The following is a 113980-nucleotide window of genomic DNA, read 5'->3' as shown; positions in this document are numbered from 1 at the left end:
TGCATTGCATCGGTCGGCCAGTGCCGACGACATTCTGCAGGCGCTGGCTTCGGTCGGGCTGACAGGTTTCGAGGACGCTCCCTGTCACACGTTGTCGGCCGGGCAGCAGCGTCGGGTGGCGCTGGCACGGCTGTATCTGCCCGGTCCTGCGTTGTGGGTACTTGATGAACCGTTCACCGCGCTCGACCGTGAGGGCATCCTCCAGCTTGAGACGCTTCTGGCAAAACACTGTGAACAGGGCGGCATGGTTGTAATCACCACCCACCACGTGCTGAGCCACGTGCCTGCTGGCTATCGCAGTCTGGATCTGGCGAAGTGGTCCGCATGAACAGCGTCTTTGTTCTGTTGATGGTCCGAGAGGCCCGACTGCTGGCGCGTCGCCCGGCCGAACTGGCCAACCCTTTGGTATTCTTCGCGCTGGTGATCGCCCTGTTTCCGCTGGCCATTGGCCCGCAGATGCAATTGTTGCAAACCTTGTCGCCCGGACTGGTCTGGGTCGCGGCACTGCTGGCCGTGCTGCTCTCGCTGGACGGGCTGTTTCGCAGTGATTTCGAGGACGGCTCGCTGGAGCAGTGGGTCCTTTCGCCGCACCCTCTGGCGCTTCTGGTGCTGAGCAAAGTGCTGGCACACTGGGTTTTTTCCGGGCTGGCGCTGGTACTGTTGTCGCCCGTGCTGGCTTTGATGCTTGGTTTGCCGGGCGATTGCCTGCCGGTGCTGATGCTTTCGCTGCTACTGGGTACGCTGGTCCTCAGTCTGCTGGGCGCTGTCGGTGCCGCATTGACAGTAGGGTTGAAGCGCGGCGGGCTGTTGCTCGCCTTGTTGATCCTGCCGCTGTACATCCCGGTGTTGATTCTGGGCAGCGGCGCCCTGCAAGCTGCCATGCAAGGCATGCCCGCAACTGGCTATCTGCTATGGCTGGGCAGCCTCACCGTGCTGGCGATTACCCTGACACCCTTTGCAATAGCTGCCGGCCTGAAGATCAGCGTCGGTGAATAATCAAGGTTTCGGTATCGTTACTGCCGATGCCCTGCAAAACCCTGGAAACACCTGATGAAAAGCGACGTCACTAAAAGCAGCATCGGCTGGGCCTGGTTTCATACGCTCGGCTCGCCGAAAGGGTTCTACCGGATCAGCACACGCCTGCTGCCGTGGCTGAGCGTATCCGCCTGCCTGTTGCTTGGCATCGGCATCATCTGGGGTCTGGCGTTCGCACCACCGGACTACCAGCAGGGCAATAGCTTCAGGATCATCTACATCCATGTGCCTGCCGCAATGCTGGCCCAGTCCTGCTATGTGTTGCTTGCAGTGTGTGGTGTGGTAGGGCTGGTGTGGAAGATGAAACTGGCTGATGTTGCGCTGCAATCCGCCGCGCCCGTCGGTGCATGGATGACCGCGCTGGCATTGGCCACCGGAGCGATCTGGGGCAAGCCGACGTGGGGCGCCTGGTGGGTCTGGGATGCGCGGCTGACGTCGATGCTGATTCTGCTGTTTCTCTATTTCGGCCTGATTGCGTTGGGCAATGCCATCGGTAATCGCGACAGCGCCGGCAAGGCCTGCGCAGTGCTGGCCATTGTCGGCGTGGTGAATATCCCGATCATCAAGTACTCGGTGGAGTGGTGGAATACCCTGCATCAGGGCGCCACGTTCAGCCTCACTGAAAAACCGGCCATGCCTGCGCAGATGTGGCTGCCGCTGCTATTCACCACATTAGGTTTCTACTGTTTCTTCGGCGTAGTGCTGCTGTTGCGCATGCGGCTTGAAGTGCTGCGTCGCGAGTCACGGACCCAATGGGCCAGGGCTGAGGTAATGCGTAGTCTGGGGCAGCCCACCGCGCAGCCGGAGCACACGCCTTGAATTTCGAGTCATTCAGCGACTTTCTCGCCATGGGTCGGCACGGGCTGTTCGTCTGGTCGGCCTACGGCTTGTGTGCGTTGGTGCTGCTGATCAACGTGCTGCTGCCGGTTCTGGCGCGGCAGCGTTATCTGAAGCAACAGGCGCATCGTTTGAAACGGGAGCGCCGACCGTGAACCCGCTGCGCAGAAAGCGTCTGCTGATTATCTTCGCCGTGCTCATCGGTGTTGGCCTGGGCCTGAGCCTGGCCCTCAGCGCGCTGAAGGAAAACATCAATTTGTTTTATACGCCGAGTCAGATCGCCAATGGCGAGGCGCCACTGAATACACGTATCCGTGCCGGTGGCATGGTGGAAAAGGGCTCGTTGCAGCGCTCGGCGGATTCGCTGGACGTGCGTTTTGTAGTCACCGATTTCAGCAAGTCGGTGACCATTACCTATCGCGGCATCCTCCCCGACCTGTTTCGCGAAGGGCAGGGCATCGTGGCGCTGGGCAAGCTCGATGCACAAGGCGTGGTAGTTGCCGACGAAGTACTGGCCAAGCATGACGAGAAGTACATGCCTCCCGAGGTGACCAAAGCTTTGCGCGAGAACGGTCAGGCGCCAGCAGCATATGCGCCCGCAAGGCAGGCAGACCGATGATTCCCGAGCTCGGCCATCTGGCGATGATTCTGGCGCTTTGCTTTGCGCTGGTGCAGGCGATCATTCCGCTGATCGGTGCATGGCGTGGCGACAGGTTATGGATGAGCCTGGCGCGTCCGGCAGCGTGGGGCCAGTTCGGCTTTCTGATTTTTGCCTTCGGTTGTCTGACCTACGCGTTCATGGCCGACGATTTTTCCGTCGCCTATGTTGCGCAGAATTCCAACACTGCGCTGCCGTGGTACTACAAGTTCAGCGCCGTATGGGGCGCGCATGAGGGCTCACTGCTGCTCTGGGCGCTGATTCTCGGCGGCTGGACCTTCGCCGTGTCGGTGTTTTCCCGACAGTTGCCGCAAGTAATGCTGGCGCGGGTGCTGGCGGTGATGGGCATGATCAGTCTGGGCTTTTTGTCGTTTCTGATCTTCACGTCCAACCCGTTCGCGCGTCTGTTGCCGCAAATGCCCGCCAACGGCCGCGATCTCAACCCGTTACTACAGGATATCGGCCTGATCGTGCATCCGCCGATGCTGTACATGGGCTATGTGGGGTTTTCGGTCGCCTTTGCATTTGCCATCGCTGCGCTGCTCGGCGGTCGCCTCGATGCCGCCTGGGCACGCTGGTCGCGACCGTGGACGCTGGTCGCCTGGGCCTTTCTCGGCGTCGGTATCAGCCTGGGCTCATGGTGGGCTTATTACGAATTGGGCTGGGGCGGCTGGTGGTTCTGGGACCCGGTAGAGAATGCCTCGTTCATGCCCTGGCTGGTCGGCACGGCGCTGATCCACTCGCTAGCGGTCACGGAAAAACGCGGGGTGTTCAAGAGCTGGACGGTGCTGCTGGCGATTGCGGCGTTTTCCCTGAGCCTGCTGGGTACTTTTCTGGTTCGCTCCGGTGTGCTGACTTCGGTGCATGCGTTTGCCTCTGACCCGGCGCGTGGTGTGTTCATCCTCATGTTTTTGCTGATCGTGGTAGGCGGTTCGTTGACCCTGTTCGCGGTGCGTGCGCCAGTGGTAAAAAGCCATGTCGGCTTCGGCCTGTGGTCGCGGGAGACATTGCTGCTTGGCAATAACCTGTTACTGGTGGTTGCGGCGTCGATGATTTTGCTCGGCACTCTTTATCCGCTGGTGATCGATGCCATGAGTGGCGCAAAGATGTCGGTCGGTCCGCCGTATTTCAACGCCCTGTTCGTGCCCTTGATGGGCTTGTTGCTGGCGGTCATGGCCGTCGGCGTGCTGGTGCGCTGGAAGGACACGCCGCTGAAATGGCTGCTGGGCATGCTTGCCCCGGTGCTGATCGGCAGTGCGCTGCTGGCTGTGATCGCCGGGCTGCTCATGGGCGATTTCCGGTGGGCGGTGCTGGCGACCTTCATGCTTGCCGCGTGGGTGCTGCTGGCCGGGCTTCGCGATCTGTTCGACAAGACGCGCCACAAGGGGCTGCTCAAGGGCGCGCGCAGCCTGACCCGCAGTTATTGGGGCATGCAACTGGCGCACCTGGGCATCGTGGTGTGCATGCTGGGCGTGGTGTTATCCAGCCAGAACAGCGCCGAGCGCGACCTGCGCATGGCCCCTGGGGAGTCTACGCAACTGGGCGGTTACGTCTTTGTGTTCGAGGGCGCGACGCATTATGAAGGGCCGAATTTCACCTCGGATCGCGGCACGGTTCGCGTGTTGCGCAACGGTGTGCCGCTGACCGAGCTGCACCCGGAAAAGCGCCTGTACAGCGTCCAGCAGTCGGTGATGACCGAAGCGGGCATCGACGCCGGTTTCAGCCGTGATCTTTACGTGGCATTGGGTGAACCGCTGGGCAACGGTGCCTGGGCTGTGCGGGTTCACGTCAAGCCGTTCGTGCGCTGGATCTGGCTCGGCGGACTGTTGACCGGGTTGGGCGGGGTGCTGGCAGCGCTGGACAGGCGTTATCGCACCCGGGTCAAAAGCAAGGTGCGCGAGGCACTGGGCCTGTCGGGAGCGGCACTATGAAACGCTGGATCATGTTATTGCCACTGGCATTGTTTCTTGGCGTGGCAGCGCTTCTGTATCGCGGTCTGTATCTCGATCCCGCCGAGCTGCCTTCGGCGCTGATCGGCAAGCCTTTCCCGTCGTTCTCGTTGCCGCAAGTGCAGAGCGAAAAAATGCTGACGCGTGCGGACCTGCTGGGCAAACCCGCGCTGGTCAACGTTTGGGGCACCTGGTGCGTGGCCTGTCGTGTCGAGCATCCGCTGCTCAAGCGTCTTGCGCAGCAGGGCGTGCTGATTTATGGCATCAACTACAAGGACGTAAATGCCGATGCGATCAAATGGCTCAAGGACTTTCACGACCCTTATCAGCTTGATATTCGTGACCAGGACGGCACGTTGGGCGTGAATCTTGGGGTGTACGGGGCGCCGGAAACCTTTCTGATCGACCGTCAGGGCATCATTCGTTACAAGCATGTCGGCGTTATCGATGACGTGGTCTGGCGTGAAAAACTGGCTGCCCGTTATCAGGCGCTGGTTGATGAGGCAAAGCCATGAAACGCTGCCTGCCTGTGGTTCTGCTCAGCCTGTTGTTTTGCGGTGTTGTCCAGGCAGCGATTGACGCCTACACCTTCCGTGACGACGCCGAGCGCACGCGCTACAGCGAGTTGACCCAAGAGCTGCGTTGCCCCAAATGCCAGAATCAGGACATTGCCGACTCCAATGCGCCGATTGCCGCTGATTTGCGCAAGCAGATCTACCGCATGCTCTGCGAAGGGCAGAGCAACCAGCAGATCATCGATTTCATGGTCGAACGCTACGGCGATTTCGTGCGCTATAAACCGGGCCTCAGTGCACGCACGTGGCTGCTCTGGTTCGGCCCTGCCGGTCTTCTGCTCGGCGGCGTTGGGGTGATCGGCTTTATCGTCGTGCGTCGTCGCAAGCAGCGCCCTGCGCAAGGGACGGCGTTGTCCGAAGACGAGCAGCAGCGGCTTGCCAGACTGCTCGACGAGCACCGCTCATGATCGATTTCTGGGTAGCAATCGCGTTGCTCTTGCTGGTGGCGCTGGGCGTTCTGCTGATTCCTGTGCTGCACGGCCAGCGCGCGCAGCGTGAAGAAGATCGCACCGCGCTGAACGTCGCGCTTTATCAGGAGCGTCTGGCCGAGTTGCAGGCTCAGCACGAGCAGGGCGTTTTGTCGCTCGAGCAATGCCAGGATGCACGTGCCGAGGCCGCTCGCGAGCTGCTGGCCGACACCGAAGGTGCAGAACCCGTGCGCACGCAGCGCTTGGGCAGGCCGCCGTTGTTGCTGGCTTCCGCGCTGGTGCCGGTGCTCGGCCTGGCGGTTTACCTGAGCCTGGGGGCCAGTGACCGGGTCGAGTTGAGCCGTGAATTCGCCAGGCCACCGACCTCGCTGGCCGACATGACCCGGCGCCTGGAGCGTAGCGTTCAGGCGCAGCCGGACTCTGCCGAGAACCTGTATTTTCTGGCGCGCAGCTACCTTGCGCAAAATCGTCCCGGTGACGCTGCGCGGGTATTCGAGCGGACAGTTGCGCTGGCCGGAAGATCACCAGAGCTGCTCGGTCAGTGGGCGCAGGCACTTTATTTCGCCAGCGACAAACACTTCACTCCGCAGGTGCAGGCACTGACCGACGAGGCGCTGCAGGCCGATCCCAACGAAGTCATCAGCCTCGGCCTGCTGGGGATCGCCGCGTTTGAAACGCAGCGCTATCAAGTGGCAGCGGATTATTGGACCCGGCTGCTGGCAGCGTTACCCGCAGACGATGCATCGCGCTCGGCGCTGGAAGGAGGTATTGCTCGCGCCAGACAAAACCTTGCCGAACAAGGCACGCCGGTCAAAGCACACTCGCTCAGGGTACGCGTCAGGCTGGCCGCATCGCTTGAGGGCAAGGTGCAGCCAGGTGACAGCGTGTTCATTTTTGCCCGGGCAATCAATGGTCCGCCCGCGCCATTGGCGGTCAAGCGCATCACGGTGGCCGACCTGCCTGCCGAGGTCGAGCTGAGTGATTCCGACGCAATGTTGTCGTCACTGAAACTGTCTAACTTTCCGCAAGTCCAACTGGTTGCGCGGGTGTCTCGCGCAGGCCAGCCAACTACCGGTGAGTGGGTCGGCCGCAGTCAGCCTCTGGCCAGCAGTACCGAGGCACAGCAGGTGTTGACCATCGACAGTCCGGATAACTAGAGAAATCGCTTATGTACCGTACCGCACGCATTACCTTGTTGGGTCTGGTCGTTGGCCTGAGTGCCTGCGCAGTCCAGCATCCGGCACCGCCCCATAGCCAGGAACCGATTCCGACTATGCCGGGCGCTCAGCAGCCTGGCGCACCGCGTCCAGCCCCTGCACCGCAGGAGCCTGTCCAGGCGCCGCCTGCCGCCCCTAAAACCTCGGCCAGCTTCGCGCCGCCTCCGGGCGGTGGGAGCCATTGGGATGCGCGCCTGGGCGTGTACGTGATGGATGGTCAGCCCAATACGTTCTATCGTCAGCGCACTTATTATCAGTGGAACAATGGCTGGAGCTGGGCAACCAGCCCCAACGGCCCCTGGCAGGCGACCGACGCCAGCGGCGTTCCGGCCGGGCTGGGCAAACAGTTCAGCAACTGATTCAAGCCTGCAAATGAAAACGGCGACCTGATGGGTCGCCGTTTTTGCATCGCGTGGGCGGTTTATTTGCCCGGATAAATCTGGTCGAACACACCACCGTCGATGAAGTGTGTCTTCTGTACGGTGCGCCAGTCCCCGAAGGTTTTCTCGACTGAGAGGAAGTCTACTTTAGGGAAACGATCCTGAAACCTGGCGAGAACTTGCGGATCGCGCGGGCGCAAGTAGTTGTTGGCAGCAATTTCCTGGCCTTCCGGCGACCACAGGTACTTCAAGTATTCCTCGGCCAGTGGGCGGGATTTTTTCCTGTCCACTACCTTGTCGACCACGCTCACCGGCGGCTCGGCTTCTGCCGACACGGACGGATAGACCACTTCGAACTGATCGCGCCCGAATTCGCGAGCGATCATCTCTGCCTCGTTCTCGAAGGTAACCAGTACATCGCCGATCTGGTTGGTCATGAACGTGGTGGTCGCGCCACGACCGCCGGTGTCGAGCACCGGCACATGGCGAAACAGGTCCCCGACGAACTTCTTCGCTGCGGCTTCGTCACCACCGTTTTTCAGGGTGTAACCCCAGGCCGACAGGTACGTATAGCGGCCATTACCTGAAGTCTTCGGGTTAGGCACGATGACTTCGACCCCGTCCTTGATCAGATCGGGCCAGTCTTTCAGGGCTTTGGGGTTGCCTTTTCGAACAATGAACACAGTCGCTGAAGTGAAAGGCGCACTGTTGTTCGGCAGGCGCGTGACCCAGTCATCGGGCACCAGTTTGCCGTTGTCGGCCAACGCATTGATATCGGTGGCCATGTTCATGGTGATCACGTCGGCCGGCAGACCGTCGATGACCGAGCGCGCCTGCTTGCTGGAACCGCCAAACGACATCTGCACTGTCACGTCTTCGTTCTTCTCGGCTTTCCAGTGTTTCTGGAAGGCGCTGTTGTAGTCCTTGTAGAAATCACGCATCACGTCGTAAGAGACGTTGAGCAGCGTCGGGGCTGCCTGGGCAGCATTGGCAAAAGCCAGGCCGGCGGCCAGTAGCGAAGCGGCGAAGAGTCTGTTCACTGCAGGGTCCTTGAGATTGTCTTGATGAAGCTTGATGGCGTAATGCCGCGACACTATCAGTATCGCGCCTGCTGTTTAAAGACTGAAAACGTCTTTGCTTATGCCTTGTGCTCTACTTTTGGAAACAATTGATTACCGCAGCGCGAACAGAACGCAGCGCCATGCTCGTGAAAGTTCTTCGAGCAGACCGGGCAATCATGCTTCAACTGCTCGCCGCGCATGGCGTTGGCCAGCTCTGCGGTGAATATCCCGGTGGGCACGGCTATGATCGAGTAGCCGATGATCATCACCAGCGACGAGAGCATCTGACCCACCGGCGTCTTGGGCACGATGTCGCCAAAGCCGACAGTGGTGAGAGTCACGATAGCCCAGTAAATGCCTTTGGGGATGCTGGTGAAGCCGTGCTCCGGGCCTTCGATTACGTACATCAGCGTGCCGAACACCGTGACCAGCGTCGAGACGGTGACCAGAAACACGATGATTTTCTGTTTGCTGCCGCGCAGCGCCGCCAGCAGGTAATTGGCCTGGCGCAGGTAAGTGCCGAGCTTGAGCACCCGGAAAATCCGCAGCATACGGATGATTCGCACGATCAACAGGTACTGCGCATCGCTGTAATAAATCGACAGCACGCCCGGCACAATTGCCAGCAGGTCCACCAGGCCGTAGAAACTGAAGGCGTACTTCAATGGCCGGGGTGAGCAGTACAGGCGCAGAATGTATTCAATCGCGAACAGCAGGGTGAAGCCCCACTCGATCCAGGCGAACAGCGTCGCGTAGTCGCGATGGATGCTCTCGATGCTGTCGATGACCGTGACCAGCAGGCTGAGCAGAATCGCCACCAGGACAATCTTGTCGAACGTCCGCCCGGCAGGCGTATTGGCCTCGAAAATAACGATATGCAACCGTTCGCGACGGCTGAGAGAGGTGTCCATGAGGCTTCCCGATTCGAATATCGGCAGAGCCTAGGAGGATTGGGTAGGTGAGTGCAAGTGCGGTGGCAAGATCGGGACAGGACGCAGAGCGTCCAGAACTGCGTTCCTGCGCTGGAGCTCAATGAGCGATAACCTCGGTGACTGACGTGGGAGGGGATACATGCAGTATTCGGGCGAAGGGTTTTCTCTAAGGACATTGGCGTTTGATGATTGCGAATTGGTCAACCGCTATGAAAAGGCCAATCGCGAGCATCTGCAGCCGTGGGAGCCGTTGAGGGACGATGACTATTTCATCCTCGAAAACGCAAGATCACGGGTTCAGCAACAGTGGGAAAGCATGCAGGCCGGCCGCGCGATTTTCTTCCTTGTCACGGAAGCGGACGGCGGCGAGGTGTTGGGGCGGTGCAGTTACACAAACTTGGTCAGAGGTGCGTTCCAGGCCTGCAACCTTGGCTTCTCGCTGGCAGAGTCCGCTCAGGGGCGGGGGTTGATGAGAAGGTCGCTGCAGATGACCAATCGCTACTGTTTCGAGCGCATGGGCCTGCATCGCATCATGGCCAACCACATGCCGGGCAACCTGCGAAGTGAGCGACTTCTGCAATCGCTCGGCTTCGAAAGGGAAGGGTTTGCGCGCGCCTATCTGAAAATCGCCGGGGTTTGGGAGGATCACGTTCTGAGGGCGTTGGTTAATCCGGGGGATATCACTTAGCTGTAGGGGGCAGAAGGTTACGACGGCTGCGGAGCGGTCTTCAAACCGCTATTCTGGTTTTTCTGATGTACTGCATATAGCGGTTTTGCTGCCATTCCCGACAGTTCGTGGACAAGTCTACTCCTACATTGCGTATATCCGGGCGGGTTGGGGCAGTCCCCTTGCATTGTGGACTGCCCTCTGCCCGCGTTCTATTTTTCGGCCATTTCATCCTTTTCCCAACCGCCGCCCAGCGCCAGGAACAGATTGATCTGCCCCATCGCCACTTCGGTGTTGGCTTCAGCCATCTGAGCGCGCACGTCGGTATAGGTGCGGGTGGCTTGCAGGTCGGCCAGGAACGAGGCGCGTCCGGCCTGGTAGAAGCGGTGGGTCTGGTCAGCGGCTTCTTTGGCAGATTGCTCGGCTTCCTTGAGTGCATCGCGGCGGTCGAGCAGGGCGGTGTATTGCGCCAGCCCGGTCTGGGTTTCGCGAATGGCGTTGAGCACCACACCGTCAAACCGTGCCAAGGCTGCCTGGGCCGAAGCTTCGGCCTGGTGGATGCGCGCGCGGGACCCGTTGGACGGAACCGTCCAGTTCAGCAGCGGGCCGAAGCCCCAGCGATTGGCGGCCGGTTTGCCGAGGTTCTCGATGAGGCCGGTGGTGCCGATGCTTGCGCCGATACTGATATCCGGATAAAGCTCCCCGGTGGCAACCCCGATCTCGGCTGTGGACATTGCCAGATGCCGCTCGGCCTGACGCACGTCGGGGCGGCGTTTGAGCAGGGCAGCACCGTCGCCCACCGGCATGACCTGCGCAATATGCGGTAGCGCGTTGCAAGTGCTGACCCCGGTGGGCAATTGATCGACCGGCTTGGCCAGCAGCATCGACAGGCGGAACATCGCAGCCTGGCGGCGAGCCTCGTAACGGGGCATTTCAGCGCGCAACGATTTGAACTGGGTCTGCGAGCGCGTAACCTGAGTTTCATCGCCGCGCCCGGCATCGCGCAGGCGCCGGTTGAGGGTCAGGCTCTGTTGTTGCAGATCAAGCGACTCGCGGGCGATGTCGAGCTCTTCATTGGCCGCGCAAATCTGCGTGTAGGCACGCACGACATCGGCAACCACAGTGATACGCGCGGTATCGACCGCTGCCTGATTGGCATCGACATTGGCCTGCGCCGCCTCGATGCCGCGCTGCAAGGTGCCGAACAGATCGAACTGGTACGCAGTGGTCAGGCCGACATCACCCACGTTGGACACCGGTACTTTATCGGTCAGCAGATACGCTTCGCCGGATTCCTGAACGCGCTGTGCGCCGATCTTTGCGCCGCTAGTGAAACCACCCGCCGCTTCGGCTTCGGCGTTCTGATAGCGTGAGCGTTGCAGATTGGCCGCAGCAACACGCAAGTCGGTATTGGACGCCATCGCCTGGCGCACCAACTGGTCCAGGCGCGGGTCCTGGTACAAGCGCCACCAGTGCGCCGGCACGGGTGCTGAAACGGCATTGACCGAACGGCCCGCCAGTTCACCCTGCAAATCCGGGCGATTGATCGCGCCGTCCTGCGGCACCTGATAATCCGGCCCGACCATCTGGCACGCTGACAGCAGGGTGCCGAAACTTATCGCCGTCAGGCGTGCAGCGCGTTTCATTGCACTGCCTCCTGAGTGTCTTCGATGATCGAAACTGTCGCGGTACGCCCCGCGATCATGCGGAAATTGGCAGGCACATCGTCGAAGGCGATCCGCACTGGAATACGCTGCGCCAGCCTGACCCAACTGAATGCCGGATTGACGTTGGGCAGCAGGTTCGAGCCGCTGGAACGGTCGCGATCTTCGATGCCGGCAACGATGCTCACCACGTGGCCGGTCAGCCGTGCGTTGTCGCCAATCACGCGGATGTCCACGCCCTGGCCGACATGTATGCCGTCCAGCTTGGTCTCTTCGAAGTAACCGTCGATGTGGAACGAAGCCGAATCGACCACCGACAGCACGGGGCGCCCGGCGCTGACAAACTCATGTTCGCGAGGCGCACGATCATTAAGGTAGCCGTCCACCGGGCTGCGAATCACCGAGCGATCCAGGTTCAGTTGCGCCGCATCCACAGCCACCCGCGCTTCGCCCAGCGCCGAAAGCGCGCGGGCCTCGCGGGACTGGCTTTCCTCAAGTTGCTCACGCGCTACCAGATTGCCCAGGCCGCGGTTACGCTTGTTCTCGCGACGTGCCTGCTCCCAGGTTTCCTGACGCTCTGCGACGGTGGCCTGAGCCTGCCGCAGAGACAGCCGAAAGCGGTCCTGATCAATGGTGAACAGCACCTGCCCCTTGTGCACCGGCTGATTGTCTGTGACCTCGACCTTCTGAATCAGGCCCGACACGTCAGGCGCGATCTGCACGATGTCGGCGCGAATGTGGCCGTCCCTCGTCCACGGCGCGTACATGTAATACATCACCATCCGCCACACCACGACGGTAGCAAGGGCGACAACCAGCAGAGTCAGGACCACGCGGCCCAGTGTCAGTATCGGTTTTTTCATGTCATCAGGTATCGACTTAGAGTATCCACGGCGCCGAGCAGCAAAGCGTATAGACCTACGTTGAACAAAGCCCGGTGCCAGACCAGGCGGTAGAAGTGGGCGCGCGTCAGCACCGCATGCACCCCGAGAAACAGCAGATAGGCAATGCCCATAATTGCCAGGAACATGGGAATGAAGATCCCGCTGATGTCCAGATCACCGATCACAGGGGCGCTCCATCAATGTTGTGCGGCAGTTGCTCGGTCATTTCGCCGGCAACGGTGACGATTTCCACGCCTGGCAACAACGCCAGGCGCAGGCCGCTGAGCGCGTGCAGCAGGTGGACGCGGGCAGGGTTATCGCCCATCTCCTGATCAGTCAGTGCGCGGCGCGTGCGATCCATCGCCATCAACAGGCCGCGCGGCGCAGGCAGCCGCTCACCGGCCTTTTTGCACTGCCGGAAATAGCCACCGACTTCCTCGATTACCTGACGCAACAACACCTGGGCTGCAGGCGTGGCGCGTCGGGTGTAGGCGATCAGGTCCAGCATGTTCAGCGCGACTCGCAGTTCTCGCAGAGCAATGCCAGTGTCCTGCGCGGTCAGCGTCAGGCGCGGCAGTTGCTGCATCAGGCGGTCGAGCATCTGCACGCCCATGCGCCGGTGTTCGGCCAGTGACGACTCTTCGCTGAGGCTGGCGATGTCGCGCCAACTGAAGCGGGTCAGACGTTTGGCTGCCAGTTCGACACCGAACGGGCGAAATACCAGCGTCCAGATGAAGGCAAACAACAACCCCGCGGGGCCTGCCAGGTTGGAGTTGAGGAAGTTCATGAAATCCGCGTCGTAGGCGCTCTGGATGCTGATGAAGGACGATGTGTTGACGATGGTCAGCAGCGTGCCGAGAAAGAACCGCGGTTGCACGGTCAGGGTGCCGACGCAAATGAACGGCACGGCGAAAGCCAGCACCAGCATCGGGAAGTCATGCAGGTTGGGCAGCACCACGAACAGATAAAGGCTGGCAAACACCACCGACAGCAGGGTCCAGAAAAAGAACCGGTAGATCTGCGGGGCCGGGTCGTCCATCGCTGCGAAGAAGCTGCACGATACTGCTGCCAGCGCCACGGCGCTGGCGCCGTCTTTCCAGCCGAGCAGAATCCACAGCACCGACGCGGCAATGATTGCCAGCACTGTCGAGGCTACCGAATAAAGCATCAGGCCGCGGTCTAGAAACGGCGTCAAACGGCCCAGCCGCCAGTGGCGATACGCAGCGCGCCATTGCGATTGATCGTCGGTCTTGATGGCGTATTGCAGTGTCCGGCAGTCCTGCCACAGGTCAATCCACTCACTCAGGCGAAACAGCGTATTGGAGAGCAGCAGCTGATCGCGATCATCCAGTTGTGCGGAGTCCGGTTGCAAACGCTCCAGCTCGCGGTGCAGTTGCTGCCATTGTTCATGCTGCGGGCCGTCTGCGGTGCTTTTCAACCAATCGCAGGTGCGCTGCAACAGCGGCAAGAGGCTGGCCAGAAGTTCGGGCGTGCGCCGCTCCAGTGCCCACAAGGCGTCATCCAGTGCGTCGATGACCGGCAACAAATGAATCATCCTGCCGCGCAGCTCATTGGCGTTGCGCACGGTTTGTTTGCGTGCACCTTCATGGCTCAACTGGCCGATCATCATTTCCAGCGAGTTGAAACTGCCGACCATCGAGTTGCGCAGGGTGCCGATTTCCTCGGCCTGACAGGTGCGGCTGATGAAGCGCTCGCTGTAGGTTGCGGCGTCGCTGAACCACTTTTCCGTCGTGGCCTGAAACACTGGCGCCAGACGGCGTGGCCAGAACATTGCGCCTACGACCGCCGCGCAGATGATGCCGAGGAAGATTTCTTCGGTGCGTGACACCGCGATGTCGAACACCGCCTGCGGGTTGTCGACCACCGGCAGTGAAATCAGCGGCATGGTGTAGCCCGCCAGCATCAGCGCGTAACTGTTCGCTGTGCGCAGATGCAGGGAAAGAAACAGCAGCGTGCCGGTCCACAAGCCGACCACGATGGCCAGCAGCAGAGGCGTCTGCACGAACATCGGCACCAGCAACACTGAGGCCGCCGCACCGGCCAGTGTACCGGCGGCGCGGTACAGCGCCTTGGAGCTGGTCGGACCCACGAAAGGGCTGGATACAATGTACACGGTGGCCATCGCCCAGTATGGGCGGGGCATTTCCATCAGCAGCGCGATGTACAGCGCAAGCATGGAAGCGCCGAACGTGCGCACACCGTAGAACCAGTCGCGAGCCGGTGGCACGCTGGAGAAAAAACCTTTCAAGCCTGGACTCCCTGTTCACGCTGCGCCGCTTCGGCAAATGCCTGCAACACACGCAACGTGGCCTCAAGGTCGGCAGGTTGCAGGCCCTCAAGCACCTCGGCACGTAGCCGTGTCAGCTCTTCTTCAATCGCCCCCGCCAGTGCGCGGCCCTTGTCGGTCAGGCTCAAAGCCTTGGCGCGACGGTCGTGAGGGTCTTCGCTGCGGCAGACAATCCCTGCCTTGCACAGTTGATCAAGCAAGCGGACCAGCGTCGGGCTTTCCATTCCGGCGGCCTGCGCGACTTTGACTTGGTGCGCGCCGTCGCCCAGACGCGCTATGGCCAGCAACGGCCCTGCGCACGCTTCGGAAATGCCATAGGTGACCAGCGTGTTCTGGCAGATGCGTCGCCATTGGCGAGATGCGGCTACCAGGCCACTGCTGATTGCCCTGTGCAGGGGATCGACGGACATATATACACCGGGAATTTAGTTAGGAGCAATATTGTTAGCGAGGATATTAATAGGATGCTAACTAATATCCCGTAACAACTGCTTACAGTCAACCCGGAGGTGACCCAACGGAAATCTTTGTTGAATTGCTCTGGACGAGAGGACGTTTTGAACAAGCGCAGTGTTCAAAAAAGACGGCTTTGTCAGCTCCAGGCTCTGGAAGTTCATCTTGATCGAAAATAATCGCTACCGTTCGTCGGTAATTGGCGCCCGCTCACGCGTTTTTTGCGGCCATTCATTCAAAAAAATGACGCCACATTCAGTGACCTTTTTTCAGATTTATTAACGTCTGCAGCTGATAGGTGGCAAAGCGCTATAACTTTAATTTTGATATCGGAATAGTGGCATTGGCAGTTGTTAGGCATTTTATTGGCGCCAAGACGTTGTCGATCCTGTTTAAAAATTAAACGACAAGGCCGATAGTCTGTATGAACGCAACGGGCCAGCACGCCCGTTCCAGAGCCATCCTGCTGGTGCGCAACGCGTACCCTGCGAGCAATCCATGATCGACCTTGCCACCTGGAACCTTTCCGTCCCTACCGGAAGTCCTGCAACCATCATCGAAACCCCGAAATTGATGAAAGGCTATCGGGATGGTTACTTTCAGTCCGGAGATACTCTGTTTTTCTGGGCGCCGGTGACCGGTTCGACTACGGAAAACGCCAAGTTCCCGCGTTCTGAGCTGCGTGAGACTACGGCTGATGGCAGGGTCTTCAACTGGGCTTACTCAAGTGCAGACAACTTTCTGCGCGCCACGCTGGAAGTTGACCAGGTGCCTTCCAGTGGCAAGATCGTGATCGGTCAGATCCATTGCTATCAGAGCACCGAGCCGTTGCTGAAAGTGGAGTATCAGTACAAGGAGAAACTGAAGACGGGCAATATCGTCGCCAAGTTTCGACGTACGCCGGACGCGGAAATCGAGGTGGTCATCATTGCCCAGGGTGTGCCGCTCGATCAGCAGTTCAGCTACACCATCAACCTGACGCCAAGCGGTGACCTGACCGTCAATGCCTTCAACGCTGTCTGGTACGCCAAGCTCGATTCAGCCTGGGCCAGCAAGCTGTTCTACTTCAAAGCGGGGGTCTACACCCAGGACAACACGGGCTACACCACCGAGGGCGGCTCGGCCACTTTTTACAAGCTGGCGATTGCCCACGAGAAGAAGAACTGAGCTTTTCGGAGCGGATTCAGGCCGCCGGGAAGATCAGACTGAAGCAGATTCTGCCGGCGGCGGGTTGCGCGACTTCGACCCGACCGCCGTGCAGTTGCATGATCGCCGTGACGATTGCCAGCCCCAGACCATTGGAGTCCGAGCTCTCATGACGCGAGGCGTCGCCACGATAAAAGCGGTCGAACAGCCTGGCGAGCGTCGCGTCCGAGAGCACCGGCCCGTTGTTTTCTACCTCTATCCTCCAGCACCTGTCCACAGCGGCAACCCGCATCAGGATCTCGCTGTTTTCGTCGGCATAGCGAATCGCGTTGGCCACCAGATTGCTCATGGCCCGGCGCAACAGGATAGGGTCGGCCAGCAGTGTGCCGGTTCCGGACGTGATCAGTCGCAGGTTGCGCTCTTCTGCCAGTCCTTCGAAATAGCCCGCCACCCGTTGCAACTCATCGTGCAGGTCGAGTGACTGACGCTCCAGCGCGGCCTGAGCCTCATCGGCACGTGCGAGGAACAGAATGCTTTCCACTAGCCGGGAAATACGCTCGAGTTCTTCCAGGTTGGAAGCCAGCAGTGCCTGATATTCCTCCACGCTGCGGTTCTGGCGCAGGGCGACCTGACAGTGACCCATCAACGAGCCGACCGGTGTGCGTATTTCGTGGGCCAGGTCGGCAGAAAACTGCATCAGACGTCGATAACCGTCGTCCAGTCGGTCAAGCATGGCATTGAAGGCGTCACTCAATTGCTGCAACTCGACGGGCGTGTCCCGGCTGTCGAGGCGCTTGTGCAGGCTGGCCGGGGTTATTGCCGCCGCGTGAGTGGCCATCCGGCGCAACGGCCGCAGACCGCGTCGCAACAAGACATAACCAAGCGCGGCAGTGATCAGGAACGCCAGAGTGACGGCGATGTAAATGCTCTGGCGAAAGCTGGCAAGCATGGCCATTTCTTTGACCATCAAATGCGCGGCCTGCAGGCGCACTTCAACACCATTGGACATCACCTGCGCCGACGCTGCGCGCAAAGGCACGCCTTGCAGGCTCATCCCGCTGCGCAGATCATCGACCCGCAGCGGCTGGTCCTGCGCAACAGTCGGCAAATCCGGCAAGGGCGCATGTTGCGGGTTGACTGAAATCACCGGTGACTTGCCTGGTTCGCCGATGATGAAAATATCTTCTTCGCTGTCGAGCATGTTTTCGAACAGTTGCGGGCTGCCTTTGAGGTTGTCCATGCTCAGGTCGTAGCGCAGCAGTTTGCGGAAATGGTCGAGTCGCGCCAGCACGGCGTGGTCGCTACGTTGCAACACTGTCTGCTCAATGGACTGATAGAGATAGAACCCCGCGCCGCTGACCGTAAGCATTGCCACCAGTGCGAACGCCAGGGTCGAACGCAGTGTCAGGGAAGGCTGGCGTCGCATGGCCGTACCTCGCACACATAACCGATGCCACGCACTGTGTGGATGAGTTTGACCGGGTAGGGCAGGTCGATCTTGCTGCGCAGGCGTTTGATGGCAACGTCCACCACGTTGGTGTCGCTGTCGAAATTCATGTCCCAGACTTCCGAGGCAATCTGCGCGCGGGACATCACGTCACCTTCGCGGCGCAACAACAGGTGTAGCAGAGCGAATTCCTTGTTGGTCAGCACAATGACCTGCTGTTGACGCGTCACGCGGCGGCGCAGCAGATCAAGCTCAAGATCGGCCAGATGAAAATGATCGGCTTCGCGCACCACTCCGCGGCGCAGGATGGTGCGGATGCGCAGCAGCAGTTCGGTGAAAGAGAACGGTTTGACCAGATAGTCGTCGGCGCCCAGCTCAAGACCGCGAATGCGGTCCTGCAACTGATCGCGTGCGGTCAGGAACAGCACCGGCACGTCCTGCCTGGCGCGCAAGACCTCGATGATTTGCCAGCCGTCGATACCGGGCAGCATCACGTCAAGCACGATCAGGTCGTAACGGTTTTCCAGTGCCAGATGCAGGCCGTCGGCACCGTGCTGGGTCCAGTCGACCCGGTAGCCGGACTCGCCGAGGCCCTTCTTCAGGTACTCGCCTGTTTTGGTATCGTCTTCAATAAGCAGGATATGCATCGTTTTGTCCGCTACGCTTTTGCAGGCGCCCTCGGTGCGCCGATGCCGGAGTCTAACCAGTTGCCGACAAGGTGTCCGGCGAATGACAAAAATGTCATTGCACGGTCATTCTGCGGTGCCGGTAACGGTGCAAGGATGGCTCTCAGACCTCAACTGCCAAGGAAGTATTGATGAAGACTGCACTCTCCACCACGTTTGGCCTGCTGTTGCTCAGCGCCGCTGTCATGACTCAAGCCGCCGACATGCCGGTGGTCAAGCCGATGCGCGGGACCGTCGACAGCCTGCAGGCCGACACCTTGAATTTCACCACCCGTGCGGGCCAGCACCAGAGCATTCAGTTGACCGACAAGACCGGCATCCGCCTGGTGTCCAAGGCTGACCTGGAATCGATCAAGGCTGACAGTTTTGTCGGTTCGGCAGCCATTCCCCAGGCTGACGGCACATTGAAAGCGCTGGAAGTCACCGTTTTTGAACCAAGCCTGAAAGGCAGTGGTGAAGGCCATTACGGCTGGGAAAATGCCGACGGCACGACCGGCACCATGACCAACGGCACTGTTGGCACACTGTCCAAAGCCAATGGCCGCACCCTGACTGTTCAATACAAGGGTGGCGAGAAGCAGCTGGTTGTGCCGGAAGACGTGCCGATTGCCTATGTCGAGCCAGGTCAGCGCAGCGAGCTGAAAACCGGTGCCAAGGTTGTGCTGTTCCCGGCTGACGACGGCAAGTCGGCACGCGGTGTTGCAGTTGGAAAGGACGGCTTTACTCCGCCTATGTAATTGCTGCCGACAGCGTCACGGCAGGCGACTCTGGTCGCCTGCCCGCGCACAGTGCGGCTATGCCTGATTCAGAAGGATCTCGACATGAAAACCCGCCCCATTCATCCGTGGCCGGTACGTTTGACTCATTGGGTCAACGCAGTGGGCATGGTCTGCATGTTCATGAGCGGTTGGGCCATTTACAACGCATCGCCGCTGATGCCGTTCACATTTCCCAAGTTTTTGACTCTCGGTGGCTGGCTGGGCGGCTCCATTGCCTGGCACTTCGCGGTGATGTGGCTGTTGGTCATCAACGGCCTGGTTTATGTGCTGTATAGCGTGTTCAGTCGCCATTTCAAGCGTGATCTGCTGCCGGTCAGTCCTTCGCAGGTAAAGCGTGACATGAGTGATGCGCTGCACTTTCGCCTGGCTCACGTCAAAGGTCAGTACAACGCCGTGCAGCGCTTGATGTACTGGCTAGTGCTGATCATGGGTGTGCTGGTAGTGGTGTCCGGTCTGGCAATCTGGAAGCCGGTGCAATTTCAGGGGCTGGTTGCTCTACTGGGCGGTTTCGATTTTGCTCGCTGGGTGCATTTTGGCGCCATGACAGCCATTGGCGCGTTCGTAATCGTGCATCTGCTGCTGGTTATGCTGGTGCCCAGCACCTTGTTACCGATGATTACCGGCGGCCGTCAGCCGAACGAAGATGGAGCTGCCAAGCCATGAACGAACCTCGCAAACGCGTCACACAGCGCATCCGTCTGGAACCTGCGCAGCAAAGCCAGCTGATTGATATTCAACGACGTTCTTTTCTGCGTGCCGGGCTGACCGTGGGCGCCATGTCGATGCTAACCGGCTGCAACCTGCAGGACGGTGACCAGGTGGACAAGGTGCTGTGGGCTATGTCGCGCTGGAATGACCGGGTTCAGGCCTGGCTGTTCAACGGTCAAAAACTGGCCCCAACCTATAGCAAGGCGCAATTGACCAATCCGTTTCCGTTCAATGCGTTTTACCCCGAGTACAACGTGCCCGAGCTGGAGCTTGCCGACTATCGGCTGGCGGTGTCCGGACTGGTCCGTGACAAACAACCGTGGACGCTGGATGCGCTGCGCAAACTGCCGCAACGCACCGACATTACCCGATTGATCTGTATCGAAGGCTGGAGCGCGATAGGTCAGTGGGGCGGCGTACCGCTGAAGACGTTCCTGGAATACATCGGCGCTGATACCACGGCACGTTTCGTCGGTTTCAAGTGCGCCGATCGCTATTACTCGAGCCTGGATATGCCCACCGCACTGCACCCGCAGACCTTGCTGGCGCTGGATTTCGGCGAAGTTGCCCTGCCTCCGGACTACGGCTATCCGCTGCGTGTGCGGGTGCCGACCAAACTGGGCTTCAAGAACCCCAAGCACATCGTCGAGATCTTCGTCAGCAACGAAAACCCCGGCGGGTACTGGGAGGATCAGGGCTATAACTGGTTCAGCGGGATCTAGCGGCGGGACGTGGAACTCATTGTTCCTCGCCCTAGCGTGGGAATGCCTGCCGTAACGCTCTGCGTCACACTCAGTCGCAGTGACCACGCGCACCGCAAGAGCCGCACCTTGAACAGGCGCGGCGCTTCAGATCAATTCAAACCCAGCTTGCCGCGCAGGGTGGAGAGATCTTCTGCCAAGGTATTGACCGGGCCGATCAGGGCTTTGCGGTCGTTTTCCTTGACCTTGTCGTAAGTCTCGAACCCACCGTCCTTGGTCTTGTACTTGGCCAGGATCTTGTCAACGGTTGCGAAGTTCTTGTCGACTTTGGCGGAGAAAGCCTTGTCCTGCTGCTCTATCTGCGGACGGAACAGGTCGACGATTTTCTTCGCGCCGTCGATGTTGCCCTGGAAGTCGTACAGGTCAGTGTGGCTGTAACGATCTTCTTCGCCGGAGATCTTGGTCGCTGCGACTTCTTCCAGCAAGGCTGCCGCGCCGCCGACGACTTTTTCAGGCGGGAAAGTCAGGTCGGTAACGCGCTTTTCCAGGTCCTTGACGTCGCTCAACAGCTTGTCGGCAATAGGGCCTTGGTCCTTGGTGGTGTTTTGCGAAAACAGAGCATATTCCAGCCGATGGAAACCGGTGAAATCTTCTGCCGTTACGCCTTTTTCGTGATCATCGACGCGCGAGTCAATGGAGGCGTCCAGGTCGCTGAACAGTTCGGCAATCGGCTCGACCGACTCGTAGTAGACGCGTGTAGGGGCGTAAAGCTTTTTAGCGGTCGCAATGTCGCCTTTCTTCACGGCGTCGGTGAATTTCTGGGTATGGCTGACCAGCTCTTCGATGTTCTCGGTCACGTAAATCTTGTAGTCCGAAACCGGGCCTACCAGGTCCAGCGGGGCGGTGGCGGCGAAGGCGGCCAGTGGGGTCTGAAGCAGGCCAAGTGTCAGGAGCAAAGCCAGAGGCGTCTTTTTCATAAGTGTCTTCCGGGTCAGGAGTGAATAAGTCATGCGGTTTGGCTGGACGATGCAGCCGCCAGCAACGAGCGGCCGATGAAATCCTGTTCGCCGGTCACGCCCGGCAGGGTGAAGAAATAGCCGCCGCCGACGGGCTTGAGGTATTCCTCTAGCGGCTCGCCGTTCAGGCGGCTCTGTACCGTGATAAAGCCTTTTTCCAGATCGGCCTGGTAGCAAATGAACAGCAGGCCCATGTCCAGCTGCCCGTTCTTGTTCACCCCGTTGGAGTAATTGAACGGACGGCGCAGGATCAGGTTGCGCTGTGTCTCGGCAGTACGCGGGTTGGCCAGACGGATGTGCGAGTCCAGTCGGGTTTTCTTGCCCTCCGGGTCAGCCGCGTAATTCGGCACGTCGGTCTCGACCTTGCCGTCCATAGGCGCACCGGTAGTTTTACTGCGGCCGAAGATCGATTCCTGTTCCTGCAGCGGCGTGCGGTCCCAGCGTTCGACGAAGTTGCGAATGATGCGCACCGCCTGATAACTGCCATTGGCTGCCCAGGCCGGTTCGCCGCTGCCGGGTTGCACCCAGACCAGCTCGTCCATGGTCTTCTGGTTATTGGAGTCCGGGTTCGCCGAGCCGTCCCGGAAGCCCAGAAAGTTGCGCGCGCTTTCAGGAGGCTGGCCAGGTTTTTTCGGTGCCTGAGGCGGCACGGTGCCTTCCTGTTTCCAGCGAACCAGCAGCAGGTCGGGCAGGTTCTTGACGATGTCGCGCAGGGCGTGGATGTTGCTGTCGGCGGTGTTGGCGCAGAACTGAATGCTCAGATCTCCGTGGCAATTGGCCGGGTCCAGCGCATCGTTGGGGAAACCGGTCATGCGGCTCAGACGCGCGGGTTTGACTGACGCGAGGCCGAAGCGCTCATCGAACAGTGATTCCCCCACCGATACCGTGATGGTCAGGTTATCCGGCGTCACCACCGGGCCGAGTATTCCCGAGTCCAGTGGCGGCAGTTTCGGATCGACTTCCGCTACCGGTCCGCCAGTCATCAGGAACGCGATGCGCTCGTTGAGTGTGCGGAACAGGCGCTCAAGATCTTCCCGGTCGGCGGCCAGCACATCGAACGCCACCAGCATGCCGGATGCCGGGCGCGGGTTTACGATGCCGGTCTGATGAATGCCGTGGAACGTGTTGTGGTCCTGCGTCTTTTCGCTGTTCGGCGCTTCTGTGACTTGCGCTGGTGCAGCGGCCAGTACGTTGCCGCTCAGGCTGCTGCCAGCCAGCGCGGCACCGGCGGCACCAAGCCCCATCAGGACACGGCGACGCTGAATCGATGCAGGGGCGTTATTCGTGTCTGGATTGTTGTCTGGGTTTTTCATCGTGGTGTGCTGTGCTCCAGTGGATCAGAGGTCAGAAAGGCCGAGTGCCGAGTCGATGCCGTTGATTGCGTCGGCCACTGCCGCCGCCTTGGCCGCAATTTGCTGGCGTTGCGCCGTGTTCACCTGCTCGTAAGACCGGTAACCGTCGGCGGTGCGGAGCGCTTTCAGCGAGGTGTCCAGGTCGGCGGTGGCTACGTCGATTTTCTGCAACATGTCGCCAGCGCTACGAATCAGCAGCGGGCGCAGCAGATCGACGATCTTGCGCGTACCTTCCAGGTTGGCGGCGAAACCGTCCAGGTCGCTGTGGCTGTAACGTTCTTCCTCGCCGTTGCTACGCACGTCTGACAGGCTGCGCATCGTGCGGACGGCAATATCGGCGAGCTGCTCGGGTTGCAGCGACTGCGCCATCAGTTGTTGCTTGAGCTGGGTGACGTCGTTTTGCAGGCGTGATGCCACGGGTGACAGGCCGTCGACAGCGCGTTGTTCGAACAGCGCGTATTCGATGCGGTGGAAGCCTGTGAAGCCGGGGTCCTGCTCACGCTTCTCGTAATAATCGGCGCGAGCGTTGATCGCATTGTCCAGCTCCGAAAAGCGCTGCGCGGCAGGAGCAATGCGCTGATACGCGGTGCGAGCCGGCAGATAGGCCGCCTGCGCGGCGCTCAGGTCGCCAGCGTCGATGGCCTGTTGCAAGGCAATGACGGCTTTGATGAGCGCTGATCCCTGCAGGCTCAGGTACACCCGGTACTCGGAGAGCGGTCCGATGAATGCGGTCATCGAAGGGCGCGCTCTGGCTTTGGCATCGGACTCGGCGGTCGGTGTGACATGCAGGGTGCCGCGCGGGTTGCTGAGCAGGCCGCAGGTGATTGCGTAATCGCCCGGTGCCAGGTTGGCATTGATTACCTGACTCAGGCCCGGTGCAATATTTTCCCGCTCCTCGATCACCAGCACACCATCGAGAATTTCCCATTCGACGGCCCGTTCAGAGCGGTTGACGATGCGAAAAGCGTTGTTGCCCGCTGCCACGGTCAGGGCGTTTGGCTCGCAGTTGTGCGCATGAATGTTGACCACTGTTTCAGTGCCAGCATTGGCGGCCCGCTTTTTGGCGGCCACCTGCGAGGCGTAATAGAACAATCCGCCTGCGGCAAACATCAGAATCACCGAGCCGGCCACTGCCAATCGCAGGACACGGGGCGGCCGGGCTTTCTCGGAAAGCCCTGAGGGACGGTTAGACATAGGTGCCCTTATTTGTTTGTAACAGAAGATGGGTGCGGCTGTACTGCCCTGGCTGCTTTCGGGCTGTGTGGCATAAAAAACAGTACCAGCGCGCCGATCAGGTAAATCAGATAGACACTCAGCGTGCTGACCGTAGGCGCATCCTGATAACCGAACATGCCTGCGAGTACCGAGCCGGCAGGCCCGTCCATCGGCAGCAGCGCACTGATGTCGAAGACCACGCCTTGCAGGTGATTCCAGACGCCCGCTTCATGCAGCGCCTGCACCGAGTTGGCAAGAATGCCCGCGGCCACCACGAGTATGAACAGCCCGGTCCAGCGGAAAAACAGGCTCAGGTTGAGGCGCATGCTGCCGCTGTAGATCGCTACGCCGAAACCCACCGCCAGCAGCAGGCCGAGCAGGGCACCCAGTGGTGCGCTCGAGCCTTCGCTCTGCTGGAACACAGCGAGCAGAAAGAATACGGTTTCCAGCCCTTCACGGGCCACGGCGAAGAACACCATGGCGATCAGTGCGTAGGTCTGGTTTTTCGAGCCGGTGAGGGCGGCGTCCAGGGATTCATGCAACGCATGCTTGATCGAACGCGCCACTTTACGCATCCAGAAAACCATCGAGCTGAGGATGCCCACGGCGATCAGGCCGACAATGCCCTCGAACAATTCCTGCTGCTTCTGCGGAAACTCGGCGCTCATCAACTCCAGTCCGCCACCGACGAATAGCGAAAGCGCAGCCGCCAGGAACACGCCGATCCACACCGCAGGCATCCACTCGCCACGACCGGTCTGTTTCAGGTAACTGGCGATAATGCCAACAATGAGCGCAGCTTCGATGCCTTCGCGCAGCATGATCAAAAACGGAACGAGCATATCCCACCGGGTTCAGGATTGAAGGGTGCAGGTGTTTCGACGAGCAAACAGCCTGAAACACTGCGTAACATAATGATACTCATTCTTGAATGCGGATAGTTGTTTTTTGTCCGCTTCAGATTTTTGTCAGGCTGTTCAGGCGAGGTTCAGCTGCTCGTGGCTCGAGGTTTGAACTTTTTTCTGGTGCTTTGAACGCTCAGCGATCATGTTGAACACCACGCAAAATGAGGATGGGTTTTTGAATTGCCAGACCCGGCCACTTCAATATTGGAAGTCATGATGTCATCTCAAGTCGAGAACTCCGGTCGCGATCTTGTGCCGCAGAATTGCCAGACCGAGGTGCCACACGCCCAGGCTGTTGAGTCGCTCAGCGCTATCGACAGGCGGTGGCAAATGCTGATCGATCACGTCGGTCCCTGTCTGCATCCGGTGACGGCGGCCCAGGATCCGTTTCAGGCGCTGGTCAAGGCAGTGGCCTACCAGCAACTTCACGCCAGGGCGGGCGACGCGATGATCATGCGGCTGTGCGGGCTGTTTCCGGGTGTCGGCTTTCCGGACGCGCAGGAATTGGTCGATCTGGACGAGCAGGCATTGCGGTCCTGCGGCTTTTCGGCATCCAAATGCCGGGCGATCAAGGCGATTGCAGCTGCGCGATCAGACGACCGTGTGCCTGACGTCAGCGCTGCGCTGGCGATGACTAATGATGAACTCGTCGAGCGGCTCATTCAGTTGCCGGGGGTAGGGCGCTGGACGGTGGAGATGATGCTCATCTATGGGCTTGGTCAGATGGACGTCATGCCTGCCAGCGACTTCGGCGTGTGTGAAGGCTACAGGCGCCTGTACGCACTTGAACTCAAGCCGGGCCATGGGGAAATGCGTCGGCTTGGTGAAGGCTTTGCGCCTTACCGTACGATTGCTGCCTGGTATCTGTGGCGCGTACCGATCGGTTTTGGCACAAGCGGCTGATCTCGAATTTGAAAGCAAGCACCGGAGTGTCTGACAGCCCTGACCCGGATAGGCTTGGCGAAACTCTGGGCGAGGTCACAAGATGGACAGCATAAAGCGGACTGACACGGCGCATGTCCTGCGCACGGAAGACGATCCACGCTGGGACATTCTGCTCAAGCGGCGCTCTGGCGTCAGTGCGGATTTCGTTTACGGCGTATTGACCACGGGTATCTACTGCAAGCCTGGCAGCCCGACCAGGCTTCCGCGTCCAGAAAACGTGGTGTTTTTTGACACCGCGAGCGAGGCCGAAGTCGCCGGTTTTCGTCCGTCGAGGCGCAGCGGCAGCGATCAGCAAGCGGTCGAGCTCAAACGCGCTAATGCCGTTTCCGAAGCCTGCAGATTGCTGGACAGCGCCGTAGCAATGCCCAATCTGACCGAGCTTGCCGAACAGGTCGGCATGAGCGCTTTTCATTTTCACAGGGTGTTCAAAAGGCTGACCGGGTTGACACCAAAGGCCTATGGGCAGGCAGCGATGCGCTCGCGTCTGAAGGCCCGGCTGGCCGATGATACGACGATCACCCGTGCGCTCTACGAAGCGGGCTACAACTCCAACAGTCGTTTCTATGAGGCTTCGCAGAATATGCTCGGCATGAAACCTTCCGAATACCGTGCAGGCGGCGCCAATGTCGATATCAGGTTCGCCTTGGGTGAGAGCTCGCTGGGTTCGATTCTGGTGGCGACCAGCAGCAAAGGTATCTGCGCCATTTCGCTCGGAGATGATCCCGACGTGCTTATCGAAGGTTTTCAGGACCGGTTCCCAAACGCCAACCTTATCGGTGCAGACCCGGAGTTCGAAGCGCTGGTTGCCAAGGTCGTGGGCTTTGTACAATCGCCGGCCACCGGCCTTGCGCTGCCGCTGGACATTCGTGGCACGGTGTTTCAGGAGCGGGTATGGCAGGCACTGAGGGGCATACCTGCCGGATCTACCGTCACTTACACGAAGATCGCCACGCAGATAGGTATGCCCAGCGCCGTTCGTGCTGTGGCCAACGCTTGTGGTGCCAACACGCTTGCCGTGGCCATTCCCTGCCATCGCGTGGTGCGCAGTGACGGATCGTTGTCCGGCTATCGCTGGGGTGTGGAGCGCAAGCGCAAGCTGCTCGAAATCGAGTCTGGCGAAGGGGCAGGGTTGTTTTCAGGGCTTTGAACAGCAGCCCAGTTCATCCAGAATCCGATAAGCCAGCCTTACCCGTTGTTCGTTCGGATAGTTCTTGTTGGCCAGTATCACAATGCCGAGCTGTTTTTCCGGAATGAACGCCACATAACCGCCAAAACCGTTGGTTGATCCGGTCTTGTTGATCCAGGCGGCTGGCTGCGGTGCCTGTGGAGGTTCGATAGCTTCAGCCTTCAGCGTCGTAAGCATTGCGCTGGCGTTGCCCGTAAGCAGTTGTTCCAGATGGACCGGCATTGAATACTGTTCCCAGATCAGGTCCTGGGTCATGCTTGCGACGCGAAAATAACCGGTCTGTGTGTCGCTCAGGGCACGACGCAAACGGGCGTCGTATTGACCCGTTCCGATATTAGCTTCGACAAAACGGATCATGTCGCGGCTGCTCGATTTCACACCGTAGGCTTCTGCTGCCAGTGGGCCTGGGCTGACCCGGGCCGGTTCGTCGAGTTTGTTGTAGCCCTGCGCATAAAACCCCTGTTTTTCATCAGGCACGTTGACGTAGGTACTGTTCAGGCCCAGCGCCGGGAACAGGCGTTGTTGCAGGGCCTTTTCGTACGGCAGGTGCATGCTCCGCGCCGCGATCATGCCAAGCAGGCCCACGCTGGGGTTGGCATAGGTGCGATGGGTGCCCGGCAGGTATTCAGGCTGCCAGGCCTTGAACCAGGCCATCAACTGGTCGGTATCATGCACCTGCTCGGGCACCTGAAGCGGGAAACCTCCTGCGGTGTGTGTAGCCAGGTGGAAGACCGGTATTTTGCCCAGGCGTGTCTCGCCCAACTGCGGTATGTAAGTAGCAATGCTCTGCGTCAGCGTCAACTGCCCGTTGGCCTGCGCCCAGCTGGCCAGCGTTGCGGTGAGGGTCTTGCTGATCGAGCCGAGTTCGAACAGTGTATCGCTGGACACCGGCCGGCCAGTGGCTTTCGAGGCCACGCCATAATTGTAGAACTGCTGTTCGCCGTTACGAGTGATGGCGATGGACAGACCCGCAATGTTGTTTTCCTGCATGACCTTGCGCGCTTCTGTCTGCACCAGCGCGTCAAACGCAGCCGGGTCTTGCCCGGCAAAAGCCACCGAGTTGACCAGCAGAAGTCCTGTGCAGAACAGCGTCCCATTCCATTGCATTCGATAGTTCCTTGTTGTTTTGGGGGTATGCCGATCATCAGGCGGGGGGCTGAGGGCCTCTCTGCGGTGGTCGGTCGTCAAAGGTTTGCGTAATATGCCCCCTTTTTTGCGCTTCCTCCACGGAACGCGGCTCAGGTAAATCATGAAAACTATCCGTATGCGCGCCGAAGTTCTGGCCGGGCTCACCACATCGTTCGCTCTGGTGCCCGAGTGCATCGCCTTTGCGCTGGTTGCCCATCTCAATCCACTGATGGGGCTGTATGGCGCGTTCATCATTTGTACGCTGACCGCTTTATTTGGCGGCAGACCGGGAATGGTGTCAGGTGCCGCAGGCTCGATGGCCGTGGTAATCGTGGCGCTGGTGGTGCAGCAGGGTGTGCAGTATCTGTTGGCTACCGTGCTGCTGGGTGGCCTGATCATGATTCTGTTCGGGCTGTTGCGGCTGGGCAAACTGGTGAGGCTGGTGCCTTATCCGGTGATGCTGGGTTTCGTCAACGGTCTGGCCATCGTCATCGCGATGGCGCAACTGGAACACTTCAAGGTCGGTGAATCGTGGCTCAGCGGTACGCCGCTGTACGTAATGCTCGGGCTGGTGGTGCTGACCATGGCAATCGTCTACCTGCTGCCACGCGTGACCCGCGTCGCGCCGCCGGCGCTGGTGGCGATCCTCAGCGTCGGGCTGGCGGTGTACCTGCTCGGCCTGCCAACCCGCACCTTGGGCGACATGGCGCATATCGCCGGTGGCTTGCCTGCATTTGCCTTGCCGGACATCCCGTGGAATCTGGAGACCCTGCGCATCATTGCGCCTTACGCCATCCTGATGGCGCTGGTCGGCCTGCTGGAAACCCTGCTGACCCTGAACCTTACCGACGAAATTACCGAAACCCGGGGTTACCCGGACCGCGAGTGTGTGGCGCTGGGCGCTGCCAACATGGTGTCCGGAGCATTTGGCGGCATGGGTGGCTGCGCGATGATCGGTCAGACCGTCATCAACCTCAGTTCCGGTGGGCGCGGGCGGGTTTCCGGGGTGGTTGCGGGCTTGATGATCCTGATGTTCGTGTTGTTCCTGTCGCCGCTGATCGAGCGTATTCCGCTGGCGGCGCTTGTGGGCGTGATGTTTGTGGTCGCTCAGCAAACCTTCGCTTGGGCGTCGCTGCGCGTGCTGCGCAAGGTGCCGCTCAACGACGTGCTGGCAATTATCGCGGTGACGGTGGTCACGGTGCTGACCGATCTGGCCACCGCTGTGGTGTTCGGGATCATCATTGCCGCGATCAACTTCGCCTGGCAGCAGGCCCGCGAGCTTTATGCCGACAGCCATGTCGAGGCAGACGGCAGCAAGGTCTACCACCTGCACGGCACGTTGTTCTTTGCTTCCACCACACCCTTCCTTGACCAGTTCAACCCGGCTGAGGACCCGGCGCAAGTGACGCTGGACTGTCGTCACCTGAGCTTTGTCGATTACTCGGCAATCGCGGCGCTCAAGACCTTGCGTGAACGCTACGCCAAGGCCGGCAAGCACTTGCGTGTGGTGCATCTGTCCGAGCGTTGCAAACGATTGCTCAAGCGCGCAGGTGTACAGCACGCTTGATTGATGTCGCCAGGCCTTGTCTCGTATAGGCTGAATATCAACCTCTGAACCAAAGGTGTTTGCCTGATGGATGCTGTCTCTCCGCTGGATGCTTACCAACGTGCGGTCCAGCGTGGTTTTCAGTCTGATCAGGCGCAGTTGCGGGCTGTGCAGCAGTTGCAGGCGTGCTATCTGGCGCTGACCGAGTCTCGCGGTAAAGCGCAGGGTGTGTACCTGTGGGGGCCGGTCGGGCGCGGCAAGACCTGGTTGATGGACCGCTTTTTCGAAAGCCTGAGTGTACCGGCAAGGCGTCAGCATTTTCATCACTTCATGCGTTGGGTGCACAAGCGCATGTTTGAACTGATGGGTACGCCTCAGCCGCTGACAGTGGTCGCCAAAGAGCTGGCGCGGGACGTGCGGGTGATGTGCTTCGACGAGCTGTTTGTGACCGACATAGGTGACGCGGTAATCCTTGGCGGGCTGTTGCAGGTGATGTTCGAACAGGGCGTGGTACTGGTCTGTACCTCCAACCAGCCACCGGAGCAGCTTTACAGCCACGGCCATAACCGTGAGCGTTTCCTGCCCGCCGTCGCGGCTATCCAGAAGTACATGAATGTTGTGGCAGTGGACGGTGGCGAAGACCATCGCCTGCACCCTGGCCAGTTGCACCAGCGTTATTGGGTCTTCGAAGCCGGTCGACCGAGTGCTTTGCAGGGGATATTCGAAACCCTGAGCGCCGGCCAGCCGGTGCACGACTCGCAGGTCATGCTCGGTTATCGCAGCATCAACGTGGTTCAGCACTCCGATACGGCGGTGTGGTGCCGCTATCGCGACCTCTGCGAACAACCGCTGGCGGCGATGGATTTCATCGCGCTGTGCGATCGCTTTTCAGTGATTCTGCTCAGTGAGGTGCCGGTACTGGGCGCTGCACAACGCGAGGCGAAGATTGCGCGAGGCACCGAGGATGGCGTGGAGCAGGTGACGGCGGGGGATCGTGAGTTGCCACAATTGTCGCCTAACGACGATGGCGTACGACGCTTCATCGCGCTGGTGGACGAGTGCTACGACCGGCGCATTCCGCTGTATGTCGAAGCGCCGGTGCCGATGGACGAACTGTACACCCAGGGTTATCTGTCATTCGCGTTCCGACGCACCCTGAGCCGGTTGCAGGAAATGCAGCTGGAGCGCTTTACCGAGTCGTGACGGTCAGGATGCATCCCGACGGCGCTGGGCCAGCATGTGTTTGGCGCCTTCGATCATCAACACCACGACCGCCAGCCAGATCGGCAGGTAAGTCAGCCATTCATCGCGCCCGATGCTTTCGCCCAGCAGCAGGGCAACTCCGACCAGCAGGATCGGCTCGACATAGCTGAGCAGCCCGAACAGGCTGAACGGCAGCAGGCGACTGGCGAGAATATAGCTGACCAGTGCCGAGGCGCTGATTACCCCTAGCAGCGGGATCAGCAGATACAACAACGGTGTCTGCTGGATAGCTTGCGGTTGACCATTGCTGATGAACCACAGACCGATGGGCAGCATCAGCAGCATGTCGAACCACAGGCCGCCCAGATGATCGGTCTTGAGCTTGCGCCGCAGCACGAAGTACAGCGGATAGCCGCCTGCAACCAGCAGGGTTTCCCAGGAAAAACTGCCCAGCCGCCACAATTCATGGGTAACCCCGACCATTGCGAACACGGCAGCGACCTTCTGCAGGTACGAGAGGTGCTCGCCGTACACCACCCGGCCGGTGAGAATCATGCTCAACGGCAGCAGAAAATAACCCAGCGACACCTCCAGACTGCGCCCATGCAGCGGCGCCCACATGAAGATCAGCAGTTGTGCGCCGAGCAGCAGCGAAGACAGCAGCAGCCCGAAGAACAGCAACGGTTGCTGCCTGAGCCGGACAGCCACATCGCGGACTCGTCGCCAGTCACCGCTGACCAGCATGAACAGGGTCGCGCACGGCACCGTGAGCAGCATGCGCCAGCCGAAAATCTCTTCGCCGTCGAGAGGCTTCATTAACGACGTATAGAAATACATGACCCCGAACAGCACGGAAGCCAGAACCGACAGCACGACACCTTTGTACACAACGTCCTCCGCAACGGCTCATTCAACCTTTTGCACCTGTCTGGTGCGCGCGTCGACCAGTCTACTGGCCTGATGTGCAAAAAGCTGCACATCAAACTGCGGTGGTTGTACGCTTGCCGGTCTTTATCACGATAAGCGGATTTTTACGGACCAGGTCGACACAGCGATGGAACGTGCCCCATTCAAGCGCATCAGACGTTTTGGTTAATCGATCAGCTTTGCTAGGCTGTCGCGCTGGCTGGCGCGATTCTGTCCGGTAATCACAAGGAGCATGCATGACCTCATTCAGCACCGCAGCCCAGGACGCCAAGGCTCGGGCGGAACAGTCTTCTACGCGTATCGCGTTTTTCATTGCCGGGTTCAGTGTGGCGTCATGGGCGCCGCTGGTGCCTTACGTCAAACAACGCATGGGCCTTGATGAGGGCACGCTCGGGCTCTTGTTGTTGTGTCTTGGTGTGGGCTCGATCATTTCAATGCCGCTGGCGGGCGCACTGGCAGCGCGGTTCGGCTGTCGACGATTGCTGGTCTGCTCGACGCTACTGATCTGTCTGTGCCTGCCACTGCTGGCGACGATATCCAGCCTGCCGCTGCTGATAGCGACGCTGTTTCTGTTCGGCGCAAGCATGGGCGGGGTCGACTGTACCGCCAACGTTCAGGCGGTGATCGTCGAGCGCAACAGCGGCAAGACCATGATGTCGGGGTTTCATGGCCTGTTCAGCCTTGGCGGTATTGTCGGCGCTGCTGGTGTCGCCGGCTTGCTCAGTCTGGGGATCTCGCCGTTCGCTGCGATGTTGATAGTCGTGCTGCTGACGCTACTTGCGCTGGCGAAAGCAGCTCTGAATCTGTTGCCCTACGGCAGCTCGTCTGACGGACCCGCCTTTGCGATCCCGCGGGGTGTGGTGCTGTTCATCGGGCTGCTGTGTTTCACTGTGTTCCTGGCCGAAGGTGCGATGCTCGACTGGAGCGCGGTGTTCCTGACCTCGTTGCGTGGCGTCGAAGCCTCTTATGCCGGATTGGGTTATGCCGTGTTCGCTGCAACCATGACGCTGGGGCGGCTGTTTGGCGATGCGGTCGTGAAACGGGTGGGTTCAAATCGGGTGATCATTCTGGGCGGCCTTTGCGCAGCGGCGGGGCTGGCCGTCGCTACGTTGATTCCGGTCTGGCAGGCAGCGTTGCTGGGCTATGCGCTGGTTGGCGCCGGCTGCTCGAACATCGTACCAGTGTGCTACAGCGCCGCCGGTCGGCAGAAGACCATGCCGGAAAGCGTTGCGATCCCGGCGATTACAACAGTGGGCTACGCCGGGATTCTGATCGGTCCGGCCGCCATCGGTTTTATCGCCCACATCAGCAGCCTTGAACTGGCGTTCATGGTCGTTGCCGTAATGCTCCTGGGCGTGGCCTTCGGGGGCAGCAAGCTGCGCACCTGAACGCTGCTACAGCCTGCGCGCCATCCCTGAGACCCGGATCGAACTGCCGATCTGCTCGGGGATCTCGGCGCGCAGACGCGATGGGCTGCCCATGTCTTCACCTTGCAGGATGTCGATCAGCCCGCCGTGCGGCCAGCCTATATCGCGCAGATAACCACCCAGCGCAGCCGTGGCCGCTCCAGTGGCAGGGTCTTCATACACGCCGCCGAATGCAAATGGGTTGCGGGTATGAAACATCTGATCAGTCTCCGCCCAGGCCAGCAGAATCGTCGCCCAGCCTTCACGCGCCATCAGCTCGCGGCCGGCCTGTTGGTCGTAGTGCATGGCCTTGAGCGCTGCCCGACTGTTCAGTTCCAGGAGTAGATGCCCGGCACCGCCATTTATATGTGCGGGAGGGATGCGCTCATCCAGATCGCCATGCGTATAGCCGAACAGCATCAGCGCTTCTTCCAGCAGCTGCGCGCTGATCGGTTTGCTGGATGTCGCCGGTGATTGCAATGCTGCCGAGGTCAGTGAACCCTGAGCATGACCTTCGACTGTAATCTGCGCCTGATTGAGCGTCAGGTTAAACACACCGTCGCCTTGCTGCGCTGCCAGTGCTGCACCTAGCGCAATGGTGGCATGGCCGCAGAACGGCACTTCGGCCAATGGCGAGAAATAGCGCACCCGCCAGCCGTTTTCGAGCGGGACAGCAAAAACGGTTTCGGAAAAACCGACCTCAGCAGCGATCTGCTGCATGCGCGCCTCATCAGGCAGCGAGGCACCAAGCCATACACCCGCCGGATTACCACCCTGATCGCCATCGCTGAACGCGGCCAGTCTGAGTATTTCGTTTGTCATGGGTTCGGGTCCTTGCCGTGCTCAGGGGTAGACAGTGTGCTACGCAGGTGTGTGGGGAATCCAGTGAGAAAGGCGGGCAGGGTGCGCAAACTCTTCCTGTCAAAGCCCCTCACATCTGGCCATCCGTCGCTCTACCAGGCGCTCGCGCAGTGTGTCGTAGCCCCAGTTGAACAACAGGGTATAAGGCAGAAACATCAGCAGCAGGCCGATGTCCAGCCAGAATGCCTGCATCAGGCTGATCGACAGCCACCATGCGGCCAGCGGCACGACAGCCAGAATAAGCCCGGCTTCGAAGCCCGCTGCGTGCAGGATGCGAGTGGTCAGGGTCATGGTGAATCCGTGGGTGCGGCGCAAGCGGTCGAACAGGGCGTTGTAGGTCATGTTCCAGAGCATGGCGATGGTGGAGATCATCACCGTCATGATGCCCATCATTGCCAACGAGTGGTCCATGAGCCAGGCCAGCAGCGGCGCGACCAGAATCACACCACCGACCTCGAACAAAGTGGCATGCAGCGCACGCTCACGGATGGATTTACTGGGGCTGGAGGGCTGCTGACCTGTGTGATGTTTGCTGTGACTCATGATCGGGCTTCCCTTGTGTTCGTTCATGGCAGCATTATCATCGGCCTTTGCGTTAATCTGAAAATCATTGCCATCGGGAAAACCGATAAGAGACAGTCATGAGCTATTCACCTGAGGCGCTGGAAGCCTTTGTCCAGATCGCGGCGCTGGGGTCATTCAGCGCTGCCGCCAGGCGTCTGGGCAAGAGTCAATCGACCATCAGTGAAGCGATCGCCCGGCTGGAGATCGATTTGGGGCTGGAGTTGTTCGATCGCTCATCGCGGCAACCGGTGCTTACCGATGCCGGGAGAGTGATGCTTGGTCGTGTCGACGACCTGCTGTGCGCCTCGGACCGGCTGCGACGTGCGGCTGCGCGACTGGCTGCGGGCGTCGAGCCTCGGTTGACGCTGGTGCTGTCCGATGCCAACCAGTTCGCCGATTTCGAGCGACTGATGACCGAGCTGGACGAACGCTTTCCAGAGCTGGAAATGGAGTGTGTGTTTGCCGAACATGGTGATGCGATCAGTCTGGTGCAGTCGGGCAGGGCATCCCTTGGGCTGCTTTCGGCACAAGCCAGCTACCCACCTGAAATCGGTCATGCCACCATCGATGAAAGTGCTGACTTCGGCTTGTTCGTGTCGCATGGACATCCGCTTGCCGCGCTTGAGCGGGTCGACTATCAGCAACTGGCGCGCTATCGCGCATTGCGCCTCAACACGCTGGTCGAGCACAGTATTCCTACCGACGATCTGCCCACCAGCGGCCACCGTCACTGGTCAGCGCCCAATTACCTGCTGCTGATGGACATGGCCGCTTTCGGTTTCGGCTGGTCGGCTTTGCCGCGCTGGCTGGTGTCACGTTATTCGGGCGGGCTGCTGAAGGAACTGAAGGTCTCGGGTTGGCCGCGACGTTCGGCGGTCGACATTGTCTGGTCATTCGAGCGCAGCCTGGGGCCGGCCGGGGCGTGGTTGCTAGACTCATTGGTACCGTTTGCGGGGGAGTGAGGCGGGAACACGACTGGCTATATTGGTCTGGTTTTATCGATAAAATTCGGAATGGTCTGACAGACCCTTATAAGTGTCTCCTTTACTGTCGTCACCCTCCGGCTGAAGGCCGGAACTGCGTGATGAACCAAGGATGCCTACATGATTTCCTCTGCAAAACTTGGCGACTTGCATGCCTGCCCGATTCCGGGCCACGGCATCACGCCCATTGTGACGGCTTCAAGCGATGTTCTGATCAACTCACTGACTACAGCGCGGGTCGGCGATATGTGTGCCTGCGGGGCGGTGATCGTTGCGGGTTTTCCATCCATCATGGTCAATGGCCGGCCCATGGCCCACCTCGGCAGTCCGAGCAGCCATGGCGGCATGTTGATCAGCGGCAGCGACGATGTGGGCGGCGGTTCTACGTCCTGACGGTACGCTGGACCCACAGCGGCTCGACACAGTGATAAATGATCCGGATCTTGCAGGCAACGCCATGTAATGACATTTTATTACCCTGACGTCTGATCAGACATTTACTGCGGACAGGTGGATATGGCATTCGACTGGCACTCTGACCTTATTACGCGTGACACCCCGGTGGACAATCACTACCGCAATACGCAGAACGTGCGGCGTTTCATGATCGGGCAGTGCGGCGCTTCCTTCAGGTTTGATCGAGCCTTCATGGGCTGGATCAAGGACGATACGCCCAAAAGCATGGGGCAGGTGGCAGACGAGTGGTTGCGGACCCGGCCGTCGGCGCCACAGGCAACCTGAAGTCGCTTTTTTGCGCTGTGCCACTGTGCTTTCCAGGTATCCGGTTGTAGCTCAGCGAGCAGGAAGCGCCTGGAACTCACCTTTCGACAAACCCTGTACGTCGTTGCCCATGCTGTCACGGATGTTCAGGTCGGCGCCCTTGTCGGTGAGGGCTTTGAGTACCTCGGTGCGTTTGAACAGCGCTGCATACATGGCGGCGGTCTGCCCGGCATTGTTGGTCAGGTCGGGACCGCAGTCGGCCTGAACAAGACGCTTGGCGATACTCAGTTCACCTTTGAAAATTGCGCCCATCAGCGCGGTATTGCCGCGATTGTCCTTGGCGCAGGGGTCTGCACCTGCATCGATCAGCCTGGTCACCGAGTCTTCATGGCCGTGATAAGCCGCCAGGATGAGACCGGTATAGCCTTGCTCGTCCCGAACATTGAGGTCGTAATGGGCCTCGATGAATGTGTCGAGCATGGGGTTGTTGCCTTCGCGGGAGGCGTCGAAAAAAAGGCTGCGCAACTGGCTTGCAGTCTGTTCCGCCGTCAATTGCTCAGGGGGTGTCGGTTGTGTCGCGTTCGCAGCTGCCGTAAACAACAGCAAGGCGTAGATGAGATTTTTCACGGGCGTTCTCCTGGCCATGCCCGCTCCGGCGCACCAGGCACCGGAGCGGGATTTCAGCTCATCAGTCTTTCAGGTTGGCAGCCAGCGACTTGACCTTGGCCAGATCGCCTTTGGCCACTTCGGTAACCCGAGTGCCGTAGGTTGGATCTGCCTTGTAGAGGAACGACAGCATGATGTTTTTGCTTTCAGTGTCAGTGTCGGCCAGCGACTCACCGAAGCTCTGCACCAGATCAGTCTGCTCTTTAGCGTTGTAAGAGCGATAAAGGTCACCCGCCTGCTTGAAGTTCTGCTCACGCGTGATCTTCGCCTGCTGGGTGGTGCCGCTCAGCGGAAGTTCGCTGTAACGCGCCTTCTCATCCGCTGGACGCGGCTCCAGCCGGCTTGGCTCGTAGTTCACGCCGCTGGTGGTGTGGCCGCTGTTCATCTTGCCATCCTGGTTGCCGTTGTTAACCGCCACTTTAGGCTGGTTGACTGGCAGGCTCAGGCCGTTGGCGCCCAGACGATACATTTGCGTGTCGGCGTAGGAAAACACACGACCCTGCAGCAGGCGGTCTTCGGAAGGCTCGATGCCTGGAACCAGGTTGGCCGGAGCCATGGCGACCTGCTCGGTTTCCTGGAAGAAGTTGTCTACGTTCTTGTTCAGCACCATCTGACCGATCTTTTTCTCGGGTACATCAGGCCAGATCTTGGTCGCGTCCAGAGGGTCGAATTCGAACTTGGCCAGGTCTTCCGGCTTCAGAACCTGCACGTACAGATCCCATTTCGGGAAGTCGCCTTTCTTGATGGCGCCCACCAGATCGTTGGTCAGGTGGCTGTAGTCCTTGGACTGGACCTGAGCAACTTCTTTCGGGTCAAGGTTCTTGAGACCTTGCAGGCTCTTCCAGTGGAACTTGACGTAGTGCACTTCGCCTTTGGCATTGACCAGCTTGTAGGCATGAACGCCGTTGCCGTCCATGAAGCGATAGCCTGCTGGCGTACCTTCGTTGGAGTACAGCAGGGTCAGCGTGCGGGTCGCTTCCGGTACGTGGGAGAAGAAGTCGAAGCGACGCGAGTCGTTGTCCAGGTTGGTACGCGGGTCAGGTTTGAACGCGTGCACCATGTCCGGGAACTTGATGGCGTCACGGATGAAGAAGGTAGGGAAGTTGTTGCCCACCAGGTCCCAGTTGCCATCGGCTGTGTAGAACTTGGTCGCAAAGCCGTGAGGGTCGCGCAGTGTTTCTGGTGAGTGGTTACCGTGGACCACGGAGGAGAAGCGGACAAAAACCGGGGTTTTTTCACCGGATTTAAAAACCGTCGCCTTGCTCAGGTCGCTGATGTCGGCCGATGCCGTGAATTCACCTTTGACGCCTGTACCTCGGGCGTGCACGACGCGCTCCGGAATACGCTCGCGATCAAAGCGCTGCAGCTTTTGCAGCAGTTGCACGTCTTGCAGCAGGACCGGCCCTTGGGCGCCTGCGGTCTGGGAGTTCTGGTTGTCGCCGACTTCGGCACCATTGTCGCGAGTCAGCGTGTCGGCTGCATAAGCCGCCGGAATACTGATAAGACCGGCTGCAGTCAAATGAACCACGTGTCTGGACCAGTTTAATAACGGCATTTTGAATCCCTCATATTTTTAGTAGGCGAGATAAGCTTAGGCGCGCGAAGGTGAAAGGGTGATTATAAAAATGCATCGGGTTGATTAAAATAAATGCGAGCGAAAGTGTTGGATATTAGTCTTGTTTTTGTGCGTAGCTGAGATAGCAGTCGATAAATAATACTGGCAAAAAGCCTTTTTCTGGAGGGTACTAGTTTGCTAAATCATTGAAATTAAGGTATTTTTTATTATATTTCGATTGCAATAATAAAGTTCTCATACCGTGCGTCAGTGACAGGTTGATGAAGGAAGCAGTAGGGGTGCCGAGTGTTTTATTTGCAAATCAGGCACCTTGATTTAATAGGGAGCTAACGTTCGGTAATATAATAGTGGGTCACGGAATAATATTCGGTAGTGGCTATTTGATAGTTGATATCGCGAATGAGTATCAACTAACGTTTATATTTATCAGCTTCTGACGATTCGGTGTTGCGTGCCTGGAAGCGTTATCATGCTTCTATAGCCAGTGCAGACAAACCACACATTCCGGAATCCGCCGCTTTATGCCAACCGTCATGCTGCTCCAGACCCCGCCCCCCGAATTCATCCGCAGCCAGATTCAGCAAATGGTCGTCGATTACGTCACCGACATCAGCCTGGTTGCCATCGACCCGAGCAACCCGCTGTACAACCTTTATCAGTATGGCGTGGGCTACGAGGTACATCTTTACCTCAATGCCATGGACGGTTCACAACATTTGGCCGTCGAACTGATTGTTGCGCTGGACGATGACGACCCGGAAATCGTATTGGGTTTTTTGTTGTATCTGCCGGTCAACGGCGACCCACAAGCCTGCGCGGTGGCCTACATGGCGGTTCTCGAAAGCCATCGTCAGCAAGGCATTGGTCGTTCAATGCTGGAGAAAATGATCGATCGATACCCGCATGCCGAACTGTACTGCGCAGTTGACAAGGTGCCTTGCTTTGAATCACTGGGCTTTCAGGTATTGGGCGCGCGGGGCCCCCAGGTCATCATGAACACCCGCGACCACGGCACTGGTGGGTTGCTGGCGGTCATGGACATTGCCCCGATCTACAGCTCGGTAGAAGTGCGGCAGATTCATGCCTATCTACTCAAACAGCATGGTAGCCAGGCAATGGTCGATGCCGAGAAGCAGCGCGATCTCCACCTTGACGAGAAGACCCGCCAAGCCAGGGAGTTTGTCGAACAACGGCCTGGCAGTAATACGTTTGGGGCTTTCAAACTGCATTAACGTGCATTGTTCATGAAACGTAGTGCACTTCATTCTCATTGCATTTACGTATTTTTATATTTGTCAAACTTTTTTACGTAAATCTCTCGGGGGATATGAACCATTCATTTGGGGTGAAGTCATTATGATATCACTGCTGCGTGATCATTTATCTCAGCGCCCCATCAGCTTCATCTCCCTCGGATACGTCTCATGAATTTCCTGCGTCAGTTAAAGTTTTCGACCAAGCTTATTTCGGCATTCATCGTTTGCGCACTGATCACGCTGGCTGTCGGCGGTCTGGGCATGGCAGGTGTTACCCGTCTGGGCAATGCGCTTGAGCTTACTTTTTCCAACAACCTGGTCTCTGTCGGCAATACCAATGAAACGCTTACCAGCCTGACAGCGCATAACCGCGGCCTTTACCGGTTGCTGGATGCGCAGGATGGCGGTGTGCCCGAGGCTGACATGGAGCGTGTTCGTCAGGCGCTGGGCGATGACCTTGCTCGTGCGCAGAAAGTTTTCGCAACCTACCGGGCCACTCCTCTGGAAGATGACGAGCGCGTCGCTGGCGACCAGTTGGAGCAAATGCTGCCTGCTTATATAGCGGGCTCTCAGCAAGTGGTCGAATTGATGAAGGCTGGCAATCTCGATAGCGCCCGCACTCGTTTGAACACATTATCCGCAGACGGATTTGCCAAGGCGCGTGGTTACTTGCGGACAATGATCGAGTCCAACAATCGCCAGATCAAGGAAGGGGCGGTGGCGGCGTCCGAGCTCAAGTCCAGATCAGTGCTGATGCTTGAGGTGGGCGTGGTTATTGCCTTTCTGGTAGCGATCATGCTGGGTGTATTCATCACTCGCATGATCACCCGACCACTGGCGGTGGCAGTAACAAGCGCCCAGCGCATTGCCGGCGGTGACCTGACTCAGCCTATCGTTTCCACCAGCGGTGATGAGGCTGGTCAGTTGCTCGATGCGCTGTCGGGGATGCAGACCGGTCTGAAACACACGATTCAGCAGATCGCCAGCGCCGCCGACCAGCTCGCTTCGGCAGCCGAGGAGCTGAGCGCGGTCACTGACGAGAGTACTCGCGGGCTGACTCGCCAAAACGATGAAATTCAGCAGGCGGCGACTGCGGTCAACGAGATGACCGCTGCAGTAGAGGAAGTGGCGCGCAATGCGGTGTCGACATCCGAAGCGTCGAAGACCGCGACGGATGACGCAATCGATGGTCGGGGTCAGGTCGATCACACTGTCAAAGGCATCACCACCATGGTTCATGAGATCACCGCATCCACGGGTGCCGTTTCTGAACTGGCCGGGCATGTCCGGGAAATCAGTAAAGTGCTCGACGTGATTCGCAGCATTGCCGAGCAGACCAATCTGCTGGCGCTCAACGCCGCCATCGAAGCAGCGCGTGCAGGTGAACAGGGCCGCGGCTTTGCGGTAGTGGCCGATGAGGTCCGTGCTTTGGCGCACCGTACTCAGGCATCGACAGTGGAAATCGAAGGGATGATCAGCACAGTGCAGTCAGGTGCCGATGGTGCCGTTGCTGCAATGGGTAAAAGCCTGACGCTGGCGACCAATACTCAGGAACTGGCGCTGCGGGCCGGTTCGGCGCTGGAAAAAATCACTATGGGTGTAGCGACCATCAACGAACGTAACATGGTAATTGCCTCCGCTTCCGAGGAGCAGGCCCAAGTGGCTCGCGAGGTTGACCGTAACCTGATCAACATTCAGGACCTTTCGACGCAGAGTGCTGCTGGCGCGAATCAGACCAGCGCTTCGAGTCAGGAACTGTCGCGTCTTGCTACCTCGTTCAATTTGCTGGTTGCCAACTTCAAGCTTTAATAGCCTCTTCTAGCAGGCATTTGTCTGGCGCACGTCTTCAGCCTTCCGGCCATGAAATTCCGGTCAGGTATGAAAAAGGCGTTGCGCCCGACCGGGTGGTATCGCGCATCATAGGCGTACTCAGCCCGAGAGAGACATTTTCATGCCTGTCATTGTTTACGCCCTGCGCCTGTCGCTCCTGAGAGTTTCGCTGTCACTTCTTGGCGCGCTGTCCCTTGGAATGTTTGCCAGTCATGCGTTGGCCAGCGACGAGACACAACTGGTCGAATCCCTGAACGCCTATCGGGGTCAGACGCAACGTTGTGGCGAGCAGGTGTCAATGGAACTGCCGCCGCTTGCCAGTGATCCGCGTCTGGTATTGCCTGCCAACGGCAATCTCGACCTGCAGCAGGCGCTGACTCGTGCCGCCTACCCGATGGTCACCGTGCAAGCGATCAGCCTGTCCGGACCGCGTGATGCGGCTTCGGCGCTCAAGGCCGTGCAAGAGAGTTTCTGTCGTGTGGTGCTGGACCCGCAGTTCGTCGACATCGGCGTCAGTCGTGAGGGCCGGGACTGGCGCATCGTGCTGGCCCGTTCGCTGGTTGCATCGCGTCTGGGTGATTGGCAGGCAGAGGGGCAGAAAATCCTCGAGATGGTCAATGTCGCCCGCACCCAACCACGTCAGTGCGGTCCGCAGTCCTTTGCCGCGACCACGCCGTTGTCCTGGAACCTGATGCTGGGTACCGCCGCTCAGGCGCATTCACAGGCAATGGCCAATCAGAACTTTTTTGATCATAAGGATCACGACGGTCGCACGCCCGGAGATCGCGCCGAGCTGGCCGGGTATGTGGGCCAGCAGGTCGGCGAGAACATTGCCGCGGGTCAGGATACTGCTCGCAAGGTGGTGGACGGCTGGCTGGCCAGCCCCGGTCATTGCGCCAATCTGATGAGCCCCGCTTATCGCGAGTTGGGTGCTGCCTACGCGATGGACCCCAAGAGTAATGCAGGCATCTACTGGACGGCGATGTTCGGCACGCAGCAGTGAGGTTTTCCGGTTTGCAGTGGTCGCCAGCCTAAAAACGAAACGCCTGGCGACCGATCAGCAGCCACTGGCCGTTTTGTTTCTGCCAGATCTGGAAGTTTTCTATCTCGGTCGGCACGACCTTGCCGCTGTTTACCGCCTGCGCCGAGAAGTGATTGCGCACCAGAGCCACGTCGCCGGAGAGCGTTATTTTCTGATTGAGCATCTTCAGTTCGTTGAAGCCGCTTCTGCCGGTTTCGATGTCTGCGATGAACGCTTGCTTGTCCTGAATAGCTCCGCTGGAGTGCCCGTAGGTGAGGTTGTCGGCAGTCAGTGCGTTCAGTTGCGCAATGTCCTTGTGCCACATGGCTTGCGTCAGTTTGTCTACGGCATTGGCCACGTCAGCTTCGTCGGAGGTCGCGGCGGTGACATATCCGCTAAACAGGCACAGAAAACCTATAAGCAATGTCAGCTTCTTCATGGGTATACCTTTTTTGTCGTTGTCGGGTTGGGGGAACCGGGACAGGCGATCAATTCATCTGTCGCCGTGCAACTTAGATCAGCGCGAGCGGCTCGACAAGTGCGATTGCGAATTCTTCAGGCCTGCAGAAGCGCAGTCTCGATAACAACCCCCAAGCGCCCTGACATGTCTGTCAGGGCGCTTGGGGGTGTGCTGCGCAATGTCAGGTTCCGGTTACCTTGTCACTCAGACCCGGAACTGCTTGGTCAGTCGATTCAGGCCTGAGGCCAGGCTCGACAGTTCTGCCGTGGCAATTGCAGTCTGGTTGGAGCCTTCAGAAGTCTGACTGGACAGGTCGCGGATGCTGACCAGGCTTCGGTCAACCTCGCGCGCTACCTGGGCCTGTTCTTCGGCTGCGGTGGCGATCATCAGGTTGCGCTCGTTGATCTGGCTGATGGACTCGGTGATTTCGAGCAACGCCTTGCCGGCGCCGTTGGCCATTTCGAGTGTCTTTTGCGCCTGAACGCTGGTCTGTTCCATTGCCGTCACCGCATTGCCGGTACCGGTCTGAATCGAACTGACCATCTGTTCTATTTCACGGGTCGACTGCTGAGTACGGTGGGCCAGCGCCCGAACCTCGTCCGCGACCACCGCAAAGCCTCGTCCGGCCTCACCGGCGCGGGCGGCCTCGATGGCTGCGTTGAGGGCCAGCAGGTTGGTCTGTTCCGCGATGGCGCGGATTACGTCCAGCACTTTACTGATGTCGGTTGCCATGGCTGCCAGGCCTTGCACTTCGGTGGAGGTGAGTTGCACCTTGGACACCATAAGGTTGATGGCAGTGACGGTTTCATCGACTTGCGCGCGTCCGGCGATGGCGGCTGTACTGGACTGCGAGGTAACTTCCGATGCCGAGGCTGCGTTGCTGGCAACCTCTTCGACCGCAGCGCTCATCTGGTTGACGGCAGTGGCGGCCATTTCAATTTCATTGCTCTGACGCTGAATAGTGCGCGAAGCGTCTTCGGTTACCGCGTGCATCTCTTCGGAGGTGGCCGCGAGCTGGGTGGAAGAGTCGCCAATCAGGGTCAAGGCACTGCGCAGGTTGGTCTGCATGGCGGCCAGTGCCGCGATCAGTCTGGCAGCCTCGTCGGTGCCATCCAGGGGGATGTCCTTGGTCAGGTCGTTGTCGGCGATGCGTTGCGCAATGTTCAGCGACTCGCCAATGGGGCCGGTCAGGCTGCGGGTGTACATCCAGGCCAGGAGCAGCGTGGTCAGAACACCTGCGGCGATGAAAATGCCCACCATCCACAAGGTTTGCTGGTAAGCAGTGTCTGCCGTGGCGCCGGCCTTCTGGGCCTTGCTATCGTTGATGCCGGTGAGCTTCTTGAGGGTGGCTTCGACCTGATCGGCCGCGCTTTTCATTTCTCCATTGGAGGTCGCAACGGCTGCTTCGAGATTTCCCGCAGCGACTGACGCCAGGTAGCGATCCTGGGCCGCCTGATAATCGGCATTGGCCTTGGTGAGCTCATCAAATGCCTGGCGGCCTTGTGGGGTGACGATCAACTTGTTGAGGGCATCGGCATAACCAGCAATCAGCGAGCGTGATTGTTGAATATCACCCAGCGCCTTGGTCTTTCGTTCTTGCGGTTCGATCGGGTTACGGACGCGGGCATTGTTGCCTCTGATGCCTACAAACTCGCGATCCAGAGAACCAAGTAATTTGACGCTGGGCAGTACGTTGGTTTCGATGAATTTTTCGGCGGCGTTGAGTTCCGCGGCCTGACGCAGAGCCAGCAGGCCCAAGGCAACGATCATCAGGCAGAAGATGCCGAAACACAGTGCAGAACGGGGAGCGAGGTTGAGCTTTCGCAACATCATGAGTGTTTCTCCGGAGTGGGCAAAAAGGCTATCGCCCGCACGCGGTTTAACTTTGTAACAAAATAGTAAGCAAATATTTCAAAGCTTTTGAGCGCTGAAACGGCAGGTCAGGACCTGCCAGCTTCAGCCCCCAGGTCAGCGCTTTTCCATGCCCAGAAGAAACGTATCGACTGCCCGCTCGACCATGCCGCGAATCTGCTCGATGCTCAACGGCATAGGCGCCTGCTGGTAAAGGCGAATTTCTGTTTCTGCAGTCAGCAGTGCAGTGAGTTGCAGCGCCGCGATGTCCGGATCAGTCGATCGCAACTGCCCGCGCTGCATGGCTATGCGCATTGTCGATGCTATTGTCTGCAGGCACTCTCGAGGGCCCGATTCATAAAACATCATGCCGATGTCGGACTGTCCGGACTCGGCCACCACCATTCGGTACACCGCCAAGGCGCTGTCATCATTGATCAACATCATCAACATGCGCTCACCGAAGCGAGTCAGCATGGGGCGTAGTTCTATGTCGGTGCCCATCTCGTTGGTATTGCTCAGTTCCGAAACAGCCTCGGCCAGATGCGCCGTTGCCAGTCTGTTGACGACGGCGATGAACAGTTCTTCCTTGGAATGGAAATAACTGTAGATAGTGGCTTTGGAGCCACCCATGCGCTTGGTCACTTCGTTCATCGAAGCACGTTCGTAGCCCATTTCGAGGAAAACGCTTGCTGCGGCATCAATGATGGCTTCGCGGCGAGCTTCAGTACGCACCTTCATTTATATCCTTAATCCCTTGGTGAACCGCTCGGTACAGTTAGCGCAAAATTCTCTAGACTGGAACTGAACCGTTCGGTACGATTTAAGCCGAATCCGTGGAGCTTACTGGAAATGCAGACTCAGATAAATGCTGAAAGAGGGACGCTTTCTTTATCGGGTCATTCGACAGGCTGCCTTCAGTCATCCATTGCACCTATGTATCAATGATGGAGTGAACAGTTCCATGAACATCATCGATTTCAAGCAACCCGTGAAACGCTCCCATCGCGTCAGTACAGCAACGGTGCCCGTGCTCGAAAAGGTACTGACAGTCATCTTGAAAACCGATGTTCCCGTGCTCATGGGCATCTGCAGCGACGGCCTGCGCAGTAACAGCGCAATTCTGGGAGGCGAGTTCCAGGGCGAATCCTTCAGCGGTTCAGTGCTTTCCGGCGGCAGCAATCTGCTGGTCGAAATGTCATCCGAGCTGGCTGTTTTGGACACCCGTTTCACCTTGCGTACGCAGATGGGCGAGCTGATCAATGTTGAGAACAGGGGCATCATGCTCTTGGACGAGGCGGGCCAGCAGGAGCTTCAGAACGGCATATGGCCAATCAGCGAAGGCCATTACCAGTGTTCCTGCACACCACGTTTTCAGGTTTCTCTCGGTCCTAACGAGTGGCTGGAAAAGAGTGCCTTCATCGGCAAGATCGAATACCTGTACGCTCACGAAATGCTCATCAGCTTTTACCGCATGAAACCCTGACCGCTTAGCTCAGGAGCCTGCCGATTCATTCAGGCAGAAGGAGCAAGCCGGCGCGGGCGAGCTCCTGCGCAAGCATTCAGAATGTGACGCTGGCGCTCAGCCTTGCGGTGCGGGGTTCACCCACATTGACCTGCAACTGGCTGCCGGTGCTGGATGGGTAATACTGCTTGTCGAACAGGTTGTCCACGTTCAATTGCAGACGGGTTTTATAACCCGCCATTGGCACATCCCAGCGCAAGAATGCATCGGCAACGGTGTAGCTGCTCATGTAGAACGTGTTCGCGTCATCACCTGCACGTTCGCCGACGTAGCGCGCACCGCCGCCGGCATGCCAGTCACCCAGCCCGGACGGGATCTGCAGGTGGTGGGTGAGGTACAGGCTGGCCGTGTGTTTCGGCGCCTGACTCAGACGGTTGCCTTCGTTGTCAGGGTCGTCGAGTACTTCGGTGTGGGTATAGGCGTAAGTACCTATCATGTCCCAACGTTCGGCGATGCGTCCGGTCACGTCCAGCTCCACGCCCTGCGAACCTACTTTACCGGCTGCTTGGCTGATGCCAGTCACGCCAGTAGGCGTGACGACGTTTTTCTTCTCGATGTCGAACACGGCGAGGTTGACGTTGAGCTCCGGCGCCAGCGTATATTTGGCACCGACTTCGTAGCTACGGCCTTCTTCAGGATCGAACGTGGTGCCGTCGTCGTTCACTTCTTCGTTGGGCACAAATGAACGGCTGTAATTGCCATACAGCGAAAGGTCTTCATTCACCTTGAACACCAGGCCCGCCATCGGCAGGAACACATTGTCATTTTTGTCCAGGTTGGTGACGCGGTTGGCACCCAGGCCTTGGGCAATGTCCTGTTCATAATGCTGATAGCGACCGCCCAGTACCAGAATCCAGCGGTCATCCAAGTGCCAGTTGTCCTTGATGTACATGGACGTGGATGTCAACTGATTGCTGAGATTGCTGGTGGGCGCACTGACTACGCTCGGTTCGGCCAGGCTGCCGTAGGCCGGCGAAAATATATTGAAGCCGTTCTGGGCTGTATTGCGATAGGTCTTGCCGCGATACCTGTCGGAATCCTCATGTTCGGCGCCAACCAGCAGGTCGTGCTGCTGACCGAGAATGTCCTGCTTGCCGATGAAGTCCCAGCTGGCATAACGGGTTTCGTAATCGTAATGGCCGCCATTGGCCTGACGGCGCAGTACGCCGCTGCTGGACAGAGTACTGGGCTGGGCAATCGCAAGGCTGTAGCGATCATTGTTCCAGCCGTACGTCAGACGGGTTTTCCAGTCATCACTGAGCTGGTATTCGAAACGCGCGGTGGCGGTCTCGCTGATGCCCACCGTATTTGCCCACTTTTCGTCCAGCCGCTTGCCGTAGCTGATGTCGGCTGGATGACCGCCCGTGAACACGGTGCCGCGGTCAAACGGGCTGATGTAGTCGTTGTACTCGTAGGCCAGGGTCAGGCTGGCGCGTTCGCCGGTCCACGACAGCGAGGGTGCAATCAGAGTGTGTTGATCAACGCCGTAGTTGCGCCAGTAGTCCTCGCTCTGTCGTTCGGCCACCAGACGATAAGCCAGCCCTGAGTCGCCAAGCGGGCCGGTGGTGTCGACCCCAAAGCTGCCGCCGCCTTCGCTGTAGGCCGAGCCACTCAGCGTGGTGCTTTGCACATATTGCGGCTGTTTGCTGATCACGTTGATCACGCCGCCTGGCTCCATTGCTCCATACAACAATGAGGCCGGACCTTTGAGAACCTCGACGCGCTCGGTGGTTGCGCCAAAGTTCTTCGACACCACCGAGCGTACGCCGTCGCGCAGGATCGAACCGTCATCGTTAGTGCCAAAGCCGCGTTTGACCAGCGAGTCCTTGGTGTTACCTAACGTGTTGCCCTGACTGACACCACTGACGAACTTCATGGCGTCGTCCAGCGAGCGCACGTTGTAGTCGGCAATGGTCTGTGGCGTGACAACGTTGACCGATTGCGCTTCTTCCTTGATCGGCACATCACTCTTGCTGACCGTACTGGTGCTTTTCGCGCTGTAGCCTTCCTGGGGCTGCGTCGCGGCAGCGGACACCTGGGTGGCAGGCAGAACAGCGGTTTCTGCGGCCTGCACGGTACCGCTGGAGCATATCGCCAGAGACAGCGCAGACAACAGAAAAGGGCCAGGACGGCGAGTGCGTTGGGTGGAAGTGCTCAAGGGAGATGCTCTGTCAGGACGTTAATAGCAATAATTGTAATTTGATATTAATTCTCAAGTAAATAAATGAATCGCGGGCCATGGGATTTGATTGATCAATACTCCCGAGGCAAGTTGCTCATGATCGAGGCATGATGTTGGCATCAAGCCGCTTGCCCATGCTGATGATGGGTTCCGAGGTGTAGCCCAGTGTCTTGTAAAATGCCTGCACACGTTCGTTGAATGTGTGAATCTGCAGATTGATTTTTACACAGCCAAGATCGGTCAATGCCTGTTCGGCGTGCCTTACCAGTGCAGACCCCAGCCTGTTGCCGCGATGTTGTGGATCAACTGCGACTGCGTACAGCCAACCCCGATGACCGTCGTAGCCAGCAAGAATGGTTCCGATCACCTGATCGTTCAGAGTTGCGACGAAAAACAGCCGGTCGTCCACCGCAAGCTTCTTGTCGATTGAAAGATCAGGGCGGTTTTGCGGTGCTTCGTCATTGAAAACTGTTTTCCAGAGCTGGATGACAGCGAGGCGGTGATGCAGGTCGGAATACTCGACAATTGAGGTCATTGCGCAGTCCTTGAGTCGGGTACGCGAGCATACTGTTGCGCCTCGCAGGTTGTCTAACCGGCGTCTCTTGGCTGGCGGCCCTGTCGGGCGGCTTGAGGCAGCGATGCTGGGGTCTTGAGCAGCCTCTGTATCGCCTGGCTGTAAGCCGGTTGCCCCAGTTGCATGCTGTTGTTGTGCGTGCCGCCGGGCACCAGCAGCAGTTGTTTCGGTTGTTTCGCCGCGTCGAACAACTCTTCGCTGAAGCGGGAGGGCACGTACTGGTCGTTGGTGCCATGGACGATCAGTACCGGCATGTGAATGTCTGCGATCTTGTCCAGCGAGTCGAATTTTTGCGACAGCAGCCAGCGCACGGGCAATGACGTGTTGGCAAGCGCGGTGGCCACATCGGCCAGGTTGGTGAAGGTCGATTCGATGATCAACCCCCGAGCCGCAGCCGGACTGTTGTTCTTTTCTGCATCTGTGCCCAGTTCTGCCGCCAGGTCCACCCCGACCGCGCCCCCCAACGAGTGTCCGTAGATCAACCTTCGGGACGGGTCGGGCTGCAATTGCTTGAGGCGTTCCCAAGCGATGCGTGCGTCCTCGTAAACGGACCTCTCGGATGGTAACTGGCCGACACTCTGACCAAAGCCACGGTAATCGATAGCCAGAACCGAGAAGCCTTGTGCGCTGAGCTGGCGGATGCGAAACAATTGCCCGGTCAGGTTCCATCTTGAGCCATGCAGGTACAACACAGCCGGGGCGTTCTTGTCTGGCGCAGGCCACCACCACGCATGAATGTTTTGCGACGTGCCGAAGGCAGGCGTGCGCAATTCGATCTCTTGAACCTCGTCGGGCAGCCCGCTGTACCAGCTGGCCGTGCCGGGTTCGATGCGGAACACCAGCTCTCTTTCCTTGTGCTCGAGTACTGCGCAGCCAACCGGCAGCCCGAGAATAATGGCGAGCATCAGCAGCCATCTGACCGGACGAGCCTTGAAGCACGCCAGAGGTGAAATCGCCATGAGTGCAGTGTTCCCCGTCAACGAGTTGCGAAAAATGCAGGTTATGCGCTTTGGTTAAAAGGCGTACCAGCAAATGTCGGTTACAGCATATTGCACGGTAAGGCTGATGAACCCTGCAAACCTGGACCTTTATCAGGCACTTGCTCTTAAAGTCTGCTCGCACAAAACCCTACGCTTCAACAGGTTGCGGCCAGTGTGCGAAGGCGGTGCCGGTTGGCACGATTGGTTATTGAGGTAGCTCTTTATGACAGCCCGGGATTATGCTGTAGCCGCGCGGGCGCTATGTTTCTGCCGCTTGCCCGCCCTGATCGCCGATTTGCTCACCGCGTCAATCGCGCTTTCTTCAATTTCTTCGAGAGGTTATCGCCTAATGTTCCTTCACCGTCCCTTGGAAGAAAAAGATATCCCGATTATCTGCGAAATGCCGCAGAACGCCGACGAACTGTTCTACATGTTCCCCAGAGCAACCTATCCGCTGACACCTTCACAGCTCAGCGACGCCTTGGCAACACGTCATGATTCGACCGTCATCGAGATGGATGGCGAGGTGGTCGGTTTTGCCAATTTCTCTCAGTGTGAATTTCGCGGTCGCTGCTCGCTCGGTAACGTCATCATCGCGCCGAAGGCCCGTTCGAAAGGGGTAGGGCGCTTCATGATCACCAGCATGATGGGGATCGCCTTCGACAAGCATGAAGCCAAGGAACTGATCGCGTCCTGCTATAACCACAACGTACCGGGTCTGCTGTTCTATCCGCGGATGGGATTCCGTCCGTACTCCATTGAAGAGAAGCGGGACAAGCAGGGCGCCCGGGTCGCTCTTCTCCATCTTCGTCTTTCCGGTTCCGAGCAGTAATCGCCTGACCAGAACCCGGCACGGCCGACCCCTGCTCGGCCCGTGCGCTTCCGGTTTCGCAGTCAGTCTTTAAGGGGGTTCTCCCCCACCGCCGGTAACGCCATTATCCCGTTCTAAAACCAACAAACTTTTCGCTGGAAAATGGCTCATTCATATACCGTTCGTCAGTCTGTGCTTTCTTTAGATAAGCCGGTTTTGGATTTATTGATCCGGGTCATAAGTTTTTGCCCTGAAAACCCTGACGATGAATCGTTTTTTCTAACAACCCCGGTATTCAGCAGTGTTAAACGCGCGGTTTAATTTTTTGCGCAGGCGTTGATTGCAGGGGCGTTTGAAGCGTATAAATATCGAAAGCATCAGGTAAGTGACGACGGATAATTGGCGGGCCGGCACGTGCCGTTTTCAAATGTTCTACCAACCATAAAAATTGCCGAGATTTTGTCACTGTCGGGACATGCTTACACCCATAAGGAGATAAAGAGATGATCACCAGTGGATTATCTGAGTTAGAACTCAGAAACATCGTTGAAGTTGCGTTTCTGCCGTTGCGCTGCACCTGCACAATCGCCAGTAATCAAATGACCGTGAAAATAGAAGACTTGGCCTCCGGGCGCGTGTTTCACAAAACAGGCATATCCATGAACGCTATAAAGACCAGTCGCGATATATCCGGCCTGGTTGCGAAGCTACGCACCGAGCGCGCCGCAGCCACCGCCACAGCGCTGCCGCATGCCCAGTCCAGCTTTGCCTGACCTGTTCTTGCTGCGAGGCGCCTGAAAGGCCCTGGGTCATTGAGACCAGGGCCTTTTCATATGTTTGCAACACCCTATGGTGTCTCTGCTGATTTCTTTACGTCGGTGACTCATTGCCTGGCAAACTGCGGTCAATGCCCCGAAGACTCTTCCTCCCGTTGCCTCCCTCCTGTCGGCGAATAAACAACGCTACTCAAATCATCAGCTTGTGGCGTACAGGTGAACTGTTTTCCCGTTTTCGCTGCCTCTAACTCACCTTCTTTTCTGGATACAAATTGTCACGCTTTTAATTCGGGTCGTGATGTATTTTCCTGAGTTGCATTTAAAGCGTCACAGGGTGATCACACTGATCGGTTATCTTTTAAAATGACGGAACTTCAAAAGTTTGCTGCTGTTAGCGTTTATTGAGCTGTGTTATTTCAGGCCTGGTAACGCTACATCATTCAGGTAATGACTCGTGTTCGCTGGGCAATGCCTGAGCGCAGTAATAGTTTGGGCTGAATCGTTGAGGGAGGAGAAGCGCTCTGAAAGACAGGCATAAAAAACGGCGTCCTGAGACGCCGTATGGCTGGTCTGCCTGAAAAATCAGCAGGTCAGCATCGAATAGGGGGAGCGTGTGTGATTATTGTGGATCCTGATTTGGAGCCAGCTCTGCCTGTATGCGTTTGTAGATTTCTTCACGATGCACTGAAACGTTTTTAGGTGCATTGATGCCCAGCCGGACTTGAAGCCCTTGAACGCCAAGAATCGTCACGGTGATCTCGTCACCGATGTTTATGCTTTCGCCTACTTTGCGAGTGAGTATCAACATAATCTTTTCCTTGATGGCCTCTTGAAAACGCCTCTCTCAAGAGGCTGGCGTTTGCCTTTGCGTGGTAATTGTTGCCGAGTGCATCCAGATGCATCCGTCTGTATGACGTCGCAGTGGTGAATTTAATTCCCTCGGTTCATTTTCTTGTCATCGAGATTTGCATCCCCGATACGACGAGTGCGCCAATTCTGCCCGTTTTGACGTGAAAATGCCCGTATTTACTGGCGCCACATAAAAAGTAACGTTACAGCAGCGCGCATCGAGGTCGCCGTTGCCTCGCCCGGCAATGGCAGGCGAGACCATCTTCAGATGAGTGTAAGCGTAGGCGGGACCAGGAAAGATTGCCCGTGCTTTCTGAAATTTTAAAATGAAAGTGGTGGGCGGGGTGTAGGAAGAAGCTGACTGCGAGGGGCGGCAACTGGCTGTAGGTCGTGTTTATGCGCCGGGATGTGCGCTAATGCAGGAAGGAGGAGGGGCTGAGGATGCCAGCCTTCGCGGTTCTGGGTGTCCGCGAAGGCAGAGTATGCCTGTGGCGTTAAACGGCCATAGACAGCAGCATGATGAAAATCAGGCCGACCACCGAGAGGATGGTTTCCATCACCGTCCAGGTCTTGAAGGTTTCAGCCACGGTCATGTTGAAATATTGCTTGACCAGCCAGAAACCGGCGTCATTGACGTGCGACAGGATCAACGAGCCAGCGCCGGTGGCCAGCACCAGCAACTCGCGATTGACACCAGGAATCAGGCCAACCACCGGAGCGACAATCCCTGCACCGGTAATGGTCGCCACGGTGGCCGACCCGGTTGCGATACGAATCACCGCCGCTACCAGCCACGCCAGCATGATCGGGTTGATCTGTGCCTGTACCGCCATGTGGCCGATCACGTCACCCACGCCGCTGGCGACCAGCATCTGCTTGAAACCACCGCCCGCACCGACGATCAGGACGATTGCGGCCACCGGAGCCAGGCTCTGGTCCAGCAGCTTCATGATTTTGCTGCGATCAAAGCCGCGCGCTGCACCAAAGGTGTAGAAGGCCAGCAACAGTGCCGCCAGCAGTGCGGTGATCGGGTGACCGATCAGGTCCATCCAGATGCGGAACATGTTGTTTTCTGGCAACACCACGTCGGCAAAGGTCTTGAGCAGCATCAGGAAAACCGGCAGCAGGATGGTCACCAATGTAATGCCGAAGCCTGGCAGGTTCTCGGTGCTCGACTCCTTGGCGATCTGGTCCATCAGTTCCTTTGACGGGGTGCCAGGGATGCTTTTGGAAATCCAGTTGCCGAAGATCGGGCCAGCGATGATTGCCGTCGGCAGCGCAACGATCAGTCCGTAAAAAATGGTCTTGCCGATATCAGCGCCGAAAATGCCGATTGCCAGCAACGGACCCGGGTGCGGTGGCACCAGGCCGTGTACCGCTGAAAGGCCTGCGAGCAGCGGGATGCCGATCTTGACGATGGGCACGCCGGTGCGACGTGCAACGATGAACACCAGCGGAATCAGCAGAACAAAACCGATCTCGAAGAACAACGGGATGCCCACCAGAAACGCGGAAAACATCATTGCCCAATGCACTTTCTGCTTACCGAAGGTGCGGATCAAGGTCTGCGCAATCTGATCAGCGCCCCCCGAGTCGGCCATCAGTTTGCCGAGCATGGTGCCCAGACCAAGGATGATGCCAACGAATCCCAGCACGCCGCCGAAGCCGTCCTGGAACGATTTCATGACTTTTTCCACCGGCATTCCTGATGTCAGGCCAAGAAAGCCCGCTGCCAGGGTCAACGCGACGAAGGGGTGTACCTTCAATGTGGTGATCAACAGTACAAGACCGACGATGGTTACCAACGCATCGACGAGCAAGAACGTCTCATGGGTCATACCGAACATGGGTGTTTCTCCTGTTATTGTTTTAGGCCACTGCAAAGAGCGCCGTCGTTCTATCGTGTGTGCTCAAGACAGCGCTGTCTTTTGCATTCACGCCTTTATCAGGCGTGGGAGCCTTTCCACCATGCGGCAGCTTGGGTGCCAATCACATCGATGGGCAGGGAAGCATCCACGACCAGCGTCAGCGGCTCGCCTTCAGGGGACTCCAGGGTTGCGAACTGACTGTCTACCAGGCTGGCAGGCATGAAATGACCGGGACGGTGCGAGCAACGTTCGGTCGCCAGTTCCTTGCTCAGCTGAAGGAAGACAAACCCAAGGCCCGGCACCGCGTCACGCAGACGCTGACGATAGATGAGCTTGAGGGCAGAGCAAGTCAGGACCGGGTGTTCGCCGTTGGCGAGCGCCGCAGCCATTTCTTCACCCAGGCGGGTCAGCCAGCCGGCGCGGTCTTCATCATTTAGTGGGGTTCCGGCGCTCATCTTGTCGATGTTTGCCTGAGGATGGAACGCATCGCCTTCGATCAGGCGACCGCCGCTGTTGAGTGCGATCTCGGCACCGACGGCGCTTTTTCCGCAGCCCGACACACCCATCACCACAAGGGCGGAAATAGCAGTATTCGCAGTTGTCACAGTAGGCACCTCGTCTGGAGACAGCGCTGTCTTTGTCCGATGGACATCAGGCTCAGCCTGGGCTGTTCCAGTTCTTTTCGTTGTTTTGAGTTCATCATTGAGCATCGGAGGCTGTTCTCCGGGGCCACCTGAAAGGGGAGCCCGAATGTGAAACCAGCGATAAAGCATTGTCACGTTCCATGAGACAGCGCTACCTTATTGGGCATACGTCATATTTGGCAACCCTTATGTTAGTTGGCAACGCATGACCCGCATTGGTTCCCGCTCTACCGGTCGTCCGACCCTCGATGAGGTGGCGCGGCTGGCTGCCGTTTCTCCGATCACCGCGTCCCGCGCTCTGCGGGGCGTTTCCACGGTTGCCCCGCAGCTGGTCGAAAAAGTGCGTGCAGCGGCGCAAAGCCTGGGCTACGTCGCCAATTCTGCGGCGAGGGCACTGGCGTCATCCTGCAGCCAGACTGTCGTGGTGCTGGTGCCGTCGCTGTCCAACCAGTTGTTCATCGAAACCCTGGAAGCCATTCAAAATGTGTTGCGCGTGCGTGGCCTGGATGTGGTGATCGGCAACTATCACTACTCGCCTGCAGAAGAGGAAACGCTGCTGCGCAGCCATCTGGTCCATCGTCCCAGAGGGGTTCTGTTGACCGGCTTTGACCACACGCCGGCTTCGCGTCAGATGCTGGAAACCAGCGGCGTGCCCTGCGTCCACATGATGGAGCTGGATACCCGGCTTGGCGCCTATTGCGTAGGCTTCTCCCAGCAGCAGGCGGGTGCCGAAGCGGCTCGCCATCTGCTGGGGCGCGGTCGTAAACGTCTGGCTTATATGGCGGCCCAGCTCGACCCTCGCGTGTTGCAACGTGGGGCAGGGTTTCGTCAGGTGCTGGAGGAGGCTGGGTTATTCGATCCCGATCTGCAGGTCTCGACACGTCAGTCTTCGTCAATCGGCCTGGGCGGTGAGCTGTTCGCTCGTCTGCTCGATGAGCACCCCGATGTCGACGGGGTTTTCTTCTGCAACGACGACCTGGCTCAGGGCGCAGCACTGGAGGCATTGCGTCTGGGGGTGGCGATCCCTGAACGGGTAGCGCTGGTGGGGTTCAACGATTTGCCCGGTTCTGCTCATATGGTTCCGCGCCTGACCTCCATACGCACGCCAAGGCAGGAAGTGGGGCAGCGCGCCGCTCAGTTGCTGCTGGGCCTGCTCGATGGCGTTGCGCAGGCTCCACAGGTGGATCTGGGCTTCGAGCTGGTAGTGCGAGAAAGCTCCTGAGTTGTCTCGCCGGCACTGTACAAGCATTTCTTCCGGTTACCTTCAGCGGTCATCCCTCAAGCCTTGTCTGACCAGTGGTAGCTCCGCTGCAACGGCTTCCTGCTGTCGTCCTGGACTGCCCGACCGCTATGTCCCGCATGCTTTTTTCAGTCTCATCTGGAAGGTTGTGACATGTTTCGACTGTCACTTCTGACAGTACCCATCCCCTCGGGTTGAGTATTCAATGACTCCATGTTCTGGATCGGAGCGGCATCGGTGTCTTGGCCGCATCGTTGGATGACGGGGATATATCTTCTTATCTATTCCCCGTTCTGGCGGTCTAACAAGGCCCATTGACTGGTGATGGAAATGCAAAAAAAGGCATCTCAACATGTTAGAGCTTTGACTCATATGGTCGATCCGGTCAGTTCAGGAGAGCCTCTGGACATCGCCTGGTTGACCGGCATCATTCCTCTGGGGTTCGTACCCGCAGAACTCGCGCTCAGCCCCGATGAAACCACTCTTTACGTCGCGCATGAGAGTGGACGCGAAGTCAGCGTGGTCGATATCGCCACTGCAAGCGTGGTCGGCAGTATCAAACGAGCGGGCGCCGGCGCCATCAGCCTGAGCCCCGACGGCAAACGGCTCTACACCATCGGCCAGAAGAGGTGCTATGTGGTCGATACCCGCCTGCGCGAAGTGATCCGGATACTTCCCGCAGCCAACGCCAATCGAGTGCTTTGCAGCGCGGATGGCCGGTTCATCTGCCTGTCCTTTCAGAATGCGCTGGGCGGGCTGATCCGTCTGATCGAGACCGAAAACTATACGGTCGAAAACGAATTCGATCTTGGGGCCTTGACCAATGCATCGCTGGCGCTGGGAATCAGCCCTTTGAATGACCGCTTTTACGCAACGATGCTGGTGGACCGGACTGCGCCTACCGACGTTCTGGCAATAAGCAGGGTTGATTACCAGCAGCACGAAATTACCGGCTTTTCCGATCCGCGATCAATGGCGTTCAGTGCCGATGGCGCTTGGCTGTATGTGGGCGGAATCGATGAGGTCTATATCGTCGATGCAGCGACCAACAAAACCTTTTATCGAGAGAGGGTCGGCAGCCAGGGTTATCCGGTAAGAATAATCGGCGTAACGCCCGACGATCGATACGTCTACGCGATCTACACGTGCAACTATGACGTTTACCGGATCGACACGGTGAAAGGCATCGCCACCTGTATTGCGTACTTTCCTTCCGTGGGGGGCGCCGTGTTGAACCGTAATGGCAATTACATTTATTCCTCGCACCCGGACATGAGCTGGATTTCGATCTACAGGCTCTAGGCGCTGCACATCAAAGGCTGCTTTCGGCCCGAGCCTGGCGTGTCTGACGTCCTGCATGCCTGCAGAAAGAGGGCCATTCGCTCATGCCCGGTGCAGGCGCATGAGCGAAACGGCAGGTCAGTCCTGGTTCTTGAACGCTAGCCTGGCCTCATGCAGCAATGGTTCGGTGTAGCCGGAGGGCTGCTCCGGCCCTCTGAACACCAGCGCGCAGGCGGCCTTGAATGCGGCAGAGTTCTTGAAGTCCCTGGCCATGGGCCGGTAGTGGGAGTCTCCTGCATTCTGCTTGTCGACCACCTTGGCCATACGCTCCAGCACGTTGTTAACGTCTTGCTGATCTACGATGTCATGCAAAAGCCAGTTGGCCATGTGCTGACTGGAGATACGCAACGTTGCGCGGTCTTCCATCAGGCCCACATTGTGAATGTCGGGCACCTTGGAACAGCCGATGCCTTGCTCGACCCAGCGTACGACGTAGCCCAGCAAACCCTGGGCATTGTTCTCCAGTTCTTCGAGAATCTGCTCCCGCGTCCATTCCGGCTTGTCCACTACCGGTATGGTCAGCAAGTCGTCGAGCAACGAGACACTGATGTCCGCCAGCGCCTGCTGCTCGAGTTCTTTTTGAATCTGCCCGACGTCGACCTGATGGTAGTGCAATGCGTGCAAGGTGGCTGCGGTGGGCGAGGGTACCCACGCGGTCGTGGCGCCAGATCGGGGATGAGCGATTTTCTGCTCCAGCATGTCGGCCATGCGATCAGGCATTGCCCACATACCCTTGCCGATCTGTGCTCTCCCGCGCAGGCCGCACGCCAGACCGACCTGTACATTGTTGCGTTCGTAAGCCTTGATCCACGGAGAATTTTTCATCTCGCCCTTGCGCAGCACCGGTCCGGCCCTCATGGCGCTGTGGATCTCATCGCCGGTCCGGTCAAGAAACCCGGTATTGATGAACGCTACCCTTGCCGATGCCGCACCGATGCAGGCCTTCAGGTTGACGCTGGTGCGTCGCTCTTCGTCCATGATGCCCATCTTCAGGGTATTGCGCGGCAGTTGCAGTATGTCTTCGATACGGCTGAACAACTGATCGGCGAAAGCCACCTCGGCTGCGCCGTGCATTTTCGGCTTGACGATATAAATGCTGCCAGCCCTGGAGTTGCCTCGACGATTCAGATCATGCAAGCCATCAGACTGGTGATGACCCCATCGAGAATGCCTTCGGGGATCTCCTGCTCGTCCTCATCGACAATTGCCGGGTTGCTCATCAAATGGCCGACATTGCGAATGAACATCAGCGAGCGCCCGCGCAACGTGAGCTCGCCTCCGCTAGCAGCCATGTAGGTGCGATCCGGGTTGAGACTGCGGATGATTGCCTTGCCGCCCTTGTCCAGCGTCTCGGTAAGATCACCTTTCATCAGGCCAAGCCAGTTGCGATAGACCGTCACCTTGTCTTCGGCGTCCACGGCAGCAACCGAGTCTTCGCAGTCGATGATGGTCGACAGAGCAGATTCCAGCAGCAGGTCCTTGATACCGGCCGCATCGGTGCTGCCCACCGGGTGCTGCGGGTCGAACTGGATTTCGATATGCAAACCGTGGTTCTTGAGCAGAATTGCTTCCGGTTGATCGGGCTCGCCCCTGAAACCGACATACTTTTCCGAGTGCTGCAGGAGGGTGTGTGAGCCATCCGCCAGGGCGATGCGCAGTTCGCCGTCCTCGATACGGTAGCTTCGAGCATCGCTGTGGCTGCCGTTGACCAGCGGTGCGCTGCTATCGAGCAGTTCGCGGGCGAAGGCGATTACCTTGTTGCCGCGTAACGGGTTGTAACCTGCGCGGATGTCGGCCCCGTTGGCGCTGGAAATTACATCGGTGCCGTACAGGGCGTCGTACAAAGAACCCCAACGGGCATTGGCAGCATTCAACGCATAGCGCGCGTTGCTGGCAGGCACCACCAGTTGCGGACCGGCTTGCTCGCTGATTTCCAGGTCGACATTGGCGGTGCTGGCGGTAACCCGCTCAGGTTCCGGCTGGAGGTAGCCAATCGAATGCAGAAAATCCCGGTAGGCGGGCATGTCGCTGATCGGGCCGGGATGTTTCTTGTGCCATTTGTCCAGCTCGGCCTGCAGGCGTTCGCGTTCGGTGAGCAGTTCGCGGTTGCGCGGTGCAAGTTCGTGTACCAGTACGTCAAAGCCTTTCCAGAATGTTTCCGGCTCCAGGCCGGTGCCTGGCAGCACTTCTTCATCGACAAAGCGCTGGAGATTGACAGCCACTTTGAGCCGTTGGCATTTGACGAAATCGGTCATCGGATGGGCTCCACATAAAAGTTGCGCTGTGATTTTTTGTTACGGGCACCCCTGATGAGCGGGCTCAGGGCACCAGAATGATGATCGCTCAGTCGGCATTCAATGCGGCAATGCCTGCCTTGGCGATCTGTGCGTCCTGATCGGCTTTGACACCGGAAACGCCCAGCGCACCGATCACCTGACCATCGACAATGACGGGCACACCGCCTTCCAGAGAAGTCAGCAGCGGGGCGCTGAGGAATGCGCTACGACCGCCGTTGACCATGTCTTCGTAGCCCTTGGATTCGCGTTTGCCGAGGGCCGAGGTCCGGGCTTTTTCAATCGAGATATAGCTGCTGATGGGCGAGGCATCGTCCAGTCGCTCGAACGCTAGCAAATGGCCGCCATCATCGACAACCGCGATGGCCACCGCCCAGCCATTGGCCTGCGCTTCATCGCGTGCGGCACCGAGCATCAGGCTGACTTCGGTCTGGGTCAGAACAGCTTTGATTTTCATGGGGTTCTCCAGAGCAGTGGTTATTCAATATGAGTTCAACGGGATTCAAGAGTGCCCAGCGCTTCATCGACCAGTTCAATCCAGTGCCGCACTGGCGTCCGCTCAGCACTCGCCAAGTGCGCCTGGCAGCCGATGTTGGCAGTGGCGATAACCTGTGGCTTGCCGCTTTCCAGCGCACTCATGCGGTTGTCGCGTAGTTGGCGGGCCAGCGCGGTTTGAGTCAGGGAGTAGGTGCCCGCCGAACCACAGCACAAGTGGCCGTCCGGCACACTGGTCAGGTTGAAACCCAGGCGCAGCAGGACACGCTCCACCTCGCCACCGAGTTTTTGTGCATGCTGCAAGGTACAAGGGCAATGAAACGCCAGCCGGGTGTCGGTATTGATGCCGAGGTTCTCCAGTGGCTCATCGCGCAGGACTTCGACCAGGTCCCGGGTGCGTGCGCTGATCAGGGCGGCCTTGTCTGCATATAGCGGGTCGTCGCGCAATAGATGTGCGTAATCCTTGACGAAGGCACCGCAGCCGCTTGCAGTCTGGATGATGGCCTCAGCACCACCTTCGAGGGCTGGCCACCAGGCATCTATGTTGCGCCGCGCTCGCTCCAGGCCCGCATCCTGCGCATTCAGGTGGTAATCCACCGCGCCACAGCATCCAGCCTTGCTGATCGGGTTGATGCTGATGCCCAGACGGTCCAGCACCCTTGATGTTGCGGCGTTGGTGTTCGGTGAAAGTCCCGGCTGTACGCAACCTTCAAGCATCAGCATGCGCCGCGCATGGCGTGGTGCCGGACGCGCACCTGAGCGCAGGATCGTTGCGGGCAATTTGTTTCTCAGGTGGTCTGGCAGCAATGGGCGAAAGGCAGTACCCAGGCCGGTCAGCGCCTTGAACAACCCGGCGTTCGGCACGACCCTGCGCAAGCCTTCGCGCAACAATCGCTGACCCAGTGGCCGGGGCACGGCGGCATCCACCGCAGCGCGTCCTATATCAAGCAGGTTGTGGTAATCCACGCCCGACGGGCATGTGGTTTCACAGTTGCGACAGCTCAGGCAGCGGTCCAGATGCAGCTGGGTCTTCTCGGTGACTTCATGGCCTTCAAGCACCTGTTTGATCAGATAGATTCTGCCGCGCGGACCGTCCAGTTCATCACCCAGCAACTGATAGGTCGGGCACGTGGCATTGCAAAAGCCGCAATGCACGCAACTGCGCAGGATGCGCTCGGCTTCTTCGGCGCGGGGCTGTTTTCTGGCGTGTTCACTCAATGTGGTCTGCATGCCTCAAAGCTCCGCGTACAGTCGGCCAGGGTTGAAAATACCCTGCGGGTCGAGCCGGTTCTTGAGCGCCCGATGGTAGCGCAGCAAAGGCTCGGGCAAGGGCTGAAAAGGGCTGTCCACACGCGCCGGGCCATAGCATGTCGCGTGCCCGCCGACGGCTGCCGCCATCGTTCTGATCACGACGCTGTCCGCGTGTGATTTCAGCCAGCGTTGTGCGCCGCCCCAGTCAATCAACTGCTCGCCTGGCAGGTCGAGCACGCCGGTGTGGGCCGGTACGCAAACCCGCCATAGCGGGCGCGAATCCTGAAAAAATGGCAGGCGCTGCTCGTTCAATTGCTGCCAGTAGGCAGTATCGATCACCTCACCGCCAAGCCGCTCGTGCGCGGCTTTCACCGAGCCTTCACCCCCCTCGAGGCGCAGACGCAGCACCTGACCATCATGACTGGCAGCACTGATTGGCATGGGTTGCCGTCCCCATTCGGCCAGGCAGGAAAGGGTGCTGGCACTGTCTGTCTGCAACGCGATGCTGATGCACAAACGCGGCTTGGGCAGCACTTTCAGCGACACTTCGGTCAACACCCCAAGGCAGCCAAAACTGCCCGCCATCAGGCGCGAGACGTCATAACCGGCAACATTTTTTATGACTTCTCCGCCGAAGCGCAGGTGTTTGCCAAGCCCGGTGATCAGCCGGGTGCCTAGTACGAAATCCCGCACCGATCCGCTCCACGGTCGGCGTGGCCCGGACAGGCCGGTTGCGACCATGCCGCCAAGGGTTGCCGTGCCGAAGTCCGGAGGCTCGCACGGCAGCATCTGGCCAGTGGCGTCCAGTACCTGCACCAGTTCGCTCAGCGGCGTCCCGGCGCGGGCGGTAATCACCAGTTCTGTGGGGTCATAGCTGACGATACCGCGGTGTTCACGGGTGTCGAGAACGTCACCAGCCACCGGGCGACCGAGAAACGTTTTGCTGCCGCCGCCCTGAATACACAGCGGTCTGCCGTCCTCCAGCGCCTGATTGACCTGCTCAAGCAGTGCTTGAATAGCGTCCCTGTCTGGCGTGTTCATCAAAAGCGCTCCAGTTCAGGGAAGGGCAATTGCCCGGCGTGAATATGCATGGCGCCAAACTCCGCGCAGCGCTGCAGGGTGGGGATGTTCTTGCCGGGGTTGAGCATGCCGCTCTCGTCGAACGCGGCCTTGATGGCATGGAAGAAGGTCAGTTCGTCGCTGTTGAACTGCGCGCACATCTGATTGATCTTTTCGCGCCCTACACCGTGTTCTCCGGTGATGCTGCCACCCACCGCCACACACAGTTCCAGAATTTTGCCGCCCAGGGTTTCGGCCCGTTCCAGTTCGCCCGGTTGATTGGCATCGAACAGGATCAGCGGGTGCATATTGCCGTCGCCGGCATGAAACACGTTGGCGACGCGCAGGCCGTACTGCTCGGACAACTCTTTGATGCCGCGCAGGACGCCCGGTAGTGCACGGCGCGGGATTGTCCCGTCCATGCAGTAGTAATCCGGCGAAAGGCGTCCGACCGCCGGAAAGGCGTTCTTGCGCCCGGCCCAGAAGCGCACCCGTTCAGCTTCATCGCGCGCCAGACGCACTTGTGTGGCGCCGGCGCGCTGCAGCACCACGCGGACTGCCTCGCAGTCGGCCTGCACATCGGTTTCGACCCCGTCGAGCTCGCAGAGCAGAATGGCTTCGGCATCGACCGGGTAGCCAGCGTGAATGAAGTCTTCGGCGGCGCGGATCGCCAGGTTGTCCATCATTTCCAGCCCGCCGGGGATGATGCCGGCAGCGATGATGTCGGCCACCGCACGCCCGGCGTGTTCCACCGAATCGAACGCGGCGAGCAGCACCTTCGCCACCTGTGGTCTGGGCAGCAGTTTGACCGTGACCTCAGTGATGATGCCGAGCATGCCTTCGGAGCCGGTGAACAGCGCAAGCAAATCGAAACCCGGCGAGTCGAGGGTGTCGCTGCCCAGCGTCATGGGCTCGCCTTCGACAGTGAGGATGTCGACGCTGAGCAGATTGTGTACGGTCAGGCCATATTTGAGGCAATGTACGCCGCCTGCGTTTTCTGCCACGTTGCCGCCAATCGAACAGGCGATTTGTGAAGAAGGGTCAGGTGCGTAATACAGGCCGTGCGGTGCCGCAGCCTGAGAAATCGCCAGATTGCGCACACCGGGTTGCACCCGGGCCAGACGCGCATCGGGGTTGATCTCGAGGACCTGGCTGAAGCGCGCCATTACCAGCAGCACGCCTTTCTCCAGCGGCAGTGCGCCACCTGAAAGCCCGGTGCCGGCGCCCCTTGTGACCACCGGCACATGGCGCTCATGACAAAGCCGCAGCAGTGTCTGTACCTCTTCGACGTGGCGCGGCAGTACTACCAGCATCGGCGTGGTGCGATACGCCGACAACCCGTCGCATTCATAGGGACGAAGCTCTTCGTCGCGATGCAGGATGTCCAGGTCGGGCAACAGGCGTCGCAGGTCGCGCAACAGTTGATGTTTATCGACAGCCGGCAGCATGCCGTCAATGCGTTCGTCGTAGAGAATATTCATCAAGCCCCCCAGTTTTGTTTTTATCGGGTCAGCCCATTCCGGGCTCTGCACATAAAGTGGCCGCTCTCGACCATGCTGCGTTAAAAACACGCCTGGACGCGAGTTAGATCGTTGCTCGCCTGTTTCCGCCCTGCCTGACGTCGCTCGCCGACTTTTCTACAGAGCCTAGCTCATGGGTGGCGAGGCTTGTGTTGACAGGGCAGGGTGGATCACGCAATTTACGCATCACGTAATGTGTTTACGAAAATAACAACAGGCAGCACCCGTGCGTCAATCAGGCGATCTACCAGGGCCTTTCACCAGACACACCCTGATGCGCAATCGGACAAGCCGGAGTAGGCTGCCCTCATGAAGATTCTTGGTCTGCAACTGATTTTTGGTGATTTCCTTGCTCGCAGTGTGCGAGGGATCCCATGTGCGCCGCCCGCAGGACAGTGATTGCGTCGTTTACTCACCTTCACTCTTCTGCAAGGAGCCAGTCATGGCTGATCTCTACGAAAACCCGATGGGCCTGATGGGTTTTGAATTTATCGAATTTGCGTCGCCGACCCCCAACAGCCTTGAACCCGTGTTCCAGATGATGGGCTTCACCAAGGTCGCGACGCACCGCTCCAAGGACGTGACGCTGTATCGCCAGGGTGCGATCAACCTGATTCTCAACAATGAACCGCACAGCCTGGCGTCCTACTTTGCGGCAGAGCATGGCCCCTCTGTGTGCGGCATGGCGTTTCGCGTCAAGGACGCCCAGCAGGCCTATAACCGGGCGCTGGAACTCGGCGCTCAGCCGCTGGAAATCGCCACCGGTCCCATGGAATTGCGCTTGCCTGCGATCAGGGGCATCGGCGGCGCTCCGCTGTACCTGATCGACCGTTTCGGCGAAGGAACGTCGATCTATGACATCGATTTCAACTTCATCGAAGGCGTGGAACGTCACCCGGTCGGCGCGGGCCTGAAGTTCATCGATCATCTAACCCATAACGTGTACCGCGGTCGTATGGCGTACTGGGCGAATTTCTACGAAAAACTGTTCAATTTCCGCGAACTGCGATATTTCGATATCAAAGGCGAGTACACCGGCCTGACCTCCAAGGCAATGACCGCGCCGGACGGCATGATTCGTATTCCGCTGAACGAAGAGTCGTCGAGAGGCGCAGGGCAGATCGAAGAGTTCCTGATGCAGTTCAACGGCGAAGGCATCCAGCATGTTGCGTTCTTCACTGACGACCTGATCAAGACCTGGGACGCGCTGAAAGCCACCGGCATGCGTTTCATGACCGCGCCGCCAGACACCTACTACGAGATGCTTCAGGGGCGCTTGCCCGATCATGGCGAGCCGGAAGACGAACTCAAGTCACGCGGTATATTGCTGGATGGCTCGTCCGAGGGCGGCGAACGCCGACTGCTGTTGCAGATATTCTCTGCCACCTTGATGGGGCCGGTGTTCTTCGAGTTCATTCAGCGCAAAGGCGACGACGGCTTTGGCGAGGGCAACTTCAAGGCACTGTTCGAATCCATCGAGCGCGATCAGATCCAGCGTGGCGTGCTGACACCGGATTGATCCTTGCTGGAGATGTCCGTAAAACTATCGTGCCCATGCTCCAGCGTGGGCATGCCTTTCTGGACGCTCTGCGTCCGATTTTGATGGTGAGGCGAAGGTTATGGGGCGTGTAATGCAGGCTCAGCCTGGCAGCTTGCCACCCATGCGTTCACTGATTGCGTTAGCTGTTTCTGAAAGACGTCGAGCCGCCTGGCTCTGCGCCTCGTCGTTGAGCAGCGACCCCGGCCCGACGACGGTAATCACACCCACCAGTTTGTTGCCCATGGCAAACAATGGGGAGGAAGCAGCATTGACGCCCGGCATCAACATCCCTTGCACCTGATGCACGCCGGTGCTGCGGATCTGCTTTAGGTGACGCTCGACCTCGCGCAGACGACCGGCCTGCAGATGAGGTGTTTCCTGATGGCGAAGCAGGGCGGTCTCGCTCTGGGGCAAAAAGCTCTCGAATACCAGCCCGGTAGACGAGCCGAGTAGCGGCAGGACCGAACCGATCTGCGTCACCAGCGTCACGGCACCCAGCGACGGCTCGACATACACCACGGTCGGACCTTTATTGCCCCACACGGCCAGGAAGCAGGTCTGGTTCAGCTCGTCGCGCAGATTGGCCAGCCAGGGGGCCGACACCTTCAGCACATCCAGCTTGCCCAGCGACACCAGCCCTACTTGCAAGGCTTCGCGGCCCAGCCCGTAGTGATTATTGACGGCATCCTGCTCGGCAAATCCGCTGGCGATCAGCGCCTGCAAATAACGATGAACCTTGCTGGGCGGCATACCCAGGTGCTCGGCAAGCCTGGACAGCGACGTCGCGGGCGACAACTCAGCCAGTGCCTTGAGTACGCCTAGGCCCACTTCAGCAGCCTGAACCTTTTGCTGACGTCCGCCTGTCGGGCTTTCGGTTTCTTCGGTCATGGATATGCGTTGCGCCGGTCTGGGAAGGCAGCTTTATAGCTTGACCGGGTTTCAAACTCAAATTACGTTAAGCGTAATCGATTTACGATTTTTGACGATCCACCTACCGCCGTGTGACTGAATAACAACAAGAGGCTCAGATGGCTATTCATTGCAGCTCGGATCCACTGGTCTATCAGTCAGGTTTTGGCAACCAGTTCAGCAGCGAAGCCTTGCCGGGCGCGGTACCGATTGCTCAGAACTCGCCGCAAAGGCACCCGTTGGGTTTGTACGCCGAGCAGTTCTCGGGAACCGCTTTTACCGTCGGTCGTGCCGAAGCTCGCCGTACCTGGATGTACCGGATCCAGCCCTCGGCAGCCCATCCGCGCTACCAGCGTGTCGATCGGCAGATCCTCGGTCAGCAGCAGGGGCCGATAAACCCCAATCGCCTGCGCTGGAACGCCTTTGACATCCCCAGGGAACCCACAGACTTCATCGACGGCCTGATATCACTGGCCAGCACGTCGATACCTGATCAGGCCGAAGGGGTCAGTGTTTACGTGTATGCCACCAATACCTCAATGCAGCGCGCGTTTTTCAATGCTGACGGCGAATGGCTGATTGTGCCGCAGCAGGGAAGATTAAGAATCGTCACCGAGCTGGGCGTGATGGACGTAGAGCCTCTGGAAGTTGCCGTGCTGCCGCGAGGCCTGAAATTCAGCGTGCAGTTGCTCGACGACAGTGCACGTGGCTACATCTGCGAGAATCATGGTTGCGTGTTACGCCTGCCGGAACTCGGGCCGATTGGCAGCAACGGGTTGGCCAATGCGCGTGATTTTTTAACCCCGGTGGCGTGGTTTGAAGAACGAAACGAGTCGGTACAACTGGTACAGAAATTCCTTGGCGAACTGTGGGCGACGCAACTGCCGCACTCGCCGTTCGACGTGGTCGGCTGGCACGGCAACAATGTGCCGTACAAGTATGATCTGCGGCGCTTCAATACCATCGGCACCGTCAGTTACGATCACCCGGACCCCTCGATTTTTACCGTGCTGACCTCGCCAGGTCTCGTTCAAGGGCAGGCCAATATCGATTTTGTGATTTTCCCGCCACGCTGGATGGTGGCGGAAAACACTTTTCGTCCGCCGTGGTTTCATCGCAACCTGATGAACGAGTTCATGGGCCTGATCGATGGTGCTTACGACGCCAAGGCCGAAGGTTTCATGCCGGGCGGCTCGTCGCTGCACAACTGCATGAGCGCTCATGGACCGGACAATGTTACGGCAGAAAAAGCCATCGCTGCCGATTTGAAACCGCACAAGATAGAAAACACCATGGCTTTTATGTTTGAGACCGGCAAGGTGCTGCGCCCCAGTCGTCATGCGCTGGATTGCCCGCAACTGCAAACCGATTACGATGGCTGCTGGAACGGCATGGCCAGAACGTTCAACAAGGAGCCGTTGTAATGAGCATTTCTTCAGGTCGCCGCAGTTGGGTCGCATCGGCCAACGGTCATGGCGACTTTCCACTTCAGAATCTGCCGCTGGGCGTGTTCAGCCATAACGGCTCCGCGCCGCGAGGTGGTATAGCCATCGGTGATCTGATCCTTGATCTCAAGGCTGTGCTAAAGGGTGGTTTCATCAAAGGGCCGGCGGTTGAAGCGGCCGAGGTTGCGAGCCGCGATCAGCTCAATGATTTCTTCGCGCTGGGTGCTGAAGCGCGTCGGGCCTTGCGTGCTGCCCTTGTGCAGTTGCTGGATGAAGACAGCGCACAACGCTCCTACCTGCAGGCCGCATCCGGCCTGTTGCTGCCGATGAACGAATGCACGATGTGCATGCCCGCCCGGGTAGGTGACTACAGCGATTTCTACGTCGGCATTCATCATGCGTTGAACGTGGGGAAGATGTTTCGTCCAGACAACCCGCTGTTGCCCAATTACAAGTATGTGCCCATCGGTTATCACGGTCGGGCGTCGACCTTGTGTATCTCTGGTACACCGATCAGACGGCCCAACGGCCAGATGCTCATGGCCGGCCAGCAAGTGCCTGAGTTCGGTCCATGCAAACGGCTGGATTACGAACTGGAAATGGGCGTATGGATCGGCCCGGGCAATGCGCAGGGCGAGGCCATCGGGATCGACCGCGCGGCCGAGCATATCGCTGGGTTCTGCCTGCTCAACGATTGGTCCGCGCGCGACATACAAGCGTGGGAATACCAGCCGCTTGGACCGTTTTTATCCAAGAGTTTTGCGACCACCCTATCGCCCTGGGTGATCACTGCCGAAGCCCTTGAACCGTTTCGCAGCCCCCAGCCGGCGAGACCCGAGGGCGATCCGCAGCCGCTGCCTTATCTGCTCGACAGGAGCGATCAGCAGAGTGGCGCGCTGGATATCGAGCTGGAAGTCCTGCTGCTTACCGAACAGATGAAAACCCAGGGGCTTGCACCTCACCTGCTGGGTTTGAGCAACTCACTGAACATGTACTGGACCGCTGCGCAGATGGTTGCGCACCACAGCGTGAATGGCTGCAAGCTGCAACCGGGTGACCTGTTCGGCACCGGCACGTTGTCCGGGCCTGATGCGGGCCAGTTCGGCAGCCTGCTGGAGATGACTGAAGGGGGCAAACATGTCATCACGTTGCCAGGTGGCGAACAGCGAAAGTTTCTGGAAAGTGGCGATGAGGTGATCCTGCGCGCTCGCTGTCATCGAGAAGGGCAGGTGTCGATCGGTTTTGGCGAGTGCCGCGGCACAGTGCTGGGGTGAGCGAAGACACCCGGCGGTGTCAGCGGGGCATTTCATACCAGCCCAGAAACATGTTCAGTGCCGATTCCACGACATTGCTTTGCTCATCGGGCGTGAGCAATGGCGCGTTGAAAGTCACTTGTGGCCAAAAGGCAAACGACTTGAGCAGGGCATGCATTTGCGTGGCGGCAAAGCCCGGGTCGACGTGTTTGAGGCGACCATCCTTCTGTGCGGCGCGGATCCATGCGCTGAAGGTTTCTTCGCGTTCATTGATGCGCGCCATCCACACCTGCGCCCGCTCTGGCGAGTGAATGGTTGCACCGACCACCACTCGCGCCAGATCAATGAAGCTGCTGTTGGTAAGGTTGCGCATCTTGCCCCACAGCAAGTCTCTCAATTGCTCGCGCAGGCCGCTGTCAGCATGGTAGAGCACCTCTGATTGCGGCGGGGCGCAGCTCCACAGACGCTGGAGCATTTCGGCGAACAACTCCTCCTTGCTGGGGAAATGGTTATAGACCGTTCGTTTTGACACCTCGGCTCGTGCCGCAATGCGGTCCATGCTGGTGACCTCGAAGCCACGGTCGCCAAACTCGGCAATGGCTGCCAGAACAATGGCTTCGCGTTTCTGATCGGTAAGGCGCATGGGTGCGGTCATAGGTTCGCTTCAAACGTGCGTTTAGAGAAAAGTACACTTGGCAGTTTACTTGTCGCCCAGAATCATGCAAGCTTAAAACTACACCGTGTAGTGTAAAACACTGTTACATATTTTCCATCGGACATCCTGCAACGGGATTCACGTACAAAGTATGCACGGCTGGAGCCTCAACCTGTCCTCAGGAGTCAGCAAATCATGGCCTCGACCCACCAGAAAAAGGATGTTACTTCACTGCCTGTCCTGTCTCGGCACGAGGGGCGCTATCGCAATCATGCGCCCGTGAAGCCGCTCGGTTTTTTCCGGACGCTTGGTATCTTCTGGGACCAGCTGTTCAACAAGCCCAAGGACACACGCCCGGCAGGGGAAATTCCGGTTCAGCCGCTTTCGCGTCAGCAGTTGCTGGCAGCACCGAACAATACGGTGTATCGCCTGGGTCATTCGACTGTGCTGCTCAAGCTGCGCAAGCGGTTCTGGATTACCGACCCGGTGTTTGCCGAGCGTGCCTCGCCGGTGCAGTGGGCAGGGCCGCAACGCTTTCATCAGCCGCCCATCAGCCTTGACGAGCTGCCGCCGATCACCGGTGTGATTCTCTCCCACAATCATTATGACCACCTTGACCGCATGGCTATAAAAGCCCTGACGGACAAGACCGAGCACTTCCTGGCGCCGCTGGGTGTGGGCGATACGCTGATCGAGTGGGGCGTCCCTGCGCACAAGGTTCGTCAGCTCGACTGGTGGCAATCCACCGAGATCGAGGGTATCGAATTCGTTGCCACGCCTTCGCAGCATTTTTCGGGTCGTACATTGCTCGACAGCAATCGCACCTTATGGGCGTCCTGGGTCATGATCGACGACGATCAGCGGATTTTCTTCAGTGGCGACACGGGCTACTTCGACGGGTTCAAGACCATTGGCGAACAGTACGGGCCGTTCGATCTGACGCTTATGGAAACCGGCGCCTACAACGTCGAGTGGCCACAGGTACACATGCAGCCCGAACAGACCTTGCAGGCGCACCTGGACCTGCGCGGGCGCTGGCTGCTGCCGATCCACAACGGCACTTTTGACCTGGCGATGCATGTCTGGCACGAACCTTTCGACCGGATTCTGGCGTTGGCCTGGGAACAGAATGTGTTGATTACAACACCAATGATGGGCCAGCCGTTCTACCTGCAATTTCCGTGTCGCGGAATGACCTGGTGGCTGGGTGTAGATGATCTCGTCGGTGCCGAGGCGCCGCGCACAGAACAGGTCGAATGTTGCGATGGCCGTCGTCAGAACGCCTGAAAGCCGCGTGCGCCAGGTCTGACCTGATTTTCCGATAGCACGTCCCATATTCTGATTTGCCGCCGACCCGCCCACCCGGCCTAATCGTGACCTTTACAGCGAAGGTTACGGTATGCAATTGCGTGGCTTGGCGGGAAAACCTATCGGGTTGATGGTCAGTGTGGTTCTGGTCGCATTGAACCTGCGCCCATCGATGGCTGCAGTCGGTCCGTTACTGGCGGCGATTCGCCTTGACATGCCGCTGAGCTTCGCTGCGGCGTCGCTGTTGACCATGCTGCCGGTCATGGTCATGGGGCTGGCGATGTTTTTCGGCGTCAGGGTTGCCCAGCTTCTGGGCTCGCACCGTAGTGTCATGCTGTCGCTGGCGCTGATCGGCGTGGCGACCCTGGCGCGTGTGTTTCTGGGGTCGGCTGTCGACCTGATTGCCAGCGCCGTGCTGGCGGGGCTCGGGGTTGCTATTATCCAGGCGCTGATGCCCGCGTTGATCAAAGCCCGTTTCAAGTCCCATGTCTCTTTGTGCATGGGGCTCTACGTCACGGCGATCATGGGTGGAGCAGCCATTGCCGCATCCTTGAGTCCGCTTATCCTGTGGCTTAGTGGCAGTTGGCATGTCGCGCTTTCTGTCTGGTCCGCGCTGGCGCTATTGGCGCTGTGTTTCTGGAAGGGCCAGCAGCGGCGCTTGTCGCAGCCTGATGCACCAGTGGCCATGCTTGAGCAGCGAGCGTTTTCGCGCCTGCCTCGGGCCTGGATGCTCGGGGTTTTCTTCGGTCTGGGCACTGCTTCCTATACCTGCGTGCTGGCCTGGCTGGCGCCTTATTACGTGGAAACTGGCTGGAGCGAGCAGGGCGCCGGCCTGTTGCTGGGGTTTGTGACACTGATGGAAGTGATCTCGGGCTTGCTGGTGCCGGCGCTGGCCAACCGTAGCCGGGACAAACGTATCGCTCTGAGTGTTCTGCTCGGGTTGATGATGGCCGGTTTCGCCGGTCTGATCCTGATGCCCGAGCAATCGAGCCTGGTCTGGGCGGGCCTGCTGGGGTTGGGTATCGGTGGTCTGTTCCCGATGAGTCTTATCGTGTCGATGGACCATCTTGACGATCCGCAGCAGGCAGGCAGCCTCACGGCGTTCGTGCAGGGGATCGGTTACCTGATCGCCAGCCTGTCGCCACTGTTCGCCGGGATGATCCGCGACCTGACCGGCAGTTTCGCCGGGGCGTGGTGGTCGCTCATGGCACTGGTCGCAATCATGCTGCTGATGGTGGCTCGACTTAACCCGCGGCATTATCATCGGTATCTGCGTGATGCCCGGAGTACGCCGGAATGCGAAGAGGCTGCCTGATTGCATTTTGATGCTATCTTGCTCGCGCAGTCCTGACCGTCCGGTCGCAACGCCAGCGAGAAGCCTTGATGCTCAACAGTAATGCTCTGAGAAAGCTGGACATGCAGGACCTGATGGTATTTGTCTCAGTGTATGAGCAACGCAATCTGACGCTGGTCGCCGAAGCGCTGCATGTCAGTCAGTCGACGGTCAGTTACTGCCTGAAAAAGCTACGTGCGAATTTCGAGGATGACTTGTTCATCAGCACTCGCAATGGCATGCGTCCGACCCGCAAGGCCCTTGCCATGCACAGCCATGTGCAGCAGATCCTGCAAGCCATCAATCTTTGCCATGACGGGCTGAAGCTGTTTGATCCGACACGCAGGCAAACCACCTTCACGGTGTGTGCTCCCGAGTATTTCGAGCTGCTGGTATTGCCTCATCTGATGCGCGATTTCGCGGCGGCGGGGTTCTCGGTCACTGTCAACGTGCAGAAGTTGGACAAGCATTTGCCAGTCGAGTCGCTCAACGACGGCCATCTCGATCTGGCCCTGTGTTTCGGTCCGGGTTTTCATCGAGTGCCCGACAGCCTGATTTCGCAGGTACTGCTGGAGGATGATCTGGTTTGCGTCATGGACTCGCAGTTCGCGCCGCATAGCGCACTTATTGACACGACCACCTTTACCCGGCGGCGGCATGTATACCCGACCCCCTGGACCTCCGACAGCAATATGGTTGATGGCTGGCTGCAACGTCAGGGGCTGGAACGCGACATTGTCGCTCGTGCCAACAGTTACCGGGCGGCCTTACAGTTGCTCGAGGGTACCGACTTCATTCTGGTGCTGCCACGGCGCATTCAGACCCTGCTGGGTAACGAGCCGTGGGTTTCTGTTTTCGAGCTGCCACCGGACCTGCCCGGTTTTAGCCTGGACATGGTCTGGAGCGCGCAGGCCGATCAGGATGAAACGAGTTGCTGGCTGCGCGAACAGATCGTGAAGGTCTGTGCAGAGCGGGGGCTGCTCTGACCAGCGATCAGCTGCCGGAATTGTCTTTTTGCGGGTCGGGAGAAGTGCCAGGTCGTGGCTGCTCACCCTGCTTGTTGAGTTCTTTGTTCTTCTCACCCACTTTGCCGGCATTTTCCGGTTTGTGGTCGAGGTCTTCACGTTTGGATTCATCTGTCATGGCAGTTCTCCAGAGGGGTGGGGTATCTGGATATTGGGCTGTTGCAGCCCGACAAGATTCGATCTAAATGACGCGCGGTTCAATGCCGACCCTTCAGGCACCGAACCGCGCATCAGGCATCAACTCAACAGAGTCAGCACGTCTTTGGCAGCCTGCGCCGAACTGGCCGGATTCTGCCCGGTCACGAGTTTGCCATCGGTCAGCACGTAAACGCTCCAGTCATCGCCTTTGGAGTAGTCGCCGCCCAACGCTTTGAGCGCGTCTTCGACCAGAAAAGGTACAACGTTGGTCAGGCCGACAGCTTCTTCTTCGCTGTTGGTAAAACCGGTAACGCGGCGACCCTTGACCAGCGGCTCGCCATTTTGTGCTTTGACCTTACGCAGCACGCCGGGTGCGTGGCACACCAGACCATGTGGCTTGTCGGCTTTGGCAAACGCTTCGATCAAAGCAATGGAATGCGCGTCTTCGGCCAGATCCCACAGTGGACCGTGACCGCCCGGGTAGAACACAGCATCGAAATCGGCGGCGTTTACTTCAGCCAGGCGTCCGGTATTGGCCAGCACTTTCTGAGCATCGGTATCTTTGGCGAAGCGCTCGGTTTCAGCGGTCTGGGCGTCAGGCTCATCGCTTTTAGGGTCAAGCGGTGGTTGGCCGCCAGCAGGCGATACCAATGTGACTTCGGCACCTGCATCCTTGAACACGTAATAAGGAGCTGCAAATTCTTCGAGCCAGAAACCGGTTTTTTTGCCGGTGTCGCCCAGTTGGTCATGGGACGTCAGAACCATCAGGATTTTCATATTCATGCTCGTTTTTGAAGGGTTGGGAGGGTGTAGACAGACAAAACCCCCAGGAGTTATGAGAATCTTTGCTGCGCAACGAAACAAGGCCGGATATCGACGCAGTGCTTTACGTCAAGATCCGGCCTTGCTCAGACTGGGCGCTGAAAAGCTTCAGGCAAAGATCATTGCTCTTTGGTCAGGTCCACCAGCGGCTCTTTGCGGACTTCGGTTTCGCGCCCGTCCTGGATGGTCTTGATCTGCCCGAGTGCCTTGTCGACTGCACCCTTGTCAGCCAGCAGGCTGTAGCTGATCTGGAACTGACGTTGCTCCTTCGGTGCAATGGTCGGCACCAGGTTGAGGGGGCGCTGGAATCGGCGGTTATAAGAGAAACTGGTGCCTGGCTCCAGCCCGGTCACGTAACCCTGACCTTTGGTGTCTGTGTTTTTCCACAGCGAGAACACCGGCAACTGCTTGGTATTGAAACCGACGGCAACGCCCAGACTGCCGGCCTTGTTGTGCAGCACGGTTACGGTGTCACCTTTCTCATCGCCGTAAGGCACGATGTTGTAGACCGTCTCGTCGTAGTCCGGGGTAGGTGCGCGGTAGGTCTGCCAGTCGCCCAGATCAGCCTTGGCCTTCTCGTTGAACGGCGAGACCTGCTTGACCGGTGCCTCGAAGCGCGCGCCCTGTTCGAGGAATGGCGTGCTGAAGTTGCTGTGGTACAGCGCCTGATACTCTTTCGGATAATCGCCGTTGTTGGTCAACGTATCGTTAAGCGAGAAGCTTGTGCTACCAGGCTCGGTGACCAGTTCGGTCTGCACCGAGAAATCCACTTTCTTGAACGCCTGCTCCTTGAGTTCGCCCTTCAGGCGAATGGCATACGGCGGTTTTTCGTCGATCTGCAGCGTTACCTTGCTGGCCGGGATATTGGCCGCGCGACCGTGCAGGGTCAGCAACTCGCCATTGTCCATGCCCGGATGGCCCACCCACTCGTAACCGCAACGGACGACCAGTTCGTTGAACCCTTCCAGCCAGCCCAGCCCGCCACGGCCGTTAAGCTCGATGAACGCCGGGTTGACGACATCCTTGACCGGTGAATCCCACCCCATGCGCACGTCGCCAACCGAGGCATGCAACACGTTCATGCCGCGGGTCGGTACCACCGACAGCTTCATCGTGCCGTTGTCGATATCGATAATGCTCACGCCTTCCTGACGACCGCCATGCAGCGTGCGCATCGTGATCGTGAACGGCTTGTCAGTCTTGACGCCCAATTGCTGGCTGGTGATCTGCTGATTTTGCGCAGCCTTGTCGGTATCGAGCAGCACGTAGTCCCAGGCAAAAACACTGGAAGCGGCAGTCAACGCGCCGAGGCCTACAAGCAGGGGAAGGGATTTCATGGCGGTGGTCCTTCTGGAATTATTGGAATTATGGTCTTGCAGAGCGCATTCAACCTGACACCAAAGCCGAGTTAAACGATTCAGCAATCAGTTGAGTCTAGCCAAAATGAAGGCAGCTGTGGAGCGGTATTTCCAGGCCCGGCAGCACTTGTGTATCACGATGAGCGCGAAGCCTGGAGACGACGATCAGAAAGTTATCGTTCCTCACGCGCCCGCGCAGGACATCAGGCAACAGCCCCACTCAGCAACCGTTCGATCTGCGCCTGTTCCCAGGCGCTGAGCAAGCTGACCGGGTCAGTCCGCAGCCAGCTCTCGAACGAGCCTTCCCGCCCGTCCGGGCAGCGGCTGTAGCGGCAGTGGCTCAGGCTGCTTTCGATCGTTTCCAGCGTCAGCAGCCAGCCGTCTATGGTCACCTGATGCAGCCCGGTGTCCGAGGTGTGGCCAACACGCTGCATTTCTCGCGTGCCCATCGCAGCATCTCGCAGTTGCTGGTACACCTCCCGAGTGGTCAATGCTTTCATGGGCTTCAAGTATCTCGATTTTCGCTGAGTAAAGCGCGGTTTTGAGTCGCGCACCGTTACCGTTGTTTGGCTGCCTGATCAGCCTGCCTTCAGGATGATTGTGCCGCGCCGAACAGGCTTTCGATCTCCGGGCGTGTCTGATTGATCGCGCCGAGTTGACGAATCAATTGAGCCTGACGGCTGCCACGCACCCCGGCGGCGGTCATGATCGCGTCACGCACGTAGGTGTAGACACCGCTGACGCCAAATGGTGTTACATAGCGAACATGCGCGCCGAGGCCTTGGGTGATGGCCTTGAAATGCTCGCTCGCGTAGTAGGTCCGACGAGTCCAGGCCGACTCGAACACCACTTCCATCATGACCATGTCCAGACGGGGCTCTTCGACTTCGTGATTCACATCGGGTGCAGGCGGTGCCGGTTGAGCGTTGTCGTAGGGTTGCGCGAGGTGCAGGCGCAGCTTGAGGACCGCATCGGCACCGGCCATCTCGCGGGCCAGTTTTTCCACGGCGTCGCGCGCAGCCGACCGATCACCGCTGTCGAGATGAAAGTGCAGATGGGTTTTGTCCTGGGTTGCCGTTTCGTTGGGGATCGGATCAGGCAGACGATCGACCAGCGTGCTCGAGCCGTCCGGCACGTCGTAGGCAATGGTTTCCGCGAACATGTTCTGCTCGTCTGTAAACAGCAGGGAGCTGGCGTCCTTGAATTGCTTCTGGTCCTCGGCGGACAGAAAGCCGATCTCCACGCCGCCATCAAGCACATAGCCCTGCAGTGGCTTGACGCCTTCGATGACCGGCCACAGATGGCCGTCCTTTTCTCGCGTCAGATGGTGCTGAACGTACCACCCCAGGCCTGGAAGCCTTGCGCACAGCGGGCCGTGAACGTCACGCCAGTAGGTGGCGAACAACGCGTGAGGGACCCCGTCTCTGCGCAGGACAGTGGTGTAGGAATTGATGACGATGTTCTCGTCGCGGGAGCCGTAATCGTCGGGCAGTGCTGAGGTATGCATAAATACTCTCTGTGCGGAAGGTGTCTATCTCAGGCGCCCCGCTGCGAAAGTAAGTTCAAGGAGATTTACCGAAGGGCACATGCGCTCGATGCAATGCACGGCGAGACGAACAGATGCCCTCGGTAGGCGCCCGCCAGGGTATGCGCAGACACGATCAGCCACATGACCGCCAGCAACCCCACCAGCCCTTGGCCGAACACGTCGAAAAAGCCCAGATGCAGGGTCGCACCCAGTTTGAGCGTCGCCAGCGCGTACACCCCGAGTGGAAAGGTGAATGCCCACCAGCCCAGATTGAACGCCAGACCTTGCTTGAAATAGCGCGCTGTTATCAGCACTGCCAGCGCCATCCACCACAGGCCCAGCCCCCAGAAAAGCATACCGGCAATGACCCCGACGCCGGCTGCCACGCTGCCCACCGACGCCAAGCCGTGTGCGGCAAACACTGCCGGGGCATCGCTGCTCATCACCAGCATGCTCAGTGCGCCCGTACCGATCGGGCCCAGTGCCAGCCAGCTCGATGCCGCCATGCTCTCGTGCGGCAGTTTGTGCAGTGCCAGTCGCAACAGCAGGATCACCAGGATGCTCAGCGCAACAGGCACCGAGTAGGCCCACAGTACGTAGCTGGTGATCAGCACGGTGAACTGCGCATCTGGCGTGGCGAGCTGCTGCGTCAGTAACCCGCCGCAGGCCGCTGCGACTTCGGCGGCCACCACGGGCAATAGCCATACAGCGGTCATTTTTTCGATGCTGTGTTCCTGGCGGGTGAACATCATGAACGGGATCAGTACGCCACAGGCCAGCGCCATGGCCACATCCAGCCACCACAGGGCTTCGGCAACCGGAACAATTGAATCGCCCCAGCGTGCCGGGCCGAAGACCAGCAGGCCGCTGATGAGGGTCGCCAGGCCCATGGGGATCGTGCCGAAGAACATCGAGACCGTCGAATGCCCGAACACCTTACGCGCCTCGTTGAAGAACAACAGCCAGCGACAGGCGTACATCACGCTGAACAGCACGAACAGGCCGATATTGAGGAACCACAGTGCTTCCCCTAGGTTACGCAAAAGTGCTGAGTTGCCTGGCAGTTGCGCCAACGCCAGCGACAGAATTCCGGTGCCCATGGTTACGGCGAACCAGTTTGGCGTGAATTGGCGGATCGCTTCGCGCGGGCTCGCCAAGGCTTTGAGAGGGGCGTAACCCTTGATGATGATGGCGAGCCGGTTCATGGCGTTTTCCTGCGGGTAGTTGCGGATGTGCAGTTAGTTTAAGGTTCGACAATAAATTCTCTAAACGGGTAATCTAGCTTCTTGTTACCTGTATTTCAGGTAGATAAACCCTGAATGGAGTTCGCCCTTGAGGCTTAACCTGCGGCAACTGCAGATTTTTTGCGCTATTACGCGGCACGGCAGCACTACCAGTGCAGGCCATGCGCTGGCGTTATCTCAGTCGGCCACCAGCGCTGCACTCAACGAGCTGGAAAGTGCGCTCGGCACGCGCCTGTTCGACCGGGTGGGCAAGCGGCTGGTCCTTAATGACAGTGGACAGGCGCTGTTGCCCCGCGCCATGACGATGCTGGAAAGCGCCCAGCAGATCGAAGACAGTTTTCTGCTGCCCGATGCCAGCCTGAATGCGCGCCTGCGAATCGGCAGTAGCAGCACTATCGGCAATTACGAGCTGCCGCTGATTATCGGTGCGCTTCGCGCCTCGGCACCGCTGTTGCGGGTGGACGTGGACATCGGCAACAGCGCATCGATTGCCCGCAAGGTCGCGCAGTTCGAGATTGACATGGGTCTGATCGAGGCGCCGTGTCATCTGCCGGAACTGATCGCCGAGCCTTGGCGGGTCGATGAGATGCTCATTGTTGCCGGCAGCAGTCATCCGCTGGCCCGGCAGGCACAGGTATCACTGACTGAATTGCAGCATGCGGAATGGCTATTGCGCGAGCCGGGCTCCGGAACCCGGGAGGAGGTCGAGCACTTGCTGCTCAGGCACCTGCATGATCTGAAGGACATGCGCCAGATGGGCAGTTCCGAGGCAATAAAACGCACCCTTGCTGAGGGCATCGGCATCAGCTGTCTGTCCCGGCGCGTGGTGGCTGATCTGCTGGCAAGCGGTCAGTTGAAGACGCTTGCCAGCCCACTGCCGCCGTTGAACCGGCGATTCTTCATGATCAGGCACCGCGACAAATTCATCTCGCCGAGTCTTGAGTGCTTCCGCGATACCTGCAGGCAAGCCGTCGATCAGACTTCTGTGCTGCGCCACGGCTTGAGCCATAACGCCAGTCCTGCCAGCAATAGCGCACCATAAAGGCAGCTCAATCCAAGCTGCAGCCAGGTATTTTGCAGCGGATGCAGGGCCAGAGCGGCGATCACCATCAGCGCGCTGGCCAGCAACCAGTGACTGCGCCAGGGCAGGACCTTGAGCAGTGACTGGCGCCGCATCAGCAGCAGACCAGTGACCAGTGCGCCGCCCAATGCTGCGATGGCGATGCCGGACAGACCGAATACCAAGGGCAATGTACCGAGCAGCAGCGCGTTGCACAGGCTGCCGATCAGTTCGCAGTTGAGCGGCAGACGTGTATCACCTGCTGCGTAGGCATACCGTGCGAGCAACGCATTCCAGGCACCGAACATCAGCGGTACGGCAAACCATGCCAGCAGTCCCGGCAAAGGGCCGTCGTGGGTCTGAGCGGGCAGCAGCAGGGTTACGAGCGCGCCAGCCGCACCTATCAGGCCGGCCACCGCTGGCAAGGTCAGCAAGGTGGCGCTGCCCAGCCCGCGCCGTAGCAGCGACAGACGCTGATCGCCCGCGCTGCCGCTCATCAGCCCCAACAGCACCTGATTCAGGCTCATCAGCGCTATCAACGGCAGGTTTATCAGCTTGCGCGCCAGGTTGACCCAGGTCACCGCGCCTTCGCCAAGCAACGAAGCCACCATTCGCTCAAGCAAAGCAAGGCCCTGGCTGGCCAGGTTGCTGCTCAGCAGTGGCCCGATGCGTTGCAACAGTTCGCGCACGGCGCCAGCTTCCGATTGCCACTGCCAGGGTCGCCAGCCGGACCGGTACAACGTCGGTAACAGCACGCTGGGCATCAGTATGCTGCCCAGCACGCAGGCACTGGCGACGCCGATCGATGTGGATGCGTGACCAGAAGTGGCGAGGTAGATCACCGCTGGCAAGTTGAACAGCAGCGAGCCAAGCCCGGCCAGTACGAACCGCGACCGAGCCTGCAAGGGTACGCAGAACAATGCGTGCAGCAAAAAACCGGGGGCGCACCAGGCCAGCCAGCGCAGGCCGCCAGCAGCCTGAACGTAACCATCGGTATCCAGTCCCGGGCCTATCAGTCGCACCAGAGGCCCGGCACCGACCACCAGCATCAGGCTCAGTGCCAGACCGCCCAGCAGCAGTCGCGGTGCCATCCCACCGAGCCAGCGCTGCTGCCGCTCGGCGGAGCGTTGCTGATACAGCGGCAAGGCCGCCGCACTGAGCAAGCCGGCTGCCAGCGACATGCGCAATGCTTCAGGCACAAACATCGAGACCAGAAACGCATCGCTTTGGCCTCCTGCGCCCCAGGCCGCGACTAACAGCCACTCACGGGCAAAACCGGCTGCCAGGCCGGTAAGGGTGGCCAGTGTCAGCCAGAGTGTCGAACCCAGCATCGCAGGCGCTGCCGATCAGTGGAACAAGGTGAACAGGCCTTTGCCGCCCACCTTGTACTTGAGATTACGCGCGCGCTCGCCTTTGACTTCGGCATTTGGGCCGCTGACGATCGCGTAGGGCGCGACAGGCTTGGACACCACGCTGTTGCCACCGACCACGGCACCTTCGCCGATGTCGGCACCGAACGAGAGCAGGGCGCGGCTGCAGATCCAGGCGTAGTCACCGATGAACACCGGCCCACCCACCGCCCAGAACTCGGGTTCATTCAGGTCGTGCCCTCCGGCGATAATCAGCACATGCGAGGCGATGGTGACGTGATCGCCAATCACCAGCCCGCCACGTGCATCCAGCTGGCAATGCCAGCCCACTGTGGTGTCATTGCCGATACGCAGGCTGTCGACCCCCAGAACTTCGGTATTGCGCCAGACGGTCGAGCCTTTGCCGATCTTTGCCCCTCCGATACGCAGCCAGAGCAGGCGCAGGGTATGGCTGGGGACCTTGCAGATCAGAATGTTGTAAGCCAACTCCCAAGTGCGCAGCATGCGGTCACGTAGCGTCGGCCAGTTGATCCCGTAAAGCGGAATCAGGGCGCCGAGGGTTTCACTGGCTAGCAACTTGTAAAAACGTCGTGCCAGCGGGTTCTCGATTCTCGGCTCGATGTTCAGGTAGCAGATGAACGACAAGGTCCGCTCCTTGATACGCGTCTCGAAGCACACTTCGTTGTCGAGCATCCACTGGTAGGCGGCTTCGAGTTCTTCAAGTGGCACGGCCATCTTGCGTGCGTAGTCGGGCAGCGCCTCTCTGAGGTTGTGCGAATGCAGCATGCGATGTTTCATACGGAGGCTTCCAGCTCGGGTGGGGCAGCGGGGTGATGACGTGAGTTTGCGGCGCTGGCGCGCAGGCGCCTGGTTTCGTGCAGGCTGATGCCGACAAACAGCCAGAACAGGGCAGCCAGCACGCTGGTGAAACTGAAATAGTGGTCGAACAGGCCGCTGAACAGGGCCGACAGAACGCCGATCATGCAACCCAGCGCAATCGCGTTTTCGTGGGTCAGCACGATTCGGCCCGTGTCGGGGCGTACGGCCTTCCACCAACTGACCGTGACGGCGATAAACAGCAGCATGCCGGGCAGACCGATCTTGTAGATGAAGTTCAGCCACAAATTGGAAATACCGAATTGCGTGTAGCCCAGAACTGGCGGATCGGTCTTGAAACCGATGCCGAACGGGAACGTCGCCATTGCATCCGGGAAATGACTGTATTCAAGGAAGCGGATCGCGGTGCTGACGTCGTCATCGGCGAACAGGCCCATCAGCCGCTCTTGCAGCGGTGGATAGAACATCAACAGCACGACGCCGGCAGTTATGCCACCCATCAGCAACCGACCGAGATGCGGGACACGCCGACGGACCATCCACAGCATCACTGCCAGCAGGCTCACCAGCGCGCCGCGTGACCCGGTCAGCAGCAGGCCGACGACGCCCAACACTGCAACGGCCAGGCCCAGCTTGCGTGCCATGCCGCTGCGGGTCATGCCGAAACAGAATGCCAGCGGCAGCAACATTGCCAGAGCGCCACCGGCCACGTTGGGGTGCATCCAGGGTGAGCCCATCCGGGTGGCGAATGATTGCAAACTATCGTTCAGGGTGTCTGCGCCGCTGTAGCCCAGACTGCCGAGAATCGGGATGATTGCTGTTCCCGAGCCTTTGCTGACATAGATCGAGATCGACATCAGTAGCAACAGAAGCGTCCCGCCGAGCAACGCAATGACCAGGCTTTCCAGCGTCTTTAGATCGGTCAGCAAGCGTGGCACCAGAAACAGGATCGACAGGTTGAACAGCCAGCGGACCCAGTTGATCGGCCCATTGCCTTCGGCGACGACGGTCAGTTGGCCCACCAGAAACGGAAAAGCGCTGAACAGCATCAAGGCGACCAGCAACCGCTCGGTGCGCAGCATCGGGGGCACTTTGTCCTGTTCTTGAAAAAATACGCCCTGCAGCAGGTAGCTGACCCAGGTCAGCATGATCAGCCCCTCGGACACCGTCGTCCGAATGCCGATCTGAACCGTGGAGTAGGGCAGAAAGGTCCCGATAAAGCCGAACAGCAGCAAGCCGAGCACTGGGCGGCGCATGACTGTCGCCACGGCGGCAATACCCAGCACGGCCATCAGCACCAGCGGTATCGGCAACAGCCAGATCATCACCCCGAACAACAGGCTGATCAGTAACCCCAGAGGCATCGCCAGTGGCATCAGCGCAGCTCCTCCAGCGTAGCGTGAACGCGATCGCAGAACGCTTTCAACTGATAGCGGTCGGTCCAGTCCCTGGCGAGAGCCGGGTCTTCTTCGGGGGCATGGGACAGCGTGCCCATCAGCCTGATCAGGTTGCCGCTGTCATCAGGCGAAAAGCGCGGGCTGTGGGGTGGGGCGACTTCATCCAGCGACGAACCGGTGGCCACGGCTACTGGAGTCCCCACGTTCAGCGCCTCGATCACCGGCAGCCCGAAACCTTCGCTTCTTGACGGCTGCCAGAGCCGCTCGGCATTTTTGTAGACTGTGTGCAGCTCGGCATCACTGAGGCCGGTCAGCACGTGCAGACCCGGCAACTGACGCTGCGCTTCGGTCAACGGTTCATCGCTACCGACCAGAACCAGCTCCGGGGTGTCGACGAACTGCATGCGTGCGGTCTGCCAGGCCTCGACGAACCATTTGATGTTCTTGCGCGGCTCGCGAGTGCCAACGCACAGCCAATAGCGCTCGGGCAGCCGCAGGTGAGTGACGTCGGCCGGTTCGCCCTCGAAGCGCTCGACCAGCAGGGGCACGACCCGCAGCTTGTCCTTGAACCGTGGGAACAGGCGCGCCGCCTCGTTGGCGGTAAATTGCGACGGCACCCAGATCTGGTCGGCAACCTTGAGCGACCAGACAATCGACAGGTAGTCGGTCAAACGGTACACGCGGGCTTTCAGGCGCGAAACGTGGCTGTTCTGCTGGGTGATCTGAAACAGATCGTGCAGTTGCAGCACATAGCGCATGCCAGCCGGTTTTCGACCCAGCGGCAGGCCCATGTTGATATTCGCGACATAGACCTCGATGCCTGCATCGCGCAGGGCGCCAGGCAGGAAAGAGCCCTCGAAGCGCGCGCGGTCCGGCAGGCGATGCACCGAGTCCAGCGGGGCAGCCCAGCGCGGCGCATGCATCACGCGGCGCACCGGATGGTCGTAAGGTGCGACGCCGAACAATTGCAGTTGCACGTCCGGGTGCTCGCGGAAGGCTTTCTCCAGCGCAAAATTCTGGCGGCCGATGCCGCTGATGGGGTAACCGGCTGCCGCGCGGTAATCGAGTCCTATACGCATGAGCGCGATCCTTGCTTGGTGGGCGAAAAGCGGGTGTAGATCACTTCCAGCTGGGCAGCCGACACCGACCAGTCGTGCCGGGCGCGCACATAAACGCGGCCTGCCTCACCGATCTGATCGAGCCGCAGTGGCTTGTCGGTGTATTCGACTATCAATGTGGCGAGTCCGGCTGCATCTTCGCTGCCCAGATAATGTTCGCCATTGGTCACCGACAGGCCCGAGACGCCTTGCGCGGTAGTCACCACCGGCAAGCCGGCGGCCATGGCTTCCAGCGTCTTGAGTTTGGAACCGCCGCCCTGGCGCAAAGGGGCGAAGAACATCGAGGCGGTGGCCTGCAAGGCGCGCAGGTCGGGTACGAAACCCAGCCATTCGATGCGTGGGTCCGGCCAGCGCTCGCGCCAGCTCTCAGGCATGCCAAAACCGCCGATGGCAAAACTCACCTCCGGTGCCTGAGCCCAGACCTTCGGCATGATCTCATCCAGTGCCCATTCGATGGCGTCGATGTTGGGGCCGTACTCATAATTGCCGATGAAGAGCAGGCGATGGCTGCCGCGGTCGGCACGCACACTGGCGTAGTAGCCGCAATCGACACTGTTGACGACATAGGACGTGGCCCTGCCGCTCAGGCGCGACAGCACCTTGGCATCGTCCTCGGTCACTGCAATCAACTCGCCGGTCTGACGAAACACGCGGCTTTCCCAGCGTCTGTAGCGCCAGCGATCATACAAAGCAAAAGCCCCGGCCCAGCGCGGCAGCCGGTCGTAGCTGGCGGCACCCAAGTCGGATTCGACGTTGTGCTCGGTCAGTACGAATGGCTTGCCCGAGCGTTTTAGCGCGCGTTCGAAAGGCTGAAAGAAATACGTATGCTGCAGCTGGATGATGTCCCAGTCTTCCTCGAGCAGTTGCTCGAAGGCTTTTTCCAGTGTCGGGGCATAGCCGTTGATACTGGCCAGCATCGGAGCAGGCGAGAACGCCACAGCCAGCATTGTGCGGAAGCTCAGCAGTGGACGTCGATCAATCACGATCAGGCGCTCCAGCCAGGGTTCAAGTGCCGAGCGGGATTCATCATCCAGCGCAGTCTTGGACTGAACCAGCAGGGTGATGCGATGGCCTCGGGCTGCCAGGTTGCGCAGCAGGTGATATTCCCGGGTCTTGCCGCCGCTGGTGGTGGGCCATGGCAGGTAGGGGAGCGTCCATAGAATTCGCATGCTCAAGGTTTCCATTCCAGGATTTGCAGAGTCGGCTTCAGCAGCAGGGTGATGCCCTGGCTGCCGGACAGCGGGGTACGGCTGCCGGTCAGCGGGTCATGCACCACTGCGTTGGTGATGCCTGGAAAATTCAGCGATGTGCCGGTGGCGCTCCAGAACATCAACAGACGGGAGCCATCGTCCCTGCTCCACGGCACCGCGTACAGATCGCCGGGCACGGCGCTCACCGCAGGCGGGTCCGCAGGTTTGAGGCGCGGGCCGGTGATCTTCAGGAAGTTCTGCAGTGCGGTGTAGACCGGTTTGGGGCCTGCTTGCAGGTCCAGCAGCCCGTAGCCCTGATCACGGGCCGAAGCACGCTCGTCAAGGTCGCTGAGGTTGAACAGGAAGATACGCTGGAAGTCTAGGGCGCTCATCAGCGCCAGGCGCCGCAGGGTGTAGTCGGCCTGGCCTGAAGTGCCAATCAGCTGTTGCATCTCCACCGGACCGTCGTAGCTTGACCAGCCCCATTCGGTGGCCCACACCTGCTTGACACCGTTGCTGTGCAGCAAGTTATTCATGGCATCGGCGCGTACCAGAAAGTCGCGGTCTGCCACCGAGTCGCCTTCCGGGTATTCGGAGTATGGGTGGTAGGCAGCCACGATATTCTGCTGGCCCAGACCGTTGTCGAGCAGGGCCTGCAGCATGTAGCCGGAGGTGCTGTGCATCTGGCTGTAGTAGGCCATGCCTGCGGTGACGATAGTTTTATCCGGCAAGGCTGCGCGAATGGCATCGGCTGTGGTCGTCAGCAAACGGCCATAAGCCGCCGGGTCCTCCTTGGGGAGCCAGATAATATTGGGCTCGTTCCAGACCTGCCAGTTGCTCACCTGCGGGTAGCGCCTGGCCAGAGCGGTCATGCGTGCGGCAAAGACGTTGAAATCTTTGGGCGGGTACTGATCGCGGCTTCGGGCATCGACCGGGGCACTGCTGGCGAACGAAGCCGAACCGACCAGGTACGCCAGCGTGTTGTAGTTGCGCGCCTTGATCGCCGCCATGGCGGCGTCCAGTTCGGTCAGGGCGTATTGATCCTTTTGCGGTTCGATGATCGGCCAGTGGATGGTCAGCCGCACCCAGTTCAGGCCCAGCTCATCCAGACGGTCCATCTGTTGCCTATAGATGTCCGGCGCAAAGTACTGGAACTGTACGTTGACACCCAGAAAGTCTTTCCAGACCACGTCGCGGGGCGCTTTCAGGACCGTTGCCGCCTGAGCGGCGCAGCTCAGGGTGGCAGCTATCAGCGCGGTTGTAACGGCCTTGAATCTGGATAAACGCTGCATGTCACTTCTCCTCGCAGGCTTGGCGGAAGACGTCCCGGAAATGTTCGGCGGTATGACTCCAGACCCGGGCCTCGCCCATGCGCGAGGCGTTCACTGCCCATTGCTGGATCATTTCGGGCGATGCGCAGACACGCGCCAGGGCACTGGCCAGGCATTCGACATCACCCTGAGGATAGATCGTGCCGTTGCCGTGCGAGACTTCTTCGGCAAATGAACGTGCATCCGAGGTGATGACGCCTCTGCCGCAGGCCACTGCCCACGACAGCGCGCCGCTGGTGCCGCGCAGTTTGCCGAGAATCTTCAGTTTGCTTGATTCGCGATAGGGCAGCACCATCACATGATGAGCCTGAATGACCTGCGCGATCTGCTCGGCAGGCAAGTCCAGTTGCCAGTCGATCAGGTCGACGAGGCCCAACTGGCGAATACGCGTACGCAGTTGCTCCAGGTAACTGCCGGACTGGCCGAATGCCATTTCCGGCTCGCTGCCGCCCGCCAGGGTCAGGCGTACCGTTGAACGCAGTGCGGGCTGTGAAGTGAACACACTGGCCAGCGCGTCCAGCAGGTCCTCTATGCCCTTGCCGCGATAGATGAAACCGAAGTACAGCAGGCGCAAAGGCTTCATCGGCGGCAATGGGGCCGACGCAATCGCCACGTTGCCGTGATGGATCACAACCATTTGCGCTGGCTTGAGGCCCATGCGCTGACGCAGGCTTTGACTGCCTGCCTGTGTCAGGGTCACCAGCCGGGTCATGTGCCTTGCCAGCTGTCGCTCTTCATGTAGGCACAGCGGGTCGGCCAGCACTGTGGCCATCTCCGGCAGAGGTGAACGCATACCGCTGGCGATCGACAGTGGCCAGGGAAGCTTTTCGCGGCGCCAGACCAGTCGTTCAGGGTCATGTACGGTCGCGGTCAGCGGCAGCTTCGGGAAGCGCCGGCGCAGGGCGCGCAAGGCCTGGAACTCCGCCAGTCTTCCACCCCCCAGTTCGGCATGGACCAGATCCACGCTGCTCCAGTCCGTGTCAGCCACCCGCTGTTCTGCGGCGCGAGGATCATTGCCTACCCCTTGCAGCGGCGTACTGATCTGCAGTCCCAGAGCTTCCAGCGCCTGGCGCAGATGCCCGGCATAGTCAGCGATGCCGTTCTGCTCGGGCGGCAGCGGTGCCAGCAGCGCGATTCTCATCAGCCTCGACTCCCGAACCGCTTGAGGAACTTCAGCACGCGTTCCGGCACTTCGAAACGGCGCCGGTTGACGATGATGCCGTCGACCTTCTTGAAGGCGGTATTGAGATTGTTCAGTGTGTCCTCGAGCATCGGCACGGTGGTTTCTTCGGCACGCACCACCAGTACGATCAGATCAGCCTTGCGCAGCAGCACGAAAGCGTCCTGATTAGCGGACAGTGCCGAGGCGTTGATCAGCACGATTTCACCCGGGCTGGCAGGGCTGCGCCCTTCAGTGCGGACTTGATGGCCCTGCTCGACCAGCAACGTGCGCAGCCGCTCGATCACGAAGGCCACACCCGCGCCCGACTTGACCGAAGTAAAGCCGAGGGTCAGGCCCTGTCCGTCGACCTGATCCAGCGGCAGGATTCCGTAAACACGGTGCAGGTTGGAGGTAAAGGCAGCGCTGCGTTCCTGCGCGCGCTCCAGATCTGGCAGGCTGGTCCAGACCGGCACGCCAAAGCTGCTCTCGATCTTGTCGCCGTCATGGATGCGCTGATCCAGCAGGTAGAAGAAGTACAACGCCAGCGCGCCCACCACAACGCTCAAAGGAAACGCCAGTAGCAGCATCAACAGGCTTTTCGGAAAGACCCGGCTGGGGTTGAACGTTGCCTCTTCAATGGTTGCGATGTTGCTGATCTGGCTGTTGTCCAGCTCGCGGTCGATGCGGGATTTTTCCAGACTGTCCTTGTACAGCGCGTAGCTTTTTTCCGAGGCATCCAGCTCGTTCTGCAGGCGTGAAAGCTCCGGCTCCAGATTCAGCGCCTGCTGGCGATCGTTTTCCAGTTGAGCGATTTGTGCATTCTGCTGCGCAAGCTGGGTTTGCAGGCGTGCGTAGCTGGTCTGCTGATCGGCGTAGACGTTCTGCATGCGGTTGTAGATAGGGTTGGGCGTGATACTTTCGGAGCGCTGAACAGTTGCCTCCTGTCCGTTGAGCAGTTTCTTGAGGTTATCGATTTCCTCATTGATCGCCCGAATCGGTGGCGCCTGGTCCTTGAACGAGCGGAGCATTTCCTGGCGCTCCACTTCCTTGCCATTGATGCGGTTCTGCAAGTCCTGGCGATTGGGATTGAGCGCCAGCTCGCGTCCGGCGGAGACGGTCTTGGGCTGCTCGGACAGCTGCTTTTTCAGCAGGTCCAGGCCTGCCTTGGTCGAGGCTATGGAGCGCGTTGTATTGTTGCGTTCGGTGCGCAGGTCGTTGAGCCCCTGAGACGTATCGGCCAGTCGCTGGGAAATACTGACTGCGCTGAGCTGGTTCAGGTAGTTCTGAATCTGCTTCTTGTATTCGATGATGTTCTCACCGGTAGTCTTCACCTCCGCTTCGTAGAACGCATACAGGCTGACCCGGCCAAGAGTCTTGGTGCGCTGCGACTGATATTCATCGATCCACGTCTTGAGTACTGTTTGTGCCGTGGCGGGGTCGTTCCAGGTAAAGGTCAGTTCCATTACCGAGGAACCAGGCTCATGGCGGACCTTGAAGTTCTTTTCCAGGTCTTCGGCCAGCCGCTCGACCTGCGAGCGGTGTTCCACCAGACCGATGAATTGGAGGACGCTGCGCACGCCGTTGACGACGCCCCCGACGACTGCCTTGACGCCGTTCTTTATCGATGCCAGCACGCCGGTTTCAGGGGGTGCCATTGACAGCTCCGCCAGGTACTTCTCGGACACTGCGCGCATGATCGGTCGGCCGCTGAGCATGCGCTCTTCGTCGAGCAGCGGGTCACGCAGGCCGCTGGGTATGACGATGGCCTGACGGTCGGAAAGCTCGATAGGCACAGTGCTGCTGTCGCGGCCGGGCTTGACCAGCAGCAGAGCTGTTGATTCATAGCGATTGGGCAGCAGAAAGGCGCCCAGCAGAATAATGACGAAGGTCGCCAGCACGGTAATCTTGACTTCGCGCTTGAAGATAAAGAACAGGCGCAGCAGGTCGCGGAATGAGCGGATGTTGATCATGTCTGTATCCCTGACAATTAATTGTTATTGCGCAACTCGTAGTTCATGCCCAGCCCGATCGACTTCGCGAAGGGAATCAGCTGGTTGAAGTACAGGGACACGCCGTCCACCTTGTTGCCGACCGATGATTTGGGAACAAACACTATGTCGCCGCGTTTCAGCAGTACCGGCGCGGTTGGGCCTCCGGCATCTGCCCAGAGGAACTTGCTGTAGTCGAAAAAGTAGGTCTTGTAGAGCCCGTTCTCTTCCTGACGCAGCAGTGCAACCCGACCGGCATCTGCGTCCAGCGCGACCCCGCCTGCGCCGAGGATGGCCTGATTGAGATTGGTGGCCACGTTGATCGGCAGCGTGACCGAATTGCGCACGGCGCCGCCCACGAACACGGTATTGCCCGGCGACTGAGAAATATTGATGGTCAGTGCCGTCTCGCGGTAGACAGTCTGCAGCTTGCTTTCCAGCAGGTCATTCAATTGCTGTAGCGTCAGGCCGGCCGCTTTTACCGTACCGATGTAGGGGTAGGAAAAAGTGCCGTCATTGAGCACCTGGAACAAGGTCAACTCATAGATGGAGTTGGCCGTGAACGCCGAAATCGACGGCGCCTCGCCACTGTTGCGCACAATGCGCAGCGTGTCGCCAGGACGAATGCGTTCCGGCGGCAGCGGTTTACCCGCCAACGCGCGCCCGGCCGCCTGGCCCGCCTCGATTTGCGCACGATCGTCCGGCAAGCCGACCCGCGACGGGGTGTTGCACGCACTCACCAGCAAAAGGCTGGCAATCAGCATCATGCTTCTCATTGTTCCTGAACTCCTGTCATGCACAAATACGGCTCCCTTGCGGGTAATAAACTCATGATGGCGGGTACTGCATTACGTAAGCGTCGTGATTCAAATTTACTTGATCGGTGCAAACTGCCTGCGGTCGCTCAGCCTTTGGCGGGTTTTTCCGGCACCCGGCCATAGATGTCGGTAAACCGCACAATGTCGTCCTCGCCCAGGTATTCGCCGCTCTGGACTTCAATCATCACCAAATCGATGACTCCCGGATTAACCAGCCGGTGAGTGAAGCCCGGTTTGATGAACGTCGACTCGTTGGTGTCGAGCATGAATTCCCGCTCGCCGTTGGTCACAGTGGCCATGCCGCTGACCACGATCCAGTGTTCGCTGCGATGGTGATGCATCTGTAATGACAGCGAAGCTCTGGGGCGCACCACGATGCGTTTGATCTTGAAGCGCTTGCCTTCTTCAAGCACCGTGTAGGTGCCCCACGGGCGGGTTACGGTTCGGTGCAGGCGGTAGGCATCATGCCCTTGACGCTTTAGTTCCTGAGCGATGATCTTGACGTCCTGACTGCGGCGACCGTCGGCGATCAACAGCGCGTCGGGGGTGTCGATAATGATCAGATTGTCGAGGCCGACCGCACCTACCAGCCGTTTTCGCGAATCGATGTAACAGTTGGTGACGTCATGCAGCACGGTTTCGCCGTTGCAATAGTTGCCCTGTGCATCGACGGGCGACAGTTCGCGCACGGCCTGCCAGGAGCCGATGTCGCTCCAGCCCAGTTGGCAGGGCACCACCGCCACCTTGTCGGAGCGCTCCATCAAGGCGTAGTCGATGGAGATGTCGGGTGCCAGGGCAAACGAATCGCTGTCCAGCTCGATCTGCAATTCGCGATCGCCTTCCTTGCGCTGGCTTGACGCCAGGCATGCACTGACAGCGTTCAGCACCTCGGGGGCATGAGCGCGCATTTCACGCAGTACGGCGTCGGCGCGCATGCAGAACATGCCGGCGTTCCAGAAGTGCAGGCCTCCATCGACATAAGCCTGAGCAGTGGCTGCGTCGGGTTTTTCGACGAAACGTGCCACCTGACAGCCGTCGTTGCCCAGCGCCGGGCCTTTTTCGATGTAACCGAAACCGGTTTCGGGCGCGGTGGGCAGAATACCGAACGTCACCAGCCAGCCGTCGGCAGCAAGTGCCTGAGCCGCCGCCACGGCGCGGGCAAACGCCGCAACGTCGGTGATCAGATGATCAGCCGGCAACACCAGCAATTGCGCATCGTCGCCGTACAGCTCGCTCACGTGCAGTGCAGCCGCAGCAACAGCTGCGGCGGTATTGCGGCCAAAGGGCTCGAGGATGAAGTCCAGACGTGCCTTGCCTTTGTTCAGCTGCCGGTAGTCGTCGACCGTGCGGAAATACACTTCACGATTGGTGACGGTCAGAAGACGATCGACACCGGGCAGACCGACCGCGCGCAAAAAGGTCTTCTGCAGCAGGCTTTCGCCATCGGGAAGGCGCATGAACGGCTTGGGCATGGCTTCCCGCGAGACAGGCCACAGGCGGGTGCCGGAGCCGCCGGCGATGATGCAGGGAATGAGTGTGCTCATCAGAAAGCCTCGCGAGTGAATAGCACTGCAGGCACAGTGCGCATGAGGATGTACAGGTCGAACCAGACAGACCAGTTTTCTATGTACTCAAGGTCGAACTCGACCCTTTTTTCGATTTTTTCTACTGTGTCGGTTTCGCCACGATAGCCGTTGATCTGCGCCAGGCCGGTAATCCCGGGTTTGACGCGGTGCCGCGATGTGTACTCTTTCACCGCCTGTTCGAAAAGAATCCCGGCAGCCTTGGTGGCGGTCGCATGTGGACGCGGCCCCACCATCGACATGCTGCCTGCCGCCACATTGAACAATTGCGGCAGTTCATCAAGGCTGGTCTTGCGAATGAAGCGCCCGACCCGGGTGACTCTGGCGTCGCCTCGGGTGGTCTGTTGTTCGGCTGTTGCGTCAGCCTGGTGCTGATGCATGGAGCGAAACTTGAACACCTCGATCAGGCGATTGTTATAGCCATAGCGCTTCTGGCGGAAAAACACCGGCCCTGGCGAGTCGAGCTTTATGGCCATCGCGACCAGCAGCATGACCGGCGACAGCGCCAGCAGGGCCAGAGACGACAGGACAATGTCCTCGGCACGCTTGATGAAGGGCGACCAGCCGTTGAGCGGAACGTCCGAGGCGTTGAACATCGGTAGCCGGGCCACTTCGGTAATGCGGTTGTGGGTGTGTCGGAAAGCAATCATGTCTGGCACCAGCAACACATTGACCGGCAACCTGCGCAGTTCGCGAATGATGTAATCCATACGGTTTTCAGCCGTCCAGGGCAGGGCGACCAGCACCTGGGTTACCTTTTCTTCGCGAATCAAACGCTCCAGATCGCTGGTGTTGCCCAGCATCGGCAGGTTGGCGACGGTCTTGGGCAGGCGTCCGATACGATCGTCGATAAAACCGATCACGCCCGAGCGAATGTCCTGATGTTCAAGGAGGTATTCGGCAAGACGCTGCCCGTTTTCAGTCGCGCCCAGAATGACCGCATGTTGCAGGAAGAAGCCTTTGCGCATCTGGCGCTTGAACAGTGTCAGCAGCAACAGGCGAATGACGCCGAACAACGCAAGGCTGGTCAGGTACCAGATCAGCAGCTCTTCATTGGAGAGGTAACCGAACAACCCCATGGCCTGTTGCATGAACAGCAGCAGGCCGAATGCTGCGGTCCAGGCGATCGCCATTGCCCGCATGCGTAAATCGTTGCTGAACAGGGCCTCTGAGTAGACCCCCATGGCTTGAAACACCAGCACGCCGACACTGCCGAAAAACAGCAGCATGGTCAGGTAAGTCTGTGGCGTCTGCAGGCCACTGTCCTTCATGAGCAACATGATCGCCAGCCCCGGCAGAATGCAGGCAATGCCGTGGGCCAATCGAATGCCGAACAGAAAATATTCGACCAGACTGGTGCGGGTGAGCGAAAGACTGTCGACTGGCTGCAACCTCATAGATCTTCCTTACTCCCTGTAGGCGTCAGAACCCTGCTGGTTCTGAACGTGCTCTGATGGCTGCGCGCAGCTTGCAGATAAGTATCTCTTTGCCATCACTGCTCCAGCTTAGCCAGTTACCCGTCGCTGCGATGAAGGATTCGGTCTGTCTTTTGTGAATATCACTTTAGTTATGTCGTCCAGAGCCGAATTTTATTTAAGACTTTTCAGTGATTTGTAGATGAAAACCTCTTCAAATGGATGGTTCTGTTGTCAGTAAAGCTCATGAAAAAAATACTGCTGTAACTAAATCGGTCCAATTCAGTTGCGACGGGTGAGACAGGAGCCTCCAAGGTCGGGCACATCAGCCATTCAAAGGGGCAGATTTTTTGAGGGAGATTGAAAATTATATGAAACCGACGGGCCTTTTCGCCTTGTCCGGGGTCACAATCATGCGCCGGGCAAAATGCGTCCCGACGCACAATCGTAAAAGAGCGTCGCTCACAGGCTTTAATCCGGACGGTTCGGCAGGGGAGGTGTCATGACACAACGCAGGGCAATGCTCATTCTTCACGGCAAACAGGCGCTCAATGAAGAGGTGCGCGATGCGGTCGCAGACAAGCGCAAGCAGGGCTGGGAGCTGGATGTACGCGTGACCTGGGAGGCAGGCGATGCCGAGCGTCTGGTCGGTGAAGCGCTGGCTGCGGGGCACAGGCATATAGTGGCTGGTGGCGGCGACGGTACGCTTCGTGACATCGCAGAAGCGCTGGCGTTGGCAGATATCAAAGCCAGCCTGACTATCCTGCCTCTTGGCACTGCCAATGACTTTGCCCGTGCTGCCGGCGTGCCACTCGAAGTGGCGAAAGCGCTGAAACTGATGGATTTCGAGCCCCGCGCCGTTGACCTGGGGGAAGTGGGCGGCAAGCTGTTCCTCAATATGGCGACAGGCGGTTTTGGCAGTCAGGTGACGGCCAACACCTCCGAAGACCTCAAGAAAGTACTGGGCGGCGCAGCCTATCTGTTTACCGGACTGACGCGCTTCAGCGAGCTGCACGCTGCTCATGGCGAGTTGACCGGGCCGGACTTTCACTGGCGCGGCGATCTGCTCGCGCTGGGCATCGGCAACGGTCGCCAGGCGGGCGGCGGACACGAACTGTGTCCGACTGCGCTGGCCGATGATGGCTTGCTGGACATCAGCATCCTGCCAGCGCCTCAGGAAGTGGTGGGTACGCTCAGAAGTCTGCTCGAGGGTGGTCTCGGCTTTGACAACATGTTCATCCGCGCACGTCTGCCCTGGGTCGAACTCAAGTCTGCCCAGGGGCTGGATATCAATCTGGACGGCGAGCCGTTGTCCGGTGAAGACCTGCGCTTCGAGGCGCGACCGGCAGCGCTGCAGGTGCATCTACCAGCGGACTCACCCCTGCTGAGCAACGTAGCGGGTCTCAATCGTCCAGACTGATGATCCGTTCCCGAACACAAAACAGTACCAGCCCGGCGACATCGAAGATCTGCAGACGCTTCATGATCTGGGACCGATGGGTTTCGACGGTCTTTATGCTCAGGCCCAGGCCGCTGGCCATTTCGCGTGTCGATTTGCCGCGAACGATCAGTCGCAGTATTTCAAGTTGGCGCGCGGTGAGGTTATGCCGCTCTTTCGCTTCGATGGCCCTGTCCGATCGAGTGCCGCGCGTGGCACGCTTGACGACGGTGTGGGCGATGGCAGGGCTCAGGTAGCGCTCGCCCGAGCGCAGCGCATCCAGTGCCTGCTCGAGTTCGGCGGCGGTGGTGTCCTTGAGCAGATAGCCGCAAGCGCCCAGCTCTAGTGCGCGCATGATCATCGCCGTATCAGTGTGCATCGAAAGAACCAGGACTTTGCACTGCGGTTGCACACTCAACAGTTGTTCGAGTGCGTCGAGGCCGTCGACGTTCTTCATCCAGATGTCGAGCAGTACGATGTCGGGCTGGAGGCATTGCGCCAGGCTCGACAGCTGCGCACCGTCAGATGCTTCGCCCACGACAGCGTAGCCCGGAATATCCGCAACCAGCGCTCGCACGCCGGCTCTGATCAGTGAGTGATCGTCGACCAGTAACAGATTGCAGGTCATGGTGGCTCTTGCGTAGATAGGCCCGCTGAGGTCATTCCTTCGTCAAACATCAAGACAATGGACGGAAATGTCCTGTATGACAATAGCGCTTGCGGGCAATGCAACAACACGGTCGGCCCGTGAGTCGCATCAAATGCTATCGGCGGGTAGTACCTGCCGGCGCCTGTGGCGTGGACAAGCCAGCCAATTGGTCAAGAAGCTCGAGTTGTTCGTTGTTGTCCATCGTCAACTCGCCGGTCTGCGGATCGAGTAGCTCGACTTGCCATGAAATCAGCGTAAGGCAGTTCTTGACCGTGCGCAGTGTTTCCTGAGACAGCTCCCTGGTCTGGCTGCCGGATTTCAGCAGCTGGCACAGCTTGCTTGAAAACTCGGCGATACAGGGCACCGGCGCTGCTTCCGCTTCCCTAGCCAACGTGCGCAGTGTGGTCAGCAGGCAGCCTGTCGCATCCTCGTCGTCGGGGATCATCTCCAGGTGCGACAGGCATTCTTCCGATTTGTAAAGAAGCGCCTGAGATGTGCTCAGAAACTCGTCGTGTTTCTGCTGCCAATCGTTGTTGCTCAGCATCCTTTATCTCCACAGATCATGGATAGCGAACTTCCGCCCGCGGCGAATGGCTGACAGTTAATGTCGATTTCACATGAAAGTATGTAGGGCATTTCCGAATGTCGCCAATTCCGGTCGTGTACTCAGGGTGTAAGGCGGACAAGAATCAGGCTCCGGTCATAAAGTGAGAATTACTTCACGATAGTGGCAATTAGATGGTGATCATATCAGGTTATCCCTGATTGACATTTTATGGGCGTAGCAAGCGTGGCCGTTGTATCTCTACAGAGTGCCTGGCCTTTAGCGCATTGTGTTGCAACATTTGTCGGCGAAGGCTGCCGGGCGGGGAAGCGGTGATGTTATATTGATATCAATTTCTGCGAATGGCCTTCATCGCCATTAAGGTCCGGCCCGTTTCAGCCGATACAGCTTCTATAGACTCATCATGACCATTGCTTCTGGAGCTAAAATGGCAGGCATTCTCGACACAGTAGATCAACGCACACAGCTGGTGGGCGAGAATCGCCTGGAAATCCTCATGTTTCGCCTTGCCGGTCGGCAGTTGTTCGCGATTAACGTGTTCAAGGTCCAGGAAGTGCTGCAACTACCCAAACTGACCCTCATGCCGCAACGTCACTCCTTCGTCTGTGGTGTCGTCAATCTGCGCGGTCAGACCCTTCCGGTGATCGACCTGTCCCAGGCCATCGGCATGCGTCCGCTGGTGCCAGGGCCTGGCAGCACAATTATTGTGACTGAGTACAACCGCTCTGTTCAGGCGTTCCTGGTCGGTGGCGTGGATCGCATCGTCAACATGAACTGGGATGCGATCATGCCGCCACCGGCCAGCGCCGGTCGCCAGCACTACCTGACGGCCATCAGCAAGGTCGATGATCAACTGGTAGAAATCATCGACGTTGAGAAAGTCCTCGCCGAGATCGTGCCCTACAACGCCAAGGTATCCCGCGAGAAGCTTGAAGATCCGGTGCTGGAACACGCACGTGGTCGTGAAGTACTGCTGGTCGATGACTCGAAGGTAGCTCTGTCACAGCTGCGCGATACCCTCTCTCAACTGGGTCTCAAGCTGCACGTGGCCAGTGATGGCTTGAAGGCGTTGAACATGCTCAAGGCCTGGGCAGATGCAGGCGAGAACGTTCAAGAGAAGCTGTTGATGGTGTTTACCGATGCAGAAATGCCGGAAATGGATGGCTATCGTCTGACCACCGAGATTCGCAACGACCCGCGCCTGCGCGCCCTGTACATCGTGCTGCACACCTCGCTGTCCGGAAGCTTCAACGAATCGATGGTCAAGAAGGTCGGCTGCGACAACTTCCTCTCCAAGTTTCAGCCCGACAAGCTGGTCGAAGTGGTGCGCGAGCGTCTCCTGATGATCATCTGAAAACTGCCGGACTGCTGCTCCCGGATGTCTGCCGGTTGCTCTTCGTATAAGCTTTGACGTCAGCATCAAAGCTTATCGAGCCCCTCAAGGAACCGGCCCTCATGTTACGTCTCAGCTCGCTCTACCGTTACCCCCTCAAGTCCTGCAAGCCGGAAACCTTGCAGCGAGCCTCTTTCGATACATTGGGGTTGGCGGGGGATCGGCGCTGGATGCTTGTCGATGAAAGTAACGGTCGATTTTTTACTCAGCGAGCCCTGCCGCAGATGTCGCAGCTTTCAGTGCTGTGGAATGCCAGTGGTGGCGTAACGCTCTCGGCGCCTGATCTCGATCCTCTCGACGTCGCTGTTCCGCAGGACCTCGAAACAAACCTGCGTGGTGTGACGGTCTGGCATGATTCGCTGCAGGTGCCGGATGCAGGTGATGCGGCGGCCGAGTGGGTCAGCCAACTGATCGGCAAGCCCACACGCATGGTGTACATGCCCGTGGAGCGCGCGCGCAGAATGCCGGGGGGCTACGGCCGCGATGACGGGCGCGTGAACTTTGCCGACGGCTTCCCCTTGCTGCTGATCGGCCAGGGCTCGCTGGACGACCTGTCGGCGCGTCTTGGCAGGCCGATGGACATGCGACGCTTCAGGCCCAACCTGGTGGTCGAAGGGGCCGAGGCTTTCGCTGAAGACGGCTGGAAGCGTCTTCGTATCGGCGACATCGAGTTCCGCCTGCTCAAGCCTTGTGCACGTTGCATCCTGACGACAGTCGATCCGGTCACCGGCGAGCGCAGTTCGGACCGCGAACCGTTTGCGACGCTCAAGACCTATCGGCAAGTAGAGAGCAATGTATTGTTCGGCCAGAACATGGTCAACGAAGGGGTGGGGGAGCTGGAAGTGGGGATGACGGTGGAAGTGCTGGAGTAGGCGCCGACTGCCGGGAACAAGCACTCGTCCGAGTGCTTGTTCCGTGGCCTGTCAGAGGTCGTCGAAAAACCGCTCGTGCCAGTCGACCAAGGGTTGCGGCGAGTTGAGTTTCTGACCGTAGATCACCGAGTACGACAGCACGTTTTGCACGTATTGACGGGTTTCGTCGAACGGGATGCTTTCAACCCAGACGTCGAAGGCCAGGTGATTGGCACCCTTGAGCCACTGACGCACACGGCCCGGTCCTGCGTTGTAGGCGGCCGAGGCAAGTACGCGGTTGCCATTGAACTGAGCATGTACCGAGCTCAGGTAGGCTGCCCCCAGCTGGATATTGGTGTCCGGGTCCAGAACCTGCTGAGGCGAGGCGAGCGGGATGCTGTACTTGCGCGCGGTTTCCTTCGCGGTCGCAGGCATCAACTGCATCAGCCCTGCAGCGCCGACACCTGAACGTGCATCGTCCATGAACGCGCTTTCCTGGCGAGTGATGGCGAACACCCAGCTGGAATGCAGACCCCTTACTCGCGCTTCACGCACCAGTGTGTCGCGATGCGCCATCGGGAAGCGGATGTCCAGATCATCCCAGTACTGTGCCTGACTGATGGTGCGGATCGCCGGGAAATACCATTGCATGTCGTAGGCCAGTTTGGCCTGTGCGACCATTTCGTCGCGGTTGAACAGGCGGCTGACGTGATACCACTCGCGTCGCCCGTTGACGATCTCGCCGCGGTCGTGAAATTCCAGTGCGCGCCGCACGCCAGGCGTGTTGCGCACCTTGTTGATCAGCGCCTGGCTGAGCACCAGCGGTTTGTTGTTGAGCTGGTACGGGCTCTGGGTGCGATCGGCCGCCAGAAAACCGTAGAAGTCGCGTTCCTTGGCCACATCCTTGTACAGCGCTGCAATCAACGGGCTATTGGGCTGGGCCAGTTCGAGGGAGCGGGCTTCCCAGTAGCGCCAGCGATTGGTGGCTGCGAGGTCCTTGGGCAGTCGCCGCGCCAGCTCGTACGCATCTTCCCAGCGGCCCAGGCGCAGGAGCAGGCGCATACGCCATTCGGTGACCGTATCGTCGCGCAGTTCAGGGTCGTATCGGGTCATGACCTCCAGCGCACGGTCGTCGTAACGACGTGCCAGGGTCAGACCGATTTCCTTGGCAATCTCGACCTGTTCTTCGCGAGAGAAGTGCATGGTCGCCGAGTAGCCATCGAGCATCGACAGAACTTTTTGCGGGTCCTCCTTTGCCAGGCGACGCAGACCTAGACCAACCACATCGGACATCGCTTCGTCCACGGGCGCGAACTGCGACGGGTTGTTGACCATCTCCGGTTTCTGGGCGACAGCCAGTAACAGGCGACCCTGTGGGGCCAGCGAATTGAGGCTGTTGACCAGCGTGGTCGCCAGGCTGTAGTTACGCGCCTGGGCGGCCAGTTTGGCCCGCTGCCAGCGCTTTTGTTCGGTCAACTGGCCCGCTGCCGCCCACTGGGCGAAAAACCCGTCACACGCCGCCGGCAGTGTCTTGCCGGTCATCCAGAGCTTTTCGGCACTGGCATAGCCTTCGGCGCGTTTATTATTGTTCAACTGGTATTGCCCATACAGGCAGTCAAGTTCGACGAACTTCATTTTAGGGTCGTAGTACTTGACGAAGGGCTGCCAGTCGCCACGCTCGGCCAGCCAGCGCAACCAGCGCAGCTTCATCCAGTTGGCCTGGGGCAGGTCGCCATGTTCGGCGAGAAACTTCTCGATCTCGGCATTGCTTGCCGTTTTCAGGCGTGCCGTCAGCTCATCGTATTCAAGATACGGCTCCAGCGGATAGTCGGCCAATGCCGTGCTGTACATCTGGTAGGGGCCCGAATCGCCCTTGGCCAGTGCGCGCTTTGCTTCGTCGTAATACTTGCGTTGCTGGTTGAGGTCTGCCGCATGAGCAGTCTGGACGGCGGTGGCGGAGAGGAGCAGGCACGATAAAAAGCTGAACAAACGACTGCGCATGAGACTTCCGAACAGATGAGTCGGTGAAAAGTATGGCTAGCTTAGCCTTTTGCCAGCTCTTGGTGAAAGCATTGCCGACAAGCTTGACTCATGTAGACATAATTGCCGTTTATAAAGGTGTCACCGATATCGACACGCGTACCGCGAATGCCGACATCCGCATGCTATCTCAGGTAGAATGCGCGCCCGGTTTTTGGAGAAGCTCATGACCCTGCTCAAATTCAGCGATGTGTCCCTTGCCTTCGGCGCCATGCCGTTACTGGACAGGGTGTCCTGGCAGATCGCCCGTGGCGAGCGGGTGTGCATCATCGGCCGCAACGGCACAGGCAAATCCAGCATGTTGAAGCTGGTAAAAGGCGTTCAGAAGCCTGACGACGGCGCTGTCTGGCGCGCACCCGGCCTAAAGATCGGCGAATTGCCCCAGGAATTGCCAGTGGCCGACGGACGGACAGTGTTCGACGTCGTGGCCGAAGGTCTCGATGGCGTCGGTGCGTTGCTCGCCGAATACCACCATCTGGCGCAGAACTGCGTCACCGAGGAAGACCTGAACAAGCTTATGCACGTTCAGCAAGACCTCGAAGCCCGCGATGGCTGGCGCCTGCAGCAACTGGTCGACAGCACGCTGAGCCGTCTGCAGTTGCCTGCCGACAAGACACTGGCCGAGCTGTCGGGTGGCTGGCGTCGTCGTGTTCTGCTTGCTCAGGCACTGGTTTCCGAGCCAGACCTGCTGCTGCTCGACGAACCGACCAACCACCTGGATATCGGTGCCATTGCCTGGCTTGAAGAAGCCCTCAAGGAATTCCAGGGTGCCGTGCTGTTCATCACGCACGACCGGGCATTCCTGCAAAACCTCGCGACACGCATTCTTGAGCTGGACCGCGGCGGCCTGATCGACTGGAACGGTGACTACGCCAGCTTCCTCGTTCACAAGGAAGCCGCACTGGCTGCCGAAGAGACTGCCAATGCGCTCTTCGACAAACGTCTGGCTCAGGAAGAAGTCTGGATTCGTCAGGGGATCAAGGCCCGTCGTACCCGTAACGAAGGCCGTGTGCGTGCGCTTAAGGAGTTGCGTGTAGAGCGCAGCGAGCGTCGTGAGCGTACCGGCAAGGCCAATATCCAGCTCGACACTGCCGAAAAATCCGGCAAGCAGGTCATGATTCTGGAAAACGTCAGCTTCGCTCACCCGGGCGGGCCGACCCTGATCAAGGACTTTTCGATGGTCTTGCAGCGCGAGGACCGTATCGGTCTGCTCGGCGCCAACGGCACCGGCAAGACCACGCTGCTCAAGCTGATGCTCGACAACCTGCAGCCAACTGCCGGCAAGGTTGAAGTGGGTACGCGTCTGGACGTCGCCTATTTCGACCAGTTGCGTCACCAGCTCGATCTGGAAAAGACCGTCATCGATAACGTCGCCGAAGGTCGCGACTTCATCGATATCGATGGCCAGAGCCGTCACGTGCTGAGCTACCTTGGCGATTTCCTGTTCAGCCCGCAGCGTGCCCGCACGCCGGTCAAGGCGCTGTCTGGTGGCGAGCGTGCCCGTCTGCTGCTGGCCAAGTTGTTCAGCAAGCCGGCCAACCTGCTGGTACTCGACGAACCGACCAACGACCTCGATGTAGAAACCCTCGAGCTGCTGGAAGAAGTGCTGCTGACCTTCAAGGGCACGGTTCTGATGGTCAGTCACGACCGGGCATTCCTCGACAACGTCGTCACCAGTACGCTGGTGTTCGAAGGCGAAGGCAAGGTTCGCGAGTACGTGGGCGGTTATCAGGACTGGCTGCGTCAGGGCGGTTCACCGCGTCTGCTGGGGGTTGCCGACACCAAGTCCGGCAAGGCCGAGCTGGCGAGCGCTGTGGTGCAGGCAGCACCGGTGGCGGCTCAGGAGATGCCGGTCGCGAAGAAGAAGCTCAGCTACAAGCTTCAGCGTGAGCTTGAGGCATTGCCTGCGCAGATTGATGAGGTAGAGGGCAAGATGGCAGTGCTCAATGCCGAAATGGCCGAGCCGGGCTTCTATCAGCGTTCTTCCGAGCAGACCGCAGCGGTACTTGCCCAGCTGGAAAACCTGCAGGCCGAGCTGGACAAGTTGCTGGAGCGTTGGGCAGAGCTGGACGAGTGATCGTCTGATTCGCTCATGCAAGACAGAAAAGCCCGGGTAACCGGGCTTTTCGTTATGGCGATCTCAGATCATTCAGGCTTCTTGAGGCTGACTGCCAGTACGTCACACGGGGCACCGTGCAGCACGTCGTTGGCGGTGGAGCCAAGCAGCAGGGCCAGACCGTGACGACCGTGGCTGCCGACGACGATCAGGTCACAGCCCTGGCTCTTGGCCAGACGGTGGATTTCCTGACGTGGCTGACCAAACACCAGATGGCTTTGATCGTCTTTTATCTGTGGGTACTTGAGCTTGAGCTTTCCCAGTTTCTCCTTGGCCTGATCGATCTGTTGCTGCTGCAGCTGCGAAAGGTCCATAGGGACGTCGCCGCCGAATGCCATCGCTATCGGTTCGACGATGTGCACCACCGAGAACTTTGCGCCGCTGGCATCAGCCAGCATGCTGGCGCGACGGATAACCGGGTCACACTCATCAGTAAGGTCAATGGCAACCACAATGTGTTGGTAAGGCATGAGGGTGTCCTCCGGGAGAATTGCGATGGTGGGAGTATGGCTCTTTCATGGGCATCTGGGCAGACCCTTGTGCAAGTCATTGTTTTTGAATTGTTATAAAGAGCCGGGAATCGGGCGAGGGAAAGAAATATGACGGTCTGGATCGTCTTGTCAATCATCGGTGTGATGTTGAGCCCTTTGGTGTGGCTGCGTCCATCACGCCATCAGAGCGGCAGAATGGCGCTGCGCATGGAGGCGCGACGTCTTGGCATGGGCATGCAGTTGACGCCTCAAGAGTGGCCGCACTGGTTGTCTAAAGAGCCGCCAAGCCCCTGCGCCCAGTACCATCGACCGCGCCTGGGAGCTCGCGCAGATGCGTGGGTGTACTGGCAGAGCGAGCCGGGCGTCTGGCGCAATCGCTGGCGCGAGGCCTGCGAGGACGAGCGTCTATTGCCGCATCTGACGACGCTGCCTGTTGATGTGTTCAAGGTCGAGGCGGACGGGCAAATGATTGCGGCTTACTGGGCCGAGCGGGGCGAGTCGGAGGTCTTGCTGCGTATCGATGCGGTTCTCAAGGCACTGGCCTGACCGAATCGCAGGCAATAAAAAGCCCGATAACAACATCGGGCCGGGGTTGGCCAGGCAGGCCGATAATTCGTCGCGCGCCGACATGCTCTTATTGCCATGTCGGGCATCGCTGTTGCGCACCCGCAAATCAGCTGCATTGCGAGCCTCTTATGGCGCAGTGCTGCGACTCTAGACCTTTTGCTTCTTTTTGTCGCGATTCCTGCAACTATTTTTTGCATATGCCCTGTGATGGTGCGATTCAATCTCGTTTATCTCGAGAAACGCGCTGGGTGTGACACTATCACTCCGGCGAATGACGACGAATTGCAGGTTGTCATGGACGTAATCAAGCGCTTGTATATTCCCACGTATCGGTCATTTTTTGAGTGTTTTGTCGAATTGACAATCACACGGTTTTGCCCGATGGTGTGCGTACCCAAATCAAACGGGCGTATGAAATGAGCGTTTGGTCGTCAGACGGCTCTTACAGAATCCTGACTACCACGTCGCAGCGGTTATACGAGTGATTTGGCGTGTTCATCGACGGCGACGTCGTAGCCTCGTCGGGCATTGACGCCCGACGGGTATCGTTCAGCTTCCATATTGTGGAGATCAGTTGATGATTTACGAAGGTAAAGCCATCACGGTTAAGGCTCTTGAAAGTGGCATCGTCGAATTGAATTTCGACCTCAAGGGTGAGTCCGTCAACAAGTTCAACCGCCTCACCCTCAATGAATTGCGCCAGGCGGTCGATGCCATCAAGGCAGATGCATCGGTCAAGGGCGTGATTGTCACCAGCGGCAAGGATTCGTTCATTGTCGGTGCCGACATCACCGAGTTCGTCGAGAACTTCAAGTTGCCGGAAGCCGAACTGGTTGCCGGCAATCTGGAAGCCAACAGAATCTTCAGCGATTTCGAAGACTTGGGCGTACCTACCGTCGTAGCCATCAATGGCATCGCGCTGGGCGGTGGTCTGGAAATGTGTCTGGCCGCCGATTTCCGTGTCATGTCCAGCAGCGCCCGCATTGGCCTGCCAGAAGTCAAACTGGGTTTGTATCCGGGCTTCGGTGGCACCGTTCGCCTGCCGCGCATCGTCGGCGCCGATAACGCGATCGAGTGGATTGCATCGGGCAAGGAAAACGCAGCAGAAGACGCTCTGAAAGTCGGTGCTGTCGATGCTGTCGTGGCACCGGAGAAGCTTCAGGCGGCCGCACTTGACCTCATCCAGCGCGCCATTTCCGGCGAGTTCGATTACAAGGCCAAACGCCAGCCCAAACTGGAAAAGCTCAAACTGAATGCCATCGAGCAGATGATGGCTTTCGAAACGGCCAAAGGCTTCGTCGCGGGTCAGGCCGGTCCTAATTACCCGGCCCCTGTAGAAGCCATCAAGACCATTCAGAAAGCCGCCAATTTCGGTCGCGACAAAGCGCTGGAAGTCGAAGCTGCCGGCTTCGTCAAGATGGCCAAGACCTCGGCAGCTCACAGCCTGATCGGTCTTTTCCTGAACGATCAGGAGCTGAAAAAGAAAGCCAAGGGCTACGATAAGGTTGCCCGTGACGTGAAACAGGCTGCAGTACTGGGCGCTGGCATCATGGGCGGTGGCATTGCCTATCAGTCAGCGGTCAAAGGTACGCCGATCCTGATGAAGGACATCCGTGAAGAGGCCATTCAACTGGGCTTGAACGAAGCGTCCAAGCTGCTGGGCGGTCGCCTTGAAAAAGGCCGTCTCACGGCAGCGAAGATGGCCGAAGCGCTGAATGCGATCCGTCCTACACTGTCGTATGGCGATTTCGGCAATGTCGATCTGGTGGTCGAAGCGGTAGTCGAAAACCCCAAGGTCAAACAGGCCGTGCTGGCTGAAGTTGAAGCCAATGTGGGCGAGAACACCATTCTGGCGTCCAACACTTCTACCATTTCGATCAGCCTGCTGGCCCAGGCGCTCAAGCGTCCGGAAAACTTCGTCGGCATGCACTTCTTCAACCCGGTGCACATGATGCCCCTGGTGGAAGTCATTCGTGGCGAGAAGTCCAGCGAGGAGGCAGTTGCTACCACTGTTGCTTATGCCCGGAAAATGGGCAAGAACCCGATCGTGGTCAACGACTGCCCGGGCTTTCTGGTTAATCGTGTGTTGTTCCCTTATTTCGGTGGTTTCGCCAGGCTGGTCAGCGCGGGTGTGGATTTCGTGCGCATCGACAAGGTCATGGAGAAGTTCGGCTGGCCGATGGGGCCTGCCTATCTGATGGACGTGGTCGGTATCGACACCGGGCACCACGGTCGAGACGTTATGGCCGAAGGCTTTCCGGACCGTATGAAGGATGACCGTCGCTCTGCCATCGACGCGCTTTACGAGGCCAATCGTCTGGGCCAGAAGAACGGCAAGGGCTTCTATGCCTACGAGGCGGACAAGAAGGGCAAGCCGAAGAAGGTCAACGACCCAGCCGTGCTTGATGTGCTCAAGCCGATTGTCTACGAGCAGCGTGAAGTGAGCGACGAAGACATCATCAACTGGATGATGATCCCGCTTTGCCTGGAAACGGTCCGTTGCCTGGAAGACGGCATCGTCGAAACCGCCGCCGAAGCCGATATGGGTCTGATCTACGGTATTGGTTTCCCTCCGTTCCGCGGGGGGGCGTTGCGCTACATCGACTCTATCGGTGTGGCCGAATTCGTTGCCCTGGCCGACCGATATGCCGAGCTGGGTGCCCTGTATCAACCGACCGCGAAGCTTCGTGAGATGGCCCTTAATGGCCAGAGCTTCTTTGGTCAAGCGTCTTCCGAGGAATGAACGTATGAGCCTTAATCCAAGAGACGTCGTGATTGTCGACTTCGGTCGCACCCCGATGGGTCGCTCCAAGGGCGGCATGCACCGCAATACCCGTGCTGAAGACATGTCGGCGCACCTGATCAGCAAGCTGCTCGAACGCAACAGCAAGGTCGATCCTGCTGAAGTGGAGGACGTGATCTGGGGTTGCGTCAACCAGACCCTGGAGCAGGGCTGGAACATTGCGCGCATGGCGTCGCTGCTGACTCAGATCCCGCATACTTCTGCCGCCCAGACCGTAAGCCGTCTTTGCGGTTCGTCCATGAGCGCGCTGCATACCGCTGCGCAGGCGATCATGACCAATAATGGCGACGTGTTCGTCATCGGTGGTGTGGAGCACATGGGCCACGTCAGCATGATGCACGGCGTCGACCCGAATCCGCACATGTCGCTTTATGCTGCCAAGGCTTCGGGGATGATGGGGCTGACTGCCGAGATGCTTGGCAAGATGCACGGCATCACTCGCGAGCAGCAGGACGCATTCGGTGTGCGCTCTCATCAGCTTGCCCACAAGGCAACGCTGGAGGGTAAATTCAAGGACGAGATCATCCCGATGCAGGGCTATGACGAGAACGGTTTCCTCAAGGTCTTCGACTACGATGAAACCATCCGTCCGGACACCACTCTGGAAAGTCTGGCGGCCCTCAAGCCTGCCTTCAATCCGAAAGGTGGCACCGTGACTGCTGGCACTTCTTCGCAGATCACCGACGGTGCGTCATGCATGATCGTCATGTCGGCCCAGCGTGCCCAAGACCTGGGCATCCAGCCGATGGCGGTGATTCGTTCGATGGCAGTGGCCGGTGTAGACCCTGCAATCATGGGCTACGGTCCTGTTCCGGCAACGCAAAAAGCGCTCAAGCGCGCCGGTCTCGGCATTGCCGATATCGACTTCTTCGAGCTCAACGAAGCCTTCGCTGCACAGGCCCTGCCGGTGCTCAAGGATCTGAAAGTCCTCGACAAGATGAATGAGAAGGTTAACCTGCACGGCGGCGCCATCGCTCTGGGCCATCCTTTTGGATGTTCCGGCGCACGCATCTCCGGCACCTTGCTCAATGTCATGAAGCAAAATGGCGGCACGTTCGGCGTGTCGACCATGTGTATTGGTCTGGGTCAGGGCATCGCGACCGTTTTCGAACGCGTCTGATTCCCGAGTGTGATGCAAGCCGGGGCTTTGTGCCCCGGCTTTTGTTTTTTGAAAAAACAGTTTTTAACCAAATGTTTTGAACGTGTTACAAGAGGACCGCAGCATGCAATTGCAACCAGGGCTATACCGCCACTACAAAGGCCCGGAGTACCGGGTTTTCAGTGTTGCCAAGCATTCCGAAACCGAAGAAGAAGTCGTGTTTTATCAGGCTTTGTATGGTGATTTCGGTATGTGGGTGCGGCCCTTGAGCATGTTTCTCGAGTCGGTCGAGGTTGACGGGGAGCAGGTCCCGCGCTTTGCTTTGGTTGAGGCCGAACCGAGCCTGTTTTCCCGAACGTGAGAGGGAAGGGCACAACAGGCTGTGCTTGACCTCACCTTGTAGCCACTATATATAGCGTGGCCTTTACAAGCTCCTCATTGTCTTTCATCTAGTATTCAGGAATTTTCTGATCCATGGGCAAATCGCTGGTCATCGTGGAATCCCCGGCTAAGGCCAAGACCATCAACAAGTATTTGGGCAACCAGTACGTGGTGAAGTCGAGTATCGGCCATATCCGAGACCTGCCCACCAGCGGTTCGGCTAGTGCTGCCAAAGATCCTGCCGCCAAGCGTGGCAAGGCCGCTGCGGGCGAAGGCCCGGTACTGACGCCGAAAGAAAAAGCGCAGCGCCAGCTGGTCTCGCGCATGGGGGTTGACCCGGAACACGGCTGGAAAGCCAAATACGAGATCCTTCCCGGCAAGGAGAAGGTCATCGAAGAGCTGCGCAAGCTCGCCAAGGATGCCGACATCATCTATCTCGCGACGGACTTGGACCGCGAAGGGGAAGCCATTGCCTGGCACCTGCGCGAAGCCATCGGCGGAGATGACAGTCGCTACAAGCGTGTGGTGTTCAACGAAATCACCAAGAAGGCTATCCAGGAAGCGTTTTCCAAGCCGGGTGAGCTGGACATCGCACGAGTCAATGCTCAGCAGGCGCGCCGTTTTCTTGACCGCGTTGTCGGCTACATGGTCTCGCCTCTGTTGTGGCAGAAAGTCGCTCGAGGGTTGTCTGCCGGGCGCGTGCAATCGGTTGCCGTGAAGCTGGTGGTAGAGCGTGAGCGAGAAATTCGCGCCTTCAACCCGGAAGAATACTGGGAAATCCACGCCGACCTTGGCACCGCAAAAGGCGCCAATGTGCGCTTTGAAGTAGCGCGGGAAAAAGGCGAAGCGTTCAAGCCGCTGAACGAAGCCCAGGCCATGGCCGCCCTTGAAAAGCTCAAGGCGTCCACCTACAGCATCATCAAGCGTGAAGACAAACCGACCAGCAGCAAGCCGTCGGCACCGTTCATTACCTCGACTCTGCAACAGGCCGCCAGCAACCGTCTGGGCTTCGGCGTGAAGAAGACCATGATGATGGCGCAGCGCTTGTACGAGGCGGGCTACATCACCTACATGCGTACCGACTCGACCAATCTCTCGGCCGATGCCGTCAGCATGGCGCGCGACTATATCGGAACCGAATTCGGCAAGAAATACCTGCCGGAAACGCCGAATGTCTACAGCAGCAAAGAGGGCGCACAAGAGGCGCACGAAGCAATTCGACCTTCCGACGTCAACACCCATCCGTCAAAACTGACCGGCATGGAGCGTGATGCAGAGCGTCTTTACGAGTTGATCTGGCGTCAGTTCGTGGCCTGCCAGATGCTGCCTGCGCAATACTTGTCGACCACCGTCACCGTGGCTGCCAGCGATTTCGAACTGCGTGCCAAGGGCCGTATCCTGAAATTCGACGGCTATACCCGTGCATTGCCGCAAATGGCCAAGCCAGGCGATGACGACGTGCTGCCAGACATGGTTCAGGGCGAAGTCCTGAAAATGAACAAGCTTGACCCGAGTCAGCATTTCACCAAGCCGCCTGCGCGCTACTCCGAAGCCAGTCTGGTCAAGGAGATGGAAAAACGCGGTATCGGTCGTCCTTCGACCTATGCGGCAATCATCTCGACCATTCAGGACCGTGGCTACGTGGCGCTGCACAATCGCCGCTTCTATTCGGAAAAGATGGGCGACATCGTTACTGGACGCCTGGCTGAAAGTTTCTCCAACCTGATGGACTACGGTTTCACCGCCGGGATGGAGGAGAATCTCGATGATGTCGCCAAGGGGCAGCGTGACTGGAAAAACGTGCTGGACGAGTTCTACGGGGATTTCCGCAAAAAACTGGAAGTAGCCGAAGCGCCGGACAGCGGTATGCGCGCCAATCAGCCGGTGATGACCGATATCCCGTGCAAAGTGTGCGGTCGACCGATGCAGATCCGTACCGCCTCGACCGGCGTGTTTCTCGGCTGCTCGGGTTACAGCCTGCCACCCAAGGAGCGCTGCAAGGCGACGGTCAATCTGACCCCGGGTGACGAGATTGCCGATGATGACGAGGGCGAGTCAGAGTCACGTGTACTGCGTGGCAAGCATCGCTGCCCGATCTGCAGCACTGCGATGGATGCCTATCTGCTCGACGAGAAACACAAACTGCATATATGCGGTAACAACCCGGATTGCACGGGTTACGAGATCGAAGAGGGTACTTATCGCATCAAGGGCTATGAAGGTCCGAGCCTTGAGTGCGACAAGTGCGGCAGCGAGATGCAGCTCAAGACCGGTCGTTTCGGCAAGTTCTTCGGCTGTACCAATCCTGATTGCAAGAACACCCGCAAACTGTTGAAAAGCGGCGACGCGGCTCCACCGAAAATGGACCCGGTGAAAATGCCGGAGCTAAAGTGCGACAAGGTCGACGACACCTATATTCTGCGCGACGGTGCTTCAGGTCTGTTTCTGGCTGCCAGTCAATTTCCGAAAAACCGCGAAACCCGCGCACCGTTGGTCGTCGAGATTGCGCCGCACAAGGACGAGATCGATCCCAAGTATCACTTCCTTTGTGAAGCGCCGAAAAAGGATCCTGATGGCCGTCCTACGGTGATCCGCTACAGTCGCAAGACCAAAGAGCAATATGTCCAGACTGAAGTGGAAGGCAAGCCTACCGGCTGGCGCGCGTTCTACGACGGCAGCGCATGGAAGGTTGAAGACAAGCGTTGATCGCAGGCGTCCGGCTCCACGAGCCGAGCGTCGTTTTCAGCAGGTCCGGGCCTGTGCCATCAGTTTCTCCTGATGGCACAGGCTGTGCGCGTCTTGTTCCATTGTGATGGAGAGTTTCATCATGGCTCATGAGCTCTATACCCGTACCAACCAGAAAATCTATTTCGCTGGCCTCGCGCTTGAGGCGCTGGGCAGGGCAGAGAAGGGGCAGGCAGTAAACTCCCCGGCACTGTTGCAGGCGGAGCGCGAGTCGGCGCTGTTTCATCTGTATGGCGCACTGCTGGGTTTGTGTCATGAGATCGCAGGGTTCTATCGTCTGCCGCAAGCCAATGCGCGTCGGGCGGAGGAGTTGCTGACTCAGGAAGTACTGGACGCCATCGCGATTCCCGAAATGGCCGAGCTGGTCGAACTGGCTCAGCATCGTCAGACCTGGCTGGCGCAGCTGCTGGCTGCATATAACGCACTGTTCGAGCCCCTGCGCGCGCCGAAGAAGCTCAAGGGCGATGTCAGGCAGCCGATCATACAGGCTGTGAACCTGGACGCTGAGCCGGAGTCTGAATTGTCACGTGAAGAGCTGGAAAGCTGGCGTCAGCAGCTCAAAGGGCTTGCCATTCGCTTTCGTGAAGGGTTGAGCGAGTGCTGAAAACCAATGAAGTACAGGCTGGCAGGCTGTTACAATGCCCGCCTATTGCGGAGTAACTGTATCAATGCCTACTTCTTTTCTGGAAATTGTCGAATTACCTGACGGACGTATAGAGCTGCGTCGTGCCGATGACGAAGGTTCACTGGTGACGCTTGATTTTTCTGCGGATGCCAAAGCGTTCATGCAAGGCCAACACGTTGAAGTCGCCAAAGCCATGCTGAGTGTGGGCGTGCAGATGGCCGGGCGTCTGGCCGAAGGCGAAATCGAGACCGATGACGGCCCTCACGTTTTGCACTGACCTCTGAATTCCGGCCCGAAAACATTGACCGGGCGTTTCAGCCCAGTCGGATGTTCAGGCTTTGCGCCTCGCCGATTTTTGCCGCACTGATCAGTTGCTGGCGCGCCGATGTGCCGAGCGGGTTGATCCAGCTCACCACTGTATGACTACGTCCCAGTCGAAGTGCCTCACGCGTCAGCTCAAGCACACTTTGCGTGCCACGGGGCTGTAACAGCAGGATTCGCTCCCGATTAAGTCCTGCATCGCGCAACCATGTCTGCGTAAGGCTTGAAGGGGGAGCGATCAATGTCAGCCAGCGAGCGTCTGTTTCTTCGCTCAAGTCTCGAAGGACAGGGGCCAGCAGGTTGAGGCAGTTCCCGGCCGCGCCGCGCAAGGACAGCTCACTGAAAACTTCCGGCTCGTGGCTCCAGGGTGTTTCGATTGCATCTGTGAGCATTGGGGCGATGGGCTGAGCCAGAAACGCCTCGAACAGTGGCAATTGCGAATGCGGTGCTTGATGGAACTGCATAACGTCTCCTTAGCGGCGAATGACGCCGACGCTTAAACCTTCGATCACCAGTTCCTGATCCTTGAGATCGACCTCGATAGGGGCGAAATCAGGGTTTTCGGCCAGCAGCCAGACCTTGCTGCCTTCACGTTTGAAGCGCTTGACAGTCACTTCGTCGCCGATTCGTGCAACCACGATCTGGCCATTGCGGGCCTCGCGGGTGGTGTGTACCGCCAGCAGGTCGCCGTCCAGAATGCCGACGTCCTTCATGCTCATGCCGTGTACGCGCAACAGGTAGTTGGCGCTGGGGTGAAAGAAGGACGGGTTGATGTTGCAGGACTCTTCGATATGTTGCTGAGCCAGGATCGGTGCGCCAGCTGCGACGCGGCCGATCACCGGCAGGCTGCTGTCGTCGGGACGTGCTTCGAAGCCGGGAATGCGGATGCCGCGTGAGGCGCCAGGTGTCATCTCGATGGCGCCTTTGCGGGCCAATGCCTTCAAATGCTCTTCTGCAGCGTTGGGAGACTTGAAGCCCAGTTCCTGGGCGATCTCCGCACGTGTCGGCGGGAAGCCGTTGTCTTCCAGACAGCGTTTGATGAAGCCCAGGATTTCGGCCTGGCGTGGCGTCAGTTTTATCATGATGGGCGCTCTGGCTTTTTATACAGTGACTGGGATTATATACAGTGAAAGCGCATTGGCAATCACCCATTTCACTTTCACCGCCGAGCGGTGATACCGGCAGGTGCGTAACTGATCCTCAGGCAGTCGGCTTCCAGCTGTCGGGTATACCCTTGATATTGGTTTTTGTGACTGTTCGGCCATAAAGTGGACGGGTCTGCTTGACAAGCAGACCGCCTGATACGTATGTTTCAAACGTTCGTTTGTTAGGCAGAGAGCCATGGCCCAGTCGGAAACCGTTGAACGCATCCTTGATGCTGCAGAGCAGCTATTTGCAGAGAAAGGTTTCGCTGAAACATCCTTGCGTCTCATCACCAGCAAGGCTTCGGTCAATCTGGCAGCGGTGAATTATCACTTCGGGTCGAAGAAGGCCCTGATTCAAGCGGTGTTCTCGCGTTTTCTCGGCC

At 58.8% G+C, this 113980-nt stretch carries 106 protein-coding genes and 2 pseudogenes (2 of these 108 running past the window's edge); 50 read left to right on the top strand and 58 right to left on the bottom strand.

All coding sequences use genetic code 11. The annotated features are described in order from the left end of the window. The 10 genes in view from ccmA to POR16_RS15470 are tightly spaced (at most 54 nt apart) and all read left to right on the top strand, a layout consistent with a single transcriptional unit that may run on beyond the window. Nucleotides 1-328 carry the 3' portion of a cytochrome c biogenesis heme-transporting ATPase CcmA gene (gene ccmA, locus POR16_RS15515; protein WP_024671103.1) on the top strand. 314 nt of this gene lie to the left of the window's left edge, so the window shows 328 of its 642 coding nt (coding positions 315-642); its start codon lies beyond the left edge, outside the window; its stop codon occupies nt 326-328. Further along, nucleotides 325-996 (top strand): heme exporter protein CcmB, encoded by a 672-nt coding sequence (ccmB, locus tag POR16_RS15510; protein ID WP_005890300.1) that lies wholly within the window; start codon nt 325-327, stop codon nt 994-996. The genes ccmA and ccmB overlap by 4 nt, the downstream gene beginning before the upstream one ends. A gap of 54 nt (nt 997-1050) precedes the next feature. Beyond that, a complete protein-coding gene (locus tag POR16_RS15505; protein ID WP_005890301.1) occupies nt 1051-1854 on the top strand; it encodes a heme ABC transporter permease in 804 nt (267 codons plus the stop codon). Continuing rightward, entirely contained in the window at nt 1851-2027 is a 177-nt protein-coding gene (gene ccmD, locus POR16_RS15500; protein WP_005890302.1) for a heme exporter protein CcmD, read from the top strand. The genes POR16_RS15505 and ccmD overlap by 4 nt, the downstream gene beginning before the upstream one ends. Next, complete coding sequence (gene ccmE / locus POR16_RS15495) at nt 2024-2491, top strand: cytochrome c maturation protein CcmE (protein WP_005890303.1); 468 nt, start codon at nt 2024-2026, stop codon at nt 2489-2491. Before ccmD ends, ccmE begins: the two co-directional genes overlap by 4 nt. Then, nucleotides 2488-4461 (top strand): heme lyase CcmF/NrfE family subunit, encoded by a 1974-nt coding sequence (locus POR16_RS15490; RefSeq protein ID WP_005890305.1) that lies wholly within the window; start codon nt 2488-2490, stop codon nt 4459-4461. Before ccmE ends, POR16_RS15490 begins: the two co-directional genes overlap by 4 nt. Then, a complete protein-coding gene (locus POR16_RS15485; RefSeq protein WP_005890307.1) occupies nt 4458-4994 on the top strand; it encodes a DsbE family thiol:disulfide interchange protein in 537 nt (178 codons plus the stop codon). Before POR16_RS15490 ends, POR16_RS15485 begins: the two co-directional genes overlap by 4 nt. Beyond that, nucleotides 4991-5461, top strand: coding sequence for a cytochrome c-type biogenesis protein (locus POR16_RS15480; protein WP_122381247.1), 471 nt, complete (start codon nt 4991-4993; stop codon nt 5459-5461). Before POR16_RS15485 ends, POR16_RS15480 begins: the two co-directional genes overlap by 4 nt. After that, nucleotides 5458-6639, top strand: a complete 1182-nt coding sequence (ccmI, locus tag POR16_RS15475) for a c-type cytochrome biogenesis protein CcmI (protein ID WP_024689601.1) — start codon at nt 5458-5460, stop codon at nt 6637-6639. The genes POR16_RS15480 and ccmI overlap by 4 nt, the downstream gene beginning before the upstream one ends. A gap of 11 nt (nt 6640-6650) precedes the next feature. Beyond that, nucleotides 6651-7058: a hypothetical protein gene (locus POR16_RS15470; RefSeq protein WP_024689600.1), complete on the top strand. Its 408-nt coding sequence runs from the start codon at nt 6651-6653 to the stop codon at nt 7056-7058. Between the two features lie 62 nt (nt 7059-7120). On the opposite strand, the gene POR16_RS15465 is transcribed toward POR16_RS15470, so the two are convergent. Together POR16_RS15465 and POR16_RS15460 are read right to left on the bottom strand one after the other, a co-directional pair. Next, on the bottom strand, nt 7121-8119 hold the full coding sequence (locus POR16_RS15465; protein ID WP_042932302.1) for a sulfate ABC transporter substrate-binding protein: 999 nt from the start codon (nt 8117-8119) through the stop codon (nt 7121-7123). Between the two features lie 98 nt (nt 8120-8217). Further along, the gene (locus POR16_RS15460; RefSeq protein ID WP_005890319.1) at nt 8218-9051 is read right to left on the bottom strand and encodes an ion transporter; all 834 of its coding nucleotides are present in this window, start codon (nt 9049-9051) and stop codon (nt 8218-8220) included. Nucleotides 9052-9211: 160 nt separating this feature from the next. On the opposite strand from POR16_RS15460, the gene POR16_RS15455 reads away from it, so the two are divergent. Further along, on the top strand, nt 9212-9760 hold the full coding sequence (locus POR16_RS15455) for a GNAT family N-acetyltransferase (protein WP_005890320.1): 549 nt from the start codon (nt 9212-9214) through the stop codon (nt 9758-9760). Between the two features lie 191 nt (nt 9761-9951). On the opposite strand, the gene POR16_RS15450 is transcribed toward POR16_RS15455, so the two are convergent. Genes POR16_RS15450 through POR16_RS15430 form a run of 5 tightly spaced genes read right to left on the bottom strand, consistent with a single transcriptional unit; the run spans nt 9952 to nt 15005 of the window. Next, a complete protein-coding gene (locus POR16_RS15450) occupies nt 9952-11385 on the bottom strand; it encodes an efflux transporter outer membrane subunit (protein WP_005890322.1) in 1434 nt (477 codons plus the stop codon). Continuing rightward, the gene (locus POR16_RS15445; RefSeq protein ID WP_005890324.1) at nt 11382-12266 is read right to left on the bottom strand and encodes an efflux RND transporter periplasmic adaptor subunit; all 885 of its coding nucleotides are present in this window, start codon (nt 12264-12266) and stop codon (nt 11382-11384) included. The genes POR16_RS15450 and POR16_RS15445 overlap by 4 nt, the downstream gene beginning before the upstream one ends. After that, on the bottom strand, nt 12263-12472 hold the full coding sequence (locus POR16_RS15440) for a DUF1656 domain-containing protein (RefSeq protein WP_005890325.1): 210 nt from the start codon (nt 12470-12472) through the stop codon (nt 12263-12265). Before POR16_RS15440 ends, POR16_RS15445 begins: the two co-directional genes overlap by 4 nt. After that, nucleotides 12469-14556 (bottom strand): FUSC family protein, encoded by a 2088-nt coding sequence (locus tag POR16_RS15435; RefSeq protein ID WP_005890327.1) that lies wholly within the window; start codon nt 14554-14556, stop codon nt 12469-12471. The genes POR16_RS15440 and POR16_RS15435 overlap by 4 nt, the downstream gene beginning before the upstream one ends. Beyond that, the gene (locus POR16_RS15430) at nt 14553-15005 is read right to left on the bottom strand and encodes a MarR family winged helix-turn-helix transcriptional regulator (RefSeq protein WP_005890329.1); all 453 of its coding nucleotides are present in this window, start codon (nt 15003-15005) and stop codon (nt 14553-14555) included. The genes POR16_RS15435 and POR16_RS15430 overlap by 4 nt, the downstream gene beginning before the upstream one ends. Nucleotides 15006-15546: 541 nt before the next feature. Between POR16_RS15430 and POR16_RS15425 the strand changes: the two genes are divergently transcribed. Next, a complete protein-coding gene (locus tag POR16_RS15425) occupies nt 15547-16215 on the top strand; it encodes a polysaccharide lyase family 7 protein (protein WP_005890333.1) in 669 nt (222 codons plus the stop codon). A gap of 16 nt (nt 16216-16231) precedes the next feature. Here POR16_RS15425 and POR16_RS15420 read toward each other — a convergent pair whose 3' ends face one another. Together POR16_RS15420 and POR16_RS15415 are read right to left on the bottom strand one after the other, a co-directional pair. Next, nucleotides 16232-17620 (bottom strand): heavy metal sensor histidine kinase, encoded by a 1389-nt coding sequence (locus tag POR16_RS15420; protein WP_005890335.1) that lies wholly within the window; start codon nt 17618-17620, stop codon nt 16232-16234. Continuing rightward, complete coding sequence (locus POR16_RS15415; RefSeq protein ID WP_005890337.1) at nt 17599-18288, bottom strand: heavy metal response regulator transcription factor; 690 nt, start codon at nt 18286-18288, stop codon at nt 17599-17601. The genes POR16_RS15420 and POR16_RS15415 overlap by 22 nt, the downstream gene beginning before the upstream one ends. A 170-nt stretch (nt 18289-18458) precedes the next feature. Here POR16_RS15415 and POR16_RS15410 point away from each other — a divergent pair, with 170 nt between their 5' ends. From POR16_RS15410 to POR16_RS15400, 3 genes are all read left to right on the top strand, one after another. After that, a complete protein-coding gene (locus POR16_RS15410) occupies nt 18459-19064 on the top strand; it encodes a hypothetical protein (protein ID WP_005890338.1) in 606 nt (201 codons plus the stop codon). A gap of 84 nt (nt 19065-19148) precedes the next feature. Further along, on the top strand, nt 19149-19769 hold the full coding sequence (locus tag POR16_RS15405; protein WP_024689596.1) for a cytochrome b/b6 domain-containing protein: 621 nt from the start codon (nt 19149-19151) through the stop codon (nt 19767-19769). Then, a complete protein-coding gene (locus POR16_RS15400; RefSeq protein WP_005890341.1) occupies nt 19766-20536 on the top strand; it encodes a molybdopterin-dependent oxidoreductase in 771 nt (256 codons plus the stop codon). Before POR16_RS15405 ends, POR16_RS15400 begins: the two co-directional genes overlap by 4 nt. A gap of 131 nt (nt 20537-20667) precedes the next feature. On the opposite strand, the gene efeO (POR16_RS15395) is transcribed toward POR16_RS15400, so the two are convergent. The 4 genes from efeO (POR16_RS15395) to efeU are packed head-to-tail and all read right to left on the bottom strand — an operon-like array spanning nt 20668 to nt 24940. Next, on the bottom strand, nt 20668-21492 hold the full coding sequence (gene efeO / locus POR16_RS15395) for an iron uptake system protein EfeO (protein WP_005890343.1): 825 nt from the start codon (nt 21490-21492) through the stop codon (nt 20668-20670). Nucleotides 21493-21521: 29 nt separating this feature from the next. Then, nucleotides 21522-22844: an iron uptake transporter deferrochelatase/peroxidase subunit gene (gene efeB / locus POR16_RS15390; RefSeq protein ID WP_005890345.1), complete on the bottom strand. Its 1323-nt coding sequence runs from the start codon at nt 22842-22844 to the stop codon at nt 21522-21524. A gap of 24 nt (nt 22845-22868) precedes the next feature. Then, nucleotides 22869-24077: an iron uptake system protein EfeO gene (gene efeO, locus POR16_RS15385; protein ID WP_053479643.1), complete on the bottom strand. Its 1209-nt coding sequence runs from the start codon at nt 24075-24077 to the stop codon at nt 22869-22871. A gap of 8 nt (nt 24078-24085) precedes the next feature. Then, nucleotides 24086-24940: an iron uptake transporter permease EfeU gene (gene efeU, locus POR16_RS15380; RefSeq protein ID WP_053479644.1), complete on the bottom strand. Its 855-nt coding sequence runs from the start codon at nt 24938-24940 to the stop codon at nt 24086-24088. A 393-nt stretch (nt 24941-25333) separates the two neighbouring features. Here efeU and POR16_RS15375 point away from each other — a divergent pair, with 393 nt between their 5' ends. Further along, on the top strand, nt 25334-25906 hold the full coding sequence (locus POR16_RS15375) for a DNA-3-methyladenine glycosylase family protein (protein WP_005890350.1): 573 nt from the start codon (nt 25334-25336) through the stop codon (nt 25904-25906). 82 nt (nt 25907-25988) lie between these two features. Next, on the top strand, nt 25989-27095 hold the full coding sequence (ada, locus tag POR16_RS15370; RefSeq protein ID WP_053479645.1) for a bifunctional DNA-binding transcriptional regulator/O6-methylguanine-DNA methyltransferase Ada: 1107 nt from the start codon (nt 25989-25991) through the stop codon (nt 27093-27095). Here the strand turns inward: ada and ampC are convergent. After that, nucleotides 27084-28241 carry a class C beta-lactamase gene (gene ampC / locus POR16_RS15365; protein ID WP_005890355.1) on the bottom strand — a complete coding sequence of 386 codons (1158 nt, stop codon included), beginning with the start codon at nt 28239-28241 and terminating at the stop codon, nt 27084-27086. The two genes, ada and ampC, sit on opposite strands and share 12 nt — an antisense overlap. 142 nt (nt 28242-28383) lie before the next feature. Between ampC and POR16_RS15360 the strand changes: the two genes are divergently transcribed. Both POR16_RS15360 and zapE read left to right on the top strand, forming a co-directional pair. Continuing rightward, entirely contained in the window at nt 28384-29829 is a 1446-nt protein-coding gene (locus POR16_RS15360) for a SulP family inorganic anion transporter (RefSeq protein WP_005890356.1), read from the top strand. 66 nt (nt 29830-29895) lie between these two features. Then, nucleotides 29896-31011 (top strand): cell division protein ZapE, encoded by a 1116-nt coding sequence (zapE, locus tag POR16_RS15355; RefSeq protein ID WP_005890357.1) that lies wholly within the window; start codon nt 29896-29898, stop codon nt 31009-31011. Between the two features lie 3 nt (nt 31012-31014). On the opposite strand, the gene rarD is transcribed toward zapE, so the two are convergent. Beyond that, nucleotides 31015-31899 (bottom strand): EamA family transporter RarD, encoded by an 885-nt coding sequence (gene rarD / locus POR16_RS15350; protein WP_005890358.1) that lies wholly within the window; start codon nt 31897-31899, stop codon nt 31015-31017. Between the two features lie 275 nt (nt 31900-32174). On the opposite strand from rarD, the gene POR16_RS15345 reads away from it, so the two are divergent. Continuing rightward, nucleotides 32175-33326 carry an MFS transporter gene (locus POR16_RS15345; RefSeq protein WP_005890359.1) on the top strand — a complete coding sequence of 384 codons (1152 nt, stop codon included), beginning with the start codon at nt 32175-32177 and terminating at the stop codon, nt 33324-33326. Nucleotides 33327-33332: 6 nt separating this feature from the next. Here POR16_RS15345 and POR16_RS15340 read toward each other — a convergent pair whose 3' ends face one another. Next, nucleotides 33333-34166, bottom strand: coding sequence for a PhzF family phenazine biosynthesis protein (locus POR16_RS15340; protein ID WP_005890360.1), 834 nt, complete (start codon nt 34164-34166; stop codon nt 33333-33335). Nucleotides 34167-34265: 99 nt separating this feature from the next. Continuing rightward, on the bottom strand, nt 34266-34748 hold the full coding sequence (locus POR16_RS15335; RefSeq protein WP_117143987.1) for a multidrug/biocide efflux PACE transporter: 483 nt from the start codon (nt 34746-34748) through the stop codon (nt 34266-34268). A 98-nt stretch (nt 34749-34846) separates the two neighbouring features. Here POR16_RS15335 and POR16_RS15330 point away from each other — a divergent pair, with 98 nt between their 5' ends. From POR16_RS15330 to POR16_RS15320, 3 genes and pseudogenes are all read left to right on the top strand, one after another. After that, complete coding sequence (locus POR16_RS15330; protein ID WP_005890363.1) at nt 34847-35731, top strand: LysR family transcriptional regulator; 885 nt, start codon at nt 34847-34849, stop codon at nt 35729-35731. A 141-nt stretch (nt 35732-35872) separates the two neighbouring features. Beyond that, nucleotides 35873-36209 (top strand): annotated as a pseudogene (locus POR16_RS15325) (PAAR domain-containing protein); the annotation flags it as partial. Nucleotides 36210-36268: 59 nt separating this feature from the next. Further along, nucleotides 36269-36493, top strand: coding sequence for a DUF6434 domain-containing protein (locus tag POR16_RS15320; RefSeq protein WP_005890367.1), 225 nt, complete (start codon nt 36269-36271; stop codon nt 36491-36493). Between the two features lie 51 nt (nt 36494-36544). Here the strand turns inward: POR16_RS15320 and POR16_RS15315 are convergent, their stop codons facing one another. Continuing rightward, nucleotides 36545-37099: an ankyrin repeat domain-containing protein gene (locus POR16_RS15315; protein WP_005890369.1), complete on the bottom strand. Its 555-nt coding sequence runs from the start codon at nt 37097-37099 to the stop codon at nt 36545-36547. 61 nt (nt 37100-37160) lie between these two features. Continuing rightward, entirely contained in the window at nt 37161-38693 is a 1533-nt protein-coding gene (gene katB / locus POR16_RS15310; RefSeq protein ID WP_042932283.1) for a catalase KatB, read from the bottom strand. Nucleotides 38694-39235: 542 nt separating this feature from the next. On the opposite strand from katB, the gene POR16_RS15305 reads away from it, so the two are divergent. From POR16_RS15305 to POR16_RS15295, 3 genes are all read left to right on the top strand, one after another. Next, nucleotides 39236-39946, top strand: a complete 711-nt coding sequence (locus POR16_RS15305) for a GNAT family N-acetyltransferase (protein ID WP_005890372.1) — start codon at nt 39236-39238, stop codon at nt 39944-39946. Nucleotides 39947-40138: 192 nt separating this feature from the next. After that, entirely contained in the window at nt 40139-41779 is a 1641-nt protein-coding gene (locus POR16_RS15300) for a methyl-accepting chemotaxis protein (RefSeq protein WP_024671072.1), read from the top strand. Nucleotides 41780-41921: 142 nt separating this feature from the next. Beyond that, nucleotides 41922-42803 carry a CAP domain-containing protein gene (locus POR16_RS15295; protein ID WP_005890375.1) on the top strand — a complete coding sequence of 294 codons (882 nt, stop codon included), beginning with the start codon at nt 41922-41924 and terminating at the stop codon, nt 42801-42803. 28 nt (nt 42804-42831) lie between these two features. On the opposite strand, the gene POR16_RS15290 is transcribed toward POR16_RS15295, so the two are convergent. The 3 genes from POR16_RS15290 to POR16_RS15280 all read right to left on the bottom strand — a co-directional run bounded on the left by POR16_RS15290 (nt 42832) and on the right by POR16_RS15280 (nt 45873). Beyond that, entirely contained in the window at nt 42832-43260 is a 429-nt protein-coding gene (locus POR16_RS15290; RefSeq protein WP_032618687.1) for a nuclear transport factor 2 family protein, read from the bottom strand. A gap of 225 nt (nt 43261-43485) precedes the next feature. Continuing rightward, a complete protein-coding gene (locus tag POR16_RS15285; RefSeq protein WP_412458893.1) occupies nt 43486-45111 on the bottom strand; it encodes a methyl-accepting chemotaxis protein in 1626 nt (541 codons plus the stop codon). A 138-nt stretch (nt 45112-45249) separates the two neighbouring features. Further along, nucleotides 45250-45873, bottom strand: coding sequence for a TetR/AcrR family transcriptional regulator (locus POR16_RS15280; protein ID WP_005890378.1), 624 nt, complete (start codon nt 45871-45873; stop codon nt 45250-45252). A 223-nt stretch (nt 45874-46096) separates the two neighbouring features. Between POR16_RS15280 and POR16_RS15275 the strand changes: the two genes are divergently transcribed. Next, nucleotides 46097-46618, top strand: a complete 522-nt coding sequence (locus POR16_RS15275; RefSeq protein ID WP_005890379.1) for a DUF3237 domain-containing protein — start codon at nt 46097-46099, stop codon at nt 46616-46618. 76 nt (nt 46619-46694) lie between these two features. On the opposite strand, the gene POR16_RS15270 is transcribed toward POR16_RS15275, so the two are convergent. The 3 genes from POR16_RS15270 to POR16_RS15260 form a co-directional block, all read right to left on the bottom strand. Continuing rightward, the gene (locus POR16_RS15270) at nt 46695-48815 is read right to left on the bottom strand and encodes a TonB-dependent siderophore receptor (protein ID WP_005890380.1); all 2121 of its coding nucleotides are present in this window, start codon (nt 48813-48815) and stop codon (nt 46695-46697) included. 118 nt (nt 48816-48933) lie between these two features. Next, nucleotides 48934-49374, bottom strand: coding sequence for a GNAT family acetyltransferase (locus POR16_RS15265; RefSeq protein WP_005890381.1), 441 nt, complete (start codon nt 49372-49374; stop codon nt 48934-48936). Nucleotides 49375-49427: 53 nt separating this feature from the next. Next, complete coding sequence (locus tag POR16_RS15260) at nt 49428-50372, bottom strand: alpha/beta hydrolase (protein ID WP_005890382.1); 945 nt, start codon at nt 50370-50372, stop codon at nt 49428-49430. 370 nt (nt 50373-50742) lie between these two features. Between POR16_RS15260 and POR16_RS15255 the strand changes: the two genes are divergently transcribed. Together POR16_RS15255 and POR16_RS15250 are read left to right on the top strand one after the other, a co-directional pair. Then, complete coding sequence (locus tag POR16_RS15255) at nt 50743-51225, top strand: GNAT family N-acetyltransferase (protein ID WP_005890383.1); 483 nt, start codon at nt 50743-50745, stop codon at nt 51223-51225. A gap of 482 nt (nt 51226-51707) precedes the next feature. Next, on the top strand, nt 51708-51977 hold the full coding sequence (locus tag POR16_RS15250) for a DUF1652 domain-containing protein (RefSeq protein ID WP_005890384.1): 270 nt from the start codon (nt 51708-51710) through the stop codon (nt 51975-51977). A 622-nt stretch (nt 51978-52599) separates the two neighbouring features. On the opposite strand, the gene csrA is transcribed toward POR16_RS15250, so the two are convergent. The 3 genes from csrA to POR16_RS15235 all read right to left on the bottom strand — a co-directional run bounded on the left by csrA (nt 52600) and on the right by POR16_RS15235 (nt 55263). Continuing rightward, the gene (gene csrA / locus POR16_RS15245) at nt 52600-52788 is read right to left on the bottom strand and encodes a carbon storage regulator CsrA (RefSeq protein WP_002554157.1); all 189 of its coding nucleotides are present in this window, start codon (nt 52786-52788) and stop codon (nt 52600-52602) included. 535 nt (nt 52789-53323) lie between these two features. Then, nucleotides 53324-54676, bottom strand: a complete 1353-nt coding sequence (locus POR16_RS15240) for a GntP family permease (protein ID WP_005890385.1) — start codon at nt 54674-54676, stop codon at nt 53324-53326. Between the two features lie 98 nt (nt 54677-54774). Next, nucleotides 54775-55263: a gluconokinase gene (locus tag POR16_RS15235; RefSeq protein WP_024671061.1), complete on the bottom strand. Its 489-nt coding sequence runs from the start codon at nt 55261-55263 to the stop codon at nt 54775-54777. A gap of 283 nt (nt 55264-55546) precedes the next feature. Between POR16_RS15235 and gntR the strand changes: the two genes are divergently transcribed. Both gntR and POR16_RS15225 read left to right on the top strand, forming a co-directional pair. Further along, entirely contained in the window at nt 55547-56563 is a 1017-nt protein-coding gene (gene gntR, locus POR16_RS15230) for an HTH-type transcriptional regulator GntR (RefSeq protein WP_005890389.1), read from the top strand. A 390-nt stretch (nt 56564-56953) separates the two neighbouring features. After that, complete coding sequence (locus POR16_RS15225) at nt 56954-57883, top strand: WD40 repeat domain-containing protein (RefSeq protein ID WP_005890391.1); 930 nt, start codon at nt 56954-56956, stop codon at nt 57881-57883. Nucleotides 57884-58000: 117 nt separating this feature from the next. Here the strand turns inward: POR16_RS15225 and POR16_RS15220 are convergent. From POR16_RS15220 to glcD, 5 genes and pseudogenes are all read right to left on the bottom strand, one after another. Continuing rightward, nucleotides 58001-60177, bottom strand: a pseudogene (locus tag POR16_RS15220) (malate synthase G). Between the two features lie 88 nt (nt 60178-60265). After that, nucleotides 60266-60673, bottom strand: coding sequence for a heme-binding protein (locus POR16_RS15215; RefSeq protein ID WP_005890394.1), 408 nt, complete (start codon nt 60671-60673; stop codon nt 60266-60268). Between the two features lie 35 nt (nt 60674-60708). Then, nucleotides 60709-61941, bottom strand: coding sequence for a glycolate oxidase subunit GlcF (gene glcF, locus POR16_RS15210; protein WP_005890396.1), 1233 nt, complete (start codon nt 61939-61941; stop codon nt 60709-60711). A 3-nt stretch (nt 61942-61944) separates the two neighbouring features. Continuing rightward, nucleotides 61945-63003, bottom strand: a complete 1059-nt coding sequence (gene glcE, locus POR16_RS15205) for a glycolate oxidase subunit GlcE (protein WP_005890398.1) — start codon at nt 63001-63003, stop codon at nt 61945-61947. Further along, a complete protein-coding gene (gene glcD / locus POR16_RS15200; RefSeq protein WP_024689575.1) occupies nt 63003-64502 on the bottom strand; it encodes a glycolate oxidase subunit GlcD in 1500 nt (499 codons plus the stop codon). Before glcD ends, glcE begins: the two co-directional genes overlap by 1 nt. 481 nt (nt 64503-64983) lie before the next feature. On the opposite strand from glcD, the gene hppD reads away from it, so the two are divergent. Next, complete coding sequence (gene hppD, locus POR16_RS15195; RefSeq protein WP_005890404.1) at nt 64984-66060, top strand: 4-hydroxyphenylpyruvate dioxygenase; 1077 nt, start codon at nt 64984-64986, stop codon at nt 66058-66060. A 120-nt stretch (nt 66061-66180) separates the two neighbouring features. Here hppD and POR16_RS15190 read toward each other — a convergent pair whose 3' ends face one another. Further along, entirely contained in the window at nt 66181-66975 is a 795-nt protein-coding gene (locus tag POR16_RS15190) for an IclR family transcriptional regulator (protein WP_162010134.1), read from the bottom strand. Nucleotides 66976-67109: 134 nt separating this feature from the next. On the opposite strand from POR16_RS15190, the gene hmgA reads away from it, so the two are divergent. Together hmgA and fahA are read left to right on the top strand one after the other, a co-directional pair. Next, nucleotides 67110-68414: a homogentisate 1,2-dioxygenase gene (gene hmgA / locus POR16_RS15185; protein ID WP_005890408.1), complete on the top strand. Its 1305-nt coding sequence runs from the start codon at nt 67110-67112 to the stop codon at nt 68412-68414. After that, nucleotides 68414-69709: a fumarylacetoacetase gene (gene fahA, locus POR16_RS15180; RefSeq protein WP_005890409.1), complete on the top strand. Its 1296-nt coding sequence runs from the start codon at nt 68414-68416 to the stop codon at nt 69707-69709. Before hmgA ends, fahA begins: the two co-directional genes overlap by 1 nt. Before the next feature lie 19 nt (nt 69710-69728). Here the strand turns inward: fahA and POR16_RS15175 are convergent, their stop codons facing one another. Next, the gene (locus POR16_RS15175; protein ID WP_005890410.1) at nt 69729-70343 is read right to left on the bottom strand and encodes a TetR/AcrR family transcriptional regulator; all 615 of its coding nucleotides are present in this window, start codon (nt 70341-70343) and stop codon (nt 69729-69731) included. A gap of 195 nt (nt 70344-70538) precedes the next feature. On the opposite strand from POR16_RS15175, the gene POR16_RS15170 reads away from it, so the two are divergent. The 3 genes from POR16_RS15170 to POR16_RS15160 all read left to right on the top strand — a co-directional run bounded on the left by POR16_RS15170 (nt 70539) and on the right by POR16_RS15160 (nt 73970). Then, complete coding sequence (locus POR16_RS15170; protein WP_005890411.1) at nt 70539-71630, top strand: MBL fold metallo-hydrolase; 1092 nt, start codon at nt 70539-70541, stop codon at nt 71628-71630. A gap of 112 nt (nt 71631-71742) precedes the next feature. Further along, entirely contained in the window at nt 71743-72966 is a 1224-nt protein-coding gene (locus POR16_RS15165; RefSeq protein WP_122381248.1) for a cyanate transporter, read from the top strand. Nucleotides 72967-73034: 68 nt separating this feature from the next. Further along, nucleotides 73035-73970: a LysR family transcriptional regulator gene (locus POR16_RS15160; protein ID WP_005890414.1), complete on the top strand. Its 936-nt coding sequence runs from the start codon at nt 73035-73037 to the stop codon at nt 73968-73970. A gap of 7 nt (nt 73971-73977) precedes the next feature. Here POR16_RS15160 and POR16_RS26315 read toward each other — a convergent pair whose 3' ends face one another. From POR16_RS26315 to POR16_RS15130, 6 genes are all read right to left on the bottom strand, one after another. Continuing rightward, nucleotides 73978-74127, bottom strand: coding sequence for a hypothetical protein (locus POR16_RS26315; protein WP_005890415.1), 150 nt, complete (start codon nt 74125-74127; stop codon nt 73978-73980). 119 nt (nt 74128-74246) lie between these two features. Beyond that, complete coding sequence (locus tag POR16_RS15150; protein ID WP_005890416.1) at nt 74247-74924, bottom strand: type 1 glutamine amidotransferase domain-containing protein; 678 nt, start codon at nt 74922-74924, stop codon at nt 74247-74249. Nucleotides 74925-75088: 164 nt separating this feature from the next. Further along, a complete protein-coding gene (locus tag POR16_RS15145; RefSeq protein WP_024689760.1) occupies nt 75089-76306 on the bottom strand; it encodes an aldose 1-epimerase family protein in 1218 nt (405 codons plus the stop codon). Between the two features lie 224 nt (nt 76307-76530). Next, nucleotides 76531-76827, bottom strand: a complete 297-nt coding sequence (locus POR16_RS15140) for a DUF7693 family protein (RefSeq protein ID WP_005890420.1) — start codon at nt 76825-76827, stop codon at nt 76531-76533. Between the two features lie 89 nt (nt 76828-76916). Next, nucleotides 76917-77834 carry an EthD domain-containing protein gene (locus tag POR16_RS15135; protein ID WP_005890422.1) on the bottom strand — a complete coding sequence of 306 codons (918 nt, stop codon included), beginning with the start codon at nt 77832-77834 and terminating at the stop codon, nt 76917-76919. A gap of 65 nt (nt 77835-77899) precedes the next feature. Next, complete coding sequence (locus POR16_RS15130) at nt 77900-79060, bottom strand: TDT family transporter (RefSeq protein ID WP_054989298.1); 1161 nt, start codon at nt 79058-79060, stop codon at nt 77900-77902. 127 nt (nt 79061-79187) lie between these two features. On the opposite strand from POR16_RS15130, the gene POR16_RS15125 reads away from it, so the two are divergent. Beyond that, nucleotides 79188-80141: a LysR family transcriptional regulator gene (locus POR16_RS15125; protein ID WP_042932287.1), complete on the top strand. Its 954-nt coding sequence runs from the start codon at nt 79188-79190 to the stop codon at nt 80139-80141. Here the strand turns inward: POR16_RS15125 and POR16_RS15120 are convergent. The 11 genes from POR16_RS15120 to POR16_RS15070 all read right to left on the bottom strand — a co-directional run bounded on the left by POR16_RS15120 (nt 80075) and on the right by POR16_RS15070 (nt 94350). Then, nucleotides 80075-81490, bottom strand: coding sequence for a lipid II flippase MurJ (locus POR16_RS15120; RefSeq protein WP_005890430.1), 1416 nt, complete (start codon nt 81488-81490; stop codon nt 80075-80077). The two genes, POR16_RS15125 and POR16_RS15120, sit on opposite strands and share 67 nt — an antisense overlap. Nucleotides 81491-81505: 15 nt before the next feature. Beyond that, on the bottom strand, nt 81506-82327 hold the full coding sequence (locus POR16_RS15115; RefSeq protein WP_005890433.1) for an acyltransferase: 822 nt from the start codon (nt 82325-82327) through the stop codon (nt 81506-81508). Continuing rightward, nucleotides 82324-83742, bottom strand: a complete 1419-nt coding sequence (locus POR16_RS15110) for an O-antigen ligase family protein (protein ID WP_005890434.1) — start codon at nt 83740-83742, stop codon at nt 82324-82326. The genes POR16_RS15115 and POR16_RS15110 overlap by 4 nt, the downstream gene beginning before the upstream one ends. Continuing rightward, complete coding sequence (locus tag POR16_RS15105) at nt 83742-84842, bottom strand: glycosyltransferase family 4 protein (RefSeq protein ID WP_005890435.1); 1101 nt, start codon at nt 84840-84842, stop codon at nt 83742-83744. Before POR16_RS15105 ends, POR16_RS15110 begins: the two co-directional genes overlap by 1 nt. After that, a complete protein-coding gene (locus POR16_RS15100) occupies nt 84833-86050 on the bottom strand; it encodes a glycosyltransferase family 4 protein (protein WP_024689756.1) in 1218 nt (405 codons plus the stop codon). The genes POR16_RS15105 and POR16_RS15100 overlap by 10 nt, the downstream gene beginning before the upstream one ends. Nucleotides 86051-86052: 2 nt before the next feature. Beyond that, the gene (locus tag POR16_RS15095) at nt 86053-87363 is read right to left on the bottom strand and encodes a cellulase family glycosylhydrolase (protein WP_005890437.1); all 1311 of its coding nucleotides are present in this window, start codon (nt 87361-87363) and stop codon (nt 86053-86055) included. Between the two features lies 1 nt (nt 87364). Beyond that, on the bottom strand, nt 87365-88543 hold the full coding sequence (locus tag POR16_RS15090; protein WP_005890438.1) for a glycosyltransferase: 1179 nt from the start codon (nt 88541-88543) through the stop codon (nt 87365-87367). Continuing rightward, nucleotides 88543-90534 (bottom strand): exopolysaccharide transport family protein, encoded by a 1992-nt coding sequence (locus tag POR16_RS15085; RefSeq protein WP_005890439.1) that lies wholly within the window; start codon nt 90532-90534, stop codon nt 88543-88545. The genes POR16_RS15090 and POR16_RS15085 overlap by 1 nt, the downstream gene beginning before the upstream one ends. A 17-nt stretch (nt 90535-90551) precedes the next feature. Next, on the bottom strand, nt 90552-91328 hold the full coding sequence (locus POR16_RS15080) for a polysaccharide biosynthesis/export family protein (RefSeq protein ID WP_042932289.1): 777 nt from the start codon (nt 91326-91328) through the stop codon (nt 90552-90554). Nucleotides 91329-91456: 128 nt separating this feature from the next. Then, the gene (locus POR16_RS15075) at nt 91457-92914 is read right to left on the bottom strand and encodes a mannose-1-phosphate guanylyltransferase/mannose-6-phosphate isomerase (protein WP_054997027.1); all 1458 of its coding nucleotides are present in this window, start codon (nt 92912-92914) and stop codon (nt 91457-91459) included. Beyond that, nucleotides 92914-94350, bottom strand: coding sequence for an undecaprenyl-phosphate glucose phosphotransferase (locus tag POR16_RS15070; RefSeq protein WP_005890443.1), 1437 nt, complete (start codon nt 94348-94350; stop codon nt 92914-92916). Before POR16_RS15070 ends, POR16_RS15075 begins: the two co-directional genes overlap by 1 nt. A gap of 520 nt (nt 94351-94870) precedes the next feature. On the opposite strand from POR16_RS15070, the gene yegS reads away from it, so the two are divergent. Next, a complete protein-coding gene (gene yegS, locus POR16_RS15065; protein WP_024671034.1) occupies nt 94871-95788 on the top strand; it encodes a lipid kinase YegS in 918 nt (305 codons plus the stop codon). Here the strand turns inward: yegS and POR16_RS15060 are convergent. After that, nucleotides 95772-96434 carry a response regulator gene (locus POR16_RS15060; protein WP_005890448.1) on the bottom strand — a complete coding sequence of 221 codons (663 nt, stop codon included), beginning with the start codon at nt 96432-96434 and terminating at the stop codon, nt 95772-95774. The two genes, yegS and POR16_RS15060, sit on opposite strands and share 17 nt — an antisense overlap. Before the next feature lie 136 nt (nt 96435-96570). Then, nucleotides 96571-96999: a hypothetical protein gene (locus POR16_RS15055; RefSeq protein WP_005890450.1), complete on the bottom strand. Its 429-nt coding sequence runs from the start codon at nt 96997-96999 to the stop codon at nt 96571-96573. 448 nt (nt 97000-97447) lie between these two features. Between POR16_RS15055 and POR16_RS15050 the strand changes: the two genes are divergently transcribed. Together POR16_RS15050 and POR16_RS15045 are read left to right on the top strand one after the other, a co-directional pair. Beyond that, nucleotides 97448-98374, top strand: coding sequence for a chemotaxis protein CheV (locus tag POR16_RS15050; RefSeq protein ID WP_005890451.1), 927 nt, complete (start codon nt 97448-97450; stop codon nt 98372-98374). A gap of 101 nt (nt 98375-98475) precedes the next feature. Next, a complete protein-coding gene (locus POR16_RS15045) occupies nt 98476-99285 on the top strand; it encodes an MOSC domain-containing protein (RefSeq protein ID WP_005890453.1) in 810 nt (269 codons plus the stop codon). A gap of 51 nt (nt 99286-99336) precedes the next feature. Here POR16_RS15045 and POR16_RS15040 read toward each other — a convergent pair whose 3' ends face one another. Then, nucleotides 99337-101265 (bottom strand): transglycosylase SLT domain-containing protein, encoded by a 1929-nt coding sequence (locus POR16_RS15040; RefSeq protein ID WP_024671030.1) that lies wholly within the window; start codon nt 101263-101265, stop codon nt 99337-99339. 205 nt (nt 101266-101470) lie between these two features. Between POR16_RS15040 and POR16_RS15035 the strand changes: the two genes are divergently transcribed. Further along, a complete protein-coding gene (locus tag POR16_RS15035) occupies nt 101471-103381 on the top strand; it encodes an ATP-binding cassette domain-containing protein (RefSeq protein ID WP_024671029.1) in 1911 nt (636 codons plus the stop codon). Nucleotides 103382-103449: 68 nt separating this feature from the next. Here POR16_RS15035 and POR16_RS15030 read toward each other — a convergent pair whose 3' ends face one another. Beyond that, a complete protein-coding gene (locus POR16_RS15030; protein WP_005890463.1) occupies nt 103450-103890 on the bottom strand; it encodes a universal stress protein in 441 nt (146 codons plus the stop codon). A 129-nt stretch (nt 103891-104019) separates the two neighbouring features. Here POR16_RS15030 and POR16_RS15025 point away from each other — a divergent pair, with 129 nt between their 5' ends. The 7 genes from POR16_RS15025 to POR16_RS14985 all read left to right on the top strand — a co-directional run bounded on the left by POR16_RS15025 (nt 104020) and on the right by POR16_RS14985 (nt 112408). Then, a complete protein-coding gene (locus tag POR16_RS15025; RefSeq protein ID WP_005890464.1) occupies nt 104020-104457 on the top strand; it encodes a hypothetical protein in 438 nt (145 codons plus the stop codon). A 598-nt stretch (nt 104458-105055) separates the two neighbouring features. Continuing rightward, nucleotides 105056-107221, top strand: coding sequence for a fatty acid oxidation complex subunit alpha FadB (gene fadB / locus POR16_RS15010; RefSeq protein ID WP_005890467.1), 2166 nt, complete (start codon nt 105056-105058; stop codon nt 107219-107221). Nucleotides 107222-107225: 4 nt separating this feature from the next. Beyond that, nucleotides 107226-108401: an acetyl-CoA C-acyltransferase FadA gene (fadA, locus tag POR16_RS15005; protein ID WP_005890468.1), complete on the top strand. Its 1176-nt coding sequence runs from the start codon at nt 107226-107228 to the stop codon at nt 108399-108401. Nucleotides 108402-108504: 103 nt separating this feature from the next. Beyond that, nucleotides 108505-108741, top strand: coding sequence for a DUF1653 domain-containing protein (locus POR16_RS15000; RefSeq protein WP_005890470.1), 237 nt, complete (start codon nt 108505-108507; stop codon nt 108739-108741). A gap of 113 nt (nt 108742-108854) precedes the next feature. Beyond that, nucleotides 108855-111467 (top strand): type I DNA topoisomerase, encoded by a 2613-nt coding sequence (topA, locus tag POR16_RS14995; protein ID WP_024671025.1) that lies wholly within the window; start codon nt 108855-108857, stop codon nt 111465-111467. Between the two features lie 121 nt (nt 111468-111588). Beyond that, nucleotides 111589-112110, top strand: a complete 522-nt coding sequence (locus POR16_RS14990; protein WP_024671024.1) for a DUF6586 family protein — start codon at nt 111589-111591, stop codon at nt 112108-112110. Nucleotides 112111-112174: 64 nt separating this feature from the next. Continuing rightward, nucleotides 112175-112408, top strand: coding sequence for a hypothetical protein (locus tag POR16_RS14985; protein ID WP_005890475.1), 234 nt, complete (start codon nt 112175-112177; stop codon nt 112406-112408). Between the two features lie 37 nt (nt 112409-112445). On the opposite strand, the gene sulA is transcribed toward POR16_RS14985, so the two are convergent. Together sulA and lexA are read right to left on the bottom strand one after the other, a co-directional pair. Next, a complete protein-coding gene (gene sulA / locus POR16_RS14980) occupies nt 112446-112916 on the bottom strand; it encodes an SOS-induced cell division inhibitor SulA (RefSeq protein WP_005890476.1) in 471 nt (156 codons plus the stop codon). A 9-nt stretch (nt 112917-112925) separates the two neighbouring features. Then, on the bottom strand, nt 112926-113534 hold the full coding sequence (gene lexA / locus POR16_RS14975; protein WP_003315796.1) for a transcriptional repressor LexA: 609 nt from the start codon (nt 113532-113534) through the stop codon (nt 112926-112928). A 259-nt stretch (nt 113535-113793) separates the two neighbouring features. Here lexA and psrA point away from each other — a divergent pair, with 259 nt between their 5' ends. After that, a protein-coding gene (psrA, locus tag POR16_RS14965; protein ID WP_005890477.1) for a transcriptional regulator PsrA crosses the window boundary here: on the top strand, nt 113794-113980 show its 5' portion. The gene runs 530 nt beyond the window's last position; only the first 187 of its 717 coding nucleotides appear in the window; its start codon is at nt 113794-113796; its stop codon lies off the right edge, out of view.

The organism is Pseudomonas coronafaciens pv. oryzae str. 1_6 (genome assembly GCF_000156995.2).
Lineage (GTDB): Bacteria > Pseudomonadota > Gammaproteobacteria > Pseudomonadales > Pseudomonadaceae > Aquipseudomonas > Aquipseudomonas tremae.
The sequence above is the reverse complement of the archived record's forward strand: the minus strand, read 5'-3'. Positions and strand labels throughout refer to the sequence as shown.

Bases quoted from the DNA above. Each gene is read 5' to 3' on its own strand.
- POR16_RS15275 (WP_005890379.1), top strand. From the start codon at position 46,097: ATGAACATCATCGATTTCAAGCAACCCGTGAAACGCTCCCATCGCGTC.
- POR16_RS15090 (WP_005890438.1), bottom strand. From the start codon at position 88,543: ATGAGAATCGCGCTGCTGGCACCGCTGCCGCCCGAGCAGAACGGCATC.
- POR16_RS15110 (WP_005890434.1), bottom strand. From the start codon at position 83,742: ATGCCACTGGCGATGCCTCTGGGGTTACTGATCAGCCTGTTGTTCGGG.
- POR16_RS15375 (WP_005890350.1), top strand. From the start codon at position 25,334: ATGCTGATCGATCACGTCGGTCCCTGTCTGCATCCGGTGACGGCGGCC.
- glcF (WP_005890396.1), bottom strand. From the start codon at position 61,941: ATGCAGACCACATTGAGTGAACACGCCAGAAAACAGCCCCGCGCCGAA.
- ada (WP_053479645.1), top strand. From the start codon at position 25,989: ATGGACAGCATAAAGCGGACTGACACGGCGCATGTCCTGCGCACGGAA.
- hmgA (WP_005890408.1), top strand. From the start codon at position 67,110: ATGGCTATTCATTGCAGCTCGGATCCACTGGTCTATCAGTCAGGTTTT.
- POR16_RS15290 (WP_032618687.1), bottom strand. From the start codon at position 43,260: ATGAAGAAGCTGACATTGCTTATAGGTTTTCTGTGCCTGTTTAGCGGA.
- POR16_RS15340 (WP_005890360.1), bottom strand. From the start codon at position 34,166: ATGACAAACGAAATACTCAGACTGGCCGCGTTCAGCGATGGCGATCAG.
- efeB (WP_005890345.1), bottom strand. From the start codon at position 22,844: ATGAAAAACCCAGACAACAATCCAGACACGAATAACGCCCCTGCATCG.
- POR16_RS15150 (WP_005890416.1), bottom strand. From the start codon at position 74,924: ATGAAAATCCTGATGGTTCTGACGTCCCATGACCAACTGGGCGACACC.
- fadB (WP_005890467.1), top strand. From the start codon at position 105,056: ATGATTTACGAAGGTAAAGCCATCACGGTTAAGGCTCTTGAAAGTGGC.
- POR16_RS15285 (WP_412458893.1), bottom strand. From the start codon at position 45,111: ATGTTGCGAAAGCTCAACCTCGCTCCCCGTTCTGCACTGTGTTTCGGC.
- POR16_RS15080 (WP_042932289.1), bottom strand. From the start codon at position 91,328: ATGAGAAGCATGATGCTGATTGCCAGCCTTTTGCTGGTGAGTGCGTGC.
- POR16_RS15320 (WP_005890367.1), top strand. From the start codon at position 36,269: ATGGCATTCGACTGGCACTCTGACCTTATTACGCGTGACACCCCGGTG.
- efeO (WP_005890343.1), bottom strand. From the start codon at position 21,492: ATGAAAAAGACGCCTCTGGCTTTGCTCCTGACACTTGGCCTGCTTCAG.
- POR16_RS15445 (WP_005890324.1), bottom strand. From the start codon at position 12,266: ATGAAAAAACCGATACTGACACTGGGCCGCGTGGTCCTGACTCTGCTG.
- POR16_RS15135 (WP_005890422.1), bottom strand. From the start codon at position 77,834: ATGCATACCTCAGCACTGCCCGACGATTACGGCTCCCGCGACGAGAAC.
- POR16_RS15415 (WP_005890337.1), bottom strand. From the start codon at position 18,288: ATGCATATCCTGCTTATTGAAGACGATACCAAAACAGGCGAGTACCTG.
- POR16_RS15115 (WP_005890433.1), bottom strand. From the start codon at position 82,327: ATGAAACATCGCATGCTGCATTCGCACAACCTCAGAGAGGCGCTGCCC.
- POR16_RS15045 (WP_005890453.1), top strand. From the start codon at position 98,476: ATGTTACGTCTCAGCTCGCTCTACCGTTACCCCCTCAAGTCCTGCAAG.
- POR16_RS15295 (WP_005890375.1), top strand. From the start codon at position 41,922: ATGCCTGTCATTGTTTACGCCCTGCGCCTGTCGCTCCTGAGAGTTTCG.
- POR16_RS15425 (WP_005890333.1), top strand. From the start codon at position 15,547: ATGATCGACCTTGCCACCTGGAACCTTTCCGTCCCTACCGGAAGTCCT.
- POR16_RS15450 (WP_005890322.1), bottom strand. From the start codon at position 11,385: ATGAAACGCGCTGCACGCCTGACGGCGATAAGTTTCGGCACCCTGCTG.
- POR16_RS15335 (WP_117143987.1), bottom strand. From the start codon at position 34,748: ATGAGTCACAGCAAACATCACACAGGTCAGCAGCCCTCCAGCCCCAGT.
- POR16_RS15405 (WP_024689596.1), top strand. From the start codon at position 19,149: ATGAAAACCCGCCCCATTCATCCGTGGCCGGTACGTTTGACTCATTGG.
- POR16_RS15490 (WP_005890305.1), top strand. From the start codon at position 2,488: ATGATTCCCGAGCTCGGCCATCTGGCGATGATTCTGGCGCTTTGCTTT.
- POR16_RS15225 (WP_005890391.1), top strand. From the start codon at position 56,954: ATGGTCGATCCGGTCAGTTCAGGAGAGCCTCTGGACATCGCCTGGTTG.
- gntR (WP_005890389.1), top strand. From the start codon at position 55,547: ATGACCCGCATTGGTTCCCGCTCTACCGGTCGTCCGACCCTCGATGAG.
- ccmB (WP_005890300.1), top strand. From the start codon at position 325: ATGAACAGCGTCTTTGTTCTGTTGATGGTCCGAGAGGCCCGACTGCTG.
- POR16_RS15060 (WP_005890448.1), bottom strand. From the start codon at position 96,434: ATGACCTGCAATCTGTTACTGGTCGACGATCACTCACTGATCAGAGCC.
- POR16_RS15035 (WP_024671029.1), top strand. From the start codon at position 101,471: ATGACCCTGCTCAAATTCAGCGATGTGTCCCTTGCCTTCGGCGCCATG.
- POR16_RS15130 (WP_054989298.1), bottom strand. From the start codon at position 79,060: ATGAACCGGCTCGCCATCATCATCAAGGGTTACGCCCCTCTCAAAGCC.
- efeU (WP_053479644.1), bottom strand. From the start codon at position 24,940: ATGCTCGTTCCGTTTTTGATCATGCTGCGCGAAGGCATCGAAGCTGCG.
- POR16_RS15480 (WP_122381247.1), top strand. From the start codon at position 4,991: ATGAAACGCTGCCTGCCTGTGGTTCTGCTCAGCCTGTTGTTTTGCGGT.
- POR16_RS15260 (WP_005890382.1), bottom strand. From the start codon at position 50,372: ATGGCGATTTCACCTCTGGCGTGCTTCAAGGCTCGTCCGGTCAGATGG.
- POR16_RS15165 (WP_122381248.1), top strand. From the start codon at position 71,743: ATGCAATTGCGTGGCTTGGCGGGAAAACCTATCGGGTTGATGGTCAGT.
- POR16_RS15400 (WP_005890341.1), top strand. From the start codon at position 19,766: ATGAACGAACCTCGCAAACGCGTCACACAGCGCATCCGTCTGGAACCT.
- POR16_RS15430 (WP_005890329.1), bottom strand. From the start codon at position 15,005: ATGTCCGTCGATCCCCTGCACAGGGCAATCAGCAGTGGCCTGGTAGCC.
- POR16_RS15300 (WP_024671072.1), top strand. From the start codon at position 40,139: ATGAATTTCCTGCGTCAGTTAAAGTTTTCGACCAAGCTTATTTCGGCA.
- POR16_RS15100 (WP_024689756.1), bottom strand. From the start codon at position 86,050: ATGCGAATTCTATGGACGCTCCCCTACCTGCCATGGCCCACCACCAGC.
- POR16_RS15000 (WP_005890470.1), top strand. From the start codon at position 108,505: ATGCAATTGCAACCAGGGCTATACCGCCACTACAAAGGCCCGGAGTAC.
- POR16_RS15030 (WP_005890463.1), bottom strand. From the start codon at position 103,890: ATGCCTTACCAACACATTGTGGTTGCCATTGACCTTACTGATGAGTGT.
- POR16_RS15420 (WP_005890335.1), bottom strand. From the start codon at position 17,620: ATGCGACGCCAGCCTTCCCTGACACTGCGTTCGACCCTGGCGTTCGCA.
- POR16_RS15410 (WP_005890338.1), top strand. From the start codon at position 18,459: ATGAAGACTGCACTCTCCACCACGTTTGGCCTGCTGTTGCTCAGCGCC.
- POR16_RS15330 (WP_005890363.1), top strand. From the start codon at position 34,847: ATGAGCTATTCACCTGAGGCGCTGGAAGCCTTTGTCCAGATCGCGGCG.
- POR16_RS15025 (WP_005890464.1), top strand. From the start codon at position 104,020: ATGACGGTCTGGATCGTCTTGTCAATCATCGGTGTGATGTTGAGCCCT.
- POR16_RS15095 (WP_005890437.1), bottom strand. From the start codon at position 87,363: ATGCAGCGTTTATCCAGATTCAAGGCCGTTACAACCGCGCTGATAGCT.
- POR16_RS15255 (WP_005890383.1), top strand. From the start codon at position 50,743: ATGTTCCTTCACCGTCCCTTGGAAGAAAAAGATATCCCGATTATCTGC.
- POR16_RS15505 (WP_005890301.1), top strand. From the start codon at position 1,051: ATGAAAAGCGACGTCACTAAAAGCAGCATCGGCTGGGCCTGGTTTCAT.
- ampC (WP_005890355.1), bottom strand. From the start codon at position 28,241: ATGCAATGGAATGGGACGCTGTTCTGCACAGGACTTCTGCTGGTCAAC.
- topA (WP_024671025.1), top strand. From the start codon at position 108,855: ATGGGCAAATCGCTGGTCATCGTGGAATCCCCGGCTAAGGCCAAGACC.
- POR16_RS15040 (WP_024671030.1), bottom strand. From the start codon at position 101,265: ATGCGCAGTCGTTTGTTCAGCTTTTTATCGTGCCTGCTCCTCTCCGCC.
- POR16_RS15235 (WP_024671061.1), bottom strand. From the start codon at position 55,263: ATGGGTGTGTCGGGCTGCGGAAAAAGCGCCGTCGGTGCCGAGATCGCA.
- POR16_RS15460 (WP_005890319.1), bottom strand. From the start codon at position 9,051: ATGGACACCTCTCTCAGCCGTCGCGAACGGTTGCATATCGTTATTTTC.
- POR16_RS26315 (WP_005890415.1), bottom strand. From the start codon at position 74,127: ATGACAGATGAATCCAAACGTGAAGACCTCGACCACAAACCGGAAAAT.
- POR16_RS15070 (WP_005890443.1), bottom strand. From the start codon at position 94,350: ATGAGGTTGCAGCCAGTCGACAGTCTTTCGCTCACCCGCACCAGTCTG.
- POR16_RS14985 (WP_005890475.1), top strand. From the start codon at position 112,175: ATGCCTACTTCTTTTCTGGAAATTGTCGAATTACCTGACGGACGTATA.
- POR16_RS15360 (WP_005890356.1), top strand. From the start codon at position 28,384: ATGAAAACTATCCGTATGCGCGCCGAAGTTCTGGCCGGGCTCACCACA.
- hppD (WP_005890404.1), top strand. From the start codon at position 64,984: ATGGCTGATCTCTACGAAAACCCGATGGGCCTGATGGGTTTTGAATTT.
- POR16_RS15050 (WP_005890451.1), top strand. From the start codon at position 97,448: ATGGCAGGCATTCTCGACACAGTAGATCAACGCACACAGCTGGTGGGC.
- POR16_RS15250 (WP_005890384.1), top strand. From the start codon at position 51,708: ATGATCACCAGTGGATTATCTGAGTTAGAACTCAGAAACATCGTTGAA.
- fadA (WP_005890468.1), top strand. From the start codon at position 107,226: ATGAGCCTTAATCCAAGAGACGTCGTGATTGTCGACTTCGGTCGCACC.
- POR16_RS15085 (WP_005890439.1), bottom strand. From the start codon at position 90,534: ATGATCAACATCCGCTCATTCCGCGACCTGCTGCGCCTGTTCTTTATC.
- csrA (WP_002554157.1), bottom strand. From the start codon at position 52,788: ATGTTGATACTCACTCGCAAAGTAGGCGAAAGCATAAACATCGGTGAC.
- zapE (WP_005890357.1), top strand. From the start codon at position 29,896: ATGGATGCTGTCTCTCCGCTGGATGCTTACCAACGTGCGGTCCAGCGT.
- glcE (WP_005890398.1), bottom strand. From the start codon at position 63,003: ATGAACACGCCAGACAGGGACGCTATTCAAGCACTGCTTGAGCAGGTC.
- POR16_RS14990 (WP_024671024.1), top strand. From the start codon at position 111,589: ATGGCTCATGAGCTCTATACCCGTACCAACCAGAAAATCTATTTCGCT.
- POR16_RS15470 (WP_024689600.1), top strand. From the start codon at position 6,651: ATGTACCGTACCGCACGCATTACCTTGTTGGGTCTGGTCGTTGGCCTG.
- POR16_RS15265 (WP_005890381.1), bottom strand. From the start codon at position 49,374: ATGACCTCAATTGTCGAGTATTCCGACCTGCATCACCGCCTCGCTGTC.
- POR16_RS15345 (WP_005890359.1), top strand. From the start codon at position 32,175: ATGACCTCATTCAGCACCGCAGCCCAGGACGCCAAGGCTCGGGCGGAA.
- sulA (WP_005890476.1), bottom strand. From the start codon at position 112,916: ATGCAGTTCCATCAAGCACCGCATTCGCAATTGCCACTGTTCGAGGCG.
- POR16_RS15170 (WP_005890411.1), top strand. From the start codon at position 70,539: ATGGCCTCGACCCACCAGAAAAAGGATGTTACTTCACTGCCTGTCCTG.
- POR16_RS15280 (WP_005890378.1), bottom strand. From the start codon at position 45,873: ATGAAGGTGCGTACTGAAGCTCGCCGCGAAGCCATCATTGATGCCGCA.
- lexA (WP_003315796.1), bottom strand. From the start codon at position 113,534: ATGATAAAACTGACGCCACGCCAGGCCGAAATCCTGGGCTTCATCAAA.
- POR16_RS15175 (WP_005890410.1), bottom strand. From the start codon at position 70,343: ATGACCGCACCCATGCGCCTTACCGATCAGAAACGCGAAGCCATTGTT.
- katB (WP_042932283.1), bottom strand. From the start codon at position 38,693: ATGCCGTTATTAAACTGGTCCAGACACGTGGTTCATTTGACTGCAGCC.
- ccmI (WP_024689601.1), top strand. From the start codon at position 5,458: ATGATCGATTTCTGGGTAGCAATCGCGTTGCTCTTGCTGGTGGCGCTG.
- fahA (WP_005890409.1), top strand. From the start codon at position 68,414: ATGAGCATTTCTTCAGGTCGCCGCAGTTGGGTCGCATCGGCCAACGGT.
- yegS (WP_024671034.1), top strand. From the start codon at position 94,871: ATGACACAACGCAGGGCAATGCTCATTCTTCACGGCAAACAGGCGCTC.
- POR16_RS15140 (WP_005890420.1), bottom strand. From the start codon at position 76,827: ATGAAAGCATTGACCACTCGGGAGGTGTACCAGCAACTGCGAGATGCT.
- POR16_RS15145 (WP_024689760.1), bottom strand. From the start codon at position 76,306: ATGAAATCCCTTCCCCTGCTTGTAGGCCTCGGCGCGTTGACTGCCGCT.
- POR16_RS15215 (WP_005890394.1), bottom strand. From the start codon at position 60,673: ATGAAAATCAAAGCTGTTCTGACCCAGACCGAAGTCAGCCTGATGCTC.
- POR16_RS15120 (WP_005890430.1), bottom strand. From the start codon at position 81,490: ATGCTGGGTTCGACACTCTGGCTGACACTGGCCACCCTTACCGGCCTG.
- POR16_RS15305 (WP_005890372.1), top strand. From the start codon at position 39,236: ATGCCAACCGTCATGCTGCTCCAGACCCCGCCCCCCGAATTCATCCGC.
- efeO (WP_053479643.1), bottom strand. From the start codon at position 24,077: ATGTCTAACCGTCCCTCAGGGCTTTCCGAGAAAGCCCGGCCGCCCCGT.
- POR16_RS15485 (WP_005890307.1), top strand. From the start codon at position 4,458: ATGAAACGCTGGATCATGTTATTGCCACTGGCATTGTTTCTTGGCGTG.
- POR16_RS15075 (WP_054997027.1), bottom strand. From the start codon at position 92,914: ATGAGCACACTCATTCCCTGCATCATCGCCGGCGGCTCCGGCACCCGC.
- POR16_RS15105 (WP_005890435.1), bottom strand. From the start codon at position 84,842: ATGCGTATAGGACTCGATTACCGCGCGGCAGCCGGTTACCCCATCAGC.
- POR16_RS15160 (WP_005890414.1), top strand. From the start codon at position 73,035: ATGCTCAACAGTAATGCTCTGAGAAAGCTGGACATGCAGGACCTGATG.
- POR16_RS15055 (WP_005890450.1), bottom strand. From the start codon at position 96,999: ATGCTGAGCAACAACGATTGGCAGCAGAAACACGACGAGTTTCTGAGC.
- POR16_RS15240 (WP_005890385.1), bottom strand. From the start codon at position 54,676: ATGTTCGGTATGACCCATGAGACGTTCTTGCTCGTCGATGCGTTGGTA.
- glcD (WP_024689575.1), bottom strand. From the start codon at position 64,502: ATGAATATTCTCTACGACGAACGCATTGACGGCATGCTGCCGGCTGTC.
- POR16_RS15455 (WP_005890320.1), top strand. From the start codon at position 9,212: ATGCAGTATTCGGGCGAAGGGTTTTCTCTAAGGACATTGGCGTTTGAT.